Below are 113,028 nucleotides of genomic sequence, written 5' to 3' on the forward strand. Positions count from 1 at the left end.
TTTACTGCACTTGGCATCCCCAAGACAGAGGCGATAGGCTAAATCCGTCCGGTGTCAGGGGAGGTCCGACCTCAACCCTATTTGTGCAACAAAGCCGACTACGGGCGAACGGCTCCACACTCATTGATTGAAGTTAGATTAGGTGATTTAACTTCTGGCAAAGTGGCAGCACATGTACTGTTAGCCAAGGTCTGGTGGAGCGCATATTGACAGAACAAATAGATAATAGTGCCGGATCAACCCCGCCAACCCCAGTAACTCCAGAACCATCAATACCCGAGGTAGTAGAGCCAGCTGCACCAGTGATGGACTGGCTGCCAACAATGCTTGATTTCTTGGCACGACTGATCGAGGCCGCAGCCTGGCCTGGGGCCTTAGTGATCACTGCTTTGATTTTCCGCAAAGAGATCCGTGATATTGCGGGCAATTTGCGCAGCCTCAAATGGGGCGACAAGGAAGCCATTTTGAAAGCATGGAAAAGGTAAAATCAGCTGCCAAAACCTTGGATCCGGTGCAGGCGGAAAGCGACCCGCAGGCCAACCTACTGCTGCAAACATTGTATGAACAGGCTGAAACCTTTCCCGCCGCAGCGATGATGCGGGCCTTTCAACACGTAGAAAGCCACCTAGATATCCTTTTGGAGAAGAACGCCGCCGGTGACCAGTCTACCCTTCCAGAAGCCGCAAGGAAGTCGAAAGGGGTTTTGCGCACCCGCTACTTACAACTTTGGGCGAAGACCAATGGGCTGCTTCCGAAAAACGCATGGACCACATTTGAAGAACTGCGCACGCTGAGAAATCGGGTTGTCCATGAACGGGAAGGTCTTGTTTCTGTGCAAATGGCACAAGATTATATTGCTGTAGCAAGCGAGCTGATGGTCAATTTGTCTCAAAGTCTAGGTGCTGCAGAGCCGGTTCAGAGCGACCATCCCGAGGAATGATCGCCACCAACAGGGGCAAAAATACGCACGATAAACCGTGCAAGTCACATTACTACTTTGGAGGGGAGGCGCTGCGAAATCCGCCGGGAAAAAATAGAGAAGAACAGGGGGCGAACAGATCGGCGGTGATTTTGACGCAAATCTGACACAAGGTGATATATGAAATCGATAAGTATTTATAAAGTATCAATAAAATCAAATGACCTAACCTCCTCCTAAGGGGCAGGTTATAGGTTCGAATCCTATCGGGGTCACCACGGTCCATCCTAGTGTCCACGGCTTGCGCTCTTGCACGTGATGTAAGAGATTGCTGCTTCAACGAATAGGGAGACCGTGTCATGATCATCTATGGGTTGAATACCTGTGCCGATTGCAACAAGGCGCGCAAGGCGCTGGAGGCGATTGGTAAGGATTTCACATTTCGCGATGTGCGCGCTGAACCGTTGAGTGAGGCTGAGCTGGGCGTGTTGATCGCTGAATTTGGCGATCGGTTGGTGGATCGGACAACCAATGACTGGCGGGGGCTTAGCGATTGGCTAAAGCACTCAGAGGCCGAAGATCAGATAACTGCCAAACCCAAACTGATGGCGCGTCCGGTGTTTCAGGATGGTGACAGCTGTTATCTGGGTTGGGACGAAACAGTGCAGGCGGCTGTGTTAGCCGAGTGATGCAATGCGCAGGCCTGTTTAGGGTCTAAACGCGGTAATTTTAGGAAAGATCTCCGACATGAGCATCCCTTCACTTGGCCCTGTCTCCGAAACGGAACGTTGGATCGGGGCGAAAAATCACCAGAGCTATCTGGTGGATAATGCCCTGAAGCAGTTCGATTTCTTCCGGCCCAGTCTGCAAGATAAGGCCGGATTTCACGTGTTGGCGCAGGATGGGGCGGTGCTGGATAGCACGGTGCAAGAACTGCACACGACTACGCGGATGGTTCATTCCTTTGCCTTGGGGAAAATCGCCGGTGTCGAAAACTGTGATGAGATGATCGATCAGGGCATGCGGTACCTGTTCAGCCACCACCGCGACCGCGAACACGGTGGGTTTATCTGGGCGCTGGACGGTGATCAGGTTCATGATGATCGCAAACTTGCCTATGGCCATGTATTTACGCTGCTGGCAGGGGCGAGCGCGCAGGCTGTGGGACATCCCGATGGCACCAAGCTGATTGATGATGTGGACGCGGTTCTTGATCGTCACTTCTGGGAAGAAGACCACGGGCTGTTCTGTGATGAGTGGAACCGCGACTGGACGCCATTCTCAAAGTACCGCGGCATGAACGCCAACATGCATGGCACCGAGGCGCTGCTGTCTGCCTATGAAATCACCGGCCGGGAAAAGTATCTGGATCGTGCTGGGCGTATTCTAGGCTTCTTTCTGGGCAAGGTCGCGCCTAGCGAAAACTGGCGCCTGCCAGAGCATTACTCTGAAAGCTGGGCAATTGACCGAGGTTATAGCGGTGATCCGATGTTCCGACCGGCTGGCACCACGCCCGGTCACTCGTTTGAGTTGGCCCGGCTGCTGCTGCAGTATTGGGATCTCAAAGGGCGGCCTGACGATGGATCGTTGCACACGGCCCGCCAGTTGACATATCGCGCGCTTCAGGATGCTTGGGATGAGCAAAAGGGCGGGTTGGTTTACACGCTGAATTTTGACGGCACACCGGCGATTTCGGATCGATATTGGTGGCCAGTGACCGAAGCGATTGGTGTGTTGGCGGCCCTGCTGAAATGTGATCCGCAGCCCAGTGACGAAGTTTGGTACCGCAAGCTGTGGATTTTCGCAGACCAGCATTTCGTTGATCACGATCGGGGTGGCTGGTTTCCTGAGGTCGATGACAACGGCCAGCCGACCGCTACCCAGTTTCAGGGGAAGCCCGACATATACCACTCTATTCAGGCGGTTTTGTTTCCACTGACCGCTGGAATTTCCAATGCCTATAGTGGGCTAGAGGGACGACTGAAGTCGTAACTCTATCGTGGCATCGGATTGGAAGAGGTGTTGTAGGCCTTCCAATCTGTAATCTCAGGATAATATTTCTGTCGCCAGCTGCGCACACGTGGGTTCATGACACGGCGCCACAAGGGCGGGATCATCGCGGCAACTGTCATGACTGGATACCCGTAGGGAAGTTGCGGTGCATCGTTGGTGGTGTGGTTCTGCAATAGCGGAAAACGTCGGTCGGGTTTGTAGTGATGGTCCGAGTGTCGCTGCAGATTGATCAGTAGCCAGTTTGACGCCTTTTGTGCCGCGTTCCAGGAATGGCGGGGCTGCACATGCTCATACTTGCCGTCGCCTAGGTGCTTTCGGGTCAGCCCATAATGTTCGACATAGTTCACCAGCTCTAGCTGCCAGATCGCGACGCCTGCCTGCACCAGAAACAGCCCAACCCCGGCCCAGCCTCCTAACAGAAACGCAAACGTCAGCATGCCAATCTGGAGCGCCCAGTAGCGGAAAAATGGGTTGGACATATCGGTCCACGGCAGGTCTTTGCGCGCCAACATCGCCTTTTCGGCGTTAAAGGATGAATGCCAGCATTGTTTCAGAACGCGGGGATAGAACCGGTGAAACCCTTCATTATATCGGGCGGTTACCGGGTCGCGTGGGGTGCCGACATAGCGATGGTGCACCAGCAGGTGCTCGGACCGGAAGTGCGAATACAGCACCATGGCCAGCAGGATATCCCCTAACCACCGCTCTAGCTTGTTCTTCTGGTGCATCAGCTCGTGACTGTAGTTGATGCCGATAGTCCCCGATAAAACGCCAACCCCAAAGAACACGCCGAATTTCCCGATGCCTGACAGATGGTCAGCGCGGGTCACGTACCAGATCAGCCCATAGATCATAACGAACTGTAGTGGCACCCAGGCGGTGGTCAGGGCCTTGTACCAGGCCAAATCGTCATCCGGGGTTTGCGGGTCGGCGTTTTCCAGGTTCAGACCAAAGATGCCGTCTAGAATCGTGAACAGATACCAGGTTGCCAGCGGTGCCAGCAGGATTGCCCAACCACCATAGGCTGCTCCTATCCAAACCAGTGGCAGCAGCGCAAATGACATCCAGAACGGCAGCGCGCTTTGCCAGCGGGCAAGGGTTTGCGAGGCGATCATCGGGAGACTCCGGGTGTGTCAGCGTTAGGTGGGCAAATCCTACGCCGGATTGCTAAGCAACCCAAGGGGGTTACTGGCCATGCCACAGGTCAAACGCCTTGCGCATGACTGTGGGCAGGTCGGATGGGCGAAAGTCATTGGCCGCAATACGAAGGTGTCCATCGGCCGGGCTGTGATGAGGTGGCAGTTCAGTCACCATCACCTGCAAGATCAGATGGAAATGAGTAAAGGTGTGACGCACCTCACCGCCCAAATCCCGCCAGTTTGCTGCAAACGGGGGGGTGGGCTCGGGCGCTTCGGACCATTCGGAGCCTGGCCAGCCAAGCATGCCACCCAGTAACCCCTTGTCTGGACGTCGTTCCAACAGCCACTCGCCGTTACTTGCTTGGGCCAGATAGACATGGCCACGTCGGGTTGGTTTCGGCTTCTTTGGTGTCTTCTTTGGGAGCTCAGCAGCTTTTCCCGCGCTGCGGGCCAGACATGGGTCGCGCCACGGGCAAATACCACAGGCCGGAGACTTCGGAGAGCAAATGGTTGCGCCCAGATCCATCACCGCTTGCGCATAATCGCCGGGGCGGCGGTCCGGGGTCAATGCCGCAGCCAATGTCTTTAGCTGAGGTTTGGCCCCCGGCAACGGGGCATCAATGTTGTACAGCCGCGCCATGACGCGCTCGACATTCCCATCCAGAACTGTTTCAGGCAGGTCATACGCGATCGAGGAAATAGCCGCGGCGGTGTAGGGGCCGATGCCCGGCAGTTTTAGCAAACCATCATGGGTCGTTGGAAAAACACCAGCGTATTCATCGGTGACCACACGGGCACATTTTAGCAGGTTACGGGCACGGGCGTAGTATCCCAGACCGGCCCATTCCCCCATCACGTCGCCATCTTCGGCGCTGGCCAGGTCCTGAACTGTCGGCCACCGATGGGTAAAGCGGTGGAAGTAATCTTTGACTGCCGCCACTGTCGTTTGCTGCAACATGACCTCGGACAGCCAGATGCGATAGGGGTCGGGCGTCACACCAGAGGCGCGATCCGAAGGGCTGACCCGCCAGGGCAGGGCACGCGCATGCTCGTCGTACCAGACAAGGATCTGATCGCTTAGCCCTAGTGCGTCATCGTTCAGGTCACGCATTCTTTACCCCTTATGCTGCGGTTTTGCTGGTCCCTGTCTCTGCGCTCTTTACAATAGGGTCAACAGTCACGCAAAACCACGGTCATGGCATATAGACGATCCTCCACACGCGGGTTTAAACGCACCGCCTCTCTGCTGAACGAGCAGATACGTAAAACTGGCGAAAGCCGCGGGTTTGCGGTGTCACGTCTATTGACCCATTGGGCCGAGATCGCAGGCGAAGATATCGCCGCCATCGCGCGGCCAGTGAACGTTGGTTATGGCCGGGGTGGTTTTGGCGCGACGTTGACGGTTCTGACCACAGGGGCGCAGGCCCCGATGTTGGAAATGCAAAAGGAACGTTTGCGGGAAAAGGTGAACGCTGTTTATGGCTATAATGCCATTTCCAAGGTGCGGATTACCCAAACTGCACCCACCGGGTTTGCTGATGGGCAGGTTGAATTCCAATATGCGCCTGTTGAGCGGGCCAAACCCAAACCGGATCAGCAAGCTGTGGCCGATGCGGCCGAGGCGGCGACCGGAGTTGAAAGTGATGAATTGCGCCAAGCGCTAGAGCGTTTGGGGCAAAATGTGTTGAGCAATAATAAAACCCAAGGAAAGGGGACTTAATGGCCCGTTTGATGACTGGTGTTCTGGCTGCAGCTGCAGTCGCTGTTGGGGGCTATGCCCTGATGGGATCTAAGACACCCGGTACCGTACCAGAGCTTCCGTTTGTCGGAGCCGCCACCGCCCAAGATGCAGCCGAGGTCGATACCTCGACGATCACCGAAATGGTAATGGGTGCCGAAGATGCACCAGTGACGCTGATCGAATATGCGTCATACACCTGCCCACACTGCGCTAATTTCCATTCGGGCCCGTATAAGCAGCTAAAGGCCGATTATATTGACACCGGTAAGGTCAAATTCATCTACCGCGAAGTGTATTTCGACCGTTATGGCCTGTGGGCGTCGCTGATTGCGCGCTGTGCCGGCCCCGAGAAATTCTTTGGCATTTCTGACCTGATCTATTCCGGCCAGTCCACCTGGGCCCGCGCTGGCGGTGCATCCGAGATCGTGGATGAGCTGCGTAAAATCGGTCGTTTGGCCGGACTGGAAACAGAGCAGCTAGAGGCCTGTCTTGCGGATGGTGCCAAGGCACAAACGTTGGTCAGCTGGTATCAGGAAAACGCGGAAGCGGATGGCATTCGCTCAACTCCGTCGTTCATTTTGAACGGCACAGCTGTAGCGAACCAAGGCTACGATAGCTTCAAGGCGTTGATCGACGCCGAGCTGGACGGCTAACGACTTTAGGCTCGGCGGCAACGCCGGGCCTATTCTGCGGGTATTGGTATCGAATCCCGTAGCTTTTGGCGCAGGTCCTTGTCCTGTGCGATCTGCAGTCGAACAGGCAGAGTGATCACCTTTGACCGAAAGCTGGCTGGCAGGCGCACTGCGTCTTTTTCAGTGGTCACCAGTTGTGCACCCAAAACTTTAGCCTCGGCTTCAAGTCGGTTCATCAGTGCAGGTGACAGTGTTTGATGATCTTCCAATGCTTCGGCACGGCGGATGTCGGCGCCTAGCGCTGTCAGAGTATCAAAGAACTTTTGCGGATAGCCAATGCCAGCAAAGGCCAGCACCTTGGTCCCGTCCCATGGCATTCCGGTTTCCAGTGGCTGCACCGCGCCGGTAAAATGCGGAAACCCTTTCAAACTGTCCTGCCATGACGCAGCAAAGCGGGCCTGCGCCTTATCTGCGCCAAGCGAAAGCACCAGATCGGCACGTTCAAGTCCCACATCCACAGGTTCGCGTAGCGGGCCTGCGGGCAGGCAACGCCCGTTGCCAAACCCACGCTGGGCGTCGACGACGATGATTGACAGGTCTTTGGCCACAGCGGGATTTTGAAACCCATCATCCAGCACAATCACTGTCGCACCGTTTTTGGCTGCAGCCTGCGCTCCCGCGGCGCGGTCGTGGGAAACCCAGACTTGGGCAAATGCGGCCAGCAGCAGGGGTTCGTCGCCAGTTTGGTCAGCGCCATGCAATTTGGGGTCGACCATTACTGGCCCCCGCAATGAACCGCCGTAGCCGCGGCTGACCACATGCGGCGTGTGGCCCATGTCGCGCAGGGCCTCTAGCAACCAGATCACGGTGGGTGTTTTGCCCGTGCCGCCCGCATTCAGGTTGCCAACGCAGATAACCGGAACACCGGGATCAACTGGGGAGCCCTTGGCAACCCTGCGGGCGGTAGCGCGGCCATAGATCCAGCCCAGTGGGGCCAAAAGCTCCGCACGTATGTCAAACGTCTTTGGTGATTTGTTCCAAAAATCAGGTGGCCGCATGATGAGCCTCTCGTAGGTCCAGTATATCCTGGATCTTGTCCAGCAGCAGATCAGTCAACTCGGCGCTTTCGGTCACAACCTGCCAGCCGGCAACAGCCATCTCAGCCGCCTTGTCCGGAGCGGATAGCTGGATGATTTGCACCGTCAGTTCGTCCTTGCCCTGCACTCGCTGTGCTGCACCCGCTTGGGTTAGACGGTTATACAGGGGCGCGTGATCCCCAACATGCGGGCCATGTAAAATTGCCGATCCCAGTGCTGCGGCGTCCATTGGGTTATGGCCGGTTGCATCCTCTTCCAGCGTTCCGGCGAGTAGGCTGAGCGGGGCGACGCGGTACCATAGCCCTAGATCCTCGTCACAGGTCAACAGGACCTGAGTGTTGTCGTCGATGTCTTCGCCTGCTTCCCAGTCTGACCAGCGTAGTCCAGCGTCCCTTAGTGCATCGCGGGCTGAGTCTAGGTCAGCATAGTGTTCGACTGACAGCACCAATAGCAGGCGGTGCAACAAGCGTAGGGCGTTACGGTGGGCGCCGAGAATGGTAGCGATTTCGGTCGGTCTGGTATGCGCAGATAACCAAACCTGACGGCTGCCTAGATTGTCGCGCATACGGTTCAGTTCGTCTTCGTGATAGGGGGGCAATGTCGACGACAGCCGTAATCGCGAAGTCAGAGTGATTTTGTCAGGGGCGATATGTGAGCGGCGCAATTGTGCAAAGGCGGTGGCGGATGGGGTCAAAATGGCTGAGAACTTGTTGAGTAACTTGCGGCTTTGGTCAGGTAGCCAGCGCCGTTTGCGCGCCGGAAGCTCGTTTGCTTCTATGTCGAGCAACAGCGAGTTGACACCGCGTTCTGCACAGGTCCGCATCAGGATCGGGCGCAAATGCCCGCCAGCCCAAAGACAGACATCGGGGCGCCAGTGACTCAGGAAACGTCGCACATCATTGGGTTGATCCGCTGGAAGCTGCTCAATGGCCAAGTCATATCCGTCGGGAACAGGCATGTCGGCCAGATTCGGCTCGCAGGTCAACATCACTGACAAATCGGGGCGCATTGTCTTTAGCCGTTGCCCCAAATCCCCAAGCGCAAGAAGACGTTCGGCGGTGGTCGCATGAGCCCAGATGAGCTCTCCATCTGGTCGGGGCGGATGGGGCTCGGCTGACGGTGACGCATGCCAGGGTTTGGTTGCAGAAGACGACGTTGGGCGACCCATAGTGATCACCTAGACGCAACGAACGTGAAACAGAGGACCCGCGAGCTGATCGTTTAGGGCAGGGTGCAACCGTTTCGCCATGGTGGTGTTCTCCAGTGGAATTATGTTCCGGCTCAGCGGCAACCTACGCCATTGGCAATGTAGGTCAAGCGCCGCCTGACTATGGGGTGGGCGTGGCGAGCGCGGTCATCAGCGCGCGGTGTAAACCGGTATTTGCGGCAACTACGCCGTCCAGTTGTGGGGTCGGGTTGTTGAATTTAAGCGGCAGGCCCATGCGGTCTGAAATATGGCCACCTGCCTCCCTAAGGATGAGGTCGCCGGCCGCAATATCCCATTCCCAGCTTGGTCGCAGGGTCACCATCGCGTCAAATCCGCCGTCAGCCACACGCGCCATGCGGTAAGCCAGTGAGGGGCGGTGACTGCGGGTGAAGCCGGGCACTGTTCCGCCGTGCCAATGGTGGGCGTCCAGAACCGGACGGGCTGCAAGCACTTCGGCCATGCTCAGGTCTGTCAGGGCTGAGGTACTAATCGGCGCGTCGTTGCACCGGGCCCCTTGCCCCGCAGCGGCGGTGTACATCAGATCCCTTTGGGGCAGGTAGATCACAGCGGCAGTGACCACACCCTGTTCGGCCACTGCCAAGGCATGCGCCCATGTGCGCGACCCAGAGGCAAAGCTGCGGGTGCCGTCGATGGGGTCGATGATGAATACGCGGTCTTTAGACAACCGATCTGCAGTGTCCTCGGTTTCTTCGGACAACCAGCCATAGTCGGGACGTGCCTTAGGTAGCATGTCCTCTAGCATGGCGTTGACCGCCAGATCGGCCTCGGTCACGGGGCCGGCTCCGTCGGGTTTGTCCCAGCGCTTGGCCTCGGGGCCGGTGAACTGTGTCGCGATTTCGCCTGCGCGTCGTGCCGCCTGGATCAGTAGGTCTAGGTCAGTTGCCGGCAAGAGTCATACCTTCGATCAAAATGGATGGCACCACTCGTGACAGATAGGTGCGGGCGTCATTGGCCGGGATGATGCGCATCAGCATGTCGAGCAAGTTCCCGGCGATGGTGCATTCATTGACAGGGTAGGCGATTTCGCCGTTTTCGACCCAGAACCCGGATGCCCCACGCGAATAATCGCCGTTATTCGAGTTGATGGTCGATCCGATCATCGACGTGACCAGCAAACCGGTGCCCATGCTGCGGATCAGGTCCTCGCGCGATTGGTCGCCCTGCGTCAGCTCAATGTTCCAGTTCGACGGTGACGGCACCGAACCGATACCACGCGTCGCATTTCCGGTGCTTTCCAACCCCAGTTTGCGGGCCGAGGCAAGGTCAAGCGTCCAGCCGGTCAGCATGCCGTCTTCGATAATCGCACGACGTTGAGTTGCCAGTCCTTCGCCATCAAAGGGGCGTGAGCCAGCAATGCGGGGGCGGAACGGGTTTTCAATGACCGAGAGGTTTGAGGGTAGGACGTGTTTGCCCATACTGTCCTTTAGCCAGGACGAACCACGAGCAATTGAGGCGCCATTGACGGCAGACAGCAGGTGACCGACCAGCGAAGACGAGATGCGTTCGTCGAACAGCACCGGAAAGCTGCCCGTATCAGGTTTGCGAGCATCCAGACGTTCGACCGCGCGGTTGCCGGCGGTGCGGCCAATTTCGTCGGCAGATCTCAGGTCACCTTGAAAGGTTCGGGAATCGCCGTCGTGGTCGCGTTCCATGCCAGTGCCGGTGCCCGCGATACCAACGCAAGATAAGGATCGGCTGGTACGGCGGTAGCCGCCGGAAAATCCGTTTGATGCGGCCATGTGAACTGAGTGAGTGCCGTAGGAGGAACCCGCCGATTGCACCTGAGTGATGCCATCGATTGCCTGACAGGCGGCCTCGGCAGCCAGAGCATCCTGTTTCAGTACCTCGGGGCTGGGTTCTGGCGTGGTATCTTCCAGCTCAAACGCGGCCAGATCCCAGCTCTGGATCAATTGCGATGGATCGGCGAGGCCGGCATAGGGGTCCTCTGGGGCCTCTTTCGCCATAGCGACAGCGCGTTCCGCCATGGCAACCAGCGTTTCCGGGCGCGCGTCGGATGACGACACCAGCGCCTGTTGCTTGCCCACAAACACCCGTAATCCCAGATCAGTGCCCTCGGACCGTTCGGCGTGTTCCAGCGCGCCTTCGCGCACTTCGATAGAAACCGACTGCCCATCGGCGGCCATGGCATCGGCGCCGTCGGCGCCGGCATTCTTGGCGGCATCAATCAGGGCATGGCAGAGCGATTCTGGAGACTGGGTCATGGGTACCTACTGATTTGATCTGATGAGGGGAACTGGCAAGGACTCTACCAGTGCGCTGGGCTCGTGCAAAGGTGACAATGGCAAAAGGGGCCACAGATTGCAGCCCCTTTATCGTTAAGTGAACGATGCGCTTATTTGATGCGTTGACCGTTGGCCAGGATCTTACCGTCCTTGGTGATTTCCAGATTGGATTTCAGACTGTCTTCACCTTCACCTGGGACAGCAAACATCCCCATCATCATCCGCGCGCCCATGGCGTCAGATTCTGCCACCAGACCCATTTCGATCAGCTTGTCGATCAAACCATTGGCGCCCGAGACTTGCAGCTCTGCGCTGCCGGATGGGGCAGGCATGCCGTCAAAGCTGACGAGGTCATCGTTGTTGAAGGCAAAGTCGCCAGTTGCAGAAACCGAAGCGCCAGCGGCCGAGACGTGCAATTCGTTGATTGTCAGTTCGTTCAGCTGTGCAGGAACATCACCGTCGGAAAGCTGCATCATTTCTTCGAAATTCAACAAGTCGTGAAGCAGCGTGGTTTTACCTGTCAGGTTCATTACCAGAGTAGCCGCATCACGTGGCAAGATGGCGGCAGGGTCAAACATGCCCCACAAACCTTCACCAAGCTTGATACCCTCTAGACCGAAGGCAAGGGTGAAGTCCTGTGGTTCTTCGGACATAGAAACCGGAACGCGGAAGTCACCAGTCATGCGGTCAAAGGCACCGTCCATTGCGATGGCCATGCCCTCGTTGATGGCGATGCCAACGTCGATGTCGGTCGCTTCGGTTGTCAGCTGTACAGCGTCGGTGCTGGCAGAAACTGTACTGGTTGCCGCACCGGCTGTCATGGCCTGAGATGAAACCTCGTTCCCATCAACCACAACAACAGTCTTGGTGTCGCTGGAGGTTGTCGTGCCACTATAATTGAACGACAGCCCCTGATGTAAGGCCGCAGCGAGATTCAAAATCGACATGCCACCAGTTGGCAGTGTGACCTTCGACTGCCCGGTCATGCCTTCATAGGTGCCGGTTGTCGTGGATGTGCTGCCGTTGGGATCCGTAGCCTGGAGAGAGTAACTGATGTTTCCGAAATTGGAGTTTCCGATCAGAGTGATAAGATCACCCAAAGCCAGTTGGCTGGTGCCCTTCACCGCTGCTCCGGAACCGGAAATAGTAAAGTCGCCATCTTTTGCATTCGGTAGATCGCCGAAATCAACATTGCGGGTTTCGAATGTAAATCCATCCAGCGCATAGGTGAATGTGATATCATCTGGAGCGCCCGATGCGGTTAGTTGGGCGTCAACATAGTCGACAACGATATCTGCTGAAATGCGGTCTGTTTCTGGGTTTGGTCCGGTGACAACAAACCTGTATGTCTGTGGGCCATCAAGATCGATAGACAAGGTGCCGTCACCATTGTCATTGAAGGACAGCGTTGGGTACAAAATTTCAAATGAGCCTTGGTCCGCAGGAAAAGCCAGACGCAGCTTTGGTTCGGTGAAATCAACGGTGTTGCCATCGCGGTTAAGTGTGCCGGTCATCTCACCGCCAATCGACTGGGCAAACGCCTGATAGCTGTTCCAGACATCGTCGGCTGTGATGTCAGCCAGTGCGGGTGAGGCAGTCAGGGCTGCAAAGCCAACAGACAGTAGGGCGGTGGAATTCTTGAAGCTCATGAAAAGCCTTTCAAATTGCATGGTTAGAATGTGCTACTGGCAACTAAGCTGCTCGGGTGTGAAATTTCAACCGCGGGGCGCAAAAAAAGGCCGCTTCCTTAGGGGGAAACGGCCTCAACTTTTAGCAATTTCAGCGCTTATTTGATGCGCTGGCCGTTAGCCAGAACCTGACCGTCGTCAGTGATTTCCAGTTTCGAATCTAGCGTGTCTTCGCCTTCACCCGGAACTGCCAACATACCCATCATCATACGCGCGCCCATGGCGTCGCTGTCGGACATCAAGCCCATCATGATCAGTTTATCCATCAACGTATTGGCACCCACCAGTTTCAGGCTGGCGCTGCCGGTTGGGGCAGGCATGCCGTCAAAGCTGGCCAGATCATCATTGTTGAATGTAAAATCACCAGAACCGGTCAGTTTGGCGCCCGCAGCCGAAACCTGCAGCTGGCGGATGGTCAGGGCGTTCAACTCACCCGGCTCTTGGTTGCCCCGATCGACGGCTTCCATGGCTTCGGGATCGAACAGATCAAACAGCAGTTTGCCCTTGCCCGACAGGTCCAGCACAACGGTCGCCGGTTCGTGTGAGAGTTCACCAGTTGGATCAACCATACCCCACAGCATGTCCGGAACTGCAAAATCGCGCAGGGTCAGGCCAAGAGCAAAGTCCTGTTCGGCATCAGACTTGGAAATTGGCATCGCCAGTTTGGCGCCATATTCGGCAAAGGTCAGCGACACCGGGAAGGGCAGGTCACTGCTGTTGACGTTCACCTCGGTCTGCATTTGTGACAGATCATAGGACAGTTTGCCTTCGCCCATCGCAACGGCAAAGCTGCCACCCTCGGATGAGGTTTCCAGCCCAAAGGTGCTTCTGCCATCAACACCCGACATCGAGGCGTTTCCGCCGGCATAGGAAAAGGCTCCGTCAAAAGCAAAGCCCGAGGCCAGCATGGCTGTTACATCGGTGAAATCCAGGCCCATCGGAATGGAGCTTTTCCCGCCAAAGCTAAGCCCCTGAAGGCTACCAGTCGCGGATCCGCCATCGCTTCCGCCGGGTTCTTTGGCGCCGAAATTGTAGTCCAGAGAGGCAGCTGTCATGCTCTGGTCATAGGTCCGGACATTTCCGACGGTCATGTTGGTCTTGGTGACGACATCTACCAATGAAATGGTCGCTTTGACCATGCCATCGGGCATTTCTTCGCCATCAGCCATGACTTTGCCCAAGGCAAGTTCGATTAGCGGAGAAGCGTAGTCGTAGGTCATGTTCTTGGCATCACCAGACACCAGCATCGCGCTGCCATCATGGGAGTAGATCAACTCACCCGATGCTTTGTCGTAGTCGCCGTCAAAGTTGAAAGTGATTGGAAATTTTTCGGGAAAGAGCACATTTACGGTGCCATCACCGTTTTCAGAAAACTGAATTTCAGGAAGGGTCATGCCGATTGTGACGTCTTCTTCGGGGATCGGCATCATCATCGACACGTCGGTTACCGTGAGTGAGCCGCCAGATGATGTCTCAGTGCCATTTACATCATAGCCAGTGCCGGACAGGTAGGATTTCCAATCGTCCCAGACGTCTTGGGCGCTAAGGTCGGCCAAAGCACCCTGACTGGAAAGCACCAATACAAACGCTGCACCATAACTGCGTGCGAGGAAAACTGACATAAGACAACCTTTCTTTTAAAAACTGTAAGAGTATGGTCGGCAGTTGGGTAATCCACGTCAAGGGGCCAGTTCGTCGACCATTCCCCATTAATATAGTAGCACAAATCGGAAGTGCGGTTAGGAGATAAATTAAATGGATTTCAAGGATAAGACAGTCCTCATAACTGGGGCTAGCCGGGGAATCGGTGCCGAAACCGCGCGGGTGTTTGCCGCTGCGGGGGCCAATGTGGCCTTGTTGGCCAGAAGCGCGGACAGCCTGGAGGCGCTTGCGGCTGAGATCGGTGAAAATGCGCTGGCTTTGGCCTGCGATGTGTCTGATTACGCTTCGGTTGAGGCGGCAGTAAAGCAAACCGTTGAGCGGTTTGGCGGATTGGATGTGTTGATCAACAACGCCGGGGTGCTGAAACCTATCGGTCCCATGGTCGAAGCCGACCCAGAGGGTTGGGGATCAGTCATCGATATTAACATCAAGGGTGTGTTCAATGGCATGCGTGCTGCGGTGCCATTGATGAAGGCCGCAGGTGGTGGCTCGGTTCTAACTGTCAGTTCCGGTGCAGCCCATAACCCGCTGGAAGGATGGGGGGCCTATTGCACCTCCAAGGCTGGTGCGGCGATGTTGACACGGGCGCTGGACCTAGAAGAGCGTGGCAATGGTATCCGCGCGATTGGCCTGTCGCCTGGTACGGTAGCCACTGAAATGCAGCGGGAAATCAAGGCGAGTGGCATCAACCGAGTGAGCGATCTGAACTGGGAAGATCATGTGCCCGCAGAGTGGCCCGCCAAAGTGCTGCTGTGGATGTGCTCGGCTGGCGCGGATGAATATGTCGGTACCGAGATCTCGTTGCGTGATGAAGACATCCGTAAGCAGGTTGGTCTTATATGATCGATCTGATGATCGAAGAGTCCGGGCTGTGGGTCGTGACCCTTAACCGCCCGGATAAGGCCAATGCGCTGACGACAGAGATGCTGGAAGAGCTGGTGGATATTGCCAAACGCGCCGTCGAGGCGCGTGGGTTGATCCTGACGGGAACCGGCAAGGTATTCAGCGCAGGTGCGGACCTGGATGAGGCAGCCGCAGGTCTGGCAACTTCTCCCCTGTGGGAGCAGTTGTCAGCGGCCATAGCCGAGCTGCCCTGCCTGACCATCGCTGCTTTGAACGGTACATTGGCGGGGGGGGGCAACGGTATGGCGCTGGCCTGTGACCTGCGGATTGCGGTGCCCAGTGCCAAGGTGTTCTATCCGGTGATGAAGCTGGGCTATTTGCCTCAACCATCAGATCCACGACGGATGTCTGCCCTGATAGGACCAGCACGCACCAAGCTGATACTGGCCGGTGGACAAAAGATCTTGGCGCAGCAGGCCTATGATTTTGGTCTTATTGACCAGATCGTTGAACCACAGGATCTACTTCCGACAGCGCGCACCCTTGTGGCGGACTCGCTTGCCGCCAAGCCAGAGATAGCCCGGCGCATTCTGGAGATGTGTCAGGACACCTGATCCATGTACTCCCGCCCGTCGTTGGTCATCTGCGATGCCCGCCTTCCGTTGGGCGTAGCGCCGCGCAAAGCGCGGCGCTACGCCCAAGGCCGCAAAGGTTGGTTGGCATAGCCAATCCACCTGCGGGCGCGGGAGCATTGTGAGGTGGGTTTCTTTACCGGGGGCGACGTTTGCCGGGGACGCGAGAATTGAAATTGGGCGGGCGTTTAGCGACCCAGGCAATGAATTTGGTCAGACGGGGATGGCTGCGTAGGGGCTCGATCTGGTGATAGGCTCTGGCAAGTTCAGCCTCGGACAGTGTGGCGTGGATCTCGCGGTGGCAGATGTCATGCAACAGAATAACCGGCCCACCCTTGCCACCCTTCAATTTTGGGATCAGATGGTGGAGGCTTTGTGGCACCCCATCAGGAATCGGGCGGTTGCAAAGTGGACAGATCGGATCGGACATGGGTGCGCCTTGTGGATCGTAGTATCGCATAGAATGCGCCAGAATTCGGTGATGACAAGGGGTAGGCGTGGCAATGGATTTTGATGCGGTTGTGATTGGGGCAGGACCGGCGGGTCTGATGGCTGCGGAAGAATTGGCGCGGGCCGGGCATAGTGTGCTGGTGGCCGAGGCCAAGCCTTCGGTTGCGCGCAAACTGTTGATGGCGGGTAAATCTGGCCTGAATCTGACCAAGGACGAATCGTTCGATCAATTGATTTTCAACTATGGCGAAGCCAAGGGTTGGCTGGCGCCGATGATACAGGATTTTGATGCCCAAGCGGTTCAAGACTGGGCGCGTGGGTTGGGCGTTGACTTGTTCACAGGATCAACCGGCCGGGTGTTTCCCAAAGTCATGAAAGCATCACCGCTGGTGCGGGCTTGGCTAGAGAGGCTGAGTGAGCTGGGTGTGCAACGTCGAACTGGTTGGTTTTGGCGGGGCTGGAACGGCGCGGACCTGCAGTTTGACACAGCCGAAGGCCCACAAGCGGTCACTGCTAAAGTCATCGTGTTGGCGCTAGGCGGTGCAAGCTGGGCGCGGTTGGGTTCGGACGGAACATGGGCACCGGTATTGGCGGAACAAGGTGTTCAATTGGCGCCATTCAAACCGGCAAACGCTGGGCTGGTGGTTGAATGGTCTGATCACATGGCTTCTCAGTTTGGTGCGCCGATAAAGGGTGTCGCCCTAAAGGCTGGCGACCTGACATCGCGCGGCGAGGCGGTGATTTCAGAGCGTGGACTTGAGGGTGGCGGAATCTATTCGATCTGTGCGGCGGTACGGGATGGCGCACCGTTGACGCTGGACCTGTTGCCGGATCTGTCCGAGGCCGAGGTTGCGCGCCGGTTGTCGCGGCCTCGGGGTAAGGCCAGCCTGTCTAATTATCTGCGCAAGGTGTTGAAACTGGATCCGGCGCGGATTGCGCTGTTGCAAGAGTTTGGCCGTCCGTTGCCTCAGGATGCGAGAGAATTGTCGCGGGTAATCAAGGTTTTGCCGGTAAAGCACGCTGGGCTTCGGCCGATGGATGAGGCGATATCGACGGCTGGTGGGGTGACACGTACGGCGCTGGACGATGGGTTGATGCTGCAGGCAATGCCGGGCGTGTTCTGTGCTGGTGAAATGTTGAACTGGGAGGCCCCAACGGGTGGTTATCTGCTGACGGGTTGTCTGGCAACTGGGCGCTGGGCAGGGCAGGCTGCGGTGCGGTTCTTGGGAAATGCGTGAAAGAATTAGCTTCCATGGAAACCCAAGGGAAGTAGACGCTACGTTCTAAGAATTCCTCTGGCTATCAATAGCGCGATAGGCTGCCCGTGGGGTGGCGATGCCAGGCTAATGGTGCCCACTTTATGTCTGCAATGTCCGTAAAAGCGCACAATGATGCGCTAGATCAGCCTAATCGCCAGCCCGCCGGAACGGGCAGGCGATTGCGCGGCGACCTGCGGTCTTGTTCCGCGCGTATCCCGTTTAGCTATCCAAATAACTCATCGCCTGTTTAAAGGCCGGACGTTCACGCATTTCGCGGGCATAGGCGCGCATCGTTTGGTCTTCGACCGGGAAACCGGCAACCAGCGCCCAGTTCAGGCATTGGGTCGCGACGATATCAGCGATGCCAAAGCTGTCACCCATCAAAAATGGACCGGTAAACTGTGCACCTTGCCGTGCCAGATTGCGTGTGAATTCCCATTTAAGGCTGTCCTTCACCTCGGGCACGCGCTTTTCTTCGGGCAGGATGAAACTGTGGCGGGCCGCAGTCCACAAAACCGCATCGAACTCATCCAGCCACAGGTTTGTCATGGCATCCTGCTTTGCCCGATCAACAGTGCCAGACGTTGCGGTCATTTTGCTGTGCTTGTCCGCTAGGTAGCTGAGAATAGCCATGGAATCGGTGATCACGTCATCACCGTCGACCAAAACAGGGACCTTGCCAGAGGTATTCAGTGCCAGGATCTCTGGGTGATGTGGCGTGTAATTGAAGAACTCATAAGGTTCTCCCAGTTCTTCGAGCATCCAGAGAACCCGAAAAGCTCGGCTTTTGACGCTTCCATATAGTTTGTACATTCTGATCCCTCGGTAACTGTTCGCGCCACAATGAAAGTTGTGGCGCCAAGGTCAAGAGGGTCAGCGGGCGCGGCTAAGCATGGCGAGCCGGATCAGCGCGCGCTCCATCAGGGCGAGGGCAGGGGCCGTTTGCCCGGCTGAGCGAAGCTGCAGATCGGTGTCGGTCAGCAATGTCAGCGCAGTTTCCAACCGATCAACGCCCCAACCCTGTGCCTGCCGCAACACTCGATCCCGGCGTTTGCCGTATAGCGGCGGGCGCAGGCGTCCGATCCCCTGTGAGGCACCGCCGGGGTGCGACGCGCAGGTATAAAGCGTGCGAAAATGGCGGGTGGCGCCGATACAAAGCGTGACTGCATTGGTGCCCTGCGATTGCAAGCGTCGAATCAAGGGGCCGATTTCACCGCTGCGACCCTCGGCCACTACATTCAACACATCATCCAGTGCGGCCTCGGTCGATTGTGGGGCAACGGCTTCGATGTCTTCCAATGTCAGTTGGCTGCTATCGCCATGTTTATAAAGCGCCAGCTTCTCGATCATGCGTGAAAAATCACCGGGGCCGATGTCATTGGCGATATCAGTCAGCGCCGACATGCTGTCGCCGGGGACATCGCGGATAGAGGCCTCGCCCAGGATACGCTCAATCTCGGCCCGCGAGGGTGGGTCGTCGTAGATGCCAACCGCATAGGCGTTGCGATGACCTTCGAATCCCTTACGGAGCTTTGATGTGGCTTTCAGCTGGCCACCAGTGACCACGATTTGGGCATCGCCAGGTTGCCATTCGTCCAGTGCAGCAAGAATCGCAGGAGCGGCCTGGTCATTGGCATCTTCGACAAACACGGCGCGGATGCCGGGAAAGAAACCCACGGCTTTGACTGCATCCAGCAATTGCGCGGGATCTTTGCGCAATCCGCCGGCAGGCATCCGGGTCAGGCGCATCTCTTCTTCGGCGTTGGGGCCCAGCAGGGCCGCCAGCATTTGCTGGCGCTTCAACGCCACCCGCATCGCGTCGCCACCGTAGATCAGAATTCCGGTTTTATCCGGTTCTGGACGGGCGAAATAACCGGTCGCGTCGCGCGGGCTGAGTTTCATGCTGGGGGGGCCACTGCCGGTGCTGGGTCTGCGGACAGATCAACGGTAGTCAAAAGCCGGGCGTTGATCTGATCAGCCAGAATTACCATCAGCCGCTGATGTGCGTCGCGCTCACTGGCTAGGGTTTCTACGGTTGAGCCGGTGGCGGAATAGCCAGTAAAGGCTTCTTCATCGCCGCTGGCAACCACTTTGCCATCTGATTTGCGGGTCAGCGTATAGCTGGCCTTGCCAAGAATAGCGTAGCGAGTGATCTGGCTGTCTTCGGTAATTGCCTGACCATCGTCACGGGTGCGCAGCGTCAGGTCCAATTGATAAGCCCCAGCGCCTGCGCGCCCAAGTCGGTGTTCCAGATTTTGGACCAGCAGATATGAATCGACTTCGCTGGTAGACGGGACGTCTTCGGGCGCTTGCACGGTGATCTGACCGTATAGCGCATCCCCGGTGCCACCAGAGGTGTGAACCGGGGTGAAGCCGCAGGCAGCCAGCGCCAAAGGCGCCAGCATTACCAGCAGAGATTTACGACTAAGCAACGACATTGACGATTCGTCCGGGCACAACAATCACCTTTTTCGGCGCATTGCCATTCAGCGCCTTTTGGACAGCTTCGGTTGCCAGAGCGATTTTTTCAACCTCTGCCTTGTCCATATCTTTTGGCACGCTGATTTCTGCACGTCGCTTGCCGTTGATCTGGATCGGAAGGGTCACTGTGGACTCAACCAGCATTGCCTCATCGACTTCGGGCCAAGGGGCCAGCGCCACCAAGCCTTCACCACCCTGATGAGCCCAGATATCCTCGGCCAGGTGCGGGGTCATCGGTGACATCAGCTGGGCCAGTGTCATGATGGCCTGTTTTTGAACAGATGCGCTGGCCTTGGATTTGGCCAGAGTGTTGGTAAAGGCATAAAGCTTGGCAATCGCTGCGTTGAAGCCGAAGGAATCAACACCCAGGGTCACATCACGGATGGCCTTGTGCATTTCACGCAGCAGGTCTTCGTCACCTTGCCCTTTGGCTGCAGGATCCATCGCGCCGATCTTGTCGCACAGGTTCCAGACACGGTTCAGGTGTTTGTAGGATGCCTCGGCGCCCGAAGCAGTCCATTCCACATCACGTTCGGGTGGCGAGTCGGACAGCACAAACCAACGGGCGGTGTCGGCACCATAGGACGAGATGATGGCCAGCGGATCTACGACGTTGTTCTTGGATTTCGACATCTTGGCCGAAGGAATCACTTTGACCTTTTCGCCAGTCTCTTTGACGAATACGCCACCGTCGCGCTCTTCGACTTCGGCGGGATAGTGATAGATCGTGCGGCCGTTATCATCCTTGCGCTCCGCGTTTTCAAAAATTGCGTGAGTCACCATGCCCTGGGTGAACAGTGCATCGAACGGTTCCTTAGCGCTTTCGGGCAGGTGGCCGCAGATCTGCATCGCACGGGCAAAGAAGCGCGAATACAGCAGGTGCAGAATCGCATGCTCGATGCCGCCGATGTACTGGTCGACATTCATCCAATATTCGGCCTCGGCCATATCGGTCGGTGTTTCGGCGCGCGGGGCGGTGAAGCGGGCGAAATACCACGACGAATCAACGAACGTGTCCATGGTGTCGGTTTCACGCTGGGCCGGTTTGCCACAAGACGGGCAGGCGCAGTTGCGCCAGCTGGGGTGACGGTCCAGCGGGTTGCCGGGGACCGAGAAGTCGATGGCCTTGCCGTCTTCGTCATAGGGCAGGGCAATCGGCAGGTTCTCTTTTTTCTCGGGCACTACACCGCAGTCTTCACAGTGCACCACGGGAATCGGAGCGCCCCAATAACGCTGACGGGACAGGCCCCAATCGCGCAGGCGGAACTTGGTGACGCCAGTACCCCAGCCAGCTTTTTCTGCAAAATCAACAGTGGCATTGATTGCCTCTTCGCCTGTGGCTTCATCAAGCCCAGCAAAGTGGTCAACCCACCGCACCTTCTCAGACTTGGTTGGCACAAAGGCCTCGTTTGCTACTGGAGTGTCATTGTCGAGCGCGAAGAAGGTGTCGACCACTGGCAAATCATACTTGCGGCAGAAATCAAGGTCGCGCTGGTCGTGGGCTGGGCAGGCAAAGATTGCGCCGGTGCCGTAGTCCATCAGGATAAAGTTGGCGATCCAGACGGGAAGTTCCGCGCCGGTGAGCGGGTGCTTGGCCTTGATGCCTGTGTCATAGCCCAGCTTTTCAGCGGTTTCGATGGCCTCTTCGGTGGTGCCACCTTTGCGGCATTCAGCAACAAATTCAGCGACTTCAACTGATTCGGCTTCCAGTTTCTTGGCGATCGGGTGATCAGGCGAGATACCGACAAAAGATGCGCCGTTCAGGGTATCCGGACGTGTAGTGTAGACCTCTATCGGTTCGCCACCGTCAGTACGTTCAAACGCGAACTGCAAACCGCGTGACTTGCCAATCCAGTTTTCCTGCATCAGGCGGACCTTGGCGGGCCAATTGTCCAAATCATCCAGCGCGGTCAGCAATTCGTCCGAGAAATCAGAAATTTTAAAGAACCACTGGGTCAGCTCGCGGCGTTCAACCAAAGCGCCCGAGCGCCAGCCGCGACCACCTTCGACCTGTTCGTTGGCCAGAACAGTCATGTCGACTGGGTCCCAATTGACCACTGCGTTCTTGCGGTAGACCAAGCCTTCTTCAAGAAAATCAAGGAACAAGGCCTGCTGCTGGCCATAGTATTCCTCGTCACAGGTGGCAAACATGCGGGACCAGTCCAGCGACAGGCCCAGCGGTTTCATCTGCTCGACCATGGTGTCGATATTGGCGTAGGTCCAATCCTTGGGGTGTCCGCCCGAAGCCATTGCCGCGTTTTCAGCAGGCATACCAAAGGCGTCAAACCCCATAGGGTGCAGCACATTGTGACCGGTAGACATCTTATAACGCGCTACGACGTCACCCATGGTGTAGTTGCGCACGTGTCCCATGTGCAGCTTGCCCGATGGATACGGGAACATCTCTAGTACATAGTATTTTGGCTTATCAGCCGTACGCTTGGCCTGAAAGATCCCGGCCTTATCCCAGGCTTTTTGCCATTTTGCTTCGATTTCGGAGGCTGAGTAGCGCGACATCAGTGCGGTCCTTTAAATAAAAACGCCGGGTCAAGACCCGGCGCTGTCATACTGAGGTTTTGGGCGATGATCCAGAGGCCAGCTGGATCAGAGTCTGGAGTCGGAAATTCGTAGCTGTCGGGCCCGCGACAATATGGCGTCCTCTACCGCACGAGTTGTAGCGGCGTTAACCGTTCCGCCCTTGGAATGCAGCGATACGTTCAGTGATCGAGCGTCCAGTGCTGGGTCCTTGATATGTACAGTGGCGCGATAAGAACGACCACCACCCGGAGGTGTGCCGTAACCCGTGATGATCAACCCGGTGAAGGGATCAACAGACTGGACCGGCAGAAAACCCAGAACATCCAGCGAAGCGGTCCACAGGTAGCGGTTCACCTGTACAGTTTGTTCGGCTTTTGACGATCCGAAGACATCCCAAATTGTTTCTCCTGGGTCATCAAAGTTTATTGCATCGCTAAACAGGCGTTCATCGCGCACTGGCGGGGCGTTGCTCGTGGTAGACTTGCTTTTCGCGCCATTTTTACCCCCAGAGGCACCACAACCAGCGATCAGGGTAACGAGACATATCATTCCGAGTTTTGTGAGCGAGCGCATATAGAGTCAATTTCCGTATCAAACTTCGGGTGCTGCTTAGTCCTAGACAAGCCGTCGCGCTGCAACAAGCTAATTTTTCAGGTGTTCTATAGAGCTAGAGGCCTCGTTTGGGCTAAAGCGTTAACATACTGTGACATCCTTGCACCAACTTTAGCGGGAAAAGAAAGTCGCCTTAGCAGAACCTTGCGCCCCGACCCCAAAAAGAGCGAAACGGGGTTCGTACTCAAGCTTGTGCTGTTAGGTGCTTGTTTGAGAGAAATCTAAACCCGAGGGAAAAAGATTATGAAAAAGATTCTCTTCGCGACTACTGCGTTGATCGCCACTGCAGGTATGGCCGCAGCTGAAATCAAAATTGGTGGTTCTGGCCGTTTTGGTGTTGCCTATAACGAAGGCGCATCCATGACAGATGCCAATGGCAACGACATTCCGGTAAACAGCACACGCATCGAACAGCGTATGCGTGTGAACATCACTGGTATCGCAACTACCGACGCTGGTGTTAAGTTCGAAGCTCGTATCCGTCTGGAAGCCAACGAAGCTGCAGATAACTCGATCTCTGGTAAAGGCCCAGGCGCAGTTGGTTTCGCTGTTTCCTATGAAGGTCTGCGTGTTGACGTTGGTCACGTATCCGACGCATTCGACTCGGGCGACGTTGTTGACCTGTACGGATACGGCGTTGGTCTGACTTCGTTCATCGAGCAGAACGCTACTTCGGCAGGCATCACCAACAACGGCTTTGGTGCTGGCGGTGCTGACTACACAACTGTAAAAGTTCGTTACAGCATGAACGACTTTACCGTTGCTGCGTCTTACTCGAAGAACGAAAAGTTTGACGTAGGTGCTACAGCTGGTCCAACAGCTGGTTCACAGAACGACCACACCAACTACCAAATTGGTGCTGCTTATAACTTCGGCGACTACAACGTTGGCGCTGCTTTCGGTTCCGAAGACGACAACGGAACTGAGAATGACTACTGGGCTGCTTCGTTTGGTGGTAGCGTAGGTGCTGCTTCGTTCAGCCTGCTGGTTACCGACTCTGACGAAGCTGACGACCTGACTTTTGGTGGTTCGATGAACTACGCTATTTCGTCGGCTACAGACCTGCGCGTTGCATTCTCTGACGGTGGCGCTTCTACCAACGAAACTGCCTTTGGTGTTGGCTTCCGCCACAGCCTGGGCGGCGGTGTGTCCCTGCGTGGTGGTGTAGGCCGCAACGCAGCTGACAACAACGTTGCTGACTTGGGTGTTGCACTTAGCTTCTAAGCTAATCTGAACATCACAGTTCTTAGGGCGGTCTCTTCGGAGGCCGCCCTTTTCTTTTGTTGCAAAACAGTGTTTCTCTGACCCAAACAGATATGAGGGCGGAAATGTCGCTGGATGAAATCAAATCCCGAATTGCCAAGGCCGAGGCCGCTGCTGGACGTGAGCCGGGCGCGGTTACCTTGATCGCCGTTTCCAAAGTTCAGCCGAATGAGCGTGTTGAAGCGGTACTGGAACAGGGCCAGCGGTGTTTTGGAGAAAACCGGGTGCAAGAGGCGGCTGGCAAGTGGCCGGACTTTATGCAGCGGTTCGAAGGTGTTGATTTACACCTTATTGGTCCATTGCAAACCAATAAGGCACGCCAGGCGATGGAACTGTGCCATGCAATCCATTCCGTAGATCGGCCTAAACTGGCCAAAACCATTGCCCGGTTGGCGCAAGAAATTGGTCGTTGTCCGGATGTGTTCCTTCAAGTGAACACAGGTGAGGAAGAGCAAAAGGCAGGCGTGTTGCCTGCTGCGGCTGATGATTTTATCGCCGAGTGTCAGGCGCTTGACCTGCCGGTCAAAGGTCTGATGTGCATTCCCCCAGTAAGCGAAGATGCGTCAAAGCACTTTGCACTGCTGGCCGAAATTGCAGCGCGCAACGGGTTGACTGGTCTGTCGATGGGGATGAGTAGTGACTTTGAGACGGCAATTGCGCATGGTGCGACTCATGTGCGGGTTGGGTCGGCAATTTTTGGTGCGCGTGGCTAGGTGCTAGCCTAACATAGGGACAATAACACGCGTCCCAGGTTGCACGCGTGCAGCCAACCAATGCAGATCAGAACGGGAAAAGGCGATGCAGCCTTCGGTTGGATAACCGGGGCGACGCCATTGGTGTATAAAAATGGCCGAACCCTTGCCGGGCTGCGCATTTGGCCAGTTCCAATCCATCACTAAAACCAGATCATAGAGCGGATCGGCGCGGCGCAGATGTTCATGGCTGAAATCATAAGGTGCGCGCACATGGTGGTTGTAAGCGATGTCATTGACGTCATCTGACCACAGGTCGCCGGGGCCAATGGGCCTAGCCCAGTCAGCCGGGCGGAGAATACGGTCGGGGCGATAGTACATCCCAACGATGCGATGTGTTCCGACAGGGGTTGCTCCGTCGCCTTCACACTTGTCATACGTCAACCCGCCTTTGCCAATAGAGCAGGGCAGTCGTCGACCACCAAACCGCACGCCGTTGGGAGTTAGGACCAGATCGTTTGGACTCACAGCATATGTCCTGACTTGCTTGCCTTGGTGGCGAGATAGCCCCGGTTGAAGTCGTTTTCGCCGACCTGCAGCGGAACGCGTTCTGTCACCTTGATACCAGTCTGTTCCATCATGGTGATTTTCTTGGGGTTGTTGGTTAGCAATCGCACCTGCGTGAACCCCAACTTGCGCAGGATTTCAGAGCCAAGCCGGAAGTCGCGTTCGTCGTCCTCAAACCCCAGTCGGTGATTGGCCTCCACGGTGTCAAAGCCCTGATCTTGCAGGGAATAAGCGCGCATTTTGTTGGCCAGTCCGATGCCACGACCCTCTTGGTTGAGGTACAACAAGACGCCCGCGCCTTCGGTCCCCATCTGCGCCAAAGCCCCGCGCAGCTGTGGGCCGCAATCGCATTTCAAAGATCCCAGAACGTCACCGGTAAAACAGGCGGAGTGCAACCGCACCAGAACGGGGGCGTTGCGATCTGGGCGGCCGATTTCGATCGCGTAATGCTCTTCGTTGCCATCTTCGGGGCGAAAGATGTGCAGACGACCAGCTTCGGCGGCCTCGACCGGCAAACGGGCAGCTGCGACGGGATGCAGAGGAGAGCTTTGATCCAGCAATGGTAAGGCTGCGGATTGGTTGATAAGGGTCAGCCCATGCTCCGCCGCAAACGCCGATGCGTCGGTTACCGAAACCAGCAACGCAGCCGGTAATAGGCGAGCGGATTTCACCAGGGCGATTGCCAGGCGGTGCAGCCCGGCATCTCCATCGCGCAGGCAGTGAAACGGGCCTTTCATTGGAGAATTGAGATCATCGGCTGGATCGGCCAGTGCTTGGACCCAATTCAGGTCAGCACTGTCGGGCAGCGCTATACGCGCGATGTCATCGTCGTAGACAAGAGCCTTTAGGGTTTCCGCCCTCCGAGCTGTTAGGGCGAGAGAGACAGCCCCTAGATTACGCAGGTCAGACAGCCGCTGGCTGCTTAGGCTTTCAGATGCAATTGCCAGCGCGGCAACACCATCACCGTTTAGGACCACTGGCAGACCCATGCGCAGATCAACCCGCGCGCGGGCTAGCAGCTCAATCATTGTGGGCATCAGGCTCATCAAGGGATTCCGGTGTGTGATGGTAGTAAGGCAGGTGATAGTTATGCCCAATTGCAAGGAAAGTGAAACATTTACCGCGCACAAAACACGTGCGCGTGAGGGCCTTGCAGCAAATCTTGCTGTTTCGCTGTGTGGGGCACATGTGTGAATAACAGGACAGGAGGGTTTCCCAATGGCACAACTCAAGAAAATACTACTGGTCGATGATGACGAAGACCTGCGCGAAGCACTGAGCGAACAGCTCGTGATGACAGAAGACTTTGATGTCTTTGAAGCGGACAACGGTCAAAGCGCGATGGAGCGTGCCAAAGAGGCCCTTTATGATTTGATCATTCTGGACGTTGGCTTGCCAGATACTGACGGACGCGAGCTGTGCCGGTTGATGCGCAAGCAGGGGGTTAAAGCTCCGATCTTGATGCTGACCGGGCATGACAGCGATGCCGATACCATTTTGGGTCTGGATGCCGGTGCCAATGACTATGTTTCCAAGCCGTTCAAGTTTCCAGTGCTGCTGGCCCGTATTCGCGCCCAATTGCGTCAGCACGAACAGTCGGAAGATGCAGTTTTCGCACTGGGGCCGTATACATTCCAGCCCGCTATGAAAATTCTGGTGACCGAAGATGACCGCAAGATTCGCCTGACTGAGAAAGAGACCAATATTCTGAAGTTCCTGTACCGATCAAACGATGGAGTGGTTGCCCGTGAGGTGCTGCTGCATGAAGTTTGGGGTTACAACGCCGGTGTCACCACCCATACGCTGGAAACTCATATCTACCGCTTGCGGCAGAAAATTGAGCCAGATCCGTCAAATGCACGGCTTTTGGTAACTGAATCCGGCGGATATCGGCTGGTTGCCTGAGTAATTTTTGGTTCGGGTGTTTAATATGATAAATAAACACCTAACTATAATTTAACACGACCCCGCGCATATCCGGGTTATGATATGCACCTCCCTGTTGAACTGGCCGGGCCTTGAGCCCGGCCTTTTTTTGTTCGCGTTTTAGCGGTTCAAAACACGCAGCCGACTTTCAAACTCGCCGCGGTCGACATAACAGCCGTGCAAGTGGCGGAACCCGGTCTGTGGGTCAAATGCCCCGCGTCCATGCAGCACCCGCCGATTGTCAAAGACAACCATTTCACCGGCCTTCAGTTTCAGCGTAACCAGATAGGCTGGGTCTCGGGTCATGATCATGTATTGGCGATAGGCCCGGTAGTACCGGGTCATTAGGGTTGGCTCCAGATCCAGGACATCAGCAATATGCGCATTAAAACAGATTTCGATCACCTGTCCGTCTTCGTCCAGATTGATCACCTTTTTCCGGCTTCTGATGTCGGTGTTCTCGTCATGGAACCGAAACGGAATAGACACCGTCGAGAGCAATTCAAAAGCGTCGGGATCTAGTTGCCGAAGATCTTCGGCTATGGCATAGCCGTCGCAGAACAAGGATCCGCCACCCTGTGCCTCGTTGGCTAGGCAGTGCAGGAATTGAAAGCCAGGCGGCAATTCCTGATTAGTCAAATCAGTGTGTAAAGGCAGCGCAATCGAGGTATAGGCCAGATTGTTGGGGTTAGGTTTTGACTGCACTTCGAAGGTCAGGCCAAAGTTGGTTTCGCGCAGAAATCCGATGCGGCGGGCGACATCCATGCCTGCATCCGTATTATCGTCCAGTCCTTCGACTATGGAAAAGCCAAATATCTGTGTCTCTACCATCCAGTTTTTCAGGGCTGCGTCAGACGCTAGAATGTCACCGGCCTTGGCGCGTGGAACGCCGTTGGCCCCTAGATTCTTTCGCCAAAGAGTGAAACCGGTATGAGCGGGATCGGTTACACGCTCACCTGGTCTGCAGCCTCGCAGCCAATCCATGTCAAAGGCGCTAACTGTGTCGTCCCCGGCCCACCAGATCGTGAGCGTCTTGTCATCAGCCTTGATTTTCAGCGGGCAGACATCCAGCGAGAAGGAGGTCAGGTCGCGGGTTCGCTCTTGGGTTTGGGGGTGAAATGCGGCAGGGTCGTTGTCACGCAGCCAGATGTAGGGGAAATCGGCACAGGTGCCGTCCTGCCAGTTGATATGAACCATGGCAGTTTCAGGACGCAAAGATGCGTTGGTCATTTAGAGACCTCCAAAAAGAAATTTTGTCGTGGGAAAACCTGTCGGGGCCTCAGCCCCGCAATCTGGGCTGTGGCGGTGGCCACCAATCAAAGGCCTTTTTGTAGGGGTGTCCGGGGCGTCGCCCCAACACTGCAGGCATGTGCGTTTTCCAATGCAACATCATTTTGGAACAGTGTTACTTGAGCAGGAAATTGAAAAATCGCAAGAAAATTTCATGATAGATTGGAATTTTCACCGCTCGGCCAATCGGTACTGGTATCACGCCGCGCCGACAGGCAAACTTGGTCGAAATTGACCTGATCCAACAAATGAGACGCGCATGTCCTTTAGCCTAGCCACCTGGAACATTAACTCGGTCCGCCTGCGGGAACCGCTGGTGTTGAAACTCTTGGCTGAACAGGGGCCAGATGTTCTGTGCCTGCAAGAGTGTAAGAGCCCCGTGGACAAGATCCCGACTGAGGGCTTTGCTGAACTGGGCTACACCCACATGGTTGCCCGTGGTCAAAAGGGCTACAACGGCGTGGCAATCCTGTCGCGGCTGCCGATCGAAGACGCAGGGAGCCAGCAATTTGCAGGTCTGGACCATGCCCGCCACATCGCCGGTCGGTTGGAAAACGGCGTGACCATCCACAACTTCTATGTGCCTGCTGGTGGTGACAAACCGGATCGCGAAATCAATGAGAAGTTTGGCCAGAAACTGGATTATCTGACCGACATGCGGGACTGGTTCCACAAGGAGACGCCAGAAAAGGCGATTCTGGTCGGTGACCTGAACATCGCCCCACGTGAAGATGATGTCTGGGATCACAAGAAGATGCTCAAGATCGTCAGCCATACTCCGGTAGAGATCGAACACCTGGCGCAGGTTCAGGATGCAGGTAACTGGGTCGATGTCACTCGTCAGGATATCCCCGAAGGTTTGCTGTATAGCTGGTGGTCTTATCGTGCCAAGGATTGGGACGCAGCGGACAAGGGCCGCCGCCTTGATCACGTTTGGGCCACATCCGACATCTCGTCGGCCGGTAACTCTAGCCGCGTCTTGCGCGATGCCCGCGGTTGGGAGAAACCCAGTGACCACGCTCCGGTATTCGCCAGCTTTGATCTGTAGCGAGACTTAACCGAGGATCTCCCGCCCGTCGTCGATTTCCTGGTGGAAGCTCTCCTCCCGTTGGGCCGGGCACCGCGCATAGCGCGGTGCCCGGCCCAAGGCTGCCAAGGTCGCTCGGCGTAGCCGGGGGACCTGCAGGCGCGGGAGTGCTTGTTTTGTTGGAGAAATAGGGAGTTCTACGGGGCTTTGCGTTGCCAGCTGGTGTAGCTGGGATCTGCCTGTTTCATATCCTGATAGAGCCAGACCATCCGGTCGACGAACCACAGCTTACCGCCGATCATCAAGGCCAGACCGAAGAGCACCATTCCGTAGTCGAGTGACCAGAGGCCATAGATCCAAGGGATAGCTCCAACACCAGATACGATTCCCAAGGCGATGGCCCACCGCAATTGGTGTGCTGGAATTGAGATGTTCTTTCGATTCAAAAAAACTCTCTCGCCAAAGGTTCCGTGGGCAGACCAGCTATCGGTCGTTTTGGGTGGCCCAAAGGCGCGTGGGTTCCACCATGTCCAGAAAATGACCAGCGCAACGGGCACAAGAGCGAACCATCCCAGCCAGATCCGGCTGATCACGGCTAGCGACATCAACGGCAGGATCGACATGCGGCTATAGACGCTTAGCGGGTTGGCGTGCCGGGCCCATGTGGCGTCGTCCATTGCCATCATTCGCTCTGAAAGTGCAAAAATATCCAGTCTGGTACGGGACAATTGGTCAACTCCTCTCTTGGTTTCTGTGGCTGCAGCTTTCATATAGGGGCCAAGTTCCATGTGGAGAACAAGGTTATGATGGATATTATTGGTGGTGCCGATGCACCGGCAGCAGATTTGATCAAGGACGTTTCAGAAGCGACCTTTATGCAGGACGTGGTAGAGGCGTCGCAAACGGCCCCCGTGATCGTGGATTTCTGGGCGCCTTGGTGCGGTCCATGTAAAACTCTGGGACCGGCGCTTGAGGCCGCTGTAACCCGCGCCAAGGGTGCGGTGACAATGGCCAAAGTCAATGTTGACGAAAACCAGATGATTGCTCAGCAGATGCGGGTGCAGTCGATCCCTGCGGTTTTTGCTTTTTATCAGGGGCAGCCGATTGATGGCTTTCAAGGCGCGCTGCCTCCGTCCGAGATCGATGCCTTCGTTGCAAAGGTTGTCGAGGCTGGCGGTGGGTCCGCTGACGGTGGTCTGGGTGAGGCCTTGGAAGCTGCTGAAACAATGATGGCCGAGGGTGAGGTCGAGGATGCGGCTCAGATCTTTGCGGCTGTTATTGGCGAGGACGACAAGAACGCAGCCGCCTATGCCGGGTTGGCGCGCACTCATCTGGCTGGTGATGATGCGGATCAGGCCGAAGCGGTACTGAATGGAGCCCCGGCAGAGATTGCCGAGGCGGCTGAGATCGAAGCGGTTAGGGCGCAGATCGAACTAGCGCGGCAAGCGGAAAATGCGGGCCCGGTGGCTGAACTGCGCAGTGCAGTTGATGCGGACCCGGCTGATCATCAGGCGCGGTTTGACTTGGCCCAAGCGCTGCACGCGGCGGGAGACGCCGAGGCCGCTGTCGCTGAGCTGTTAGAGCTGTTTCGGCGCGATCGTGAGTGGAACGATGGGGCTGCCAAGGCACAGTTGTTCACTGTCTTTGACGCCTTGAAGCCGGAAGATCCGATTGTTCTCAACGGTCGCCGTAAATTGAGCTCTCTGATATTTGCCTAATTCCGGCTGAGGGCTAATTTCAAGTCAATGATCCAAGTCACTGACCTGCCGGACACGGTTGCCGTGTTTCCCCTGCCCGGGGCGCTTTTATTGCCCCGGTCTCGGCTGCCTCTTCATATCTTTGAGCCGCGATATTTGCAGATGCTTGAAGACGCATTGAAGACGCCGCAGCGGTTGATTGGGATGGTACAACCCTTTTCTGGGCAAAGCTGTGATGAAGACCTGCATGACATTGGCTGTGCGGGACGTGTCACCCAGTTTTCTGAAACCGAAGACGGGCGCTATCTGATTACCCTATCGGGTGTGTGCCGGTTCAGGATTGAGGAAGAAACCGACGGGTTTACGCCGTACCGGCGGTGTCAGGTTAGCTGGGATGGGTTTGGCCGGGATTTGGGCAAGGTTGAAGATGACACGCGGTTTGATCGGCCGGAATTCCTGGATCTTTTGGAGCGATTTTTTCTGTTGCGCAGCCTGTCGACCGATTGGGAGGCGCTGAAGGAAGCGGATGACGAGCTGCTGATCAACTCGCTGTCGATGATGCTGGACTTTGACCCTGAGGATAAACAGGCCTTGCTAGAGGCCCCAGGTCTTGCCACAAGACGGGAAACCCTGACCACACTGATCGAATTTGCCCTCTTAGGCGGTTCCAGCGAGGAAATGCTGCAATGACCGAGATCCAGACACCAGCCTTTGACCGTCATATGCTAGAGGCACTGGTTTGTCCGCAAACACATACCGTTCTGGAATACCACGCCGATACGCAGGAGCTGGTATCCAAGGCGGCAAATCTGGCGTTTCCTATTCGCAATGGCATTCCAGTGATGTTGATGGATGAGGCTCGAGAGTTGGAGTGATCCAATGAGCCTGACCCACTTCACGGGTTCGGTGAGCAGCGACTAAATTCTTTTTCCCTGTAACAGATTGGGCAGGTCGCCAGTCAGGCCAGCGGCCTCGCGGACGAAACTACGGCGCAAGCTGGGTAGCGAACCTACAACCCCCATGCCAATATCCCGACCCAAACGCAGCACTGGGTTGTCGTTTGAGAATAGGCGATTGAATACATCCGTCGCTGTGGCCAGCGTTGCGGTGTCAAAGCGGCGCCACTCTTGATAGCGTTGCAGCACCAGTTCCGAGGCAAAATCTTCGCCGCGACGGCTGGCTTCAGTCAGAACCTGAGCCAGCGCACCCACATCACGCAACCCAGCATTCAAGCCCTGTCCGGCAATGGGATGCATTCCATGTGCGGCATCGCCGACCAATGCCAGATGGTCACCAACGAAGGAATTCGCCAGTGTCAGATTCAGCGGATAGGTAAAGCGTTTTCCGGCTAGGCTGATCTCACCCAGGAAGTCGCCAAACCGGGGGCGCAGGGCCTCGATATAGTTGGTGTCGTCCAGCGCCTGAATTGCGGCGGCGGTTTCGGTGCTTTCGCTCCAGACGATTGACGAACGGTTGCCGGGCAAAGGCAGGATTGCCAGCGGTCCGGGTGGCATAAAGAACTGATGCGCAATGCCGTGATGTGGCTTTTCGTGATCGATGGCACAGACTAGGGCAGTCTGGCCGTATTCCCAACCGCTCCGCTTAATCCCGGCGCGTTGGGCAGTGCCGCTTTTGCGCCCGTCGCAGCCAACAAGCAACCGACCGCGCAAGGTGTCGCCACCGTCCAGCGTCAGGGTCACTCCACTTACATCCACCTCTTGTGACTCAACTCGACGCTGGTTGATTAGGGTAATCTTTGGTTTGGCCTCCATCGCGGTGATTAAGGCACGTCGTAGGAACCGGTCTTCGACCATGTAACCCATCGGGCCGTCTTCGATTTCGGCATGATCGAAGTGCATAAAGAACGGGGATGGCCCCTGCCCGGCGTGGCCATCGGTAACCTTGATTTCCAACATCGGCTGGGCGTTTTCATCGCCCACGTGCTGCCAGACGCCAACCTGTTTCAGTAGCCGCTGCGATGCTAGCGCTAGTGCATAGCCGCGACCGTCGAACTCTTCGTCCTGCAATTTGGCCTGTGGCAGCGCGTCGATTACGGTGACAGAGAAGCCGGTCTGCGCCAGCGCTAGGGCCAGTGCGGGGCCGTTCAGTCCGCCGCCAACGATCAGGATATCAGATGTGTTTTTCATGCGCCGCACTATGCGCTTGTGTTCGGGATTGTCCATGGGCCGCGGTGTCGCTACCGTCGTTTTAACACCTAAGGGAGCGCATGGAATATGTCGGAATGGTTGAAAATGAGCGCGGCGGATTTGGGCCGGGGGATTGGCAGCGGAGAGATCGACCCACTGCAGCTGACCCAAACCTATCTGGAAGCAATCGACGCCCATCCGCAGAGTAAACGAATCTATGCCCGTGTGACCCATGACCGTGCTCTGGCCGAAGCCACGGCAGCATCCGATCGGGCCCGTGCCGGGCAGCGCCGCTCGCTGCTGGATGGTGTGCCGATCAGTTGGAAAGATCTGTTCGACAGTGCCGGTGTCGGGACAGAGTCAGGATCGGATCTGTTGCTGGGTCGGGTGCCGGATCAGGATGCACTGGTGTTGCGCAATGCGACGGCCATGGGAGCCGTTTGTCTGGGCAAGACGCATATGAGCGAGCTGGCGTTTTCTGGGTTGGGCCTGAACCCGGTGAAAGAGACCCCACCCTGCATCAACGATGCCGGGGCTGCTCCGGGCGGGTCGTCGTCTGGTGCGGCGACCTCGGTTGCCTTTGGCCTGGCGGCTTGCGGGATTGGGTCTGACACCGGTGGTTCAGTCCGCATCCCATCAGCGTGGAATGATTTGGTTGGGCTGAAAACCACATCAGGGCGGGTCAGCTTAGAGGGCGTGGTGCCGCTGTGTTTGAAATTTGATACTGTTGGCCCCCTTGGCCGAACTGTTGAAGACGCGGCACTGATGTTGGGAGTGCTTGAAGGAGCACCTGCCGCAGACCTGCGTGGTGCAAGCCTAAAGGGACGCAAGTTTGCCGACCTGCAAACCATGGCGTTGGATGATCTGGATGACACGGTCCGAGCCGCACATGATTCGGCGCTGGATCGTCTACGCGCTGCCGGTGCCGAGGTGGTGCCGATAGAGATGCCTGACCTGCCCGAGGCGATGGCGCTGAGTGGTGTGTTGTATACGACCGAGGCTTATGGGCTGTGGAAGGACGTGATCGAGGCCTCTCCGGATTTGATGTTCCCTGCAATTCTGGAACGGTTCCGCGCGGGTGGTGATGTCTTGGGCACGGATTATGTGGCGGCCTGGGCCAGGCTAGAGCAGATCCGCATGACCTGGGATCAGGCCACGTCTGGTTTTGACGGGGTGCTGTGTCCGACCGCTCCGATTTTGCCGCCGAATATGGAACGGTTGCTGAGCGAGGATGACTACTATGTGCGTGCCAACCTGTTGACCCTGCGCAATACCCGTATCGGCAACCTGATGGGGCTGTGCGCGTTGTCGCTGCCGACGGGTACGCCAAGTTGCGGGCTTCAGGTTTTGGGGCAGCCCGACTGCGAAGCAGCACTGCTGCGGGTTGGTGCGGCGATCGAACAGGCCTTGGCCTGAAAGCCACATTAACCAAATGACTGCGTGTGGGCGGCTGGACGGATAGCCGCCGCACCTGTATCTTGTGGATAAACGGGGCGAAAATGATCCCGGACTTGAGGCTTAGAAAATGAATTTTCCCGAGCGGTTTTCGAACCTTCCGGCCTATGCGTTCCCGCGTTTGCGGGCGTTATTGGATCACTACACCCCAGGTGGGGATGTGGTTCATATGACTATTGGTGAGCCAAAACATGAGTTCCCCCAATGGGTTACTGATGTGGTTGTCGAAAACGCAGCCGGGTTTAACAAATATCCGCCCAACGAAGGCACGGATCAGCTGCGCGGAGAAATTAGCGCATGGATCCAGCGTCGCTATGGCGTGACGATGGACAAAGACACACAGATCATGGCGCTGAACGGCACCCGCGAGGGGCTGTATAATGCGGTGATGGCGCTGTGCCCTGAGCAGAAAAACGGCCAGAATCCGGCTGTTTTGATCCCAAACCCGTTTTATCAGGTCTATATGGTGGCAACACTTTCGGTGGCAGCCGAGCCAGTTTTTGTACCGGCCACGCAGGCCACGGATCATCTGCCAGACTATGCAAGCCTGCCTGAAGAGGTGCTGAACCGCACCGCTATTGCCTATGTATGCTCTCCGGCCAACCCGCAGGGTGCCGTGGCTGATCGAGCATATTGGACACAGCTGATCCAATTGGCCGAGCGCTATGATTTTAAGATCTTTGCGGATGAGTGCTATTCTGAAATCTACCGTGACATCGCACCAACTGGCGCGTTGACCGTGGCTCAGGAACTGGGTGCCGATCCTGAGCGGGTGGTTTTGTTCAACTCGCTGTCCAAACGGTCAAACCTGCCGGGCTTACGCTCTGGCCTGATCGCCAGTGGGCCGCAGAACATGGCGCAGCTTAGGCAGCTTCGCAATTATTCAGGGGCGCCCCTACCCCTGCCGTTGCAAGCCGCTGCTGCCCGCGTTTGGTCGGACGAAGAACATGTGGTACAAAACCGTGTACAGTACGTAGAAAAATACGAGATCGCCGATCAGGTCTTTTCTGGTCTTCCGGGCTATCAAGCACCCCAAGCTGGGTTCTTTTTATGGCTGCCCGTTGACGACGGAGAAGCTGCGGCATTGAAACTGTGGCAACAGACGGGTGTGCGGGTTCTTCCCGGCGCTTATCTAGCGCAGGGCGAAGACGAGCAGAACCCGGGTAAAGGCTTTATCCGCGTCGCTCTGGTGGCGCCCAAAGATCAAACACAGGACGCGCTGACAAAATTGCGCGACTGTTTGTACTAGAATTGCGATTTGATGGCCTGAGCAGTGGGCCATCGTTTCGCCAATAGAAAAAAGACTAGGCACAAGATCTGCGAAAACAGCAGGCAATGGCCCAAATGAGGAACCGAGGTAGGCATGGCATTTCAAACACGCAGTCGCGATCCGCTGTTGGACAGTAATATGCAAGCAGCTATCGAAAAACGAGGCAAGGAATTGGTTGGCATTTTGCTGATCATGCTTGGCCTGATGGTCGCTGCAATGATTGGATCATATGTGCCAGAAGACCCCAACTGGTGGGTCTCGACGGATGCCCCAGTGCAAAACTGGATGGGACGTCCAGGTGCCTCTATTACCGCGTTGTTGTTTATAATTGTCGGCAAAGCGGCATGGGCGGTTTCTTTGATACTGTTGATGTGGGGCGCTCGTTTTGCTTTGCATTGGGGCGAAGACCGGGCGATTCCTCGGGTTATTTTTGCGCCAATCGCAGTTGCTCTTTGTTCTGTCTATGCCGCCACTTTGGTTCCGGATCAGGTTTGGGGCGTAGCCCATAACTTTGGTCTGGGTGGGCTGTTCGGCGATACCGTTATCGGGGCTTTGCTGACCCTGTCGCCAATTAGTTATGTGGTTACAGTCAAATTGATGACGCTGCTGTCCGCGCTGAGCATGTTGGCGCTGGGTACCTTTGTGTTGGGCTTTACCCGTCCTGAACTGGCCCGTGCCGGTCGTTTCATGCTGGTTGGCGTGATCATGGGGTATGCTGGGCTGGCGAACCTTCTGGGTCGTGGTGCCACTGGTGGTTTGCAGGCCGCGATGAACTATCGCGCGCAACGCGCTGAGCGCGCTGCAACCGATGGCGATGATGAGCCGGAAGTGATCGAAACAATGGATCGGTACGGGGTGGTTTCCGCGTCTGAGGCGATGGAGGAAGAGGTTGTCGAAGAGGCTGCCCACGAACGTGGTGGATTGCTGGCACGGATGCCGTCCCTAATCCGCCGGTCCGAGCCGCTGCCAGAGCCAGAGTTGGTCGAACAGCATTCGACAGTGGAACTTGACGACCTACCCGGTGATGACCGGATCTCGGCCAAAATTGCCGACGCCGTTCGTGAACGCCGAGCTGCTGACCTGCCACCTGATCAGGACCCGAACCTGCCGCTGACCAAAGGTCGTGGCCGTCGCCCTGATCCGCTGGTTTTCAACCCCCAGTCACCGCTGGACGGGTTGCCGCCTGAGCCACCAATGACGGCAGCGCCTGTGCAGCCTCCGGTGATGGCTCCGGAAAGGCATGAGCCTGAGTATGATATTCCAATGGCACCTCCTCAACAGACTGCCATGCCACAAGCACCATTGAACTTGCCTACAGCTGAATCGCGTAAGTCTGTGGTCGAACAGCCGGTTCTGAAACCTGTTGTGCCTTCGACCCGCGCAATTGCCGAGGCGCAGCCTGGCTTGGTATTTGAAGACGGTGAAGAGGGTTTCGAACTTCCACCCCTGAACCTGTTGGCGAGCCCAGATACTGTTCAGCGCCATCACCTGAGTGATGAGGCGCTGGAAGAAAACGCCCGTATGCTAGAGAACGTGTTGGACGACTATGGCGTCAAGGGTGAGATCGTCGCGGTCCGCCCCGGCCCTGTGGTCACCATGTACGAACTGGAACCTGCGCCGGGCTTGAAGGCCAGCCGCGTCATCGGTCTGGCTGATGATATCGCACGGTCCATGGCAGCCCTGTCTGCGCGTGTGTCCACGGTGCCGGGTCGTTCGGTCATTGGTATCGAACTGCCCAACGAAAACCGCGAGAAAGTGGTTCTGCGCGAGATCCTTGCATCACGTGATTTCGGCGATAGCACAATGAGCCTGCCACTGGCGCTGGGCAAAGACATTGGTGGTGACTCGGTCGTAGCCAACCTTGCCAAGATGCCTCACCTGCTGATTGCGGGTACAACAGGTTCCGGTAAATCTGTTGCGATCAACACAATGATTCTGTCGCTGCTGTACAAGCTGACACCGGCCGAGTGCCGCATGATCATGATCGACCCCAAAATGCTGGAACTGTCCGTTTATGACGGCATCCCGCACCTGCTGTCCCCCGTTGTAACCGACCCGAAAAAGGCGGTTGTGGCGTTGAAATGGACTGTTGGCGAGATGGAAGATCGCTATCGCAAGATGTCCAAGATGGGTGTTCGTAACATCGAAGGTTATAACGGACGGGTGCGCGAAGCCTTGGATAAGGGTGAGATGTTCACCCGTACTGTGCAAACCGGATTTGATGATGAGACCGGCGAACCAGTGTTCGAGACAGAGGCATTCGCCCCAGAAGTGCTGCCCTATATCGTCGTTATCGTCGACGAGATGGCCGACCTGATGATGGTGGCTGGCAAAGAGATCGAAGCCTGCATCCAGCGTCTGGCACAGATGGCGCGTGCCTCGGGTATCCACCTGATCATGGCCACGCAACGTCCATCGGTTGATGTCATCACCGGTACCATCAAGGCTAACTTCCCAACGCGGATTTCGTTCCAGGTTACGTCCAAGATCGACAGCCGGACCATTCTGGGTGAAATGGGTGCCGAACAGCTGCTGGGTATGGGTGACATGTTGTATATGGCTGGTGGTGCCAAGATTACCCGTTGTCACGGACCGTTCTGTTCGGATGAAGAAGTCGAAGAAGTGGTGAACCACCTCAAGGCCTTTGGCCCGCCAGAGTACATGAGCAACGTTCTGGATGGTCCGGATGAAGACAAGGCAAGCAATATCGACGCTGTGCTGGGGCTGACTGGTGGCAACACCAATGGCGAAGACGCGCTGTATGATTCAGCGGTGCAGATCGTCGCACAGGATCGTAAGTGTTCGACCTCATATATTCAGCGGAAACTTGCCATCGGTTATAACAAGGCCGCGAGGTTGGTCGAACAGATGGAAGACGCGGGGCTTGTTTCGCCTGCAAACCACGTTGGTAAAAGAGAAATCCTGATACCAGAGCAGCAGTAACACGCCTCTTCACATTCAGCGCACATGGCTTATGTAGGTTGTATGAAACAGATTGCATTTGCTTTGGCGCTGACTGTCTGCGCCCCCGCCGCCTGGGCCGCCGAGAAGTTGAGCCTGAATGAAATTTCTGGCTACCTGAACGGAATGAAGACGGCCAAGACCAGTTTTACCCAGATCAACGATGATGGCAGCCTGTCGACAGGAACGCTGTATATCCATCGGCCGGGTCGGATGAGGTTTGAATACGATCCCCCGGATTTTGGAATAGTAGTTGCCGGTACCGGCTCTGTGGCGGTCTTTGACAAAAAGTCCAATCAGGCGCCGACAATTTATCCACTCAGACGGACCCCACTGTCAGTGATATTGGCGCGGAACGTTAATTTGAATCAGGCCAATATGGTTGTTGGTCATAGCTATGACGGCACTACAACCATTGTTCAGACACAGGACCCCAAGCATCCGGATTACGGCAGTCTGGAACTGATGTTCACAGGTGATCCGGTCGAGTTGCGAAAATGGGTGGTGCATGAAGAAGGTGGGGGTCGCACGACTGTGATATTGGGTGCGTTGGAAACCGGTATGCGGTTGTCTTCCGAACTGTTTGACACCTCGTCCGTTAAGGAATCGCGCTAGCTGGCGCCGATCAGGTCTGTCAAATTTCGAATACCACTTTGATCTTATGCCCGGCCTTAAAGCCGGGCAAATTCATTTTAACGATGCTCAGCGGAATTTGCGGCAGTTAGCCAGCTGGGCCTGATACATGTCGGCGCGTGCTGCTACTTTGTCTGCAACGCCCAGCAACCAGGACTTGGATCTGTAGCTGCCTCGAGCATAGCCCGTGTGGCCCTCGTGATATGCAAGATACTGGTTGCGCGCGTCGGACAATGCGATGTCGTTTTTCTCACGCGTTTTGTTCATGTACCAACCAATGAAATCGGTGGCGTGGCTGATACGGTCGCGCTTGGAGCTGCGGCGACCAGCCTCGCGTTGGTACTCTTCCCAAGTACCATCCAAGGCCTGTGAAAAACCGTAGGCGCTGGATACACGGCCCATTGGAATGATGCCCAGCACATATTTGTGCGGTGTGCGGGCATCTGCCCGATAGCGGCTCTCGTGATAGATGGTTGCCATCTGGACATGCGTTGGAACACCCCAACGGCGCTCGGTTGCTTTGAACGCTTTTAAGTAATCCGGTTTCTGAGTGATGATGCTGCACGCATTATCGAGATTGCGCGGGGGGGATTTATGGCCTCCGCCACAGGATGCCATGATCAACAACGCGATCATCGCGCTCATGATTCTGCTCATTTGCCTCTGCCTTTATTATTTTTTTGCAGACTATACCAAAAAACAGTCTGTGGATAAATTCACAATTACAACAAGACCGCCAACAGTAGCGGCAGGGACACCACGGACATTAGGGTTGAAACCATCACCATGCCTGCAACTGCTTCGGAATCCGCCTCGAACTTTTCTGCCAGCAGATATGCGGTTACAGCCACTGGAGTGGAGAGTTGCAAGACAAGCACCCCAAAGGCCACGTGATCCAGAGCGAAAAGCAAACCAATGCCCCAACCCACCGCGATGCAGACCAGTAACTTTGCCAAAGATACCCCAATCGCCCATGAGATTTTTCCTGGTGTCAGGCGAGCCACCGCAACGCCCAACGTAATCAACATCATGGGAATGGCCATCTGGCCGATCAGATCCAGTGCATTTGTCAGGAAACGAGGCGTCTGCCAGTCCTGCCACAAGAACAAAGCCCCGAGGAGTGTAGCCCAGACTATCGGTTCCTTTAGAACCTTGCTTCCTGCGCCTTTACCCGCGACGAGGTAGATACCAAAGGTGAATGACAATATCGACGTGACGGCCAGCACAACAACGCCGTAGCCAAGCCCTGCCTCGCCAAACGCAAACAATGATAAAGGAAGGCCCAAGTTGCCGGTATTGCCAAAAATTAAGGGTGCCAGATAGGTGCGCTGGTTCAGCCCGGCAAAACGCACCAGACCCAGCGCGACTACTGCGATCACGCCGTAACCAGCAATGCTGGCCATCAGAAACGTGCTCAACGTGCTTTTGTCCAGGTCTGTTTTCATCAGCGCTGTAAAGATCAGGCACGGCACAGCAAGTGTCATCGCTAATCTGGTAACAAATTGAATTCGATACTCAAATCCGAATTTGATCCAGCCAAAACCGGTTGCGGCGAGGATAAAAACCGGCGCCACAATCTCGAGCACTGTTAAAGATAGGTTCACAGACTGTTTCCCCGAAAGTCATGTCATTTGTTGGACAAGGTCCTAAGTTGCGGGGTAGTGATAGAACATAGGGGCTACAAGACTATGTTGAGAACACGCGCAAAATATCATTTGGGGCAGGTTGTACGCCACAAAAAACATCCGTTTCGCGGTGTTGTTTTTGATGTCGATCCCCAGTTCACAAATACCGACGAATGGTATCAGGCGATCCCCGAGGAAAGTCGGCCGTCCAAGGAACAGCCGTTCTATCACTTGCTGGCGGAAAATGACCAAAGCTACTATGTGGCGTATGTTTCCGAACAGAACCTAGTTGCAGACTATTCGGGCGAGCCGGTCGACCACCCGGATATCCCGGATATGTTTGGTCCGTTTTCAGACGGCACCTATCCACTACATTTCCAACTGAATTAACGTCACCACGGGCGCGGAAGGTGCGTGCACTCACGCACCCCACACTTTCGGTTTCGATTAATACCCCAACGCACATCCATCTTTACGCGGATCACTGGCGCCTTCCAGAACGCCATCACTGCGAATACGGATGGCCTGAGAGCCGCCGATAGCGGTGGGCGGTACGTCAACACTGTGGCCCAGATCAGCAAGCTGTTGGCGAACCTCGTCAGAGTACCCCCGTTCGATCTTTAGGACGCCGTTGTCGCTAAATGAGCGTGGGGCATTCATTGCCGTCTGAATGTCCATGCCAAAGTCAGTAAGGTTGGACAAAAAACGGGCATGGCCATTGGGTTGATAGGCGCCGCCCATAACGCCAAACGGCATTAAAACCTTACCGTTCTGGCGCAGCATACCGGGAATGATCGTGTGCATTGGCCGCTTATCGCCACCCAGCTCATTGGGGTGCCCTTCTTGCAACGTGAAACCAGATCCACGGTTCTGCAGCAAAATGCCAAATTTATCAGACGCAATGCCGGTCCCAAAGCCGCGGAAGATGGAATAGATCAGCGACACGGCCATTCGATCCTTGTCGACGACGGTGATATAGACAGTGTCCTTGTGCACTGATTCACTAAGCGGGGCAGCGGCAGGCATGGCTTTGCTTGGGTTGATCAGTGCCGCCAACTTTGCTGCAGTTTCAGGGGATAGCATGTGCTGCAACCGCGACATGTGGTCGGGATCGGCGATAAAGCGGTTGCGGGCGTCATAGGCCAATTTGGCCGCCTCGGCCTCGATGTGGACCCGCTGAGCACCAAAAGGGTCCATGGCGCCAATGTCAAAATGCTTTAGGATGTTGAGCATCAAAATAGCCGTCGCGCCTTGGCCGTTTGGCGGGTGCTCGACAAGTTCCATCCCTTGGTAATCACCGCTGACCGGGGTTTCGGTGCTGCACGCGGCATTGGCAAAATCATCTGCTACGTGCACGCCACCCTGCTGCTGCAGGGCTGTCAGCATATCGTCGGCCACCTCACCTGTGTAAAAGGCATCGCGACCATCCCGGGCGACACGGCGCAGGACTTCGGCTTGCCCAGGAGAGCGGAACATTTGGCCCACATGGGGGGGCTGGCCGACAAATAAATAGTCTCGCCGGGCCGTTCCTTGTAGAGTTTCAGCATCGTTGGCCCAGTCAAACGCAACACGTGGCGCTACTGGCACTCCGGCGTCGGCATAGTGGATTGCGGGCTCTAGTACCGCATCCAAGCCCAGCTTTCCCTCAGTTTCGGCGAGATGGCAAAAGGCATCCATTGCGCAAGGAATGGTGACTGCATGGGGGCTGCCCGGTGGGACGATATCCAGACCTTGTTCGCGCAGAGCCGCAGCATTGGCTGCTGCAGGTGCGCGGCCTGATCCATTGATCGCCTGAATGTCATCGCTGCCAGGGCGGGTGTAGAGCATAAAGCAATCACCCCCAATCCCGGTCATTTGCGGTTCACAAATACCCAGAAGAACCGCACCAGCGATGGCCGCATCCATCGCGTTTCCACCTCGCTTCAGGATGTCCACTGCCACCCCGGCTGCAAGTGGGTGAGACGTTGCGCAGATGCCATTTTCGGCAAAAACTGCTGACCTGCCCGGAGCTTGAAAATCGCGCATCGACTAAAATCCTCTGAATTGTTGTCGGAAGACTAGAAGTTAGGCGCCGAAACGCAATCCGCGAAATGACGGTATGGGCGATTTGTCTTGGCCGCCGGGGTGCTGAAGCATTGTGTGTGGGGGGGTATCCTCGGCGATGTGCACTGGGTGGGGGCTGTTGAGCACAGCGCCGAGGGAAGCTTTGAGCAGCTACACCTAACTATTTACACATGGCTGGGGCATATTTTTGCCGGTTTTGCGGCGGTTTTGTGGCGCCTAGGCGCGGTGACGCCTAAACGCAGCTGTTGCCTACTTCAAAACAAAGTGACAATCGATTTGTCCCATTATCGCGCTCATACGTAACAGCGCTTGTCAGCTCTCGGATTAGAAACCAGCCAAACCCACCCTCGGGCAAATCCTCTCGTGGGCCAGTCAGATCGGCAGGCTTTCTTGTAGCTAAGGCTTCGTTCGGTAATGGCAGCCCAGCATCACGAATACTGATCCACAGCTGTTCGGTGTCTAGATTGCAACCTATGTCGACATCACCGGGTGTGGTGTCAGCATAGGCATGCTCGACAACATTGTTCACAGCCTCGGACAGCGCAATTTGCACATCATCGACGCGAGCCGCCGGGAGCCCCATCCTGCGCAAACGTTCGACTACAGTACCGACACCGCCACGGGCATCCAGCTCTGTAGCCTGGAACGAATATGCAAACGAGTTGACCATCGAGTTCTCAATCTGCGCCGAATGCGCCTTCAAGTCCATTAATCAGGTGTTGTTGACAGCCGTGGCGTCGTTCAGCGATGCGTAAAGATCAAAAACAGTATCCATACGGGTCAAACGAAAAACTTTGTCGACCATAGGGCTTAAACCGGCGAGGTCCAATTTACGGCTGCTGCCGAGCTGTTTCATAGCAGCTACGATTGCACCCAATCCACTGGAATCAATAAATTTAACCTCTGATAAATCCAGGATAACACGGCTTGCTCCACTTTCGGTTTCGCTACGCATGTCTTCCTTGAACTGAATGGCCATGGCGGCATCAATGCGCTCGACGTTTACCGTCACAATCTGGCCACTGTCCGTCATAGTGCTAGTCAGGCTCATCTTTTTCCCCAAAATGAAAATTCATTACTTAGCAGTCTAGACCGCAATCCTTACCATTTTGTATGCATGGTTCAACCAGTGGAGGGAAAAGCATGAAAGAGGTTGTGATTGCGGGCGCGGCTCGCACACCAATGGGTGGATTTCAGGGCGCGTTTGACGGCGTACCTGCCGCTGAACTGGGCGGTACAGCGATTCGTGCTGCGCTGGATGGCGCGGGTGCGGTAACTGTTGATGAGGTGCTGATGGGCTGTGTTTTGTCTGCGGGACTGGGGCAGGCCCCGGCGCGCCAGGCAGGCTTTGCAGCAGGCTTGGGTGAAGATGTACCAGCCACTACGCTGAACAAGATGTGCGGATCCGGCATGAAGGCAGCCATGATGGCCTATGACCATATTGCGCTGGGTCATGCGGACACAATGATTGCCGGCGGCATGGAAAGCATGTCCAACGCGCCCTATTTGTTGCCCAAAATGCGTGGCGGAGCCCGCATCGGCCACAACCAGGTGATCGATCATATGTTCCTTGATGGGCTAGAAGATGCCTACGACAAGGGCCGCTTGATGGGCACTTTTGCCGAGGACTGCGCCGAAACCTACCAGTTCACGCGCGAAGAGCAGGATGAATTTGCTTTGCGCTCACTTTCTAACGCGCTGGACGCACAGGAAAACAATGCCTTTGACGGTGAAATCGCACCCGTTACGGTCAAAACGCGCAAGGGCGATGTGGTATCAGATGCGGATGAGCAGCCAAAATCGGCTCGTCCAGAAAAAATTCCAACCCTGAAACCTGCTTTCCGCAAGGATGGTACAGTTACTGCGGCCAATGCATCGTCCATTTCAGACGGGGCTGCTGCTCTTGTACTTGCCTCCGCCGAAGCCGCTAAGGAACAGGGCCTGACCGTGCGCGCCAAGATTCTTGGTTATGCCAGCCATGCTCAGGCACCAGGGCTGTTCACTACAGCGCCGGTTCCAGCTGCGCAAAAGCTGATGCAGCGCATTGGCTGGAGCAAAGACGATGTCGATCTTTGGGAGGTCAACGAGGCCTTTGCAGTCGTGCCGATGGCCTTTATGCGAGAAATGGGTATTTCCCGTGATGTCGTGAACGTAAATGGCGGAGCCTGCGCACTGGGTCACCCGATTGGCGCTTCAGGTGCGCGGATCATGGTAACGTTGCTGAACGCCCTAGAAAAACGCGGCCTCAAACGGGGCATTGCAGCTATTTGCATCGGCGGCGGCGAAGGTACAGCTATTGCAATTGAACGGGTCTGATCTTCATCTGGCCTAAAATATCCCAGGGGTGAATTGGCCGTCAGGCCAAGAGGGGGCTGGCCCCCTCCACCCAACCGTAAGGTGCTACTATGACTGTCGACTATGTTACCCTTGCCAAAACGATCGCTGCCCTGACTGAAGGTGAAAGTGATCAGGTTTCGCTGATGGCCACAGTTACGTGCGAAGTTCACCACAGCGATGATCGCTTTGACTGGACTGGGTTTTACCGTGTGACAGAGCCGGACCTGTTGAAAATCGGCCCTTACCAAGGCGGTCACGGTTGCCTGCAAATCCCATTCTCGCGCGGGGTATGCGGGGCAGCAGCCCGCACTGGCCAGGTGCAACTGGTGGCCGATGTTGATGCGTTTCCCGGTCACATCGCTTGTGCCAGCTCCACCCGGTCTGAACTGGTACTACCGGTTTACGATGGGGCAGGTGAAGTGATCGGTGTGTTTGATATCGACAGCAACTTGCCTGACGCGTTTTCACAACAGGACGCCGATGCCCTGTCAGCAATCCTGTCAGAAATATTTTCCCGATAAGGCCAACCAAAGGAGGCCCAAACCTGTAAAAAGCTGCGCTACTGCAATCATATGTAGGCGCATTGAAAAGGGCTGCTTGCGGGTCTTGTGCCGAAATCTTTTGCGTGCCCAGTAGGCGCTTGGTGTTCCGCCAAAAAGGCAAAGAAATAATAGGCTCTTCTCAGGTATCCGCCAGTGTCGACGTCGCGCTCGGCGTTTATCGATGGCGAAAAACACAATGGTCAAAAGATTGACCGCCAACAGATACAGAGCCACGGTTGACCAGGGAAAGTCTGTCATTGTGTTGTCTTTCCTTAATCATCAGCGTTTCAATTAACGTTGTAGGTTTCATCTGTGATGCTCTAGGATTTTACCATGAATGATCCAACGACCACCAGAACCACAGATGAGAGCCGTGTTTTCCAGATCGACATCATCGTCGCAGATGGTTTTGTGCTGCTGGAAGTGGCCGCGATTGTTGATGCCCTGCGCGTTGCAAACCGGATCGCGGCGCAGCCGCAGTTTTCCTGGACTTATCGTTCTGCCAAGGGTGGGATGATCGAGAGCCGTTGCGAGGCCTTTGTCAAATCTGATCCCTTTGTGGACCGACCAACGGCAGATTATGCGTTTGTCATTGGCAACAGTGATCCCGACTGCCCGGCGTTGTCGCCGCCAGCGTTGATCTCGGCTTATACCTACCGCGGGGCGCAGGTGTTTCTCTTGGCCGAGGCCGCAAGCCGTTACATCAAGGATCGAGGCGGATCGGCGCAGCATCTGTCGACCCATTGGGAAAACTCGGCCCAAATGCGTGAGCGTAGCAGCCTGTTTGAGGCCGATAGCACGCTTGCCAGCGAAGACGGTCTGGTGGTGACCTGTGCCGGCATGGGGGCAACAGTGGACGTTGTGCTGGCCGTGATGGGGCGTCATATTTCCTCGGCGTCACTGGTGACAGTAGCCAATGTTTTATTGCACGACAGAATTCGGGATTTTTCGACGCGCCAACCGTTTGGAGGCGCGCACAGTAGTTCCACGGGTGATGCGGATTTGGACCGGTGCATCCAAATCATGCAGAACAATATCGAGGAACCTCTGGCGATTTCAGAACTGTCCCGGCGGGTTGGACTATCCGCTCGTTCGCTTGAGCGCCGTTTCAGAGCTGATTTTGGTACGACGCCAAATAACTTCTACCGTGAAATTCGGCTGAGCAAGGCGAATAACCTGTTATTGAACACCAGTCTTAGCGTTGGTGAAGTTGGCTTGGCCTGTGGCTTTCCCAATGGATTTTCAAGCCTGTACAAGTCTCAGTTCGGCCTGACCCCGCTGGCCCTGCGCAAACGTCGCGGGGCAGGGGGGGGGCAAAAGGTGCCCATCGCGAATGATGGATAACCGTCATAATTTGGCGGATATCATGCATTTTCAAGATCGGTGACATGGCAGGTTAATCGCAAAAGAGTAAGTCTGGAGCGATGTCATGAGTGATCTTCCCAACAAGGCCCGTGTGGTCATTATCGGCGGTGGTGTGATCGGCTGTTCGGTGGCCTACCACCTGGCCAAACTAGGGTGGAAGGATGTTGTGCTGCTGGAGCGCAAACAGCTGACTTCGGGCACCACTTGGCATGCGGCTGGGTTGATTGGTCAGCTGCGGGCCAGCTCGAACATGACCAAATTGGCCCGCTACTCTGCTGAACTGTACAATGGTCTGGAAGAGGAAACCGGGGTTTCCACAGGGCTGCGTCAGGTTGGGTCGATTTCTGTCGCATTGACAGAGGAACGCCGCGAAGAGCTGTGTCGTAGTGCTGCTATGGCGCGGGCCTTTGGGGTGCCTGCGGAAGAGCTATCACCTGCCGAAGTTAAGCAGCGTTATGAACATCTGAACCTTGAAGGGGTGACCGGCGGTATTTGGCTGCCCACCGACGGGCAAGCGGACCCAGCCAATATCGCGCTGGCGATGGCCAAAGGCGCACGTCAGAATGGTGCGCTGATCAAGGAGCGTATCAAGGTCACTGGCATGACCAAACAGGACCGCCGGGTGACCGGTGTGGACTGGGTTAGAGATGACGGTGAACAGCAGGGTCATATCGAAGCTGACATGGTGGTGAACTGCGCGGGCATGTGGGGCCGCGAGGTTGGCAAAATGGCGGGCACCAATGTGCCGCTACATGCCTGCGAGCATTTTTACATCGTCACCGAAGCTATTGAGGGTCTGAGCCAGATGCCGGTGCTGCGGGTGCCAGATGAGTGCGCCTATTACAAAGAAGATGCTGGTAAAATCCTGCTGGGGGCCTTTGAGCCAAATGCCAAACCTTGGGGTATGGGGGGCATTTCAAATCGGTTTGAGTTCGACCAGTTGCCCGAAGATTTCGACCATTTTGAACCGATTCTAGAAGCTGCCTGCGAGCGGATGCCCATGCTGGCCGAGGCCGGGATTCATACCTTCTTTAATGGGCCAGAGAGCTTTACGCCTGACGACGCCTATCATCTGGGTCTAGCCCCCGAGATGGACAATGTCTGGGTCGCCGCCGGGTTTAACTCGATCGGTATCCAGTCGGCTGGCGGAGCCGGAATGGCGCTGGCGCAATGGATGGACGCGGGCGAGAAGCCGTTTGATTTGGGTGATGTGGATATCAGCCGGATGCATCCGTTTCAGGGAAACAATCACTATCTGTTTGAACGCTCTAAGGAAACGCTGGGACTGCTGTATGCGGATCACTTCCCATACCGCCAAAAGGCCACCGCCCGGGGTGTGCGCCGTACACCGTTCCATCAACAGTTGCTGGATCAAGGCGCGGTAATGGGCGAGACTGCTGGCTGGGAACGCGCCAACTGGTTCGCAAATGAGGGACAGGAGCGTGAGTATCAGTATAGCTGGAAACGGCAGAACTGGTTTGAAAACTCTGCTGCAGAACACCAGGCCGTGCGTGAGAATGTCGGCATGTATGACATGTCCTCGTTCGGGAAAATCCGGGTTGAAGGCCCGGATGCCGAGGCGTTCCTGAATTATGTCTGTGGAGCCAACCTGTCGGTGCCAGCGGGCAAGATCGTCTACACTCAGTTCCTGAACTCACGCGGCGGGATTGAGGCCGACGTTACCGTCACTCGACTGACCGAGACAGCCTATTTGGTGGTGACCCCATCGGGCACTCGATTGGCAGATCAGACCTGGATGATGCGCAATCAGGGTGATTTTCGGGTTGTGTTGACTGATGTAACTGCAGGCGAGGGTGTGCTGGCGGTGATGGGGCCACGTTCACGCGAATTGCTGCAACGGGTATCGCCCAACGACTTCTCCAACGCGGTGAACCCCTTTGGTACCGCGCAGGAGATTGAGTTGGGCATGGGGCTAGCCCGCGTTCATCGGGTGACCTATGTGGGCGAACTGGGCTGGGAGATCTATGTCAGTTCTGATATGGCCGGTCACGCCTTTGAAATCCTGTCCGAAGCGGGTCAGGACATGGGGCTGAAACTGTGCGGGATGCACATGATGGATTCTTGCCGGATCGAAAAAGGATTTCGCCACTTTGGCCACGACATCACCTGTGAAGACCATGTGATTGATGCCGGGCTTGGCTTTGCGGTGAAGGTGGACAAGCCTAACTTTATCGGTCGTGAGGCAGTGCTTGAGCGCAAGGAGACCGGTCCCAAGAACCGCATGGTGCAGTTTAAGCTGACTGATCCTGAACCGATGCTGTATCACAACGAACCGCTGATCCGAGATGGTGAGATTGTTGGGTATCTTAGCTCGGGCAACTATGGCCACACGCTGGGGGCTGCCATGGGGCTGGGATATGTGCCATGCGAGGGTGAAAGCGCGAAGGATGTTCTGGGCTCGACCTATGAAATCGACGTGATGGGAACCCGGGTCAGGGCCGAGGCGTCGTTGAAACCGATGTATGACCCCAAGTCCGAGCGCGTGAAGGTGTGATTTCTGTTGAATGTGCTGCCGTTTGGTGAAAGCCATGCGGCAGCATATTGAATAGGAAGTCCACCAAATGATGCCCTTTAGCGCCATTCTTGTTGTTGCCGTATTGCTGGGCATTGCGGTGTTGCATTTGCTGTGGGCGGTGGGTGTCCACTGGCCGGCAAAGGATGAGGCAACCTTGGCCAAAACCGTGGTGGGCAGCAAAGACATTCAAAAGATGCCGCCGCCACTGGCCAGCCTGCTGGTCGCGGTTGTGCTGATCGGTGCAGCCCATGTTGTGCTGGCACATGCGGGTCTGATGCAAGGTTTTATGCTGTTTCAGATGTACCGAATTATACTTGTTGCGATGATCCTTGTGTTCTCTCTCCGGGGGCTTGCCCCATATATCCCGCATTGGCGGGCGATGGTGCCCGAACAGCCCTTTGCCCGTTTTGACCAGACCAGATATGGCCCGCTTTGCCTGGTAATTGCGGCTTTGTTGCTTGATGTCGCCTTGACCGGGCGCATGTAGGAGAGCCTGATGACATCCCCCAACCCCAACCCCAACAACACCGACAGCCCGCGCGGGTTGGCTTTTGCCTTGTCCGCCTATGTGATGTGGGGGCTGCTGCCACTGTATATGAAGGCCCTGTCACATATCCCGGCAGCCGAAGTTGTGGCACATCGGGTGATTTGGGCTGTACCGATTGCCGGGCTGCTACTGATTGTGTTGCGTCGTACCGATGATCTGATGGCAGCGCTTCGTAGCCCTAGAACCCTGCTGATGGCCTGCGTCACCGCGGCGCTTATCTCAGTCAACTGGGGTATCTATGTCTGGTCAATTGCCAATGGCTACGCCCTTGATGCGGCGCTGGGCTATTACATAAATCCGTTGTTTAGCGTTCTGCTGGGATCGGTACTGCTGGGCGAGCGGCCCAATCGGGTACAGATGGTGGCAATTGCCCTAGCCGCTGGAGCAGTTGTGGTGTTGACGGTTGCAGCCGGAGGGCTGCCCTTGGTCGCAGTTGGATTGACCCTATCATGGGGTTTTTATGCCTTTTTCAAAAAGTCTCTGCCGGTTGGACCCAATCAGGGTTTCATGTTGGAAGTGCTAATCCTGCTGCCCGTGGCGTTGGGCTATGTGATCTATCTATCGGTGACCGGGGCAGGACTCATTGGCGGTACTGGCATGGATACTGCGTTGTTGCTGGGATGTGGCATCGTCACTGCAGTGCCGCTGATCACCTATGCCAATGGCGCCAAGCTGTTGCGGCTGTCGACCATTGGTATCCTGCAATACATCGCCCCCACTATGATTTTTCTGATTGCGGTTTTTGTCTTCGGTGAGGAATTCGACGGCGCGCGGATGATTGCCTTCCCGATGATCTGGGCGGCGCTGGTGATCTATTCAATGTCACTGGTCAAACAGATGCGCGCCAAGCCAGCTTAGGCGCCCCGATCAACGGGACGCCTGAAGTGGTTCAAGCGCGGGGCACGTCAGCGGCAAACCGACCGGCGTTTTCCTTCAAAAAGGTCTCTGCATCTGCGTCGCCCCAGAATGCAGGTACGGACTTGGGAATCTTGAGTGCCCGTTGCACCGCTGGCCTTGCATCAATCCGATCAAACCAGGCCTGCAGGTGATCCAAACCATCGACTGAGACTTTGGCCCAGGGGTAAGCCCGTGCCCAAGGGTAGGTGGCAAAATCAGCTACTGTGATCTGATCACCAACCAGATACTCCCGCCCATGCAGCCGGGCGTCCAACACCTCGAACAACCGGCGCGTCTCGTCCACATATCGCTTGATGGCAAAGGGACTATCTTGCCCGTTGGGTGCAGCGATGCGCTGGAAATACATCGCCTGTCCCATCATCGGCCCAACGCCACCCATCTGAAACATCAGCCACTGCAAGGTTTCTGATCGCAACTTGGGGTCATTGGGCAGGAAGAGCCCGTATTTCTCGGCCAGATACCACAGGATGGCGCCGCTTTCGAATACGGCGAAATCATCATTTGACCGATCCACAATCGTGGGAATGCGACCATTGGGGTTCAGCTCCAGATAGGCGGGCGCCTTTTGCTCTTTCGTGGCAAAATCGATGAAGGTCAGATCATAGGGAATGCCTGCCTCTTCCAGAAACAGCACCGGCTTGTAGCCATTCATCGTTGCTGCCGTGTACAGGTGAATGTCTGGTTGACTCATTCCGCAGGCTCCAGTGTTTTGGCAAAGACCTCAGTCAGGTGGCGGTTCAGCCGTGCAAAATCAGCCTCGATCTGAGGATTTTTCATCACGTCGTAGGCCACAAAGGTCGGCTGTTTCTGCAAGCCCATGAAATTGGCAACCTGGTGAGTTGGGTACAAAAGCGTGTCAACCGAAGCGCCGGCAAAGAAAGCTTGCGATGGATCGTCAAAGGCCTCTTTAGGCGCATTGAAGGTAACCGAGAGCATATAGCTTTTGCCTTGCAGTGCGCCGCCCAGCCCATAGTTTTGAGTTGGAGCATCTGAGGTACGGCCATCGCCAGTCGCAAGGCGCCCGTCCATCCCCACGGTATAGACTTCGTCTTGGTATTTCTTGAGATTCCAAGGCGTCGCCATCCAGTGGATAGGAAATTGCATGATGATCGTATCCGCCCACAAGTGACTGGCGATCTCTGTTTCGACATCATAGCCATTGGCCACAGTTGTCACCCGGACCTGATCCCCCTGTGCCTCGAAAAATGCCTTGGTGCGTTCGGCAAGGGCTGTATTCAAGCCGCCGGGTGCAAAGTCGTAGGGCTGGTAACCGTTGATGATGAGAACATTGGACATGTTGGTTCTTTCCGAGAATTTAGAAGTTTGTCTATTCACATCGCAGGAGGTGGGGTGTTAGGTTTACTTAAGCAACCAGTATACTTTTAGTAACCTGCAAGTTTTTTGGAGAAGCGACGATGAAGGCGCGTGTGATTGAGGATGAACTTGGCCGCAGGCGGGCGACCTCGGCCTGTAGTCAACCCTGTCCAATCGAAAACGGCATGCGGATGTTAGGCGGTAAATGGACGGGGTCGATCCTGTGGCATCTGCAGTTCGGCCCAGTTCGTTTCAACGATTTGTCTCGCATGATTGCAGCCGCCAGCAAAAAGATGATCACCGAGCGTCTACGCCACCTTGAGGCCAAGGGACTGGTGATAAGGGAGGTCGTTGATACGGCACCAGTTTCGGTGGAATACAGCCTGACAAAACAGGGGCGGGCGGCGCTGACTGTCTTGGATGAGCTGCGTAAATGGGCCGAAGCGCTAGACCCTGAAGCGGTGGGTTAAAGTTCCTGGGAAAGAATATTCCGGGCCAGATTTTCCGCCCAGATCGCATAGGCTTTGGGGCTGGGATGGAAACCATCTTGCGCCGCCATATCCGGGTTTCGTGGTAGAACTAATGGCAGGTGAGAGACACCTTCGTTTCGATGAGCCAACTGAACCAGCCCTGAGTCCAGACGCGCGGCATGGCGTCCCAATGTCCAGGCCAACGGCTGCGGCAATAGCGGAAAATGCTGCAAAGGTGGAACTCCGGTGCATAGGATCTGTCGCACTCGAAATCGAGATTTCAAGAGGTCGAAAAGGGCTGTCTGGTGAGATACAAACTGAACCTTGGTTGTTGCACGGGTTACGTCGTTGACGCCAAGCGCAACAACCGCGCAGTCAAAGGTTTCTGGCGGCATGCTAGCCAGCTGCCGGGTCATGTCTGGCGTTGTGTTGCCAGTTCGGGCTTCCAGCCGCCATGTCACTTGATAACGATCAGCTAGCCGCGACACCAACTGTCCACTTAGCGCCTGATCCTGACTTGCAGCCCCCACACCTGCGCCCGAGCTGTCCCCTATGATCAATAGCCGCAAACGTGGTCCTTGTCCGCTGGTGCCTGAGCGTGGACCTGGCGGTTCCGGCAGCAGTTGTGCCCGTCGCCGCACCCACAGTGCTTGGGCCAGCAACAGGGGCATGAGCGGCAAACGTAGAATTTGGTCGATGCCAATCAACTGAGAGCCTCGCGGAACTTCAGAAACCTGGCATCTGTCATCACCCGCGCGTTCATCGCCTCACGCAGGGCCCCGACGCTTTTGTACGGGCGCATGGTGACCTCAAACAATTGAATCAATCCGTCGTCGTTCAAGGTGATCAGGTCTACCCCAACGGCGTCAAACTCGCCGATTTTGCACTGGAATTCTACTGCCCAGTCGTTGCCATCCCCCATGACACGGCGATAGCTAAAGTCGCTGAACACCTGACCAACATGGCCAAGCACCGCTGCTACTGGCGCACGACCTGTCCAGGTTTTCCAATATGTGGGGGGCATAAACTGCACATCTTCGGCCAGTAACGCGGCGATTTTGGAGTCGTCGCCCTTGGCCACCACCTCCATCATATGGCTGATTGTCGAATGCATTGAGTTCTCTCTTGGGTTTATCCGATCCTGCGTTGCCGTGTAGAACTGGACAAGCACGACGTTACGGGAACTTGCCCCCGCAGTCCGCAGGCGCTAGGCAGGCGCTTATGGCAGTTTCAAGCGAATATACCCCACCGCAGGACCCGTTAGAGTACCTGCATTCCGACGCCCAGATCGTGGCGGTGAACAAACCGGCAGGATTGCTTTCAGTGCCGGGGCGGGGTGATCACCTTGCTGATTGCCTGCTGACACGGGTGCAAGCCGCATTTCCCGAGGCACTGTTGGTGCATCGGCTAGACCGCGACACCTCGGGTGTGATCGTTTTTGCCCTGACGCCCCATGCACAGCGTAACCTGTCGGCGCAGTTCCAGGAACGTACTACCCGTAAAGTGTATGTCGCGCGCATTGTTGGCCGACTTGAGCCGCGCACGGGAACTGTGGATCTGCCATTGATCGTGGATTGGCCCAACCGGCCGCGGCAGATGGTGTGCCACGATACCGGCAAAGCATCGGTCACGGATTGGAACGTTGTCAAATACGGCGCAGATGAAACCCGCGTGCGGCTGACGCCCAAGACCGGCCGAACGCATCAATTACGGGTGCATATGATGGCGCTGGGCCATTCGATTCTGGGTGACCCGCTTTATGCTTCTGGTGACGCCAGAGAGCATGACCGTATGATGCTGCATTCGCAGGAACTGCGGGTAAAGCACCCAGAGACCAGCCAATCCATCAAGTTTCGTGCCAAACCAGACTTCTGATTCTGTTCCAAATTCATCATCCTTTGGGCGGTTGGGGCATGGTAAGACCCTTGGTCTTTTGGCCGAAGAGCATAAAAACTGCTAGGGATTGACCCACGGCTCGCAGATGCCTATCTACGCCGCAGGTTCAGGTCCCCTGCTGCTCGCGGCCAATTGGCTATGGTGAAACCTGCTAGTTCTACATCTTCCGCCCAACATCATGGCGCGCCAGATGGTAATGCGAGCCCCGTCAGAACAAACGCGCCCGTTGATATTGGACGAGGCAAAGATGATGAATACCCCTAATCTGGCTCCGGTTTCGGAGCTGAAAGTGCAGGCAAAACGCTTGCGTGACAAACTTCAATCCAGTGGCATCAAGATCGGCCACAGCAAGTCGCTAGAACTATTGGCGCAGCAACACGGTATGCGGGACTGGAACACTTTGTGTGCACAGGCTGGCAATAAACTGCACCTGCGTGTCGGGGATCGTGTGCAAGGTCGCTATATGGGACAACGGTTTGTGGCCACAATTCGCAGTCTGACTGTGCTTGGCGACGGCGACCAACGCCGGATCACCCTGCATTTTGACGACCCGGTTGATGTGGTAAAGTTCGACAGCTTTTCAAACTTCCGCCAGCGGGTCAGCGGGACGATTGGTTGGGATGGTCGGTCGGCCAGAAAAACCTCGGATGGTGTGCCGCATTTGGTTGTTGAACTGACATCGCCCAATTGACTCTTAGAGACCCGTTTCTTGCTCCTTTTGCCAACCGTGAAACAAGAGAGCAGGAAACGGGTCGCCGGAGGCCATACAGGACGGTCATGTGGATCTGTGATTAAAACATGGAGGCCACATAATGGAACTTAACGATAAGACTATCATCATCACCGGAGCCAGCAGCGGAATTGGTGCAGCAGCAGCCCTGCTGTTCGCTGCCGAAGGTGCCAATGTGGTGCTGGGGGCGCGGCGAGGCAAAGAATTGGATCAGGTCGCCGGTCAAATCCTGCAAAGCAACGGTTCGGTGGTGACGCTGGCTGGGGATGTCACCGATGCTGACTATGCTCAGGCTTTGGTTGATTTGGCTGTAGAAAGCTATGGTGGATTGGACGGAGCATTTAATAACGCAGGTATGATGGGTGACATGTGCCCCGTTGGTGAGATGTCGGTCGAAACTTGGAATGCGGTCATCGGGACCAATTTGACCAGTGGTTTTTACGCCGCCAAAGCGCAAGTCCCAGAGATCGAGAAACGTGGCGGTGGCTCGATCCTGTTTACATCATCATTTGTTGGTCATTCTAATGGTGGAATGCCGGGGATGGGAGCCTATGCTGCGGCCAAAGCCGGGTTGGTCGGGCTGGCGCAATCGCTGGCAGCAGATCATGGCGCCAATGGGGTGCGGGTAAACACGTTGCTGCCCGGTGGTACGTTGACGGCGATGGCTGGCGATGACGCCGAGGCTCATGCGTTTATTTCCGGACTGCATGCGTTGAAGCGGATGGCGCAACCGACAGAGATTGCCCAAGTGGCGCTATTTTTACTGTCAGATCGAGCGGGGTTTGTAACGGGTAGCCCGGTGCTGGCAGATGGTGGAGTGTCAGTTCGGCTAGTTTAAAACGAACCTCCAATAAAAGGAAAGCCGCCCGGTTTGGGCGGCTTCCATCAAGATGTGATGCTGAACTTACTCAGCAGTCCAGCCACCAACAGCTTTGACCTCCAAGAAGTCCTCGATGCCCCAGCTGCCACCTTCGCGACCATTGCCGGACTGCTTCATGCCGCCAAATGGGGATCCGGCCGAGCGGGACTGACCGTTCATCTCAACCATGCCCGACCGCAGCTGACGTGCCATGCGGTTGGCGCGTGCCATGTCCTGAGTCTGGACGTAGTTGGTCAGACCGTAAGGCGTGTCATTGGCGATCTCGATAGCCTCTTCTTCAGTGTCGAAAGGGATCATTGCCAGAACCGGGCCAAAGATTTCCTCGCGTGCCACAACCATCTGGTTGTTCACGTCGGCGAAAATGGTTGGCTTGACATAGAAACCCTTGTTCAACCCGTCAGGGCGACCTGTGCCACCGGCAACCAATTTGGAGCCTTCGTCGATACCTGCCTGGATCAAGTCTTGGATCTTACCCCACTGTAGTTCGTTCACTACGGGCCCAATGTGGCGACCTTCTTCGGAGGCCGGACCAACGCTGACCTTGTTGGCAACTTCGACAGCGGTGGCGACGGCCTGATCATAGATACCACGCTGCACCAACATCCGGCTGGGTGCATTACAGCTCTGGCCAGTGTTGTTCATCATGTGCAGCACGCCGCGTTTGACAGCCTTTTCGTCGGCATCGTCAAAAATCACGTTGGCACCTTTGCCACCCAGTTCCAGGTGAACCTTCTTCAGGGTCTCGGCTGCCGACTTGGAAATCGCAGTGCCCGCACGGGTGGAGCCAGTAAACGACACCATATCAACATCTGGATGTGCCGTCAGAGCCGAACCGACGCCTACACCATCGCCATTGACGAGGTTAAACACGCCAGGCGGGAAGCCTGCCTCGTCCATCATCTCGGCAAAGATCATCGCATTCAACGGGCTTTGCTCGGACGGCTTCAGAACCATGGTACAGCCAGAAATCGCCGCCGCGCCCACCTTGAGCGTGATCTGGTTCATAGGCCAGTTCCACGGGGTAATCAGCGCAGCAACTCCGACCGCCTCGTGGATGATCATGTCATTGGGGGCGTGATCGCCGAGTGGCTTTTCAAACTGAAACTTTTTGGCGGCCCGAATGAAGTTTTTCAAATGGTAGATGCCAGCGCCCACCTGCTGGCTGCGCGCCATATCAATGGGGGCGCCCATTTCAACAGACATCGCCTGAGCCAGATCCTCGCCTCGGGTTTGGTATGCCTCTACCAGCTTCTCGACCATGGCAATACGTTCGGCCGGGGGTGTTGCCATCCATCCTGGCAGTGCGGCCTTGGCGGCGGCTACTGCGGCGTTGGTATCTGCCTCAGCCCCAAGAGAAATCACCGCACAGGCGTCTTCCGTCGAAGGGTCGATGACCGCAAAATCATTGGATTGTGACGGGGCGACCCACTGGCCGTTGATGTAAAAATCGCGTTTCTCGATCATGTCCGATGCTCCCAAACATACTGTTCCCGACCGGGCGGTCGGGGAATTGACGCTACTTTGTCACTGTGTTCCAGACTCGGCAAGGGGCTGACTAGATAATTTGATCAAATTACTAAAAGGGGAGACCTCAGACCTTGGCAGGAAGCCCTTTCTTGTAACGAATGGTTGATGTGTTGATTTCTTCTGGTGTCATTTCCAAGGGGGTGTAACGTTACGGAACAAGGATTGCTTGGGTGCTTATTCAGCGCCCGTTTCACAGGAGAGGAGAATAACATGGGCCTGCGCATTAACGATGTGGTTCCGAATTTTACTGCCGAGACAGACCAGGGAACGGTGACGTTTCACGACTGGATTGGTGATAGCTGGGCAATTCTGTTTTCCCACCCCAAAGATTTCACACCGGTGTGTACCACCGAATTCTCGGCTGTCGCGCAGCTAGCTGATGAATGGGCCGCCCGGAGCACCAAGGTGATCGGCGTGTCGGTTGACGGCGTCGAGGACCACAAGAAGTGGAAGCTGGATATTGAGAAATACGGTAATTCCGCGCCAGGCTTCCCTATCATTGCGGACAAGGGGCTGGAGGTGTCCAAGGCCTTTGACATGCTGCCAGCCGAAGCCCACCTGCCGGACAAGCCCACCCCTGCTGACAGTCAAACTGTTCGTAGCGTGTTTATTATCGGCCCAGACAAACAGCTGAAACTGTCGATGACATACCCGATGTCAGTGGGGCGTAATTTCGCCGAGATCTTACGGGCACTGGACGGGCTGCAGATGTCAGCCAAAGGGGTTGCTACACCAGCCAACTGGATGCCGGGCGAGGATGTTATTATTCCAGTTCCAGTATCTAACGAGGAAGCCAAAGCGAAGTTTGGTGAGTTCGAGACTATCCTTCCGTACCTGCGTAAGACGAAGGCGCCGGGTTAGAATAAAATGCCGAAACGGGTTGCAGGATTAACTGCAGCCCGCTTGGTTAGTTTTCGCCCAGTTGACCGACGTGTACAAACCTGTTTGATGAGCCCAGTCAGAAATGCGGGGTTTCCTGGTGAAAAGAGATAAGAAACGTTGGGAAAAGTTCTTTTCCCTAAGTCGCCATCGCAGGCGGTTCGGGGCGGAACTGAAATCTCTTGATGGTGACTATGAGGCATTAAAAACCTCGATCATTGATGGTGGAGAAGTTGTCCAGACCCGTGGATCCGGCGATGATGTTAATGCTCATTTTGAGGCACTGCGCTCTGAATTCTCCGGCCAGCCGGAACTTGTTTTCGAACACGCCCGCCTGATTGTCCTGATACGCCGGGACTTCAAGGCCGAGGAGGCTTTTACGGAATTAAAGAAAATGTGGGAAGCAGAGGAAGAATTTCTGCTCGAACATCTAAACCTGCGCTGGATCGTAGCTGCGACCGACAGTTTTGCGGACCTGGATCCGGCACCCGAAAACAGGGCAACCGCACTTTCCATTGGCCTTATGGTCAACACAATGAAGACTTATGAATCAGAGCGTTACATTAAGAATATTGGTGATGAAGAAGTGGACCAATCCAAGGTCGAGCATCTCAGTCGGCACTTGGTTCCGATTTTCAGTGGCCTTTCGATGCTAACGATTGGAACTGATGACACACTGCGGAATATGCGTTGGCGAATTGACCGTCAGGCCAAAGAGGGGCTTCTGGGCCGTGTACTGAAACACGTGTTTATTCGTCTTCAAACTGAAGACAATGCATTTGCCAGAGTAAAGGCGCTGCATCGTCGTGAACGTACATCTTGGTGGTAAGCGAAGCGGCTAAAACGCGTCGCTGTCTACGGGGATGTGCTTGCGTCGACCGCCCAGGAAAATTGTCCAAAGCCGTAGCCCTTGTTTGATCTGGGAAATTACCCGCCTCCAGACTTGGGCTGGTGTCTTGACTGCATCGGGGCCTTTGGGGCGTGCCAACATAGATTGAGTCGTGAGAGGTGAGGTGAAACCGTACAATGCACATTGATCGGATTGCATTGCGATGCCTGGAACCGTTTGAAAAGAGCGTAGTGCATAGGTTGAACATATGACGGCATCTGCCAACACTGCGCGGCCCTCACTTGCCAATAAGAGCTTTCTAGCACCATTAGGCCACAAAACGTAAGCAGCTGCGCCACTGCGGTCGAGATACAGGCGATGCAAGTTCGCGTTTTGACAGTGAAACGAGGCGTTTCTCGATATGATCTTTTTACGTTTGCGCACTTCTAAAGTTGCGTGATCAATACCCGTCTTCTGTTCAAGGTCTGACAGAAAATTAGCAGTATATTTTGCAAGAATGGCGTCATCTTCCAAGATTAAAGCCGGCTCTGACCCAGAGGCGACTGATCGCCATACTTCCCGATGACTGGCTAAACAGGCCATTTCGTTCTCTGTGACAGTTCGCTCCCATTTCTTTCGGTCGATGGCTTGGTATTCAGTGGAAAGCGTCTTCGGTGTAATGGCTTCAAAGCGTTCATATGCTAGGCCGAGTTCCATCATCTGTTGCTCTTGAAACGTTCGGCGAGAGGTTTGAGATTTGAGACTAATCAGGATGATGCGCATGGTGCAGGCCCAGAGTTGTTTGCCAAGGGTATCAAAAAGCCGGTTAGATGTTTTGGCTAGAGGACAGTTCGGATGACTTAAGAACGCCTTTCAAAAAGGCAACTTGCTTTGATCTCTTCCGTTTGGAGAGCAAAACAACGGGTGAAAAAAGTTGAAAAATCGCAAGCCCAAGGGCGCGAGAAAAGGGGAAGCTACGATTGTGTTTACGTGCCGTGTAAACACGTGATTGCCCCATATGAAAAGCCTTGAGGGCGGCTATTGTGGGGGTCGTGGCGGTGGATTGACCCTGCGCGTGGGTCACCAAAGCGTTCCGAACGAACATTAATGAGCCACACTCAGATCGCAGGCGAAGGGCTAGGTCGTCATCTTCATGATAAAGAAAAATGGCTGGGTCAAAACCGGAAATGGCCTCAAAGTCTTTTCGCCTTACCATCAAGGATGCACCAGACAAAATACTGACTTCCTGATCCTGTTCAGGCCAGCCACGTGGCATTTTCTCTGCTGACGAAATCAGGCAGCTACCGCGTTTGAAATATGGCGATCCATTTTCGTTTGAGATACGCGGATTAAAGGCGCTGGCACTAGGGTTTCGGTCTGCAGCAAGAACCATTTCCTGAACTGTATTTTCGGACAGCAAAGTGTCCGGGTTCTGGAATAACAAAAAATCTCGGTCAGCCAGTTGTGCGCCTTGATTACAGGCAGAACCAAAACCTTTATTTTCATCGTTCGCAATTAAGCGGGTATTAGCTTCATCAGTAAGTTCGTGAAGCACCTGGATGTCGTCAGACCCATTATCGACCAGTATGATCTGACACTCTGGCGGAATGGTTTTAATCATCTTGCGCACGACTTCATTGCTGTTGAAGCAAACAGAAACGACGGAGACACGTTCGGCAGGGGATGATTGGTTCATATCTTCTTTCTAGCAACAAGGCATGCGAGAACAACTCTAACCTTTTATAGCAATTAGCAATTTTGTTGCTATTCAAAAAAGGCCCTGCCGTCGCCAGCAGGGCCCTTCTAATTTCACAAGAAAACAGGCTTAGTCAGCCTTTTTCTCTTCTGGCTTGATCTCTTCGCCAGTTGCCTGGTCAACGATCTTCATCGACAGGCGAACCTTGCCGCGGTCGTCAAAGCCCAGCAGTTTGACTTTTACTTCCTGGCCTTCCTTCAGAACGTCCGAAGGGTGGTTCAGGCGGCGGTTTTCGATCTGGGATACGTGTACCAGACCGTCGCGCTTGCCAAAGAAGTTCACGAAGGCGCCGAAGTCGACGATCTTCACAACTGTACCGGTGTAGATGGCACCTTCTTCAGGCTCGGCCACGATCGAATAGATCATGTCGTAGGCTTTTTTGATCGACTCGCCGTTCGGGCTAGCGATCTTGATGATGCCGTCGTCGTTGATATCGACCTTAGCGCCGGACACTTCAACGATTTCACGGATCACTTTACCACCCGAACCGATCACTTCACGGATCTTGTCGGTTGGAACCTGCATGGTTTCGATGCGAGGCGCGTGAACCGAGAAGTCAGAAGCTTCGGTCAGTGCGTTTGCCATCTCACCCAGGATGTGGACACGGCCAGCCTTGGCCTGAGCCAATGCTTTTTCCATGATTTCAGGTGTGATGCCTGCAATCTTGATGTCCATCTGCAGCGAAGTGATACCTTTTTCGGTACCGGCCACTTTGAAGTCCATGTCGCCGAGGTGGTCTTCGTCACCCAGGATGTCGGACAGGATCGCATAGGAGCCGTCTTCTTCCAGGATCAGACCCATTGCAACGCCAGCAACCGGTGCTTTCAGAGGTACACCAGCGTCCATCATCGACAGCGAACCGCCGCAGACAGAAGCCATCGAGGACGAACCGTTTGATTCGGTGATCTCAGACACCAAACGGATGGTGTATGGGAAATCAGTCGAAGCAGGCAGAACAGCCTGAAGCGCACGCCATGCCAGTTTACCGTGACCGATTTCGCGACGGCCCGGGCCACCAACACGACCAACTTCACCAACCGAGTAGGGAGGGAAGTTATAGTGCAGCAGGAAGTTAGATTTGAAGTTGCCGTGTAGAGCGTCGATGAACTGCTCGTCGTCGCCGGTGCCCAGAGTGGTGACAACCAGACCCTGAGTTTCGCCACGGGTGAACAGAGCCGAGCCGTGGGTCCGTGGCAGCAGGCCAGTTTCCGAAACGATTGGGCGGATCTCGTCAGTCTTACGACCGTCGATACGAACACCAGTTTTAACAACGTCACCGCGCAGGATGCCAGCTTCGAGCTTTTTCAGAGCGGAACCGAGGTTCGCGTCGTCCAGTTGCTCTTCGGTCAGGGCAGCTTTGATGGTGTCACGTGCAGCGGCAACAGCAGAGGTACGCTCTTGCTTGTCGCTGATCGCGAATGCAGCGCGCATGTCAGCGTCGCCAGCGGCCTTAACGGCTTCGAACAGCTCTGAGTAGTCAGGTGCTGCAAAGTCGAACGGTTCTTTGGCGCAATCTTCGGCCAGATCAATGATCAGGTCGATAACCGGCTGGATCTGCTCGTGAGCAAAGTTCACCGCACCCAGCATTTCTGCTTCGGTCAGTTCGTATGCTTCCGACTCAACCATCATCACGGCGTCTTTGGTACCGGCAACAACCAGGTCCAGACGCTGCTCAGGGTTCAGGCGCAGGTCCTGCATGTCGTCAACAGTTGGGTTCAGAACATAATCGCCATCTTCAAAGCCGACGCGGCAGCTGGCGATTGGGCCCATGAACGGAGCACCAGAGATGGTCAGAGCAGCAGATGCCGCGATCATTGCAACCATGTCTGGGTCGTTGACCAGATCGTGGGACAGCACGGTGCACATCACCAGAACTTCGTTTTTGAAGCCAGGAACGAACAGCGGGCGGATCGGACGGTCGATCAGACGTGCGGTCAGTGTTTCCTTCTCGGTGGGGCGAGCCTCACGCTTGAAGAAGCCACCCGGTACTTTACCGGCGGCATAGTATTTTTCTTGGTAATGCACGGTCAGGGGAAAGAAGTCCTGGCCGGGTTTTTGCTTGCGGGCAAAAGTTACGTTGGCCATGACCGAGGTTTCGCCCAGAGTGGCGATAACCGAGCCGTCAGCCTGACGAGCAACTTTGCCGGTTTCCAGTGTCAGCGTCTCTTCGCCCCACTGGATCGATTTCTTTGTTACGTTAAACATCACGTTTCCTACGTAGGCCGCCAGGGCGTATCCCCTTTGGCCGGAAAAATGCGAGCCCATGCTCGCGACCCTATCCTTCGAATCTGGGGCTCGGGTCTCGGATGCCCCATTCCAGATTGCCTCGCGTTATAGGGTTTTTGGCAAAAAAGAAAGGTTCAATGCAATAACATCGCATGTCGGAGAGGATTTGCCGAGTTTAGGGTCGAAAAGTAAGCAACCTGTCCATCAAGGCGGTGCATCTTTAGGTTGTTCGGCTCTGTCCTGCAATCTAGGCTCCACTCGTGACGAGTGATGGATTAAGAAATTTGAACCAAAATGATTTCCTGCAAGGCGTCGGACTGCGATTGCTGGCCGCATTCCTGATGACTGCGATGTCGGCAGTTATTCACGCTGTGGCGAAAGAGGCGGCACTGGGGCAGATCATTTTCTGGCGCTCGGCGGTCGCCTTGATTCCGATTTGTCTATACATGGCTGCCCGAGGCGAGTTCCCCCATGCCTTGCGGACGCACAAACCAGGTTTGCATGTTGTGCGCAGCCTATTCGGGGCTTTCTCGATGGCGTTGTCGTTTTTGGCCCTAGCCTATCTACCTGTCGCAAATGTTCAGGCCATTGGTTATCTGGCTCCGGTCCTAGTGCTGCCGCTGGCCGCGGTTATGCTGGGCGAGAGATTGACCAAGGCGATTATAGGCGCCGTCATAATTGGTTTCGCTGGTGTCATAGCACTGCTGTGGGAGGCCATGTCACTGCCCGGCGAAGGTGCGGTGATCGGTGTCGCAGCTGGCCTGTGCTTTGCCGTTACCATGGCCTTTGTTAAGGTGCATACCAAGCGAATGACACTGACAGAACGGTCGTCAACAATCGCATTTTATTTCGCCGTGGTAGCCGCGTTAGCGGGGTTGGCGACCCTGCCGTTTGGCTGGCCGGATCTGGGTTGGGTTCAACTAGGATTGCTGGCCTTAGCTGGATTGATCGGTGGTGTTGGTCACATCGTTTCCAACGAGGCTATGGCGCGGGCCCCAGTCAGTGCTTTGGCCCCATTCGATTTTACCGGTTTGATCTGGGCGCTTGGCTTTGACATTGTGCTGTTTTCGAACGTTCCGGGCGTGTGGGGGCTGTTAGGCGTATTCGCTATCACTCTGGCCGCTTTGCTGGTCACGTATGCAGGTTCAAAAAGTAGGTCTGAAGTCCTCGCCTAGTCGCTGCTGGCCGCCTGTTCAAAGACTTGGGAGATTTGGTCTAGTGCTGTGCGATCCGCCTTGTAGAACACCCAGTTCTTGATCTTTTGCGACGTCACTAATCCGGCGGACTCGAGCGTCTTCATGTGGGATGTTACAGTTGGCTGAGACAGACCGGTTTTGTCGGTAATTGCGCCAACGCAAACACCATCGTCGACCAGATCACCGTCGATCTGAGGTGGGAAATGGGCGCAGGGGTCCAGTAGCCAATCCATGATTTGTGCGCGTTGTGGAGCCGCCAGTGCGCGCAGGGTAGGGACAGTATCTAGCAAAGGCTTGTTCATATAGATGGATGCCTATATAGATTTTTCCCGATATAGAATCGGCTGATCGCAGGGAGAATGCCATGAATGAGCTTGAGTTGCTACAGGATGCTGACCAGCGGGCGCAGGCCTATGTTGCAGGTATCGAGGGCCGACGGGTGTTTCCGGGGGATGCAGAACTGGCGGCACTGGGTGGTTTCCAAGAGGATCTGCCAGATGCCGGGCGGCCCGCAAGCGAGACAATTTCAATGATGGATTCGCTGGGGTCACCAGCAACCGTCGCCTCGAACGGTCCGAACTATTTTGGCTTTGTCATTGGCGCCAGCCTACCCGCAGCATCAGCGGCCGAACGGTTGGCATTGGCCTGGGATCAATGTGCCTCGACAAGCGATGGCAGCCCAGTTGCCGATGTGTTGGAAAAACAAGCCGGGCGTTGGTTGCTGGATATTCTGGACCTGCCACGGGAAAGCGCAGTTGCCTTTGGTACTTCGGCTACGGCCTGCGGGTTAAGCTGTCTCGCGGCGGCGCGGGCCGCGTTGCTGGATCGCATCGGCTGGGATGTGGTGAATGATGGCCTGATGGGCGCACCAGAAATCAAGGTGATCGTCCCTGCATCTACCCATGTCACCGTGCGCAAGGCGCTTCAGATCCTCGGGTTTGGCTGGGCGCGCGTGCAAAAGGCTCCGGTGGACGGGCAGGGCCGGATCATTCCTGATCAACTCCCCCCGATGGACCCGCAAACCATTCTGGTCCTGCAGGCGGGCGAGGTGAATACAGGGGAGTTTGACCACTTCGCCGAGATCATTCCACGCGCCAAGGCGGCAGGGGCTTGGGTGCACGTGGACGGCGCCTTTGGCCTGTGGGCGCGGGCGGCACCAAAGCTGCGCGATCTGACATTGGGGATTGAGGGTGCCGACAGTTGGACCACCGACGGCCACAAGTGGCTGAATACGCCTTATGACGGGGCGATGGCGATCTGCCGTGACCCGCAGGCCTTGGCGCGGGTTATGAACAGTGATGCGGCTTACTCAACCGCCTCAGCAGACGCACAAAAGAACCTGACGCTAGAGTTTTCACGCCGGGCGCGGGGCATTCCAATCTGGGCGGCATTGCGTAGCCTTGGCCGTAGTGGAGTTGCCGAGATGGTCGAAACCCACCACGCGCAGGCGCAGCGCATTGGCGATGTGTTGCGAGAGGCCGGGTTTGAGGTGTTGAACCGTGTGGTGCTAAATCAGGTGTTGGTGCGTGGTGTCGACGATGCGGCAACGCAATCCATTCTGAAGCAGGTACAGGATAGCGGCACCTCGTGGTTTGGCGGATCCGTTTGGCAGGAGCGACCAGCGTTTCGGATCAGCCTGTCTTCGTTCCGGACCAAAGATACCCATGTGGATCGGTTGATTGATTTGCTGCTACGCATCGGACCAAAGGGCTAAAATATCCTACCCAACAAAAAAACGCCCACTCAGATGAGTGGGCGTTTCCAGATCCAAATGGATCGGTATTCTTAGCGGCGGATGCCCAGACGTTTGATCAGGTCCTGGTAACGGGCCTCATCTTTGCCTTTGGTGTAATCCAGCAGCTTGCGGCGCAGAGCAACCATTTTCAAAAGACCACGACGACCGTGGTTGTCTTTCTTGTGGGTTTTGAAATGCTCAGTTAGCGTCGTGATGCGCGAGGTCAGAATGGCAACCTGGACTTCTGGCGAACCGGTGTCGCCTTCCTTGATTGCGAACTCTTTCATCAGGCGGTTTTTTTCTTCAACTGTGATCGACATCGGGGTCTCCTATTAGGTTTGTGTGAATGGCGCAGGCCGGGATGTCGTCCAGCACAGGCCCATGGAGTAGTCCCCACCCCAGACAGCACAAACGTGCGAATCCGTGGCGGATGCGCGGATATAGGCAGTTTTGGTGAGAATGGCAAAGGTAAACTGCTTGGCTGAGCTGATGCCCGCCTTTGGACTAGGTTGTCGGTAGGCCGGGCAGGGTGCTGCCGGTTTGATCTATCAAGACAACTTCGTTCAACGAAATCCCGGCAGGGGAGTTAACCCGCAGTGCCTCTGTTCCGTTGGCACGAATGATGCTCTGATCTGGTGTGTTCGAGACAGCCTCAATTTCGGTGTCCGGATCCGGTTGATTCTGAAAACTACGTAGTACTACTAGCTGATCCTCAGTGGAATCGAAGTCCAAGATCAGAGTAGAGACGCCTGCATTAATCCAATGCCCAGCAGTGACATGATCTGCACCGTCGCCCAAGGTCAGCACATCGTTGACCCTTGCGACCAGCGTATCTCACAGGATGCGCCATGTTTCAAAACAAATCTAGGACATGGGCTACTGCATGCCGGGAGATCTAATTTATTCCCACGGCTGGGGGACTTGGGTGTAAGCGATGTATAGCGGGTGTTTTGGATGTCCTGATTTGCTAAGCCCCAGTTGATGTAACGCCCGGCCACGGGCGCGCAGCAGGGCCTCGATGCGTGGCCCTTGGTTCAGATGCTCACCATTGGTGCCCCAGGCGCAGACGACCTGATCGGCCCAGCCCAGCCCGGCCAGAATTGCAGCCTCATTGTCCGGGCCAGCCGGATCGGCAGCTGCGCGCATGTCACGCGGATCGGTGGCGCGGTAGGCGAAAATGTTGGTGGCCCGAAACCCGCCAAATCCCAGTGACCTAGCCCGTCGCTCACAGCGCTCGATGGTGGGGTCGTTCTGCACCTCGGTTGCGGTGGATGGGTTCAACATCACAAACATCACCTTATCCCCAGCGTCATCCCAGACGCGGGTAAGGCTATAGCGATAGGTTTCACAGTCGGAATAAACCGCAGTCGAGGGCGCGTCGCCCTTGGTATGGGAGCGTGTGATCATGGGGCAGGGATGTCACTATGGTGTGGGTTAGGCAAGTCAAAGCCCGGCGTTGATGCCGGGCCAAACGGATTAGCGAACAAACACCCGGCTTGGATGCAATTCGCCAGCCTTGTAGGTTCCAACGGCCACCGCCTGGCCGTCGAGGGAGGCCCAGGCCTCGTCGCCGTATTCAACGGTGGCGGCCAGCACCATACCAGGATTGCCGTTGCGCAGCTTGGCAGCGCCCTCGGGGGTGCATTTCAGTTCAGGAAGGTCCTCCAGGCCGATTTCCAGTGGCTGGATGAATTCATCCAGTTCCGGTGTCCGGGCCAGCTCATTGACCCGTTCAAGGGTCAGACCGTTTTCCACTTCAAACGGGCCAGACCAGATCCGGCGCAATTCGCGCACGTGACCGTGACATCCCAGTTTGTCGCCCAGATCCCGCGCGATGGAGCGGACATAACCGCCCTTGCCGCAGGTCATTTCCAACGTCACGTGATCGGCATCGGGGCGATCGACCAGCAGCAGCTCTTCGACCCAGAGGGGGCGAGCGGCGATTTCAAACTCTTCGTCGGCGCGGGCCAGTTTATAAGCGCGCTGGCCGTCGATTTTCACGGCCGAAAATTTCGGCGGCACCTGCATGATATCGCCAAGGAACTGCGGCAGGGCGGCGATGATCTCGTCATCGCTGGGGCGCGTATCGCTGGAGGCAATCACTTCGCCTTCAGCGTCATCGGTGTTGGTAGCCTGACCTAACCGCACGGTGAACCGATAGGCTTTTAGTGCGTCGGTGATATAGGGAACTGTCTTGGTGGCCTCGCCCAGAGCGACTGCCAGAACGCCAGTTGCATCGGGGTCAAGCGTGCCTGCATGGCCTGCTTTCTTGGCTTCCAACGCCCAACGGACCTTGTTCACGACCGAGGTCGAGGTGATGCCGGCGGGTTTGTCCACCACCAACCAACCAGAAATATCGCGGCCTTTGCGTTTGCGTGCCATGTCGTTCCCCGAATTACAGTGAGGCGCGCGGCGTAGCTGATGGGGGGAGGGCTGTCAATTCCAGTTGGCGAAACTGCGCTATTTGTCTGTAACTACACCCACCACCGGACCCATCATAAACCCATTATCGCTACGTCCCACCGAGGGCGCGTGCAGGCGCGAGATGTTGCCGTCGAAATACAAGGCACTGGGAAGTTTCAGGTGGTCCCGGAACAGGCGACCGAACTGGTGAAAGGTGACAGCATTGCGCGAGATGGCAAAAACCACCCGTTTGCCATCAGCCGAGGTGCCAACGCCGTTGCGGATGTAAAACGAAGTCGAATCGACCAGGAACCGGGGGTGCAGCTCTCCGTCGATCACCAGCATCGGGCCGGATTGGGTCGCGTGGGTGCAGTTGATACCCGAATCGCGAAATTTCAGGCTTTCATAGACATCAGCGCGGCCCTTGCGGATGCAGAAAACCCCGTTAGGCAGCAAGCCAAAATTACCGGGACCTGCATTGGGGATCAGTCGCATCTGTTGTTGCTGGTCTTCAATGTACAGACCAACCGGTGAGCGGTCGGCGTGGTACATGCCGGCGTTGGTGGCAAACGCGAGCTTTTTGCCCTCAGATTCCAAGGCTGCGTCGATTGAAGAGAAACTGCCATAGACCGTGCCGCGCTCATCGCGCAGGAACAGGCGTAGCTGCTCGTTAGAGGCATCCACCTCGCAAACCGTATAACGGCTGCCGTCATAGGTGATATCGTTGCATTCAACCGCTGCAACAGGGGCAGCACAAAGCGCTGCCAGCAGTACCAGCAGCGCCCTGATCACTCTTCGATGTCGCGGCGCACCGCTTCCTGGTTCAGCAGGCGCTCTGTTTCGTCCATCCGGTCAAAGGTTTCATCCAAACGGAACCGGAATTCGGGCGTGTGCTTTAGTGCGGTCTTCTTGCCAACCAGTCGCCGAATCTCTCCCATGTTCTTGGCGAGCAGTTTCAGCACGTCCTCTTTGCCCTTGCCGCCCAATGGCAGCACATAGCAGGTGGCGATACGGAGGTCGGGAGAGGTACGGACCTCGCCGACGGTGATAGAGAGACGGTTCAGCTCGGCATCATGTACGTCACCACGCGCCAACACTTCCGACAGGGCACGTCGGATGAGTTCGCCAACACGCAGTTGTCGTTGAGAAGGAGCACCATCATTGAATTTGTTCTTAGCCATACATCCGATCTAAGCGCAAAGTGAGACTTTGCCAAGCGGTGCCAGAGCGGTTAGGAAAAAAGCAGCTTGTGAGAAAAGGGTTGGGCAGATGGTGGATAAGCCAGGGATCGTGATTACCGGTGGGTCAGGGCGGATGGGGCAGATGCTGATCCGCACTGTGCTTGACAGCGACAAGACGCGGCTGGTTGGCGTGGTTGAGCGTTCAGGTCATGCTTGGGTCGGTCAGGACGTTGGCGAAGCCATGGGCGGTGCGGCGATTGGTGTTACCGTTACTGATGACGCGCTAAAGGCATTTAGTAAGGCGCAGGCGGTGATTGATTTCACCGCCCCTCAGGCGACACTGGAGTTTGCCGCATTGGCTGCACAGACCCAGACGGTCCATGTGATTGGTACCACTGGCATGTCCGAAGAGCAGATTGCACGGTTAGAGCCCGCTGCACGGGATGCAGTCATTGTGCGGGCCGGCAACATGAGCTTGGGTGTGAACCTGTTGGTTCAGCTGACCAAAAAGGTCGCGGCGGCGCTGGACGAGGATTTTGATATCGAGGTGATCGAAGCGCACCATCACCACAAGGTTGATGCACCATCGGGAACAGCCCTGATGCTGGGCGAAGCTGCGGCTGAAGGACGTGGTGTGAAACTGTCGGATGTGTCGGACAGTGGCCGCGACGGGATTACAGGTGCGCGCAAGCGGGGCGACATCGGGTTCAGTGCCATTCGCGGCGGTGACATCGTGGGCGAACATGACGTGCTGTTTGCCGCCGCCGGAGAACGCATCGTGCTGCGTCACATGGCGACCGACCGTGCGATTTTTGCCCGTGGCGCGCTAAAGGCGGCGCTGTGGGGGCAGGGCAAGGCAGCGGGCCAGTATGACATGCTGGATGTTCTGGGCCTGTAACAGACGTTGAAGGAGCGGCCCTTGGGCCGCTGCCTGTGGCAGGAGTATTTGGGGCAAAAAGAAACCTATGTCTTTTGCCCCAAGTGAACGATTAGCTGTTCGCTGGTTCGATCATGTCCACGCGGGTGGCGTGACGGCCGCCTTCGAACTCGGCATTCAGGAAGGCGTCGACGATAGCAAGGGCCAAGCCTTTACCCACAACGCGCGCGCCGAGCGACAGCATGTTGGCATCGTTGTGTTGACGGATCATTGCGGCCGAGAAGGTGTCAGAGCAGATACCGCAGCGGATTCCAGGTACTTTGTTGGCAGCCATCATGATGCCCTGACCGGTCCCGCACAGCAGGATGCCCAGCTGGCAATCACCCGAGGCAACCAGATCTGCAGCAGCTTTGCCGTGAACCGGGTAGTCGGTGCTTTCTGGTGTGGTGGGGCCAATATCAACCACTTCCCACCCCTGCGACGCAACATGGTTGGCAATGGTCTGGCGAAGCGGAATGTCGGCGTGATCGCTAGAGATGGCGATGCGTTTGCTGGCAGTCATGAGGTGTAATCCCGTTTGTCTAGGAGCGTTGGCGGCTGAACCGGGTGTGGATCATGCGACCTTTACTTTGTCATTTGCTGATTTTCAAATGATAGTATCGACGCCGGGGCGCAAAACAGGGCGCGTTGATCAATTGCACCCTGTTCCGTTTTACTGAGCGCTGCTTTCCAACCCGACGGGGCGGCCAACAACGGTAAAGTGCAAGCCGTCCGGGTCCATGAGTTTGGCCGCAAAACTGTTCACATCTTCCAGCGTGACCGCGTTCACCTTGTCGTTGCGGGTGGCGATATAGTCGATGGGCAGGCCCTGTATCTGCATCCCGACCATGATCGAGGCTATCGGGCCGTTGCCGTCAAACCGCAGCGGATAGGCGCCGGTCAGATAGGTTTTGGCATCCTGCAGTTCTTTCTCGGTCACGCCTTCGGTGGCCATGCGGCGCCATTCGTCGCGGATCACCTGCACCGCTTCGGCCATCTTGTCATTGGCCGAGGCGACCGAGCCCATATAGACCGCTGCTAGATCACGCGGCACCAGATAGGAATAGACACCGTATGTCAGGCCGCGCTTTTCGCGGACCTCGGTCATCAACCGGCTCTCAAAAGAGCCTCCACCCAAAATCTGGTTCATCACATAGGCCGCGAAAAACTCTGGGTCATCGCGATCGATGCCGATTTGACCAAACAGTGCCACTGATTGCGGTGTGTCAAAGTCGACTACTGTGACGCCGCCGGGGATGGTAACTTCGGCTGGGCCGGGGATAGCCGCGCCGGATTCGGGCAGGTCGCCCAGCAGCGTATCCAGTAGCGCGCCCAGCTGTTCGGCGTTGATGTCACCCACGGCCCCTACATAGAGCCTATCCCGGGCAAAAACGGCCTTGTGGGCGTCGATCATGTCTTGCCGGGTCAGGGCGGTGACGCTGTCGATGGTGCCCTTGCCATCGGTACCATAGGGGTGATCACCATAGGTCATGGCGGCAAAGGCCTTGCCCGCAATTTCATTGGGGTCTTTGGTGTCTGAACGCAGTCCCGACAGAACTTGCCCACGAACCCGGTCCACAGCAACTTGATCAAAGCGGGGCTGGTGGATGGTGTCGCTTAGCAGGGCGATTGCTTCGTCGCGGTTTTCGCTTAGAAAACGGGCCGAGATTGAAGTGGTGTCTTTGCTGGTGTCATATGAAAATGAGGCGGCTAGTGCCTCTAGCGCTTTGGCATAGTCCTGCGCCATAAGATCGCCGGCGCCTTCTTCTAGCAGCCCTGCCATCAGATAAATCGCGCCGCGCTTGCCGGGGGCATCCAGCGAAGTGCCGCCACGAAAGCGAAGCTCCAGCGCAGTAAACGGAATCGAGTGATCTTCGACCAACCAGGCGGTGATGCCTCCGGGCGAAACCACTTCTTTGATCTTCACCTCGGCCACTGCAGGCAAGGCAAGAAGGCAGGTGGCGAGTGTCGCCACAATCAGTTTGAAGCGGTTCATTGGGAGACCTCCTCGTCTCGCATCAACCAACCGGTTACCGAAACCTCGGGCTGGAGGACTTGTTTGGCGGCTGCGATGATTTGTTCTGCGGTGACGGCCTGCAGGATATCGGGCCATGCCTGCACATCCTCGACCGTCAGACCCGACGTCAATGCCCGGCCATAACGGTTGGCAATGCCATCGACATTGTCGCGGGCATAAATTTCAGAGGCACGCAGTTGTAGTTTGATCCGGTCCAACTGTTCGGCATCTACGCCGTCTTCCAGAAAGGCAGCATAGGCACCGTCCAACGCATCCTCTGCTTCCTGTAGGGTGACGCCTTCACTGGGGACGATCAGCAGCGAAAAGGTTGTGTCATCCAGCGACATGCCTGAATAGAACGCGCCGGTATAAACCGCGGTCTGTTTTTCGAATTGCAGGGCATTGGCCAGATAGGATGTAGTGCCGCCACCCAACAGCTCTGCCAGTAGAAACAGGGCTGCTGCAGTTTCCTGATCACCACTGTCACGTTCGGGCGCCAAATATGAGCGCTGGACATAGGGTTGGGCTACCCGCGGGTCTTTGAAGGTCATGCGCCGTGCCGCAGTTTGCGGCGGTTCTTCGGTACGTAGCCGTTCGGGCAGGTCAGGGTTGGCAGGGATCACGCCATAGTATTTCTCGGCCAGTGATTTTACCTCGTTCGGATCGACATCGCCAGAGACAACCAGAATAGCGTTATTGGGCGCGTAATAGGTGCCGTAAAAGGACAGGGCGTCATCCATGTCCAGGGTTTCCATTTCATGGCGCCACCCGATGATCGGCACCCCGTAGCGGTGATTATGGTACTGCACTGCGTTGGCTTGTTCGCGGAACAGTGCGCGTGGGTTGTTGTCGGTGCGCTGGTTGCGCTCTTCCAGAATAACTTCGCGCTCAGTGACGATATTTTCTTCGGTCAGCCGAATGTTGACCATGCGGTCGCTTTCCATGCTCATCATCAGTTCCAGCCGGTCTGATGCAACACGCTGAAAATAGGCGGTGTAATCATGGCTGGTAAAGGCGTTGTCGCGTCCACCGTTGGCTGCAACCGTTGCAGAAAGTTCGCCTGCTTCCAACTTATCTGTGGCTTTGAACAAGAGGTGTTCCAGATAATGCGCCACCCCAGACTGCCCCTTGGGCTCATCTGCTGACCCGGCGCGGTACCAGACCATGTGCTGGACCACGGGTGCGCGGTGATCTTCGACGACAACGATCTGCATGCCGTTGTTAAGTTCAAAACTGGATACCAGTTCCTCACTTGCGATTGCGGCTGTAGTCCAGCTGGTTGAAAGTATCGCAGTGGCCCACGCGATCCGTTTGATCATGCGGCATCCTCCTTGTTAAAACAGGCCTAGCAAATGGTAACGTAGCGCGCAAAAAACGCGGTCTAGGTCCATGGACGTTCTAATTGGTATTTCAGGGTCTTATGGGGCGCGGTCAAGATTGCCGCGACCTGCCTGTCGAAATTGTGAGTATTATTCGCCCGGAGGAGCCGAAGGAGTGCCATATCCGGAGTTACGGAACCATTGGTTGATCTTAAACGGATTGAGCGTTTCTTTATCGTAGGCTTCTTCGTAGCGGTCGACAGCAAAAAGTTTGAACCGTGCGGTTCTGTTTTCACGCTTGCGAAAGGCGGCGTCCTCGGCAGCAAGAGAGGCTCGAATGTCGGGTTGAACGCCATACCGGCTAGAGGCCGTAACCAGAGCGCCATCACTTGTCGGGACACCACCACCTGAATTCAGCGCTGCGGGGTTGCCACCAAGGGCTACTACTGCATCGGCCTGAGGATTCTGATCTGTAAGGTTGGATCCGCCTGGAGTGGGCGTAGGCAACAAAGCGTAGTTCTCAGGAGGCGTCAGTTGCCCTGCAGGCATCACCATAAATTCATCTGGTCCAGTGCTGGGCTGCTGTAGTTCACGCAGGCCTGATGAGCCGCAGCCCGAAATGGCTAACGCTGTGGTTACAAAAATTACACCCAGTGGGATCCGCATGGCCCCGTACTCCTGCCTGTTTGAGGTGCTTTTACAGCATTTTATTTCCAAGGTCACGCGGCCTTTTTATCCCGGCTTTCAAAGAAGATCAGGCCAGCGGCGCCGGCGAAAATAAAGATGTCGGCAACGTTGAATGAATAGGGGTTCCGAATGCCGCAGCAAGACATATTGAGAAAATCCAGAACGTAGCCATACATCAGCCGGTCGACCACATTTCCCAGTGCTCCACCGATTACCAAACCCGCAGAAAGCTGCATCCAGCGCGACGGATGCCAGCCCCGAATCCAGACCGCTACAGCGACACAGATAACCACCGACACTCCGACCAGGATCCAGCGCATCGCATCCGAGCTGTCGCCGAACAGGCCGAAGTTGATGCCAACATTTTCAGCATAGCGAAAGTTAAGCAGGGGCGGGAATACGTCGATGCTGCGGACGCGCCACAGCTGCATCCAGTGGACAACCAGATACTTGCTTGCCTGGTCCAGAACTAGGGACGCTAAAGCGGCCCAAAACATCCAACGCATTCCCATAACCCTGCGTAACTCCTTAGTGGCGGAAGTGGCGCATGCCGGTAAAGACCATGGCCAAACCAGCCTCGTCTGCAGCAGCGATTACTTCGTTGTCGCGCATTGAGCCACCTGGCTGGATAACACAACTGGCACCGGCTGCGGCTGCTTCCAGCAGACCATCCGCAAACGGAAAGAAAGCGTCCGAAGCGACGGCAGAGCCCTTGGCCGGGCTTTCTGGCATTTCAAGAACATCAGCCATCCGTTGAGCCTTGGAAGCTGCCACATTGGCGCTGTCCAGACGGCTCATCTGGCCGGCACCAACACCGACAGTCGCGCTGCCTTTGACATAGACGATGGCGTTGGATTTGACGTGTTTGGCGACTTTCCAGGCAAACAACAGATCCTGCATCTGTTCGTCTGTCGGCGCTTTCTTGGTCACAACCTTCAAATCATCCATGGCAACATAGCCAACGTCTTTGTCCTGAACCAGCATGCCACCGGACACCTGTTTGTAGGCGACAATTGGCGCGCGGGTGTTGGGCAGACCATCGGTCAGCAACAGACGCAGGTTTTTCTTGGCGGCAAAAATAGCTTTGGCTTCATCAGACGCACCCGGAGCGATGACCACTTCGGTAAAGATCTCAACGATCTGGGTGGCTGTTTCAGCATCCAGCGGTTGGTTCAGTGCAACGATGCCGCCAAACGCCGACGTGCGGTCGCAGTCAAACGCTTTTTGGTAAGCCTCGGTCAGCGTCGCGCCACGTGCCACACCGCAGGGGTTGGCGTGTTTGATGATCGCAACGGCTGCGGTTTCGGTTGGGTCAAACTCGGCAACCAGCTCATAGGCCGCATCTGTGTCGTTGATGTTGTTGTACGACAGCTCCTTGCCCTGCAGCTGAACCGCTGTTGCTACGCCCGGACGATCAGAGCCATCTGTATAAAAGGCTGCTGATTGGTGGCTGTTCTCACCATAACGCAGCGTTTGCTTTAGATCACCCGCAAAGGCGCGGCGCTTGGGCGCTGCCAGTTCCAGTGCATTGGCCATCCAGTTGGACACTGCCGAATCGTATGCCGCGGTGCGGGCATAGGCCTTTTGTGCCAGGTTCTTACGGAAACCGAGACCAGTGGCGCCGTTGTTTTGATCCAGCTCGCCCAGCAGTTCTGCGTAGTCTTCGACGTCTACAACCACATTAACAAAGGCGTGGTTCTTGGCGGCTGCACGGATCATTGCAGGGCCACCGATGTCGATGTTTTCGATGCAGGTGCCATAGTCTGCACCTTTGGCCACAGTTGCCTCGAATGGATACAGGTTGACCACCAGTAGGTCGATCTCGCCAATGCCGTGCTCTTTCATTGCTGCCACATGTGCGTCGTTGTCGCGCAGGGCGAGCAGGCCACCGTGAACACCGGGGTGCAGGGTTTTGACGCGGCCGTCCATCATTTCAGGAAAACCGGTGACGTCAGCAACGTCTTTTACCGTAAGGCCGGCATCGCGAAGCGCCTTGGCAGAGCCGCCGGTGGAGAGCAGTTCAACGCCGCGCTCAGACAGGGCTTTGCCCAGCTCGATCAGGCCAGTCTTGTCAGATACGGAAAGCAGCGCACGGCGTACGGGGTGAAGGTCGGTCATAACAGGGCAGTCCTTTGCAGGCTCAGTCAGGGATCTCGGGGTCATCCCGAGTAAGGTCGCGCACGGCAATCGCAGTCTCTTGGGCTTTACTTAGCGTCCACCGCACGCGGGTCGCATACTGCATCGCCCGCCCAGATAGAATGATTTGTTTTGTCGCGCGTGGTTTTAAACGGTTCTTTTCCAGATAAACGCTTGGTTCCAGCTTTAACTCGCAGTTTCCATCGTGACGAAATACCCAAATTTCACCGCTTCTAAGCGCCATGGATACCGCAGTTCCACCTAAGTCAAGGGCAGCGTCCACTTCGGGGTGCAAATGCAGACGAATATCGAACCCGACCCCTTTCAGTGACAGCGCGTCCATGGCCCGGTCGAATTTCCGTTTTGATGCGTCCTCTAGCGCCAGCAACATATCCTCGCCCGATAGCGACCGACCATCAAAAGACAGCTCCAGCGAGCGCGCATGGGTCAGACCAAAATGCCGGTCGAATCCATTGTGGCCACCCTGAAAGCGAAAACCGCTGTCAACTTCGCTTAATTCAACCGGCACATTATCCGGAGATTCTGTCAGGGCTTCATGACCGCTACCTTTTTGCGGTGGCTTTAGTCGGGAGCTGGAATGGCCCTCGATACATAAGGTCGAATGTGACGGGGTTGCGCGTCCGGCCCGACGCCATTCAACGCCAAAAGCCTCGCCAGATCCGCAATTGACAATGAAAGGTCGTCGCCCCGAGCTGAGTTCAAAAGCCAACGTCGAAGCATGGCCGTTATTCGAGGCCGCGCCAAGCGGGGGCACGCTAGCGTCGACAATGACTGAGCTGCGGCCAGCTGATAGCCGGGCATAACCCATCGCCAACCCGTCCGCGTGGTTCCCAGCCACATGGCTGGCCGCTAATGCGTGATCCAGCCAACCTTCCAATCCACGGCCGCCACCATGAAACCGAGCTAAGCTGCCGTCACTATGACGGAGAGTGCGCAGGGTCGGTGCGATACGTTCTATAGCTTCGGTATGAGCATGCGGTACCGTACGTCCTGCCTCGTGCAGGGCTGCAGCTGCCCATGTTAGCAGTGTGAAAACTTCTAGCAGTTCTTCTGGGTTGCGGGTTGGCAATCCGCCTAGATCGTCGATCTGTTGCTCACATTCATGGGCCAGAGCTTTGATCGCTGGGTCGGCTAGTTCTTCACGCCCTTCTAACGCTAGTCCGGCGTAGATCAATCCGGTCAGGGCTTCGAAACGGGGCAATCCGGGCGAAGCCCCTTGCCAGCGGTGTGACAAAAACCATGTCTGCTGCGAGAGAGAGCGGAAAAAGGCTTCGCTGGCAGCCTTGTCCTGACCACGTAACAGAAACAGCGCGTGGTTTATCCATCGGATCACACGTCGACCTGTCAGGTCGGGCGACCAGCCTACGCCGCTACCCTTGCCGTGTGCTTTTATCCAGCCCCAAAGCCATTTCTGCGCTTTTTCGCGTGCAGGTAGGTCGCCAACTGAGGCCAGATCATCAAGCCAGGTAAACCCATTACGTTCTGCATCAAAGGCAACGTCAGGGGCTTCGACCTCCCACAATCCGGTTGTCGGCGATTCGACCAGGTATCCGGCAAATAGCAAGTTACCGGCTACCAACTGCCGCCCACGGGCGAAACTGCCAATAGTACGGGGTTCCGGCTGTGAGACGAATCCGGTCACGGACGATTGCCTGCGCGCTAAACGCGCGTAGAGACGGTTCATAAAGCGGGTGCTGCGACTCGCTGATCTATCGTGTCTGGACATGCCCTTCGCCTCATACGCTCTGTTGGCGTTTTGGCGGAGCATAGCGCGGGCTGTTCAGCAAGTCACCGATTGAATGCAGGCATCTGGGGACCCTTAGGCAGCTTTGCGCAGACAAGCCATGTAGAACCCGTCCATTCCTCCACGATCCGCCCAGTAATCAGGCCGCAAACGAAGACCACCTTCTTCGGTGATCCAAGCGGGATCGACACCGGGCAGGTTTAGCGCTTCACGATCAACCGTCATGTCGGGGAACATCTCCAGCGCCTCTTCGACCTGACATTCACCTTCGTCCGGTAGCAGTGAACAGGTGCAAAATAGCAAGCGGCCGCCGGGTTTCACCAGTGTCCACGCGTGGGCCAGCATCTGGGCCTGCAACTCGATCAACGGGCCAAACTCGCTGCCATCTTTGGCATGGGGTAGGTCAGGGTGACGGCGAATGGTGCCGGTGGCCGAGCAGGGCGCATCCAACAGCACGGCGTCGTACTGTCCCTGTTGTTCCAGAGCGTCCTCCACGATGGTCGAAGCGACGAGGCCAGTGCGAGTCAGGTTCTCCTGAACCCGCGCCATCCGGCCCTTCGAGATATCGACTGCGGTAACCTTGGCTCCAGCAGCTGCTAATTGCAGTGTTTTGCCACCGGGCGCAGCGCATAGATCCAGAGCAGTTTCACCCGGTTGCATGTTCAATACGCGAGCGGGAAGCGCTGCAGCGGCATCCTGTATCCACCACGTGCCATCGTTAAATCCGGGGAGCGCAGAAACTTGACCTGCATCTTTAAGGCGCACAGAGCCTGTTGGCAGTGCCTCACCACCCAAAGCGGATAGATCTGTGCCCGGTTTGCTGCTTATGTCTAGCGGCGCGCCGTTGAAATGAGCCTTCTCAATCTCCAACATTTCGGGATTGCCCCAAGCCTGAGCCAAGGGACTACGCAGCCATTTCGGTAGTCGCGGGACGCGCAGGCTGGCCCATGCCTCGGGGCCTTCATCTGCGATCTTGCGCAACACCGCGTTGACCAGACCTTTCAGCTTGCCATGGCGTTTGTGCTTAGAGACGATTTCAACCATGGAATTCACCACACCATGAGCAGCTGCGCCTTGGCACAGCTCCACAGTCCCTAGACGCAGGGCATTATGGACCATCAATGGGGTCGACTTGCGCAGGTGTTTTTTCAACAGCCGGTCGGCGCGTTCCAAACCGCGCAGGGTTTCCATTGCCAGACGCTGTGCCCGCGCTCGATCTTCGGGTGGTAGTTTGTCCAAAGCACCAGAAGAGAGAATTTCAGGGAGCAAGCGCCCTTCGCCGAGTACCTGATCCAGCAAGTAGATTGCGCTGCGGCGCGCCTGAGTTGCCGATTGGGTGGCGGGTTTGGACATTTTCAGCTCCTAGAACGGGCAGGGTGCGGGTTGTTCCCGCGAGACAGGGGCGTATATCATGGGTTCAGCATAAAGGAACCCGCGATGAGCGATCAAACTCGATCAGACAATTCAGATTTGCCACCAGCGGCCATTCGCGCCTTGGCCGAGGCCGAAGAGCGTCGCAAAGCAGCTGAAAGCAAAGCACCGCTACCCAAAGAACTGGGTGGGCGTGATGGTCTGGATCCTGCCCGGTACGGGGACTGGGAGAAAAAAGGTATTGCCATCGACTTTTGAGGCGAAGGGTGGAGTTGGGGGCTAGCCCCCAAACCCCCAGGATATTTTTGGCCAGATGAAGCCTGGATCCGGTTATTCGCCGTAGGGCACCCAGATGTTTTTCACCTCGGTTGCGGCCTGCAGGAAACGTTTGGTGTGGTCTTGCGACCAGTCTATCGCCAGACCATGGTTGACCCAGGTACGTTTCAGGTTACCTGCGGACGCGGCCTCGATTGTCGCGGACAGGTTGCTGGAAGAGAAGCTCCAGACGGCATCCACGTTTAGATGCGCGGCCAGTGGCTTGGCGACCTCGGTGTGATTTCCAGTTAGAATGTTGACCACGCCAGCTGGGACATCCGAGGTGTCCAGGATCTGATAGAAGTCGGTCGCGGCAAGCGGATAGGGGTGCGAGGCTGAGAGAATCACCCGGTTGCCCATGGCGATAGCCGGGGCCATGACCGAGACTAGCCCGAGCAGCGGCGATTCATCCGGGCAAAGTGCGCCGATAATGCCGACTGGTTCCTTCATCGCCATAGCGACGCCACGAATTGGTACGTTGTGCACCTGTCCGTCGTATTTGTCGGCCCAGGCAGCGGCAGAGAACAGGCGCTGGATCGCGGCCTCTACCTCGGTGGCGCCGGTGCGTTTGCCTGCCATGATGTTGATCCGATGGGCGAATTCGTCGGCGCGGGCCGAGAGGTTTTCACCGATATAATACAGGATCTGCGCGCGCAGGTGACCAGTGGTCTTGCTCCAGCCCTTGGCCCCGGCTGCGGCTTCGACCGCGTTGCGCACGTCCTTGCGGTTCGCGATGCCAACATGGCCCAATAAAGTGCCGGATTTGCCATAAATGGCCTGTGAATATCCACTGTCGGGCCGCGCCTGTTTGCCGCCGATATACATTTTGGCGGTGCGGTCCAGCGGATCGGCTGTTGCCCCGCCACCTTTGAAAGGTTTGACCAGTTCTAGTGGTTTGGTCTTGGTTTTTGGTTTTGTATAGGCGCTGAGACCCTCCCATCCGCCTTCACGACCAAAGCCGCTTTCGCGCACACCGCCAAAGCCGGCAGCCGCGTCGAACATGTTGGTGCCGTTGATCCAGACCACACCGGCCACCAGTTTTGGAGCGATATCCAGTGCCAGATTGACGTTTTCGCTCCACAGCGTCGCGGCAAGGCCGTAGCGGGTGTTATTGGCGATTTCGACAGCCTCACCCGGGGTGCGGAAGGTGGTTGAAACCAGCACCGGGCCAAAGATCTCTTCCTGCATCAGTGTGTCAGATGTGGTCAGGCCCTCGATCAGGGTCGGGGGATAGAAGCAGCCGCCTACAGGCATGTCGATCTTGGTCTGATACATTTCACCTGCTGTATTGGCGGTGACCAATTCGGTGATAGCGTTCAGCTGCACCCGGTCCACAATGGCGCCCACGTCGATGCATTTGTCCATCGGGTTGCCGATGCGCAGCTTGTCCATGCGGGCGCGCAGCTTGGTGTGGAAAGCCTCAGCAATGCCTTCTTGCACCAACAGGCGTGATCCGGCGCAGCAGACTTGGCCCTGATTGAACCAGATGGCATCCACCAGTCCCTCGACCGCCGAATCAATATCGGCATCGTCGAACACGATGTAGGGGCTTTTTCCGCCCAGTTCGAGTGTCAGGGATTTGCCTGAACCTGCAGTCGCCTCGCGGATGCGGCGGCCAACCGAAGTAGAGCCGGTAAAGGCGATTTTGTCGACTTCGGCTGCAGTGATCATTTCACCAACTGCCCCGTCGCCGGTGACGATATTGACAACACCAGCAGGCAGACCGGCCTGTTGGCAGATGTCAGCGAACAGCATCGCGGTGAGCGAGGTGTATTCCGCCGGTTTCAGCACCACGGTATTGCCCATGGCAATCGCCGGGGCGATTTTCCAGGCCAACATCAGCAGCGGGAAATTCCACGGAATGATCTGACCGCAGACACCCAGAGCTTCGGCGTCAGGCAGCTCGCTGTCCATCAGCTGCGCCATGCCAGCATGGTAATAGAAATGCCGCTGGGCCAGCGGGATGTCGATGTCCCGTGCCTCGCGAATGGGCTTGCCGTTGTCGAGCGTTTCCAGCACCGCAGCCAAGCGTGAGTGTTTCTGCAGCAGACGGGCGATAGCATAGAGGAACTTGGCACGACCCGGTCCCCCCAGCGATTCCCATTTCGGTTGCGCCGTGCGGGCAGCGGCTACGGCACTGTCGACGTCTGCCTGTGTAGCCTGTGATAGCGTTGCCAAAACCTCGCCATTCGCTGGGTTGCGGCTTTCGAACCCATCGGCAGGTGTAGTGAAAGAGCCGTCGATGAAGTGGCCAAAACGGTCGCCCTGATCGACCAGCCAGGCCAGAGCTTCAACTGCGCTTTCGGGGGCGGGGCCATAGTCCATGGTTTCAAATATCTCTTTGACGGTCATTGTGCCATCTCCTGTGCGGGGCAGCCCTGAGGCTTGAGCACGCGTTTGGTCGAAGCAGGGTTGCGCAAAAGCGCGGCGGCAGGGCGGATCGGGCGTTGAGTGAAATTACCGCCGCAATTGGGGCAGGCGCCGTGCAGAACGGTTTCCGTACAGTCAGAGCAAAACGTACACTCAAATGTGCAGATCATCGCCTCGGTACTCTCCGGTGGCAGGTCTTTGTCACAACATTCGCAATTTGGTCGAAGGTCTAGCATCTGATCACCCCATCGCGTGGCGGTAGCCCGCCGAGTATGCGCCGGTGACGTGGTGTTCCAGCTGACGTTCGATATCACCCAGCAGCGACGAGGCACCAAAACGGAACAGGTCGGGTTGTAGCCAGCGATCGCCCAGCTCTTCCTTGATCAGCGCCAGATAGGTAATTGAGTCCTTGGCTTTGGAAATACCACCAGCCGGTTTGTAGCCGACCCGGTATCCAGTTGCGTCATAATAGTCGCGAATGGCGCGGATCATCACCAGTGACACGGGCAGGGTAGCGTTGACGCTTTCCTTGCCGGTTGATGTCTTGATGAAATCAGCACCAGCCATCATGCAAATCAGCGAGGCACGGGCGACATTGCGCAGGGTGCCTAGTTCACCAGTTGCCAGGATCGCCTTGACGTGGGCATCACCGCAAGCCGCGCGAAAGGCCCGCATTTCGTCATACAAAGCCTGCCAGTTCTGGGTCAGTACGTGGCGGCGCGAGATAACGATGTCGATCTCTTTGGCGCCAGCTTTGACGCTTTCCTCGATCTCGGCAATACGCAGGTGAAACGGCGACAGACCTGCCGGAAAACCGGTAGAAACGGCTGCAACTGGAATGTCTGTTCCATCCAGAGCCTTTACTGCCGGGGCAATCATGTCGTGATACACGCAGACTGCGCCGGTGGTGATGCCTTCCATATCCAAAGCCTGAAGCAGCGCAGGGCTAACCGGTTGGCGCGCCTTGGCACACAGGCGGCGGACCCTGCCAGTGGTATCGTCACCGGATAGTGTGGTTAGGTCGATCAGTGTGATTGCCTTTAGCAACCATGCAGCCTGATAATCCTTTTTGACGCTGCGGCGGCCGGGCAAGCTGGCGGCGCGGCGCTCAATAGCTGAGGTGTTGGCCTGCACATTGGCCACCCAGTCCAAATCCAGCGCCATGCCGGGATTGCGCGGTTCAACCAGTTGGCCGTGTTGTTCTATTGATTGGCTGTCCATCATGACGTCCTCGAATGTTCGGCGCAACGGTGACACGGGGCGGCGATCTGCGCAAGCGAGTGGCGCGCAATCCGCACGAAAAATTTGACTAGTTGGACAAAAATCGGATTCTTTTTGCGAATAAGTCGCAATTGCGTTGACTTAGTTGAGAATGGTTCTCATATTCAATCCAAGTTGAACGTTTAGGAGGTCTCCGTCCATGTGGATTCGCCGGTTTGCCCTGATGGGGTTGATGATTGTGATGTCGCTGCCAATGGTAGCTGGCCGAGCTTTGGCCGAGGCGCCATTGAAGGTGGTCGCGACTACCGGCATGATCGCGGATGCCGCGCGTCAGATTGGCGGCGATTTGGTTCAGGTGCGTGGCCTGATGGGGCCGGGTGTTGACCCACACGCCTATCGCCAGACCCGATCCGACATCGTGGCGATGACACGCGCTGATCTGGTCTTGTGGCATGGTCTGTATCTCGAAGCCCAGATGGGTGAGTTCTTTCACGACCTTGCGCGCAAGCGACAGGTGGTTGCGGTGGCCGAAGGCCTGCCCAAGGATATTCTGCGCAGCCATGACACATATGAAGACAAGTATGATCCGCACGTCTGGATGACCCCGGTCTTGTGGAAGCTTGTGGTGGCCGAAGTGCAAAAGGCACTGACCGACGCGCGCCCAGAAGCCGCAGAGATCTTTGCGGCCAATGCCGAAACCCACCTGGCGGATCTGGATCAGTTGATTGCCTATGGTGACAAGGTTCTGGCAACCGTGCCGGATCGCAACAAGGTTCTGGTTACAGCCCACGATGCCTTTGGTTATTTTGGTCAGTCTTATGGGTTCGAGGTTCTGGGCATTCAGGGCATCTCTACCCAGTCCGAGGCAGGCCTGAACCGGATCGGAGAACTGGTGAACATGTTGGTTGAACGTCAGATCGACGCAGTGTTTGTCGAAAGCTCGGTCTCGGATCGTTCTATGCGGGCGCTGATCGAAGGCGCAGCGGCGCAGGGCCACGAAGTCCGGGTCGGTGGAGAGCTGTTCTCGGATGCGATGGGCGCTGATGGCACTTATGAAGGCACCTATATCGGCATGCTGGACCACAATATCTCAACCATAGGTGGGGCGCTGGGCGCTGAAGTGCCTGAACGCGGTATGGCTGGCAAACTGTCGGCGGGATCCTGATCATGTTGGATCTGGCAAGCAGCAACGGACAAGTCCAACAGGACCAAGGGCTAGAGGATAGCCCGCTGACGATCCGCGGATTGACGGTATCCTATGGTCAGAAACCTGCTGTGTTCTCGGTCGATATGACGGTTGAAGCGGGAAAGATGACTGCGATCATCGGCCCTAACGGCGCTGGTAAATCTACCATGCTCAAGGCTGCGCTGGGTATCGTTTCACCTGTTTCTGGGCAGGTAAAGGTCTTTGGTCAACCACTGGATGACAAGCGCGCCCGCATTGCCTATGTGCCGCAGCGTGCCAGTGTAGACTGGGATTTCCCAACCGGTGTGATTGATGTGGTCCTGATGGGATTATACCGCGAGTTGGGCTTGCTGGGCCGTCTGCGAGGCGATCACAAAGCCAAAGCGATGGATTGCCTTGATAGGGTCGGCATGGGCGACTTTGCGACCCGTCAGATAGGTCAGCTATCCGGTGGCCAGCAACAGCGCGTGTTCCTGGCGCGGGCCTTGGCGCAGGGCGCTGATCTGTATTTGCTGGATGAACCTTTTGCTGGGGTGGATGCGGCGACAGAAAAAGCGATTATCAGTGTGCTTAAATCTCTGCGTGAGGCGGGTAAAACCGTTGTCGTTGTGCACCATGATCTGGCAACCGTGTCCGACTATTTCGACAACGTATTCCTGATCAATACCCGCAAAGTGGCCGAGGGTACCGTGGCCGAGGCCTTTACCGCAGACACCCTGCAAGCCGCCTATGGTGGCCGTCTGGCAACGGCGCAGGTCGACCAACTCGCGCTGGCTCTGGGGTAACTGACATGTTGATCGATGCTCTGCTGTTGCAGCTTGGCTATAACGCCACGCTGGTGGCTATTGGTGCGACCTTGCTGGGGATTTCGGCCGGTGTCACTGGCACATTCCTATTCCTGCGCAAACGGGCCTTGGTGAGTGATGCAATCTCGCATGCGACTCTGCCCGGTGTCTGCCTTGCCTTTATTCTGATGGCCAGCTTTGGCGGCGACGGCCGTAACCTGATCGGCTTACTGCTTGGTTCTGCGGTATCTGCCAGTGTGGGCCTGTGGTGTCTGAACTGGCTGACCCGTAACACTCGTTTGGCCGAAGACGCGGCAATTGGTTCGGTTCTATCGGTCTTCTTTGGCTTTGGTATTGTGCTGTTGACGGTGATCCAGACACTGGGTGTTGGTCGTCAGGCCGGGCTCGAAGGGTTCCTGCTGGGATCGACAGCCGGGATGTTGTGGACCGATGCAATGGTGATCGCGGTTGGCGGCGCGGTGACCTTGTTGTTGATCATGTTGATCCGCCGTCCGATGACATTGGTGGCCTTTGATCCTGAATATGCCGCCGCGCGTGGCCTGCCTGTCAGCAAAATCGATATGGCGATGATGGGGCTGGTGATGGCGGTGACTGTAGTTGGGCTAAAGATCGTAGGCCTGATCCTGATCGTGGCCTTGCTAATCATCCCGCCTGTTGCCGCACGATTCTGGACGGAGCGATCCGATTATGTGGTTCTGTTGGCCGGATTAATGGGTGGCGTGTCGGCCTATGTTGGCGCCGCTCTGTCGGCTTCGGCCCCAAACTTGCCAACCGGCCCAATCATCGTGTTGATGAGTTTTGCCTTGTTCTTGATCTCGCTTCTCTTTGCCCCCAGCCGAGGCGTGTTGGCGGCGATCTTGCGTCACTTCCGATTCCAGCGGCGGGTGCATATGCGTCAGGGCCTGCTGGCGTTGGCACAAGGCCAGCCGATCTATGAAAAACTGACTCTGCGACTGCTTCGTAAACGCGGGTTCGTCCGCGCTGACGGAGTGTCCACCGACAAAGGCAAGGCCCGCGCGGCCAAGGCGCTGCGGGATGAACACCGCTGGGCCGTGGTACGAAGTGATCAGGCGCATGAGGCGGCGGCAGCCCTATATGACGGGCTACGCCAGATCGAAACAGTACTGACCCAAGACCAGATCGCCGAGGTAGACCGGCAAATTGGTGGCCCCAAGGAGATTCTGGCATGAGCGGTGAAGAGTTTGTCCCCCTGTCGCTGACCCCGCTGCTGATTGGTATTTTTGCCGCCGTGGCCTGTGCCTTGCCGGGCAATTTTCTGCTACTGCGCAAACAGGCGCTGATCGGTGATGCTATCAGCCATGTGGTGCTGCCGGGTATCGTTGTGGCCTTTTTGCTGACGGGCGCAATCTCGGCCGCGCCAATGATGCTGGGCGCTGCTGGCGCGGCGGTGGTTGCCGTGGTGCTGATCGAGGCAATTCGCCGTTTGGGCCGGATCGAACCGGGCGCAGCGATGGGTGTGGTCTTCACCACCATGTTTGCCGGCGGTGTGCTGCTGCTAGAGCAAACCGATACCTCTTCTGTGCATCTGGATGTTGAGCATGCGCTCTATGGCAATCTGGAAAGCCTGATCTGGCTGGACGCTGTTGGCTGGTCCTCGCTGCTAGACCCCGAGGCTTTGGCCCATCTGCCGGTCGAGTTGCCCCGGATGGCGCTGACACTGCTGGCGGTATCGTTGTTTATCGCGGTGTTTTGGCGGGTGTTGAAAATCTCAACCTTTGACGAGGGCTTTGCCCGCACCATGGGCATCCGCACCAACCTGCTGGGGATGGCGCTGGTAATTACCGCAGCCGTCGCAGCTGTCGCAGCCTTTGACGCGGTAGGTTCGATCATCGTGATTGCTATGTTCATCTGCCCACCTGCGGCAGCACGAATGATATCAAACCAACTGGAAGGTCAGGTGGGTTGGAGCGTCGGCTTTGCGGTGCTGTCGGCCACGTTTGGCTATGTTCTGGCAGGTTATGGCCCGCTGTGGCTAGGCGCACAGGATGCTGTCAGCGCGGCGGGGATGATCGCAACTGTATCCGGTGTGATCTTGGCGATTGCCGCCCGATTTGGCCCGTGTCGAACACGTAGTGGTGCGCCGGTAGGTGTGTAAGCGCCGACCCTATTGGGCTGGTAGAATCTCTCACCTCTGCTAAATTTAGCGGTATGAATACGCCAGACCCCCAAATCAACGACAGTGCCCGCCCCGTCATCCGCCAGTTGGACGACGCTGCCATCAACCGCATTGCCGCAGGAGAGGTGGTCGAACGGCCTGCCTCGGCAGTAAAGGAACTGGTGGAAAACGCTATCGACGCTGGCGCACGCCGGATTGGTATTGAAATCGCCGATGGTGGCAAAACGCTGATCCGTATCACCGATGACGGCTGTGGCATGTCGCCCGAGGAATTGCCTCTGGCGTTGTCGCGCCATGCTACCTCAAAGATCGATGGTTCGGACCTGTTGAACATCCACACTTTTGGTTTTCGTGGCGAGGCATTGCCCAGTTTGGGTGCGGTGGGAAGGCTCAGTATCACCAGCCGCGCCGAAGGTCATGACGCAGCCCAGATCAAGGTGGCGGGTGGCAAGATGGAGCCGGTGCGTCCCGCGGCGCTGCGCTCGGGCACAGTAGTGGAGCTGTCCGATCTGTTCTACGCGACTCCGGCACGGTTGAAATTTATGCGCACCGATCGTGCCGAGTCGCAGGCGATCTCGGATGTGATCAAACGGCTGGCGATGGCAGAACCCTCGATCGGGTTCACCCTGCGCGATGTGTCCGGCGGCGGACAAGGCCGCGTGATGTTCCGCGCTGATCCGCTGAGTGGCGATCTGTTTGATGCTCTGCACGGTCGGTTGGCTTCGGTTCTGGGGCGTGAGTTTGCTGAGAACGCGCTGAAGATCGACGCTACCCGCGATGGCATTCGCCTGTACGGCTATGCCGCGTTGCCAACCTATTCACGCGGCGCGGCAGTTGCGCAGTTCCTGTTCGTCAACACGCGCCCGGTGAAAGACAAAATGCTGCAAGGCGCCCTGCGCGGTGCCTATTTCGATTTCCTGAGCCGCGACCGCCACCCAGCAGCGGCGCTGTTCATTGATTGCGATCCTGAAATGGTCGACGTCAATGTCCATCCGGCCAAGTCCGAAGTCCGGTTCCGCGACCCCGGTATAGCCCGTGGATTGATCGTGTCCTCGCTGCGTCATGCTTTGGCTGAGGCGGGGCATCGGGCCTCAACCACAGTGGGCAATGCCACACTGGGCGCGATGACGCCCGAACCTGTGGCTGCGCCAGGTATGCCGCCACGCGTTTATCAGATGGATCGCCCGTCAATGGGTGCACGTGGCGCATCTTATGCCGCCCAACGCCCTGCGGACCTGCCTCCCAGTATGGGTTTTTCCGAACTGGCCGAGTGCTATAGCGGCCAACTGGTCGAAGCCCCGGGGCCCCCGTCGGATGCGGGACAGGTCCCTGCGCCCGGGGCCGAACAACTGCCGCTTGGTGCGGCACGTGGGCAGGTGCATGAAAACTACATCATCGCCCAAACCGCCGACGGTATGGTTATTGTTGACCAGCACGCGGCACATGAGCGGTTGGTCTATGAAAAGCTGAAGAACCAAATGGCCGAAAACGGCGTCGCTGCGCAGGCCTTGTTGATCCCTGAGATTGTGGAGCTAAGCGACAACGACAGCGCCAAGTTGCTGGAAGTGGCGGATGATCTGGCCAAGTTTGGTCTGGGCATTGAACCCTTTGGTGGCGGGGCGGTAGCAGTACGCGAAACCCCGGCTATTTTGGGAGAGGTCAACGCCGAGGCAATGATCAAGGATATTCTGGACGAGCTGGACGATCAGGGCAGCAGCCAGTTGGTGCAGGCCAAGGTTGAGGCGATCCTGAGCCGGGTGGCTTGCCATGGCTCGATCCGGTCGGGCCGTCGGATGCGGGGTGAAGAGATGAACGCCTTGCTGCGAGAAATGGAGGCCACGCCGCACTCTGGTCAGTGCAACCATGGCCGCCCTACCTATGTCGAATTGAAACTGACCGATATTGAACGGTTATTTGGGCGCTCGTAAGCGTCAGAGCACTTAATTACCGGGAGTTTTCCTGTGCAGATAGACCCCTCCTTGTGGCCCGTTGTGGCCCTTGCCTTGGCTGCGGCAGCCGTGTTGTTTGCTGTTCTTTGGATAATGACGCGTAAGCAGATTTCTGTGGTCGAAGATCTGAGGCGTGAAAACATTGAGTTGCGTCAGACCTGTGCCTCGATGCAGACCGAGGTTGCGCGGCTGCCGGAGCTGAATGGTGAACTGGCCGCGCTGCGGCAGTTACGCGACGGAGAACTTGCTGCTCGGCATCAGGCCGAGGCCGAAGTGCGAGCGTTGAAGAGTGAACACGAGGCGCGGTTGGAAGAATTGGGCAAGATGAACAAGCAGCTGGAACACAAGTTTTCAGCGATGGCGTCGGGGGCTCTGAAACAGAATTCCGAAAACTTTTTGTCACTGGTCAGCGAGCGGTTCAAGTCGCATTCACAAACCGCAGATGCGGACCTAGCCAAACGCCATGCGGCCATCGAGGGCTTGGTCAAGCCGCTGGATGAAAAGCTGGGCCAGTTTGGCGAGCGGATCAAGGAAATTGAGCAGGCCCGGACTGAAGCCTATGGCGCCATTCGTGAGCAGGTGAAGACCCTGACCGAAGGACAAGCGGCTTTGGGTGGAGAGACCCGCAAGTTGGTGCAAGCGCTGCGTGCACCGAAAACCCGAGGTCGCTGGGGGGAGATGCAGCTGCGCCAAGTGTTCGACATGGCTGGCATGGCAGAACATGTGGATTATGACCTGGAAAAATCTCTGGGAACCGATGACGGTTTGCGTCGGCCTGATGCTATTGTGCGTATTCCCGGTGGCAAGAGTATTGTGGTGGATGCCAAAACCCCGCTTGAAGCCTATCTGGATGCGCTAGAAGCGGAAACTCCGGATCAACAGCAAGAACATTTAATGCGTCATGCGGGGCACGTGCGGACCCATGTAAAACAGCTGTCCTCCAAAGCCTACCAAAACGCATTGGGCGAGACACCGGATTTTGTGGTGATGTTTATCCCTGGTGAAACCTTTGTGTCGGCTGCGGTTGAGGCTGACACAGGATTGATCGAATATGCCTTTGAAAACAAAGTTCTGATCGCCACGCCAACCACACTGATGGCGCTGGTAAAATCCATTGCCTATGGCTGGCAGCAGGAAAAGATGGCCGAAAATGCGCTGGAAGTGCAGCAAACGGCCAAGGAATTGTATGACCGGCTGGCGGTATTTTCGCGCAATTTGGCCAGTGTTGGCAAATCGCTGTCCTCATCCGTCAGCAATTACAACAAGGCGGTTGGCTCGCTGGAAGCTCGGGTGCTGCCTTCGGCGCGCAAGTTTGAGACTATGGGGGTGGTTGCCTCGGACGCCGAACTGGCCACTCCGGCGCAGGTCGAAAGTGATGCGCGGCAGGTAACGGATCTGTTTGGTGACGAATAACGTCGCGGTCTGACGCAGGTCTGGAAACGCGCCTAATCCTTCCTAAATACAACAAGTTCACCAAACCTGATAGGTCGCCAGATACATGAGTATACTCTCACCTGACAATGCGCTGCTTAAGCAGGCAGAGGTCGAAGCGGAGCAGGTTGTCTCGCTGTTGCGGATTGCCGTCTCGCTAGGCCTTTTGGCAATTTTCTTTCTGGCCGTGGGTGGCAATCAGGTTGCCCCCGAGCAGTATCTGCATCGACAGTGGGTTTTTGCGGTCGCGACAATGCTTTCGTACCTGACGATGGGGATTGTTGCGTTTTGGATGGCCCGCAGCGGGCGCATTCGTGACTGGATGGTTTGGCCTCTGGTTACCTTTGATTGCTTGTTCATGCTGGCCAATACTTGGGTTGGTCTGGAAAATACAGGGCTGCCTGGAGAGCTGACATTCATTTTGCCGCCGACTTGGATGGTGCCGGTGATCCTGGCTTTTACGGTTCTGCGATTTAACCCCTACTTGCAGGCCTATTGTGTGGCGGTGATTGCTGTGGGGCTGGCTATGTTGTCGCTCTGGCAGCCCGAAGAGATTACACCCTTTATCGCACAGCGCGCTGGTACACTTTTGTCTGGCCCACCAAATATTGTTCGAGTGACGATGATTGTCTTTGGTGGTGTAGTGCTGGTGGTGGCAGCTTGGCGAACGCGGCGGCTGTTGTATCGGTCAATTGCCGAGACCCAACAAAAGGCGAACCTGACCCGTTATCTTCCTGCTCAGCTGACCAACCGTCTGGCGGTTGCCAGCCTGGATGACCTGCGCCGGGGGGAACGGCAGAACATGGCTGTGCTGTTTATTGATATCCGTGGTTTTACCCGTTGGTCGCAGGATCGGGATCCGCAAGAAGTGGGCCGCTACATCACGGATTTCCGGAGTTTGGTACAGGGCTGTGTCGACGCGAGTGGTGGCATGATCGACAAATTCATCGGCGATGCGGCGATGGTCCTGTTCGAAGGCGAGGATGCAGCAGCTCGATCGGTGACATGTGCAGTGGCGTTGGAGCAGATCATGGCAGACTGGTCCCGTGAGCGGCAAGCTAGGGGTGACAACGCTGTTCGTGTTGGGATTGGGGTGCATTGGGGAGAGGTATTCTCGGGAGTGGTAGGTGACCCGCAGCGATTGGAATACACGGTGTTTGGCGACACGGTGAATACGGCATCAAGGTTAGAGCAGCTAACCAAGCAAGAGGGGCAAACCATCATTGCTTCGGCTGCGGTGTTGCAGGCCGCATCGGTGGCACCCGCGTCCGAAGAGTGGAGTGTGTTGCCAGCCGCAGAGCTACGCGGGCGCAGCGGCGGCATCGAAATCTTTGGCCGTGGAATGGGCGCGGGTCGCGCCTGAGTTGTTCCAGATCAAAGATTAGCCTGAGCGATAGGTTATCTGTTAAGATAAGAACTAGCAGATGAAAGGAGCCAAGCCATGCTGGAAATTTCACCCCGCAAGGTCGCACAAGTGGCGATGATGGCGCGGGAGTTGCATCGCGCCGAAGGCGAATTGCGCGCCTTTGTTGATCGGTTGAACGAAGATGAGCAGGCCGAGTTGGTCGCAATCATGTGGATCGGACGCGAGAGCTTTTTTGCCGAGGATCTGGCAGAGGCGATTGAGACCGCAAGGCGGGATGCTTCGACCCCATGTGCGGATTACCTATTGGGATCGCCGCATTTGGCGGACCATTTGGAGAATGGATTGGACGCGCTGGGCATCTCGGCACAGGAAGCAGAAGACAGTCTGATGTAGTCCTTGCCTGAAATGCTCTGGAAGAGCATTTCAGGCAAGGACGGGCGGAGCCCTTAGGGCCGTCTTGGAAATGCTCCGGGAGAGCATTTCAGGTAAGGGCGTGCAGCGCCCATACGGATGCAATGGATGGTTGCCTTAATGAGGGGCCAGCCCCTCAAGCTCCCCGGGATATTTTTAGCCAGATGAACAGGGGGGCAAGGGAAGCGTAGGGCCCACTTTACGTAGGCCCTAGTTCTGTTTAGGCGTGATGGTCGATCAGCTGAAGGTGCTGGGCTAGTTTGCCAATCTGCTGCATCCAGTCCGCAACCAATTTTGGATCGCTAGGTGCGGCATGAACCCCGGCGGGCATCTGACCATTCATCGCCGCTTCGATTGCGAATGAAACAGGGACCGAAACCAGACGTGCCATTGCGGTGCTGTCAGCATCGCCCCAGGCATCCATCACATAGGTCTTGTGCCAGACCTCGGCACCGTCTTTTTCAGCTTTGAGTGCGACGCAGAGCACCACGCGATCTGGGTCATCTTCACCGTAGGCGTTGTTTTCCCAAAACTGGTCGGACATTTCTTTAAGCCGGGCATCGCCAGATGGACCTTCCAGTGTTTCGACCTCTTTGAAGACATGGTCCCAGGCATCGGTCCATCCATTCAGGCGCAGGGTACCACGGACGAACGTCTTGACCGACCAATCCTTGCCGAACTCATACTGCTGCATGAACGGGATCGAGTCGCGGTTTGGGTAAACCTCAAAGCTCTCGGGGGTGGGCAGTGGCGCTGTGTAGCTGGAGATCGCATCCCATGGCCGTGCAACGTCCAGTGGTTTGTGATCGCGAATGGAGCGGGAAGGCGAACGCAGAGCCTTGAGTACACCCAGCGGTGACCAGCTGAATTTGTAGCGGAAGTCATTGGCGATCTTGGGGATGCCACCACAGTAAGAGATAAAGCTGATCTCGTTACCTGCGTCATAGGCATCCGACGCCTTGTAGTCATCAACCAGCGCGTGGGCCATTAGGTGGTCGATGCCCGGATCCAGGCCAACCTCGTTGATCACAGCCACACCGGCGGCGCGGGCCTTGTCATCCAGCGCGCGCATTTCTGGCGCGATGTAGGAGGACGAGACAAAATGCGCTTCTTTAGAGATCGCCAATTCTGCTAGTTGTACATGCCAGTCACCCGGCAGCATCGAAACGATGACATCACCTTTGGTGACGTGGGCGGTCAGACTGTCGATGTCAAAGGCGTGGATGTTTTGGGTCAGGTCGCCGACAGCGTCCTGTGCCTTGGCGATTGTGCGGTTCCAAACCGCAACGTCGTGGCCAGCCTGCAGCAGGCGACGCAGACCGGGAATGGCCGAAAGGCCAGTGCCGCACCAGTGAATGGTCATGAGTCTTTCCCCTTAAATGAGATTTATTAGCCCTGTAGCGACCAAAGCCGTGTTTGACTAGTCTTTGGTGTGCTCGGCAAAGGTGGCAGCAGCACGGCCCCAAACCCCAGCATCCAGATCAGCCAGTGTCAGCAGCGATGGCAGCAGTTGTTCGGCATAGTCTTGTGAGCTTTCAACTGGCAGCATCGACGGTAGGTTGTCGATCGCCATCACGTCTAACACAGGGTCCTCTGCAACGCGCAGGGCCGGGGCCTCCCATGTGGTGGCGCGGTCATAAACGGGCACCGGATTGTAGTCGCTATCCGGGTCACAGGCGACATCGCCAATGGCGGACAGCTTGCGTGGTGCGGTCAGCGCGTCCTGTGGCACAAAGACTGGCGTGCCGGGGCGGGCAAAGATGCAGTTCAGGAACATGTCGTGTTCCAGAATCTGAGGGAAGGGGCCACCACAGGCAGTTTCAGCCATATCCCATTTGGTCACCGAAACATCCATTGCTTCGCACAAGTCAGCGGCACCGGTCCCGACACGACCCAAGGCACCGATAACAATGGCAGTGGGACGGATTGCCCCTATGGCGTTCAGTTCAGCGCCAAGCTCACTTAGCAAGGCATCTTTGCTGGGGTACACCTCAACCGGGCCACATGTTTCACCGCGTTGCTGAGCAGCCCAGGATTTCAGAGTAACCGCAGCGCCGGCATAGCCAGCCCAATAGCCAAAGGCGGCAACACGACGGCCATCTTCGCTGACCAAATACTCCAGATCGTACAGGGTGCCGCCACCGGCCTTGAACCGATCCAACAAAGCCTTGCCCGAATGCTGGCCCTTGAAGGCGTGGCCAAACATGATGTGGCGGTGTGGCAGCGGAGTGCCGTCCTCGGGCAGTTCCTTGAGCCCAAAGATGATCGCGTCTGCGGGGGCCTGTGGCCAGCTGTTTTCCGCCGCAATGTCACAGCCCGCGTCGACATAACCCTGCAGCGGGATCGCCCGGACCGAGCTTTCTTCGACTGTGACCTTGATCCCGGCATCCATCAGCGCCTTGGCACCTGTTGGGGTCAGGCCAACCCGATCTTCGTTGAGCCGTTGTTCAGCCCGCACCCAGAGATGTGTCATAGTCATGTCCTTTACAGCATACCGGCCGCATAAACGGCGCGGACTGAATCACGTTGTTCCATTGCTGCCATGAATGCTTTGATTTTTGGGAAGTCGTCAAGCGTAACTCCGTCACCGTCCAACCAGGTGCAGACCACGTAGAGATAGCAATCGGCCAGGCTCACCTCGTCACCCAGAACAAATGGCCCGCGCAAGCCTTTGGAACTGATGTAGGCACAGCAATCACTCATGGTTTGGGAAACTTTGGCAGTCATGTCCTTGTGTGATGCAGGTTTGTCAGCCCAGCGATGGCCGCGTAGCTTATGTGCGTGGGCGACATGCATGGTTGAGGCGAGGTAGAACATCACCTCGCGCATGCGGGCCGACATAACCGGATCTGTGGGGCGCAGGTTGGCCTGAGGAGCCTGATCAGCAACGAATTCCAGCAAGGCGCCGGTTTCGGTCAGGATGCCGCCATCAACCACAAGCGCAGGAACGCGACCCTTTGGGTTTATCTGGGCGTAACCCGACGATGCCTGCTCGTTCTTGGCAAAGTCGACCTTGATGGTTTCGTGCTCAATCCCCGCCTCTTGCAAGGCAATGGCTATAGCGATTGAGATGGTGCCGGGAGCGTAATAAAGTTGCATATCAAATCCTTGCGAAACGAGAACAATACCGGGTTACAGATGGGTTTGGGCATAGTGACGGTCTGGGCCTTCCAGATGCGGCACCGCATTGAACAATGCGGGGCAAAGGTGCCCGCCGATGGGGTGCAACCGATGCATCGAGGTGTTCATGATCGCCAGTGCCATCCGCGCCGTTGCCAGAGTATCTAGACCCAGCGCTAAACGCATCGCGATAGAGATCAGCCCGCCTGACGTCACAACCAACGCCGGTCCCTCGCCTTTGGATATATCGCCAAGCGCACCACTGACGCGGTTTTCAAAGTCACGCCAGCTTTCGGGCGGGTTTTCGATCTCATCTGCCTGCCAAGCGGCAAAGACCTTTGGCAGGTGCTCCACAAACCCTTCACGCTCAGTTGGGATCTCCAACCCGTGCTGCTGCTCCATCAGTTGGGCAAGAGAAAAGTATTCCATCTCGTTCAGCCGCGGGTCGCGGGTCACACCCTCAGCAACGCCCATGCCCTGCGCTGTCTCATAATGCCGGATCAGCGTACCGCAATATACGCGCGGATGGTGGGTACCACTGTCGCGCATATGCGCCCCCAGCCAAGCCGCCTGTTGGTGGCCAAGCGGGCTTAGCTTGTCATAGCTGAGCTCGTCCCGGGCGCCGGTGTTGGCCTGTCCGTGACGGATTAACGTGATGTGAGACATGCAACAGTTCCTATATCTGACTGCAAAGTCTTAGGCGAGGTTCGCAGCCATGAAAAGAGAGGCTTTCACTTGTCGTCCAAGATTCGAATGCAGTTGCGGATCGGGCAGGTGTTGCTACGAATGAAACGCCGTGGAGAAAATGATTTTCAGATTAGAGAATGGGGCCGAAAATGATGGTGAATGCAGAGAGATTTTTGGCTGATTTGCACAAGCTGCGCAGTTTTGGAGCTGCAGGCATTGGCAAGGGCGTGGTGCGCCGGGCCTACGGCGAAGCAGACATCGCCGCTCGCGCATGGTTAGCCTCGCGTATGGCAGAGGCCGGTCTCGAAGTGCACTATGACCCGGTCGGAAACCTGTTTGGTCTTGGCGGTGACCACTCTGTTCTGGTCGGCTCGCACAGCGACACCCAGCCTGAAGGCGGCTGGCTGGATGGGGCGCTAGGGGTGATTGCCGGGTTGGAAATCGCCCGCGCCGCCAAAGAGGCAGGTGAGGCGCCTGTTTCGGTGGTGAGTTTTCAGGACGAAGAAGGTCGTTTTGGTGTGACCACCGGATCGGATGTTTGGTCAGGCAATCTCTCGCTAGAGCAGGCGGATGCGCTCACCGATGACGATGGTGTCTCTATGCAAGAGGCACGCGCGCAGATAGCAGATTTGGTAGGGGACTTTCTGCCCCACGATAGGTTTAGCGGCTTCCTCGAAATGCACATCGAACAAGGCCCAGCACTGGACCAAAGCGATGACCGGATCGGCGTGGTCAGCGATATCGTGGGTATTCGCGATATGCGGATCAGCTTTGTCGGCCGCCAGAACCATGCCGGCACTACTCCGATGCATTTGCGGCAGGATGCTTTCCAGTGTCTGTCCGCGTTCAACACGGAACTGAACGCGCGTTTGGCAAAGGTGGTAACACCGGCAACGGTCTGGACCATTGGCCATGTATCTTTGCACCCCAACGCCTCTTCGGTGGTGCCGGGGCGGGTGACCTTTTCGATGCAATGGCGTGACCGCGACGTCGAGCGTTTGCGGCAAATGGGTGAGATTATTCACGAGCTGGCGAAGGAAATAGCTGCCGAACGTGGGCTGGATGCGGTCCTTGAACCGGTAATGGGAATTGAACCTGTGCCGATGGATGCAGACCTGCAAGCCAAACTGGCAACATCTGCCGAGGCCATCGCCCCGGGTCAGTGGCGCACCATGCCATCTGGGGCCTTGCACGATGCCTCGAACATGGCGACGGTGATGCCGGTGGCAATGCTGTTTGTGCCGTCGATCGGCGGCATCAGCCACGCCTTTGACGAAGACACCGGCGAGGCGGATCTGGTTCTTGGGCTGCAGGTGCTGGCAGGTGCGGTTCAGGCCCTGGCGTAACCGCGCTTCAACGCCCGGTTTCGATACCGGTCAGCCGCCGTCGAGGCCTCGCGCAGGTTGGCATAGATATTGATAACGCTTTGCCCATTGCGTCCGGCCACCCCCCATTCACGAAGCACAGAGACCTCGGAAAACAGGTTCATGGCCAGTTCAACACGGTAGTAACGCGAAATTCTAGCAGCGGTTTGGCGGTAGAGCAGACAAGTGGCCATATCCCGATTCGTAGCGCGTCCGATTCGCGACGGCAAGAGGCCAGAGGCCGCCGAATACTCGGCGCGCCTTGGTTTTTCATCGTTCACTCGTACCCGGCAAAGTCCTGACCGGGCTGAATGTTGGGAAAGGTGACCATGCTTGTTGTCAGTTCAGTCAGGATTTTGGTCACCGGTGTCATCACCCAAGCATGGGAAAACCCTTCGTTCCCCCAGAGCTCAAACTGTTCGGCGGGATCTTCGGTTACGTTATAAACATGAGGGAATGTGTGCTTCTTAATCTCGGCAAATGTAGCCTCGGCTGTGTAGAAATGGACCTTCAAATCCCGCCACTTCACCGCGAATACATCGTCACCAACAAACGTGATGATGTGTTCGCGGTTGGACGTTTCTTGATCACCTAGAAGGAAAGCGCTTTGGTCAATTCCATCAATCGGGCGGTCAGTAGGGATGCGGCTAGCTTCTCCGACAAGTGTTGCCAGTGTCGGATAGATATCTAACACCGAGACGATTTCATTGGTCACAACGCCCTGCGGGATTGCGCCAGGCCAACGAACCATAGCCGGGGTCCGCAGGCCTCCCTCAAACCCTGTGCTCAGCGCACCGCGCCACGGTCCTGTTGATCCGCCAACTTCGCCGGTTGCGTACCCTAGGCCCTGCGGTAACGTACCGGGCCCATTGTCCCCAGTCAGGACCACGATGGTGTTTTCGGCGGCATTGACGTCTTCAAGGGTCTCAAGAATACGGCCGATATTGTGGTCTACCTCGTATTTGATGTCCGAATAATACCCAGCGCCAGATACGCCTTCGAACTCTGGGTGAACAACCCATGGCGGGTGAAACTGCGTAAATCCGACATAAAGATAAAACGGGTCATCCCCACCAGCATTGCGTTGAATGTAGTCGACAGCGCGGTCGGTTATCCTTCGATCAAACGTTGTCTTGCCAGCGATGTCATACAGCTCTGTTTCATAGGACGGTTCTCCCTTTTTTCCCTCCCAGAAATGCGGAGTGGCCGCGACCGCAGGGTCGAATTCAGCCGTGGATGTATACGCGGCAGCGTTAGAGCCTTCGTTGATGCCCCACCATTCGTCATATCCTTGGTCACTAGGATGGCGGCCAACCTGCGATCCAATGTGCCATTTCCCAAACAACGCAGTTTTGTACCCCGCGTCCGAGAGCAGTTCCGCAATGGTATACTCCCAAGGGGCCAATCCATCCGGTTCACCCGGCGCCGCCACTTTTTGTGTTCCTGATCGGATCGGCAAACGTCCGGTGTGGATAGCGGATCGGGTCGGCGTGCATTGGTTTTCAATGTTGAAGTTCAAAAACCGCATACCCTGCGCAGCCAGCGCATCGATCTCTGGTGTCGGAACGACGCTGCCTTGTAAACCAATGTCGCCCCAGCCCCAGTTGTCGACCAGCAAATAGATGATGTTCGGCTTGTCTGATTGCGCGAGGGAAGGGCTGGCAACAACGAGCGGGACCGCGAAAACAGCGGCTGCTAACAGTTGGCGGTTCAATAGGTTCATAGAAATTCCCCTCGTGTTGCAATCTACTTTGGCAAATTCAAATCCGTCGCAACCGCGTTTCAACGCCCGGTTGGGATTTGGCGGTCAAGCGCACAGGCGACCATATATGATTGGTAACGCCGTAGAATCGTGACAGCAACAACCGAAAGGTCTCAAACGCTATTGAGGTCATTGTTCAAACACTCAACGACTTCTGTTCGTGCCGGGCTTCGCAGTAGTTTCGCGTATTTGTATTTGAACGCCCCGCCTGACAGATCGACAATTTGCTGCGCCACCCAAACTGGATCCAGCATGGTTGAGGTGTCTGCGCTGGTTCCTTCCCAGAACGGAGTCTTGATGCCCGATGATGCGGCAACAAGAACCTTGCCAATACCGGGATCCTGCGCCAGCGATGCCCCTAGCATCCCAAGGCCTGCCTTCGTGGCGCAATATGCCGGTTCATATTCTCGGGGGGTGTACTGTGAACTGGATGTTATCAACATGACTTTCAGCGGGGTAGGGGCACTTTGTTTGAGACGTTGGATCAACATCATCGGCGCCAGAAGGCCGACATTCGTCATCGTTCTAAGATCATGATCGCTTAGCTGATCAATATGCCCCCACTGAAGGAAACCAGCGGCATAAATTAGCGTATGGATGTGTTCAAATTCCCGTAGCACTCGATCGATGTCGCCTGCCAAGGCATCGCTGTCATCTGTTATTGCCAACTTGGCGTAGACCGCGCCTTCAAGACCAGGATCCTTGCGCCCAGTGACGCAAACTTTGTGGCCATCTGACATATAGTGTTTGGCCAACTCCTTACCGACCCCAGACGTCCCACCAACGATCAGAATATTCTTCTTCAAAACGAATTCCTCTTAAATAAGACCGTCGTTCACGGACAAAATTTCCGTTTTCGGTCACTTACCCCCAGCTAACATCACCTAGGAAAATATAGCCAGCGCCGTAGATCGTTTTAATCAGGCGCGGGTTTTTCGGATCCTCGCGCAGCTTGGTACGAAGGCGTGAAATTCGTACGTCCATCGCCCTATCAAAACTGTCGCCGGCCGCTCCGCCAAGCATTTCCTGCATCTGACTGCGCGAAATCAACCGTTTCGGGCTATCCAGAAACAGCCGCAGCACTTCGCCCTCGGCATGGGAAAACGGGGTTTCGTCGCCGCTGTCATCTTCCAGCATGTAACGGTCAAAATGTGCCGTCCAGCCTGAGAAACGCGCGGTATCGCCTGTTTGCGCCGCCGGGCGTGGGCCACTGCGCAGACGGGCCCGAACGCGGGCGACAACCTCAACTGGGTCAAACGGTTTGGTGATGTAGTCATCGGCCCCCAGCTCCAGCCCCGTCACCCGGTCCTGCACCTGCGCGCGGCCGGATATGATGATTACTGCAGCGCCCTGTTCCAATGCCAACCGGTGCACCAATGACAACCCATCGGTGTCGGGCAGTGACAGGTCCACCAAACAAACATCCGGAGTGACCCGCTTCAGCGAGGCCTCAAATTCACGAGCACGGGCAAAACTCTGGGTGCGAAACCCGGCCTCGCTTAGCGCATCGGTCAGGATCTGACGGATTTCGGGTTCATCATCCAGAATAGTAACAAGGGGCGCAGTCATGCCGTGGTCTCCGGGTTGAGCAATGCCGAGAGTTGGGCGGCAGTAAATGGTTTTTGCAAGACAGGCCCTCGGCGGAGAGCTGAACGGTGATGCGGATCAGATTGCGGCAACGAGGTCATCAAGATGCAGGGTAGACCTGATCCTTGCAGTCGCGATTCCAGATCCAATCCAGTCGCCTCACCCTGAAGGCGGATGTCGGATAGCACCAGTGATATATCCTGGAGGTCCGCTGCCAATGCACAGGCCTCATCGACCGAGGTGGCTTCGATAACGGAATGGCCAAGATCAACCAGCATGTCGCGAAACGTTGCGCGCAGGTCTTCACTGTCTTCAACAAGCAGAACAAGTCCACCGCGCGCATCTGGTGCCTTGCGGTAGGGCAGGCGCAGAGTAACACGGGCACCCGAAATGGTGTTGCCGATGCTGAAATCTCCGCCAGCCAGTTTTACCGAGTCATAAACCATTGGCAGGCCCAGCCCCGATCCTTCGCCACCTTTTGTGGTGAAAAACGGGTTCAGCGCCTTATCCAGCGCCTCTTTGGAAAAACCGGGGCCGGTATCATTGACCGTGATTTCCAGCCATGTTTCCCCGACGATATGCGCACTGACGGTGATCTGACCCGAAGCACCACATGCATCGCGCGCGTTTAGAATTAAGTTCAGCAAGGCATCCTGCAGCACACCCGGATCCAACAACAACGGTGCATCCGGTGTATTGTTCAACAGGCTCAGCCCCATCGCTTGCGGCAGCGATGGCGACGCCAGAATTTTCAACTCGTTCAGCAAGGTGTTCATTTTGGTGGCTTTGGGGCGGAGGGTGCGGTGGCCCGTCATATCTGCGATCCGGTTTAGCAACCTGCCACCACGTCGGGCCGCTGACAAAGTGCCCTGTATCAGGTCATGTGTTTCCGGCGGCAGCGACATGCTTTCCAGCTTGCCTTGCATGCCCAGTATGATGGTGAGCAGATTTGAAAAATCATGCGCCAACCCACTGGTCATCTGCGCCGCCATTTCGCGCCGACGGGCCTGTTGTAGCGCGACACGTGTTTGGGTTTCCTCGGTGATATCCATCGACAGAACATAGATACCACCCGCTGGATCTGGGGTCAGCGCCACCCGGATACGGCGGCTGCTGTGGTTCTCGGTGAATTCAAACACTGGGTTCTTGCCAGTATATGCCGCTTGAAGATGTGGATCGATACGGGCGAACGATGCCTCACCCAAAGCCTCCGAAATGTGCATCCCACGTATCTTGGAGGGGCGACCCGGAAATACCGAGCTAAGGCGACTATTGGTATAAGTATAGTACCCATCTTCATCGACATGCGCGATATGGGCGGGCATCATCTCGGTGGTTAGCCGGGTGCGTTTCTCAATATCGGTCAGTTGACGCTTGGTCTCCTCTAAGGACATGTTCGATGCGGCCAGTTTTCTGTTTGCCGCTAAGAGCTTTTCTGTGTGCTCAAGGACCTGCCCAGACAGTTCTTCTGACCGGGTGCGCAACAGATGTTCAACCTGTTTGGTGCGGGTGATGTCTGTGTAAACCGTGACCCAACCGCCATTCGGCAACGGGGCTCCCTCGACCGAGATGAACTGGCCGTTACCCCGTTCGCGCTCCATATAGTGCGGTGCAAAGTCCAGCGCCTGATCAACCCGCTGCTGTACCAACTCGTCTAGATCATCAACTGGCCCGTATTCACCAGTTTCGGCGATAAAGCGGATGGTGTCGTCAAATCGGGCACCGGGGGTGGTCAGGTGTTCCGGCAGACCAAACATCTCTTTGAACCGGTGGTTGCAAACAGCAAGTCTAAGGTCGTCATCATAAATCGACAGGCCCTGAGCAATCAGGTTCAGTCCCGCGCTGGTCATTGCAGTGGTTTGCTTGCTTGAAATGCTCATCGTTTCCCCCGCGATATGGCTATCACTATGGGCGGAACTGTCAAAGGGCGATGCGCAAAATTGCGCAGCGTTGGACATAGAAAAAGCGCTGTTACAATTCGTAACAATTGGGAAACCTTCAGGAAAAAGTTGACGGTCAATCATTACCAAGTCCCTAATCGGGATCAGAATCGCCAAAAGCGATCAATCCGGCCGAGGAGGGCCGGAGTGGGAGGAGAATTAAATTGGCTCAGATGCAGTCGGGCGCCGAGGGATTGCGATCCCTACCGGCGCTGCTTCAACGCAACGCGACGCAGTTCGCGAATTCACCCGCATATCGGGAGAAGGAATTTGGCATTTGGCAATGCTGGAGCTGGGCCGAGGCTGAAAAAGAGATCGAGGCGCTGGCGCTGGGTCTGATCAATCTTGGTGTCAATCGGGGTGATTTCATCGCCGTGATTGGCCGCAACCGCCCCTATATGTACTGGTCGATGGTTGCCGCCCAATCCGTGGGTGCCATCCCGGTGCCGCTGTATCAGGACGCCAACGCCGAAGAGATGGCCTATGTGCTTAGCCACTGCGGAGCGCGCTTTGTAGTTGTTACCGATCAGGAGCAGGTCGACAAGGTGATCGAGGTGCAAGACCAACCGCATCAGTTCGAACATCTGCTGTATCTTGATCCACGGGGCCTGCGTAAATACGACCACACGCAACTGCATCAATACAGCCATGTGCAGGATCAGGGCCGCGCTGCCCATGACGAACTTATTCCTGATTTGAACAGGCGCCGGGCCGAGCTGGACTACGACAGCACCTGTGTGATGCTTTATACCTCGGGCACCACTGGCAAGCCCAAGGGTGTGGTTCTGTCCAACCGCAACGTGATCGAAAGCGCCAAAAACGCGTCTGAGTTTGATAAGCTGGGCGTTGATGACGAAATCTTGGCCTATCTGCCGATGGCATGGGTGGGCGATTTCATCTTCTCCATCGGTCAGGCATATTGGACTGGGTTCTGCGTGAACTGCCCCGAAAGCGCCGAAACCATGATGACCGATCTGCGCGAGATCGGCCCAACCTACTACTTTGCGCCGCCGCGAGTGTTCGAAACCCAGCTGACCAACGTCATGATCCGGATGGAAGACGCAGGAAAGCTGAAGCAGCGGATGTTCCACCACTTCATGGCGCACGCCAAGAAGGTTGGGCCGGACATTCTGGACGGCAAACCCGTCAGCTTTATGGACCGGATCAAATACGCGCTGGGCGATTTCATGGTCTATGGCCCACTGAAAGACACATTGGGTTTCGGCAAGGTCCGCGTTGGCTACACCGCTGGTGAAGCGATCGGCCCCGAGATCTTTGAATTCTACCGCTCGTTGGGCATCAATCTGAAACAGCTATACGGCCAGACCGAGGCCACGGTGTTCATCACAGTGCAGCCAGATGGTGAGGTGCGTGCCGATACAGTGGGTATTCCTGCGCCGGATGTTGAGATCAAGATCGAGGACAATGGTGAGATCTTCTATCGCTCGCCGGGCACCTTTGTTGAATATTATAAAAATCCGGAGAGCACGGCTGACACTAAGGATTCCGAAGGTTGGGTTGCCACGGGTGATGCTGGCTTCTTTGAAGACAAGTCGGGACACCTGCGCATCATCGATCGCGCCAAAGACGTTGGCAAAATGGCTGACGGCAGCATGTTTGCCCCCAAATATGTCGAGAACAAGCTGAAGTTTTACCCCGACATTCTAGAGGCAGTGCTGTTTGGCAATGGCAAGGACCGCTGTGTTGCCTTCATCAATATCGACCTGACGGCGGTGGGGAACTGGGCCGAACGCAACAACATCGCCTATGCCTCGTATCAGGAATTGGCTGGCCACCCCAAGGTGCTGCAAAGCATTAGCGAGCATGTGTCTACGGTCAATAAATCCGTCGCCGAAGATCCAATGTTATCGGGCTGCCAGGTGCATCGCTTTGTGGTGCTGCACAAGGAATTGGATGCCGATGACGGTGAAATGACCCGCACCCGAAAGGTGCGCCGCCGGATTGTCGAAGAAAAATTCGCCGATATTATCGCCGCGCTTTACGACGGTTCGAGCCAGATCTCGACCAACACCGAGGTGACCTATGAAGATGGTCGCAAGGGCTCGATCAGCGCCACGCTGGATATCGGTGATGCCGAAGTGGTGACAGTGATGGCGCAGAAAGTGGCTGCAGAATGAACATAGCAGCGACGAAAGCCGCTACGCGGCACATTCATGCCTCCGGCGGGAGTATTTCTGGCAAAAAGAAGGGCGCGGTGTCGTGAAGGATATGCAAGACGGATATACCACTGCGGATGGTCGTAAAATCGGCGGCGTGGTGATGGAGATGAAGAACATCACGTTGCGGTTTGGCGGCGTGGTGGCGATCAAGGACATCAGTTTCGACATTCGCGAGGGCGAAATACGCGCGATCATTGGCCCTAACGGCGCCGGTAAGTCGTCGATGTTGAACGTGATTTCCGGGTTCTATGTGCCACAAGAAGGCGAAGTCTGGTTCCACGGTGCGCCGCGGCCCCAGATGAAGCCATATGAAGTTGCCAAACAAGGTATCGCGCGGACGTTTCAGAACATTGCACTGTTTGAAGGGATGAGCGTTCTGGACAACGTGATGACCGGACGGTTGGGTCATATGAAGTCGGGGATGTTTGCCCAAGCGCTGTGGCGCGGTAAGGCCGAGGCTGAAGAGGTCGCCAACCGCGAAGTGGCTGAAAAGATCATCGACTTCCTTGAAATTCAGCACATCCGTAAAACCCCAGTGGCGCGGTTGCCCTATGGTTTGAAGAAACGGGTGGAACTGGCGCGCGCGCTAGCGGCAGAGCCAAAACTGTTGCTGTTGGATGAGCCTATGGCGGGCATGAACGTCGAGGAAAAAGAGGACATGAGCCGCTTTATTCTGGATGTGAACGACGAATTTGGCACCACCATTGCCCTGATCGAACACGACATGGGCGTGGTGATGGATCTGTCCGACCGCGTGGTGGTGATGGATTACGGCAAGAAAATCGGCGACGGCACCCCGGACGAGGTGCGCAACAACCAGGACGTCATCGACGCCTATCTGGGGGTTTCGAATGACTGATTTTCTGACAGATTTAATAGGGGGCGACGATGCCTGATCAGTTTCTTTACGCCACCGAGGTTTTCATCAACGGTCTGATGGCGGGGGTGCTCTATGCGCTGGTGGCACTGGGCTTTGTGTTGATCTACAAGGCCTCGGGTATTTTCAACTATGCCCAAGGGGTTATGGCGCTGTTTGCGGCGATGACGCTGGTTGGCATTATGAACGGTCAGGTGCCGTTCAGCCATATCATTAACGCAGTGTTTGGCACTGAAATTCACCACTTCGGCTGGCATGTCCCGGCGTTTTTGGCGATCTTGTTGACTGTGGGCGTGATGGTAATCTTTGCCTGGTTGGTTCAGCGTCTGGTGATGCGCCATCTGGTGGGGCAAGAACCGATTATTCTGTTCATGGCGACCATCGGTCTGGCCTATTTCCTCGAAGGTGTGTCGGACCTGATGTGGGGATCTGAGATCAAGAAACTGGACGTTGGCCTGCCGCAGGGTGGCTCGTTCTGGATCGAAGATATGACCGCCGGTCTGGGCAGCGACAACTTCTACGGCTTCTTTATCGACAATCTGGACATGGTGGCGACGGTTGTGGCCGCGCTGTTGGTGACCGGGCTGGTACTGTTCTCGCAATATACCAAACAGGGCCGCGCCATGCGGGCCGTTGCGGATGATCACCAGGCGGCGCTGTCGGTTGGCATCTCGCTGAACTTTATCTGGGTGCTGGTCTGGTCAGTCGCAGGCTTTGTCGCGCTGGTTGCTGGTATCATGTGGGGCACAAAGTCGGGCGTTCAGTTCTCGCTCTCGCTGATCGCGCTCAAGGCGCTTCCGGTTCTGATGTTGGGTGGGTTCACCTCAATCCCTGGCGCCATCGTTGGCGGGTTGATCATCGGCGTGGGCGAGAAGATGTTCGAATTCTGGATCGGACCGCTGGTTGGTGGCGCCACTGAAAACTGGTTCGCCTATGTGTTGGCACTGCTGTTTCTGGTGTTCCGCCCGCAAGGATTGTTCGGGGAGAAGATCATTGAACGGGTCTGAACAACCAATGGCCCAGTTGTGCCCTGATCAGCCCTCTAACCGGCGGAAGGCGGTCACGACAATGGCTGCAAAAATGCAGGCGACCACGGTAAAGGCAATGGTGAAATCACCGATCAGCTGTGCGCCAAGGATGGTCATCAGGACTGCGCAGGCCATGCCAATCAGAACCAGCCCTACGGGGTTGGGTGTTGCAACGACTTCTTCCTGCGGCTCGGGTTCGGCCTTAGTCGGCGGCAACACAGTTGCTTCCTCGACAGTCGACAGCAGGCGGCTCTTGGCGACTGCATACTCGAATTCCGAAACTTCACCTTTTTCCCGCGCGGTTTCCAACCGCCGGATTTCCTCAAAAATCGTATTCATTGCTTTCACTCACTTTTCCCAAGGGCAGGGTGGCACAAAGGAATGGGAAAAGTGTGACCAAAGCCGACTTTTTGACAAAGTGGTTAATGGCGGGAGTGTTGGATGTCTAAACTAGTCGCAGTCACATGCACCATCGCTTGGATTGGCTTTTGGGCCTTTGGCTACCTTGCGATCACCGCAGATGGGTTTAGCGCAGGCCAACTGGTGACCTCGACGCTGCTAGCAGCACTGGGGATGTTGACCGGAGTTTTCTCCTACCTGCATCTGTCGCGTGGGGTCGAGCCTCGTGAGTTTGCGGGAAAGATACAAAAATTGGATGCAGCGGTGTGCAACCGTGCTCAGCAACAGGGGGGCATCTAAGATATGTTCTATCGTGAAGCCGGAGATTTCAAAACCTCCTATGAACAAGACAGCCAGACGTTCCCGATCAAATTTGACCGGTTCCGCTACTACGCTGTTCTGGCGATTGCCTTTCTGGTGGTGCCCTTTGTCATCAACGATTACTGGGCCAACGCGATCCTGCTGCCGTTCCTGATCTATGCGATTGCTGCGATCGGGTTGAACATTCTGGTTGGCTATGCTGGTCAGGTCAGTCTGGGTACCGGCGGTTTCATGGCTGTGGGCGCCTATGCCTGCTATAAATTCATGACCCTGATGCCCGAGGTGTCGATGTTTGTGCATGTGCTGTTGGCGGGTGGCATGACGGCCCTTGTCTGCGTGGTGTTCGGCCTGCCCAGCCTGCGCATCAAAGGGTTCTACTTGGCGGTGGCCACACTGGCGGCACAGTTCTTTCTGGTCTGGCTGTTCAACCGGGTGCCGTGGTTCTACAACTACTCGGCTTCAGGTCAGATCAGTGCCCCAGAGCGCGACGTGTTTGGCATCTTGATCACCGGCCCCAATGCTCCGGCTTGGGCGACATATATGTTCAGCCTGATCTTCCTGACCCTTTGTGCACTTATTGCCCGCAACCTGACCCGCGGCACCATTGGCCGCAGCTGGATGGCGATCCGCGATATGGATATTGCGGCCGAAATCATCGGGGTGAACCCGCTAAAAGCCAAGCTGACAGCCTTTGCCGTGTCGGGTTTCTTCATCGGCATCTCTGGTGCGCTGTTCTTCTCGGTCTATCTGGGCGCGGTCGAAGTCGGCGAGGCCTTTGGCATCACCAAGTCATTCCTGGTGTTGTTCATGGTAATCATCGGCGGTCTGGGATCGATCTTTGGCTCGTTCGCCGGGGCTGCGTTCCTAGTGCTGTTGCCGGTCATTCTAAAGGTTGTTGGCGTTGATGTGTTGGGCTGGCCCACAGATATTGTGGCGCACTTCCAGTTGGTTATCGTCGGCGCATTGATCATCGTGTTCTTGATCGTCGAACCACACGGGCTGGCGCAACTATGGCGCGTCGCCAAGGAAAAACTACGACTTTGGCCTTTCCCCCACTAACGGGGAAGGCAACTGAGCTGCGAGGGCAATAACAAGACCAAACCCTCGTTTCATCCACATCGGATAATACCATGGGAGGATAAAACCGATGAAATTGAAACTGACCACTCTGGCGCTAAGCGCGCTGATGGCCGCTGGCCCCGCAATGGCGGATCTGGTGTTTCCATCGCTTAGCTATCGTACCGGCCCTTATGCCGCTGGCGGTATTCCCTTTGCGGATGGCTATGCCGACTACTTTACCCTGCTGAACGAACGCGATGGCGGTATCGGCGGTGTGATGACCAAGCTGTTGGAATGTGAAACCGGCTATAACACCGAAAAAGGTGTGGAATGCTACGAATCCACCAAGGGCGAAGGCGCACTGATCTATCAACCGCTGTCGACTGGTATTACCTATCAGCTGATCCCAAAAGTGACCGCTGACAATATCCCACTGCACACAATGGGTTACGGTCGGACATCTGCTGCCAACGGCAAAGTGTTCTCAAACGTTTTCAACTACCCTGCCAACTACTGGAACGGTGCCTCGGGTGTTGTGAACTACCTGCTGGAAACCAACGGTGGCGATCTTAAGGGCAAGAAAATCGCTCTGGTCTATCACAACTCGGCCTACGGCAAAGAACCGATCCGTACTCTGGAAGAGCTGTCCGCAAAGCACGGCTTTGAATTGCTGGCCTTGCCTGTTGACCACCCAGGTCAGGAACAGAAAAGCCAGTGGCTGCAGATCCGTCGTGAACGTCCAGACTTTGTGACCATGTGGGGCTGGGGCGTTATGAACCAGGTTGCCATTCAGGAAGCCGCCAACATTCGCTTCCCTATGGAAAACTTCATCGGTGTTTGGTGGTCCGGAGCAGAGCATGACGTGATGTCTGCTGGCGATGCTGCCAACGGCTACAAGGCGCTGACGTTCCACAACGTTGGTCGTGACTTCCCTGTGTTTGACGACATTCAAAAGCATGTTGTTGAAACCGGCAAGGCAGCAGGCGCTGGCGATCAGATCGGTACCGTTCTGTATAACCGTGGCATGTACGCAGCGATGCTGGCAGCCGAGGCTGTGAAAACTGCACAGGAAATCCACGGCACCGCCGACATCGACGCAGCAATGATGCGCGATGGTATGGAAGCACTGGAAATGAACGAAGAGAAAATGGCCGGATTGGGCATGTCCAACTTTGGTCCAACGTTCAACGTTTCCTGTGAAAACCACGGTGGCCCTGGCCTGGTTGGTGTGACCCAGTGGGATGCATCCAGCAAAACCTGGTCGCTGATCTCTGACTTTAAACCAACAGACGGTGACGTGATTGGTGCCTTGGTGGCCGAAGACTCCGGCGCCTATGCAGCGGAAAACAAAATCACTCCGAACTGTAACTAAAGTGGCCAGTGGCAGGGTAATTCCTGCCACCGACTAACAGGTGCGGTGGCTCGCTGCCGCACCACACTCCGGAAAAGATCCGGGATCTAACCCGGAACGGATGAGGACAAGCCTGATGCTGGATGCAGCCAAAACGACTGATGTGCAGGCCGAGACCCTGCTAGAAGTCAACAACATCGAAGTGATCTACAATCACGTCATCCTTGTGCTCAAGGGCGTCAGCCTGACTGTACCCAAGGGAGGCATCACTGCCTTGCTGGGTGGCAACGGCGCTGGCAAGACAACGACACTCAAAGCAATTTCAAACCTGCTGCGTTCTGAACGTGGCGAGGTGACCAAGGGATCCGTGAAATATCGCGGAGACAACGTGCACGAGGCCGACCCAGCAGATCTGGTCCGCCGCGGTGTGATTCAGGTGATGGAGGGCCGTCATTGTTTCGAACACCTGACGGTTGAGGAAAACCTGCTGACCGGCGCCTACACCCGCACCGACGGCGGCGCAAATATCGCTGCTGATCTAGAAATGGTGTACAACTATTTCCCACGCCTCAAGGACCGCCGCAAATCGCAGGCGGGTTATACCTCGGGCGGTGAGCAACAGATGGTAGCCATGGGCCGCGCCTTGATGAGCCGCCCTGAAACCGTGCTGCTGGACGAGCCGTCAATGGGACTGGCGCCGCAGCTGGTGGAACAGATTTTTGAGATCGTGAAATCGATCAACGAAAAGGAAGGTGTGACCTTTCTGCTGGCCGAACAGAACACCAACATGGCGCTGAAATATGCCCATTACGGCTATATTCTGGAATCCGGTCGCATCGTGATGGATGGCCCCGCAGCCGAACTGCGCGAAAACCCCGATGTCAAAGAA

114 protein-coding genes (1 of these 114 only partly in view) are annotated in these 113,028 nt (G+C 56.2%); 53 read left to right on the plus strand and 61 right to left on the minus strand.

Annotated elements, in window-relative coordinates:
- Positions 1–206 precede the first annotated feature (206 nt).
- From DL239_RS12710 to DL239_RS12725, 4 genes are all read left to right on the plus strand, one after another.
- The gene (locus DL239_RS12710) at positions 207–485 is read left to right on the plus strand and encodes a hypothetical protein (protein WP_167684477.1); all 279 of its coding nucleotides are present in this window, start codon (positions 207–209) and stop codon (positions 483–485) included.
- Positions 486–502: 17 nt separating this feature from the next.
- Positions 503–940, plus strand: coding sequence for a hypothetical protein (locus DL239_RS12715; RefSeq protein ID WP_167684478.1), 438 nt, complete (start codon positions 503–505; stop codon positions 938–940).
- 338 nt (positions 941–1,278) lie between these two features.
- A complete protein-coding gene (locus DL239_RS12720) occupies positions 1,279–1,608 on the plus strand; it encodes an arsenate reductase family protein (protein WP_167684479.1) in 330 nt (109 codons plus the stop codon).
- A gap of 58 nt (positions 1,609–1,666) precedes the next feature.
- Positions 1,667–2,911: an AGE family epimerase/isomerase gene (locus DL239_RS12725; RefSeq protein WP_167684480.1), complete on the plus strand. Its 1,245-nt coding sequence runs from the start codon at positions 1,667–1,669 to the stop codon at positions 2,909–2,911.
- 2 nt (positions 2,912–2,913) lie between these two features.
- On the opposite strand, the gene DL239_RS12730 is transcribed toward DL239_RS12725, so the two are convergent.
- Both DL239_RS12730 and mutY read right to left on the minus strand, forming a co-directional pair.
- Entirely contained in the window at positions 2,914–4,047 is a 1,134-nt protein-coding gene (locus tag DL239_RS12730) for an alkane 1-monooxygenase (RefSeq protein WP_167684481.1), read from the minus strand.
- A 70-nt stretch (positions 4,048–4,117) separates the two neighbouring features.
- Entirely contained in the window at positions 4,118–5,182 is a 1,065-nt protein-coding gene (gene mutY / locus DL239_RS12735; protein WP_167684482.1) for an A/G-specific adenine glycosylase, read from the minus strand.
- An 84-nt stretch (positions 5,183–5,266) separates the two neighbouring features.
- Here mutY and DL239_RS12740 point away from each other — a divergent pair, with 84 nt between their 5' ends.
- Both DL239_RS12740 and DL239_RS12745 read left to right on the plus strand, forming a co-directional pair.
- Positions 5,267–5,791, plus strand: coding sequence for a DUF721 domain-containing protein (locus DL239_RS12740; RefSeq protein ID WP_167684483.1), 525 nt, complete (start codon positions 5,267–5,269; stop codon positions 5,789–5,791).
- Positions 5,791–6,465, plus strand: coding sequence for a DsbA family protein (locus tag DL239_RS12745; RefSeq protein WP_167684484.1), 675 nt, complete (start codon positions 5,791–5,793; stop codon positions 6,463–6,465). Before DL239_RS12740 ends, DL239_RS12745 begins: the two co-directional genes overlap by 1 nt.
- Positions 6,466–6,494: 29 nt before the next feature.
- Here DL239_RS12745 and lpxK read toward each other — a convergent pair whose 3' ends face one another.
- The 6 genes from lpxK to DL239_RS12775 all read right to left on the minus strand — a co-directional run bounded on the left by lpxK (position 6,495) and on the right by DL239_RS12775 (position 14,322).
- Positions 6,495–7,502 carry a tetraacyldisaccharide 4'-kinase gene (gene lpxK, locus DL239_RS12750; protein ID WP_167684485.1) on the minus strand — a complete coding sequence of 336 codons (1,008 nt, stop codon included), beginning with the start codon at positions 7,500–7,502 and terminating at the stop codon, positions 6,495–6,497.
- Positions 7,489–8,709 carry a 3-deoxy-D-manno-octulosonic acid transferase gene (locus tag DL239_RS12755; protein ID WP_167684486.1) on the minus strand — a complete coding sequence of 407 codons (1,221 nt, stop codon included), beginning with the start codon at positions 8,707–8,709 and terminating at the stop codon, positions 7,489–7,491. The genes lpxK and DL239_RS12755 overlap by 14 nt, the downstream gene beginning before the upstream one ends.
- A gap of 160 nt (positions 8,710–8,869) precedes the next feature.
- A complete protein-coding gene (locus DL239_RS12760) occupies positions 8,870–9,658 on the minus strand; it encodes an inositol monophosphatase family protein (protein WP_167684487.1) in 789 nt (262 codons plus the stop codon).
- A complete protein-coding gene (locus tag DL239_RS12765; protein WP_167684488.1) occupies positions 9,645–10,991 on the minus strand; it encodes a TldD/PmbA family protein in 1,347 nt (448 codons plus the stop codon). Before DL239_RS12765 ends, DL239_RS12760 begins: the two co-directional genes overlap by 14 nt.
- A 131-nt stretch (positions 10,992–11,122) precedes the next feature.
- The gene (locus DL239_RS12770; protein ID WP_167684489.1) at positions 11,123–12,661 is read right to left on the minus strand and encodes a DUF2125 domain-containing protein; all 1,539 of its coding nucleotides are present in this window, start codon (positions 12,659–12,661) and stop codon (positions 11,123–11,125) included.
- A 137-nt stretch (positions 12,662–12,798) separates the two neighbouring features.
- Positions 12,799–14,322, minus strand: a complete 1,524-nt coding sequence (locus tag DL239_RS12775) for a DUF2125 domain-containing protein (protein WP_167684490.1) — start codon at positions 14,320–14,322, stop codon at positions 12,799–12,801.
- A 133-nt stretch (positions 14,323–14,455) separates the two neighbouring features.
- Here DL239_RS12775 and DL239_RS12780 point away from each other — a divergent pair, with 133 nt between their 5' ends.
- Positions 14,456–15,205 (plus strand): SDR family oxidoreductase, encoded by a 750-nt coding sequence (locus DL239_RS12780; RefSeq protein WP_167684491.1) that lies wholly within the window; start codon positions 14,456–14,458, stop codon positions 15,203–15,205.
- Positions 15,202–15,819 carry an enoyl-CoA hydratase/isomerase family protein gene (locus tag DL239_RS12785; protein WP_167684492.1) on the plus strand — a complete coding sequence of 206 codons (618 nt, stop codon included), beginning with the start codon at positions 15,202–15,204 and terminating at the stop codon, positions 15,817–15,819. Before DL239_RS12780 ends, DL239_RS12785 begins: the two co-directional genes overlap by 4 nt.
- Positions 15,820–15,973: 154 nt before the next feature.
- Here DL239_RS12785 and DL239_RS12790 read toward each other — a convergent pair whose 3' ends face one another.
- Entirely contained in the window at positions 15,974–16,267 is a 294-nt protein-coding gene (locus tag DL239_RS12790; protein WP_167684493.1) for an HNH endonuclease family protein, read from the minus strand.
- Between the two features lie 73 nt (positions 16,268–16,340).
- Here DL239_RS12790 and DL239_RS12795 point away from each other — a divergent pair, with 73 nt between their 5' ends.
- Complete coding sequence (locus tag DL239_RS12795; protein WP_167684605.1) at positions 16,341–17,525, plus strand: TIGR03862 family flavoprotein; 1,185 nt, start codon at positions 16,341–16,343, stop codon at positions 17,523–17,525.
- A 240-nt stretch (positions 17,526–17,765) separates the two neighbouring features.
- Here DL239_RS12795 and DL239_RS12800 read toward each other — a convergent pair whose 3' ends face one another.
- The 5 genes from DL239_RS12800 to DL239_RS12820 form a co-directional block, all read right to left on the minus strand.
- On the minus strand, positions 17,766–18,359 hold the full coding sequence (locus DL239_RS12800; protein ID WP_167684494.1) for a glutathione S-transferase family protein: 594 nt from the start codon (positions 18,357–18,359) through the stop codon (positions 17,766–17,768).
- Between the two features lie 60 nt (positions 18,360–18,419).
- Positions 18,420–19,448 carry a DNA polymerase III subunit delta gene (gene holA, locus DL239_RS12805; RefSeq protein WP_167684495.1) on the minus strand — a complete coding sequence of 343 codons (1,029 nt, stop codon included), beginning with the start codon at positions 19,446–19,448 and terminating at the stop codon, positions 18,420–18,422.
- Complete coding sequence (gene lptE, locus DL239_RS12810; RefSeq protein ID WP_167684496.1) at positions 19,445–19,984, minus strand: LPS assembly lipoprotein LptE; 540 nt, start codon at positions 19,982–19,984, stop codon at positions 19,445–19,447. The genes holA and lptE overlap by 4 nt, the downstream gene beginning before the upstream one ends.
- Positions 19,971–22,544, minus strand: a complete 2,574-nt coding sequence (leuS, locus tag DL239_RS12815; RefSeq protein ID WP_167684497.1) for a leucine--tRNA ligase — start codon at positions 22,542–22,544, stop codon at positions 19,971–19,973. The genes lptE and leuS overlap by 14 nt, the downstream gene beginning before the upstream one ends.
- Before the next feature lie 87 nt (positions 22,545–22,631).
- Positions 22,632–23,114 (minus strand): DUF3576 domain-containing protein, encoded by a 483-nt coding sequence (locus DL239_RS12820; RefSeq protein ID WP_240931857.1) that lies wholly within the window; start codon positions 23,112–23,114, stop codon positions 22,632–22,634.
- 306 nt (positions 23,115–23,420) lie between these two features.
- Here DL239_RS12820 and DL239_RS12825 point away from each other — a divergent pair, with 306 nt between their 5' ends.
- On the plus strand, positions 23,421–24,401 hold the full coding sequence (locus DL239_RS12825) for a porin (protein ID WP_167684499.1): 981 nt from the start codon (positions 23,421–23,423) through the stop codon (positions 24,399–24,401).
- Positions 24,402–24,505: 104 nt separating this feature from the next.
- Positions 24,506–25,153, plus strand: coding sequence for a YggS family pyridoxal phosphate-dependent enzyme (locus DL239_RS12830; protein WP_167684500.1), 648 nt, complete (start codon positions 24,506–24,508; stop codon positions 25,151–25,153).
- 3 nt (positions 25,154–25,156) lie between these two features.
- Here the strand turns inward: DL239_RS12830 and DL239_RS12835 are convergent, their stop codons facing one another.
- A complete protein-coding gene (locus DL239_RS12835; RefSeq protein WP_369410568.1) occupies positions 25,157–25,660 on the minus strand; it encodes a L,D-transpeptidase family protein in 504 nt (167 codons plus the stop codon).
- On the minus strand, positions 25,657–26,745 hold the full coding sequence (ribA, locus tag DL239_RS12840) for a GTP cyclohydrolase II (RefSeq protein ID WP_167684501.1): 1,089 nt from the start codon (positions 26,743–26,745) through the stop codon (positions 25,657–25,659). Before ribA ends, DL239_RS12835 begins: the two co-directional genes overlap by 4 nt.
- A 172-nt stretch (positions 26,746–26,917) precedes the next feature.
- Here ribA and DL239_RS12845 point away from each other — a divergent pair, with 172 nt between their 5' ends.
- Complete coding sequence (locus DL239_RS12845) at positions 26,918–27,604, plus strand: response regulator transcription factor (RefSeq protein ID WP_167684502.1); 687 nt, start codon at positions 26,918–26,920, stop codon at positions 27,602–27,604.
- 141 nt (positions 27,605–27,745) lie between these two features.
- Here the strand turns inward: DL239_RS12845 and DL239_RS12850 are convergent, their stop codons facing one another.
- Positions 27,746–28,855 (minus strand): TauD/TfdA family dioxygenase, encoded by a 1,110-nt coding sequence (locus DL239_RS12850; RefSeq protein ID WP_167684503.1) that lies wholly within the window; start codon positions 28,853–28,855, stop codon positions 27,746–27,748.
- Between the two features lie 319 nt (positions 28,856–29,174).
- Here DL239_RS12850 and DL239_RS12855 point away from each other — a divergent pair, with 319 nt between their 5' ends.
- Positions 29,175–29,963 (plus strand): exodeoxyribonuclease III, encoded by a 789-nt coding sequence (locus DL239_RS12855; protein ID WP_167684504.1) that lies wholly within the window; start codon positions 29,175–29,177, stop codon positions 29,961–29,963.
- A 176-nt stretch (positions 29,964–30,139) separates the two neighbouring features.
- Here DL239_RS12855 and DL239_RS12860 read toward each other — a convergent pair whose 3' ends face one another.
- Positions 30,140–30,670 carry a DUF6653 family protein gene (locus DL239_RS12860; RefSeq protein ID WP_206188455.1) on the minus strand — a complete coding sequence of 177 codons (531 nt, stop codon included), beginning with the start codon at positions 30,668–30,670 and terminating at the stop codon, positions 30,140–30,142.
- 75 nt (positions 30,671–30,745) lie between these two features.
- Between DL239_RS12860 and DL239_RS12865 the strand changes: the two genes are divergently transcribed.
- From DL239_RS12865 to DL239_RS12875, 3 genes are read left to right on the plus strand one after another with little or no spacing between them, the layout of a single operon-like run.
- On the plus strand, positions 30,746–31,660 hold the full coding sequence (locus DL239_RS12865) for a tetratricopeptide repeat protein (protein WP_167684505.1): 915 nt from the start codon (positions 30,746–30,748) through the stop codon (positions 31,658–31,660).
- Between the two features lie 27 nt (positions 31,661–31,687).
- A complete protein-coding gene (locus tag DL239_RS12870; protein ID WP_167684506.1) occupies positions 31,688–32,329 on the plus strand; it encodes an LON peptidase substrate-binding domain-containing protein in 642 nt (213 codons plus the stop codon).
- A complete protein-coding gene (locus tag DL239_RS12875; protein WP_167684507.1) occupies positions 32,326–32,514 on the plus strand; it encodes a Trm112 family protein in 189 nt (62 codons plus the stop codon). Before DL239_RS12870 ends, DL239_RS12875 begins: the two co-directional genes overlap by 4 nt.
- A 42-nt stretch (positions 32,515–32,556) precedes the next feature.
- Here the strand turns inward: DL239_RS12875 and DL239_RS12880 are convergent, their stop codons facing one another.
- A complete protein-coding gene (locus DL239_RS12880; protein WP_167684508.1) occupies positions 32,557–33,786 on the minus strand; it encodes an FAD-dependent monooxygenase in 1,230 nt (409 codons plus the stop codon).
- A gap of 87 nt (positions 33,787–33,873) precedes the next feature.
- Between DL239_RS12880 and DL239_RS12885 the strand changes: the two genes are divergently transcribed.
- The 4 genes from DL239_RS12885 (at position 33,874) to DL239_RS12900 (ending at position 40,087) form a co-directional block, all read left to right on the plus strand.
- Positions 33,874–35,202 (plus strand): amidase, encoded by a 1,329-nt coding sequence (locus DL239_RS12885; protein ID WP_167684509.1) that lies wholly within the window; start codon positions 33,874–33,876, stop codon positions 35,200–35,202.
- Between the two features lie 109 nt (positions 35,203–35,311).
- Entirely contained in the window at positions 35,312–36,490 is a 1,179-nt protein-coding gene (locus DL239_RS12890) for an aminotransferase class I/II-fold pyridoxal phosphate-dependent enzyme (protein WP_167684510.1), read from the plus strand.
- Between the two features lie 114 nt (positions 36,491–36,604).
- Positions 36,605–39,454 carry a DNA translocase FtsK gene (locus tag DL239_RS12895; RefSeq protein ID WP_167684511.1) on the plus strand — a complete coding sequence of 950 codons (2,850 nt, stop codon included), beginning with the start codon at positions 36,605–36,607 and terminating at the stop codon, positions 39,452–39,454.
- Positions 39,455–39,496: 42 nt separating this feature from the next.
- The gene (locus tag DL239_RS12900; protein WP_167684512.1) at positions 39,497–40,087 is read left to right on the plus strand and encodes a LolA family protein; all 591 of its coding nucleotides are present in this window, start codon (positions 39,497–39,499) and stop codon (positions 40,085–40,087) included.
- Positions 40,088–40,174: 87 nt separating this feature from the next.
- On the opposite strand, the gene DL239_RS12905 is transcribed toward DL239_RS12900, so the two are convergent.
- Together DL239_RS12905 and DL239_RS12910 are read right to left on the minus strand one after the other, a co-directional pair.
- A complete protein-coding gene (locus DL239_RS12905) occupies positions 40,175–40,762 on the minus strand; it encodes a transglycosylase SLT domain-containing protein (protein WP_167684513.1) in 588 nt (195 codons plus the stop codon).
- Positions 40,763–40,827: 65 nt separating this feature from the next.
- A complete protein-coding gene (locus DL239_RS12910; protein ID WP_167684514.1) occupies positions 40,828–41,709 on the minus strand; it encodes an AEC family transporter in 882 nt (293 codons plus the stop codon).
- Positions 41,710–41,793: 84 nt separating this feature from the next.
- Here DL239_RS12910 and hspQ point away from each other — a divergent pair, with 84 nt between their 5' ends.
- A complete protein-coding gene (gene hspQ, locus DL239_RS12915) occupies positions 41,794–42,120 on the plus strand; it encodes a heat shock protein HspQ (RefSeq protein WP_167684515.1) in 327 nt (108 codons plus the stop codon).
- Between the two features lie 57 nt (positions 42,121–42,177).
- Here hspQ and DL239_RS12920 read toward each other — a convergent pair whose 3' ends face one another.
- From DL239_RS12920 to DL239_RS12930, 3 genes are all read right to left on the minus strand, one after another.
- A complete protein-coding gene (locus DL239_RS12920) occupies positions 42,178–43,755 on the minus strand; it encodes a gamma-glutamyltransferase family protein (protein WP_167684516.1) in 1,578 nt (525 codons plus the stop codon).
- 271 nt (positions 43,756–44,026) lie between these two features.
- Positions 44,027–44,464, minus strand: coding sequence for an ATP-binding protein (locus tag DL239_RS12925; RefSeq protein ID WP_167684608.1), 438 nt, complete (start codon positions 44,462–44,464; stop codon positions 44,027–44,029).
- Between the two features lie 42 nt (positions 44,465–44,506).
- Positions 44,507–44,845, minus strand: a complete 339-nt coding sequence (locus DL239_RS12930) for an STAS domain-containing protein (RefSeq protein ID WP_167684517.1) — start codon at positions 44,843–44,845, stop codon at positions 44,507–44,509.
- Positions 44,846–44,937: 92 nt separating this feature from the next.
- Here DL239_RS12930 and DL239_RS12935 point away from each other — a divergent pair, with 92 nt between their 5' ends.
- Together DL239_RS12935 and DL239_RS12940 are read left to right on the plus strand one after the other, a co-directional pair.
- Complete coding sequence (locus DL239_RS12935; protein WP_167684518.1) at positions 44,938–46,110, plus strand: thiolase family protein; 1,173 nt, start codon at positions 44,938–44,940, stop codon at positions 46,108–46,110.
- Between the two features lie 89 nt (positions 46,111–46,199).
- Entirely contained in the window at positions 46,200–46,652 is a 453-nt protein-coding gene (locus DL239_RS12940) for a free L-methionine (R)-S-oxide reductase MsrC (protein WP_167684519.1), read from the plus strand.
- Here DL239_RS12940 and DL239_RS12945 read toward each other — a convergent pair.
- The gene (locus DL239_RS12945) at positions 46,632–46,931 is read right to left on the minus strand and encodes a DUF1294 domain-containing protein (RefSeq protein ID WP_167684520.1); all 300 of its coding nucleotides are present in this window, start codon (positions 46,929–46,931) and stop codon (positions 46,632–46,634) included. The two genes, DL239_RS12940 and DL239_RS12945, sit on opposite strands and share 21 nt — an antisense overlap.
- Before the next feature lie 75 nt (positions 46,932–47,006).
- On the opposite strand from DL239_RS12945, the gene DL239_RS12950 reads away from it, so the two are divergent.
- The 4 genes from DL239_RS12950 to rarD all read left to right on the plus strand — a co-directional run bounded on the left by DL239_RS12950 (position 47,007) and on the right by rarD (position 51,979).
- On the plus strand, positions 47,007–48,017 hold the full coding sequence (locus DL239_RS12950) for a GlxA family transcriptional regulator (protein WP_167684521.1): 1,011 nt from the start codon (positions 47,007–47,009) through the stop codon (positions 48,015–48,017).
- An 85-nt stretch (positions 48,018–48,102) separates the two neighbouring features.
- On the plus strand, positions 48,103–50,553 hold the full coding sequence (locus DL239_RS12955) for a GcvT family protein (RefSeq protein ID WP_167684522.1): 2,451 nt from the start codon (positions 48,103–48,105) through the stop codon (positions 50,551–50,553).
- A 67-nt stretch (positions 50,554–50,620) separates the two neighbouring features.
- The gene (locus DL239_RS12960) at positions 50,621–51,061 is read left to right on the plus strand and encodes a DUF3995 domain-containing protein (RefSeq protein WP_167684523.1); all 441 of its coding nucleotides are present in this window, start codon (positions 50,621–50,623) and stop codon (positions 51,059–51,061) included.
- 9 nt (positions 51,062–51,070) lie between these two features.
- Positions 51,071–51,979, plus strand: coding sequence for an EamA family transporter RarD (gene rarD, locus DL239_RS12965; RefSeq protein ID WP_167684524.1), 909 nt, complete (start codon positions 51,071–51,073; stop codon positions 51,977–51,979).
- Between the two features lie 31 nt (positions 51,980–52,010).
- Here the strand turns inward: rarD and DL239_RS12970 are convergent, their stop codons facing one another.
- A complete protein-coding gene (locus DL239_RS12970) occupies positions 52,011–52,730 on the minus strand; it encodes a glutathione S-transferase family protein (protein WP_167684525.1) in 720 nt (239 codons plus the stop codon).
- Positions 52,727–53,335, minus strand: coding sequence for an NAD(P)H-dependent oxidoreductase (locus DL239_RS12975; RefSeq protein ID WP_167684526.1), 609 nt, complete (start codon positions 53,333–53,335; stop codon positions 52,727–52,729). Before DL239_RS12975 ends, DL239_RS12970 begins: the two co-directional genes overlap by 4 nt.
- A 119-nt stretch (positions 53,336–53,454) precedes the next feature.
- On the opposite strand from DL239_RS12975, the gene DL239_RS12980 reads away from it, so the two are divergent.
- Positions 53,455–53,823, plus strand: a complete 369-nt coding sequence (locus tag DL239_RS12980) for a winged helix-turn-helix transcriptional regulator (protein ID WP_167684527.1) — start codon at positions 53,455–53,457, stop codon at positions 53,821–53,823.
- On the opposite strand, the gene DL239_RS12985 is transcribed toward DL239_RS12980, so the two are convergent.
- The gene (locus tag DL239_RS12985) at positions 53,820–54,494 is read right to left on the minus strand and encodes an SGNH/GDSL hydrolase family protein (protein ID WP_167684528.1); all 675 of its coding nucleotides are present in this window, start codon (positions 54,492–54,494) and stop codon (positions 53,820–53,822) included. The genes DL239_RS12980 and DL239_RS12985 overlap by 4 nt on opposite strands.
- 32 nt (positions 54,495–54,526) lie before the next feature.
- Positions 54,527–54,937, minus strand: coding sequence for a nuclear transport factor 2 family protein (locus DL239_RS12990; protein ID WP_167684529.1), 411 nt, complete (start codon positions 54,935–54,937; stop codon positions 54,527–54,529).
- 107 nt (positions 54,938–55,044) lie between these two features.
- Here DL239_RS12990 and DL239_RS12995 point away from each other — a divergent pair, with 107 nt between their 5' ends.
- The 3 genes from DL239_RS12995 to DL239_RS13005 all read left to right on the plus strand — a co-directional run bounded on the left by DL239_RS12995 (position 55,045) and on the right by DL239_RS13005 (position 57,287).
- Positions 55,045–55,698, plus strand: coding sequence for an RluA family pseudouridine synthase (locus DL239_RS12995; protein WP_167684530.1), 654 nt, complete (start codon positions 55,045–55,047; stop codon positions 55,696–55,698).
- A 268-nt stretch (positions 55,699–55,966) separates the two neighbouring features.
- Positions 55,967–56,410 (plus strand): glyoxalase superfamily protein, encoded by a 444-nt coding sequence (locus DL239_RS13000; protein ID WP_167684531.1) that lies wholly within the window; start codon positions 55,967–55,969, stop codon positions 56,408–56,410.
- 121 nt (positions 56,411–56,531) lie between these two features.
- Positions 56,532–57,287, plus strand: coding sequence for an SDR family oxidoreductase (locus tag DL239_RS13005; RefSeq protein WP_167684532.1), 756 nt, complete (start codon positions 56,532–56,534; stop codon positions 57,285–57,287).
- A 66-nt stretch (positions 57,288–57,353) separates the two neighbouring features.
- Here DL239_RS13005 and DL239_RS13010 read toward each other — a convergent pair whose 3' ends face one another.
- Positions 57,354–58,793 (minus strand): aldehyde dehydrogenase family protein, encoded by a 1,440-nt coding sequence (locus DL239_RS13010; RefSeq protein WP_167684533.1) that lies wholly within the window; start codon positions 58,791–58,793, stop codon positions 57,354–57,356.
- Positions 58,794–59,066: 273 nt separating this feature from the next.
- Between DL239_RS13010 and DL239_RS13015 the strand changes: the two genes are divergently transcribed.
- Positions 59,067–59,717 (plus strand): peroxiredoxin, encoded by a 651-nt coding sequence (locus DL239_RS13015; RefSeq protein ID WP_167684534.1) that lies wholly within the window; start codon positions 59,067–59,069, stop codon positions 59,715–59,717.
- A gap of 118 nt (positions 59,718–59,835) precedes the next feature.
- Complete coding sequence (locus tag DL239_RS13020; RefSeq protein WP_167684535.1) at positions 59,836–60,564, plus strand: hypothetical protein; 729 nt, start codon at positions 59,836–59,838, stop codon at positions 60,562–60,564.
- Positions 60,565–60,573: 9 nt separating this feature from the next.
- On the opposite strand, the gene DL239_RS13025 is transcribed toward DL239_RS13020, so the two are convergent.
- The 3 genes from DL239_RS13025 to pnp all read right to left on the minus strand — a co-directional run bounded on the left by DL239_RS13025 (position 60,574) and on the right by pnp (position 64,525).
- Complete coding sequence (locus DL239_RS13025; RefSeq protein ID WP_167684536.1) at positions 60,574–61,347, minus strand: glycosyltransferase family 25 protein; 774 nt, start codon at positions 61,345–61,347, stop codon at positions 60,574–60,576.
- Positions 61,348–61,390: 43 nt separating this feature from the next.
- Positions 61,391–62,260: a glycosyltransferase family 2 protein gene (locus DL239_RS13030; protein ID WP_167684537.1), complete on the minus strand. Its 870-nt coding sequence runs from the start codon at positions 62,258–62,260 to the stop codon at positions 61,391–61,393.
- Positions 62,261–62,389: 129 nt separating this feature from the next.
- Positions 62,390–64,525, minus strand: a complete 2,136-nt coding sequence (gene pnp / locus DL239_RS13035; RefSeq protein WP_167684538.1) for a polyribonucleotide nucleotidyltransferase — start codon at positions 64,523–64,525, stop codon at positions 62,390–62,392.
- 305 nt (positions 64,526–64,830) lie between these two features.
- Between pnp and DL239_RS13040 the strand changes: the two genes are divergently transcribed.
- The gene (locus DL239_RS13040) at positions 64,831–65,721 is read left to right on the plus strand and encodes a DMT family transporter (protein WP_240931858.1); all 891 of its coding nucleotides are present in this window, start codon (positions 64,831–64,833) and stop codon (positions 65,719–65,721) included.
- On the opposite strand, the gene DL239_RS13045 is transcribed toward DL239_RS13040, so the two are convergent.
- A complete protein-coding gene (locus tag DL239_RS13045) occupies positions 65,718–66,044 on the minus strand; it encodes an ArsR/SmtB family transcription factor (protein ID WP_167684539.1) in 327 nt (108 codons plus the stop codon). The genes DL239_RS13040 and DL239_RS13045 overlap by 4 nt on opposite strands.
- Positions 66,045–66,106: 62 nt before the next feature.
- On the opposite strand from DL239_RS13045, the gene DL239_RS13050 reads away from it, so the two are divergent.
- Positions 66,107–67,456 carry a pyridoxal phosphate-dependent decarboxylase family protein gene (locus DL239_RS13050; RefSeq protein WP_167684540.1) on the plus strand — a complete coding sequence of 450 codons (1,350 nt, stop codon included), beginning with the start codon at positions 66,107–66,109 and terminating at the stop codon, positions 67,454–67,456.
- 71 nt (positions 67,457–67,527) lie between these two features.
- Here the strand turns inward: DL239_RS13050 and rpsO are convergent, their stop codons facing one another.
- The 6 genes from rpsO to rbfA form a co-directional block, all read right to left on the minus strand.
- Positions 67,528–67,797, minus strand: a complete 270-nt coding sequence (gene rpsO / locus DL239_RS13055; protein ID WP_167684541.1) for a 30S ribosomal protein S15 — start codon at positions 67,795–67,797, stop codon at positions 67,528–67,530.
- 184 nt (positions 67,798–67,981) lie between these two features.
- Positions 67,982–68,284 carry a hypothetical protein gene (locus DL239_RS13060; protein WP_167684542.1) on the minus strand — a complete coding sequence of 101 codons (303 nt, stop codon included), beginning with the start codon at positions 68,282–68,284 and terminating at the stop codon, positions 67,982–67,984.
- Positions 68,285–68,377: 93 nt separating this feature from the next.
- Positions 68,378–68,884, minus strand: a complete 507-nt coding sequence (locus tag DL239_RS13065) for a DUF1643 domain-containing protein (RefSeq protein WP_167684543.1) — start codon at positions 68,882–68,884, stop codon at positions 68,378–68,380.
- A 69-nt stretch (positions 68,885–68,953) separates the two neighbouring features.
- A complete protein-coding gene (gene truB / locus DL239_RS13070; RefSeq protein WP_167684544.1) occupies positions 68,954–69,859 on the minus strand; it encodes a tRNA pseudouridine(55) synthase TruB in 906 nt (301 codons plus the stop codon).
- A gap of 78 nt (positions 69,860–69,937) precedes the next feature.
- Positions 69,938–70,672 carry a phosphodiester glycosidase family protein gene (locus DL239_RS13075; RefSeq protein ID WP_369410569.1) on the minus strand — a complete coding sequence of 245 codons (735 nt, stop codon included), beginning with the start codon at positions 70,670–70,672 and terminating at the stop codon, positions 69,938–69,940.
- Positions 70,669–71,061, minus strand: coding sequence for a 30S ribosome-binding factor RbfA (gene rbfA / locus DL239_RS13080; RefSeq protein WP_167684545.1), 393 nt, complete (start codon positions 71,059–71,061; stop codon positions 70,669–70,671). The genes DL239_RS13075 and rbfA overlap by 4 nt, the downstream gene beginning before the upstream one ends.
- 88 nt (positions 71,062–71,149) lie before the next feature.
- Between rbfA and dapB the strand changes: the two genes are divergently transcribed.
- Positions 71,150–71,959 carry a 4-hydroxy-tetrahydrodipicolinate reductase gene (gene dapB / locus DL239_RS13085; protein ID WP_167684546.1) on the plus strand — a complete coding sequence of 270 codons (810 nt, stop codon included), beginning with the start codon at positions 71,150–71,152 and terminating at the stop codon, positions 71,957–71,959.
- A gap of 91 nt (positions 71,960–72,050) precedes the next feature.
- Here the strand turns inward: dapB and rpiB are convergent, their stop codons facing one another.
- The 8 genes from rpiB to DL239_RS13125 all read right to left on the minus strand — a co-directional run bounded on the left by rpiB (position 72,051) and on the right by DL239_RS13125 (position 81,254).
- Complete coding sequence (gene rpiB / locus DL239_RS13090) at positions 72,051–72,500, minus strand: ribose 5-phosphate isomerase B (RefSeq protein WP_167684547.1); 450 nt, start codon at positions 72,498–72,500, stop codon at positions 72,051–72,053.
- A 150-nt stretch (positions 72,501–72,650) separates the two neighbouring features.
- The gene (locus DL239_RS13095; protein ID WP_167684548.1) at positions 72,651–73,973 is read right to left on the minus strand and encodes a M16 family metallopeptidase; all 1,323 of its coding nucleotides are present in this window, start codon (positions 73,971–73,973) and stop codon (positions 72,651–72,653) included.
- Entirely contained in the window at positions 73,970–75,313 is a 1,344-nt protein-coding gene (locus DL239_RS13100) for a M16 family metallopeptidase (RefSeq protein ID WP_167684549.1), read from the minus strand. The genes DL239_RS13095 and DL239_RS13100 overlap by 4 nt, the downstream gene beginning before the upstream one ends.
- Before the next feature lie 150 nt (positions 75,314–75,463).
- Positions 75,464–75,979 carry a DUF3035 domain-containing protein gene (locus DL239_RS13105; RefSeq protein ID WP_167684550.1) on the minus strand — a complete coding sequence of 172 codons (516 nt, stop codon included), beginning with the start codon at positions 75,977–75,979 and terminating at the stop codon, positions 75,464–75,466.
- Between the two features lie 53 nt (positions 75,980–76,032).
- A complete protein-coding gene (lspA, locus tag DL239_RS13110; protein ID WP_167684551.1) occupies positions 76,033–76,512 on the minus strand; it encodes a signal peptidase II in 480 nt (159 codons plus the stop codon).
- A 16-nt stretch (positions 76,513–76,528) separates the two neighbouring features.
- Positions 76,529–78,118, minus strand: a complete 1,590-nt coding sequence (gene purH, locus DL239_RS13115) for a bifunctional phosphoribosylaminoimidazolecarboxamide formyltransferase/IMP cyclohydrolase (protein ID WP_167684552.1) — start codon at positions 78,116–78,118, stop codon at positions 76,529–76,531.
- 22 nt (positions 78,119–78,140) lie between these two features.
- Complete coding sequence (locus tag DL239_RS13120) at positions 78,141–79,883, minus strand: heparinase II/III family protein (RefSeq protein WP_167684553.1); 1,743 nt, start codon at positions 79,881–79,883, stop codon at positions 78,141–78,143.
- A 93-nt stretch (positions 79,884–79,976) separates the two neighbouring features.
- On the minus strand, positions 79,977–81,254 hold the full coding sequence (locus DL239_RS13125; RefSeq protein WP_167684554.1) for an RsmB/NOP family class I SAM-dependent RNA methyltransferase: 1,278 nt from the start codon (positions 81,252–81,254) through the stop codon (positions 79,977–79,979).
- Positions 81,255–81,338: 84 nt separating this feature from the next.
- On the opposite strand from DL239_RS13125, the gene DL239_RS13130 reads away from it, so the two are divergent.
- Complete coding sequence (locus DL239_RS13130) at positions 81,339–81,530, plus strand: DUF1674 domain-containing protein (protein WP_167684555.1); 192 nt, start codon at positions 81,339–81,341, stop codon at positions 81,528–81,530.
- A 72-nt stretch (positions 81,531–81,602) separates the two neighbouring features.
- Here DL239_RS13130 and DL239_RS13135 read toward each other — a convergent pair whose 3' ends face one another.
- Genes DL239_RS13135 through deoC form a run of 3 tightly spaced genes read right to left on the minus strand, consistent with a single transcriptional unit; the run spans position 81,603 to position 85,178 of the window.
- A complete protein-coding gene (locus DL239_RS13135) occupies positions 81,603–83,939 on the minus strand; it encodes an aldehyde dehydrogenase family protein (RefSeq protein ID WP_167684556.1) in 2,337 nt (778 codons plus the stop codon).
- Complete coding sequence (locus tag DL239_RS13140; RefSeq protein WP_167684557.1) at positions 83,936–84,193, minus strand: DUF1272 domain-containing protein; 258 nt, start codon at positions 84,191–84,193, stop codon at positions 83,936–83,938. The genes DL239_RS13135 and DL239_RS13140 overlap by 4 nt, the downstream gene beginning before the upstream one ends.
- A 4-nt stretch (positions 84,194–84,197) precedes the next feature.
- Complete coding sequence (gene deoC / locus DL239_RS13145; protein WP_167684611.1) at positions 84,198–85,178, minus strand: deoxyribose-phosphate aldolase; 981 nt, start codon at positions 85,176–85,178, stop codon at positions 84,198–84,200.
- 199 nt (positions 85,179–85,377) lie between these two features.
- On the opposite strand from deoC, the gene DL239_RS13150 reads away from it, so the two are divergent.
- From DL239_RS13150 to DL239_RS13185, 8 genes are all read left to right on the plus strand, one after another.
- A complete protein-coding gene (locus DL239_RS13150) occupies positions 85,378–86,343 on the plus strand; it encodes a metal ABC transporter solute-binding protein, Zn/Mn family (protein ID WP_167684558.1) in 966 nt (321 codons plus the stop codon).
- A 2-nt stretch (positions 86,344–86,345) separates the two neighbouring features.
- Positions 86,346–87,149 carry a metal ABC transporter ATP-binding protein gene (locus DL239_RS13155; RefSeq protein ID WP_167684559.1) on the plus strand — a complete coding sequence of 268 codons (804 nt, stop codon included), beginning with the start codon at positions 86,346–86,348 and terminating at the stop codon, positions 87,147–87,149.
- A 5-nt stretch (positions 87,150–87,154) separates the two neighbouring features.
- On the plus strand, positions 87,155–88,360 hold the full coding sequence (locus DL239_RS13160) for a metal ABC transporter permease (RefSeq protein ID WP_167684560.1): 1,206 nt from the start codon (positions 87,155–87,157) through the stop codon (positions 88,358–88,360).
- A complete protein-coding gene (locus DL239_RS13165) occupies positions 88,357–89,286 on the plus strand; it encodes a metal ABC transporter permease (RefSeq protein WP_167684561.1) in 930 nt (309 codons plus the stop codon). Before DL239_RS13160 ends, DL239_RS13165 begins: the two co-directional genes overlap by 4 nt.
- 53 nt (positions 89,287–89,339) lie before the next feature.
- Complete coding sequence (gene mutL, locus DL239_RS13170; protein ID WP_167684562.1) at positions 89,340–91,235, plus strand: DNA mismatch repair endonuclease MutL; 1,896 nt, start codon at positions 89,340–89,342, stop codon at positions 91,233–91,235.
- 33 nt (positions 91,236–91,268) lie between these two features.
- On the plus strand, positions 91,269–92,669 hold the full coding sequence (locus tag DL239_RS13175; RefSeq protein ID WP_369410570.1) for a DNA recombination protein RmuC: 1,401 nt from the start codon (positions 91,269–91,271) through the stop codon (positions 92,667–92,669).
- Positions 92,670–92,754: 85 nt separating this feature from the next.
- Positions 92,755–94,050 (plus strand): adenylate/guanylate cyclase domain-containing protein, encoded by a 1,296-nt coding sequence (locus DL239_RS13180; protein ID WP_167684563.1) that lies wholly within the window; start codon positions 92,755–92,757, stop codon positions 94,048–94,050.
- A 78-nt stretch (positions 94,051–94,128) separates the two neighbouring features.
- Positions 94,129–94,446, plus strand: coding sequence for a DUF3775 domain-containing protein (locus tag DL239_RS13185; protein ID WP_167684564.1), 318 nt, complete (start codon positions 94,129–94,131; stop codon positions 94,444–94,446).
- A gap of 238 nt (positions 94,447–94,684) precedes the next feature.
- On the opposite strand, the gene DL239_RS13190 is transcribed toward DL239_RS13185, so the two are convergent.
- From DL239_RS13190 to DL239_RS13205, 4 genes are read right to left on the minus strand one after another with little or no spacing between them, the layout of a single operon-like run.
- Positions 94,685–95,827 (minus strand): saccharopine dehydrogenase family protein, encoded by a 1,143-nt coding sequence (locus DL239_RS13190; protein ID WP_167684565.1) that lies wholly within the window; start codon positions 95,825–95,827, stop codon positions 94,685–94,687.
- Between the two features lie 57 nt (positions 95,828–95,884).
- A complete protein-coding gene (locus DL239_RS13195; RefSeq protein WP_167684566.1) occupies positions 95,885–96,937 on the minus strand; it encodes a saccharopine dehydrogenase in 1,053 nt (350 codons plus the stop codon).
- A gap of 11 nt (positions 96,938–96,948) precedes the next feature.
- On the minus strand, positions 96,949–97,563 hold the full coding sequence (locus tag DL239_RS13200; protein ID WP_167684567.1) for a glutathione S-transferase family protein: 615 nt from the start codon (positions 97,561–97,563) through the stop codon (positions 96,949–96,951).
- Between the two features lie 33 nt (positions 97,564–97,596).
- Complete coding sequence (locus DL239_RS13205; protein WP_167684568.1) at positions 97,597–98,250, minus strand: histidine phosphatase family protein; 654 nt, start codon at positions 98,248–98,250, stop codon at positions 97,597–97,599.
- A gap of 170 nt (positions 98,251–98,420) precedes the next feature.
- Here DL239_RS13205 and DL239_RS13210 point away from each other — a divergent pair, with 170 nt between their 5' ends.
- Positions 98,421–99,617: a hydantoinase/carbamoylase family amidase gene (locus DL239_RS13210; protein ID WP_167684569.1), complete on the plus strand. Its 1,197-nt coding sequence runs from the start codon at positions 98,421–98,423 to the stop codon at positions 99,615–99,617.
- On the opposite strand, the gene DL239_RS13215 is transcribed toward DL239_RS13210, so the two are convergent.
- The 5 genes from DL239_RS13215 to DL239_RS13235 all read right to left on the minus strand — a co-directional run bounded on the left by DL239_RS13215 (position 99,602) and on the right by DL239_RS13235 (position 104,864).
- A complete protein-coding gene (locus DL239_RS13215; protein WP_167684570.1) occupies positions 99,602–99,829 on the minus strand; it encodes a WGR domain-containing protein in 228 nt (75 codons plus the stop codon). The genes DL239_RS13210 and DL239_RS13215 overlap by 16 nt on opposite strands.
- 83 nt (positions 99,830–99,912) lie before the next feature.
- Positions 99,913–101,358 (minus strand): arylsulfatase, encoded by a 1,446-nt coding sequence (locus tag DL239_RS13220; protein WP_167684571.1) that lies wholly within the window; start codon positions 101,356–101,358, stop codon positions 99,913–99,915.
- A gap of 152 nt (positions 101,359–101,510) precedes the next feature.
- On the minus strand, positions 101,511–102,203 hold the full coding sequence (locus DL239_RS13225) for an SDR family NAD(P)-dependent oxidoreductase (RefSeq protein WP_167684572.1): 693 nt from the start codon (positions 102,201–102,203) through the stop codon (positions 101,511–101,513).
- Positions 102,204–102,261: 58 nt separating this feature from the next.
- Complete coding sequence (locus DL239_RS13230; protein WP_167684573.1) at positions 102,262–102,966, minus strand: response regulator transcription factor; 705 nt, start codon at positions 102,964–102,966, stop codon at positions 102,262–102,264.
- Entirely contained in the window at positions 102,963–104,864 is a 1,902-nt protein-coding gene (locus tag DL239_RS13235; RefSeq protein ID WP_167684574.1) for a hybrid sensor histidine kinase/response regulator, read from the minus strand. Before DL239_RS13235 ends, DL239_RS13230 begins: the two co-directional genes overlap by 4 nt.
- A gap of 233 nt (positions 104,865–105,097) precedes the next feature.
- On the opposite strand from DL239_RS13235, the gene DL239_RS13240 reads away from it, so the two are divergent.
- The 3 genes from DL239_RS13240 (at position 105,098) to DL239_RS13250 (ending at position 108,988) form a co-directional block, all read left to right on the plus strand.
- Entirely contained in the window at positions 105,098–107,062 is a 1,965-nt protein-coding gene (locus tag DL239_RS13240) for an AMP-binding protein (RefSeq protein ID WP_167684613.1), read from the plus strand.
- Positions 107,063–107,153: 91 nt separating this feature from the next.
- Positions 107,154–107,963, plus strand: a complete 810-nt coding sequence (locus DL239_RS13245) for an ABC transporter ATP-binding protein (protein ID WP_167684575.1) — start codon at positions 107,154–107,156, stop codon at positions 107,961–107,963.
- Positions 107,964–107,992: 29 nt separating this feature from the next.
- Positions 107,993–108,988 carry a branched-chain amino acid ABC transporter permease gene (locus DL239_RS13250; RefSeq protein ID WP_167684576.1) on the plus strand — a complete coding sequence of 332 codons (996 nt, stop codon included), beginning with the start codon at positions 107,993–107,995 and terminating at the stop codon, positions 108,986–108,988.
- A gap of 27 nt (positions 108,989–109,015) precedes the next feature.
- Here DL239_RS13250 and DL239_RS13255 read toward each other — a convergent pair whose 3' ends face one another.
- On the minus strand, positions 109,016–109,348 hold the full coding sequence (locus DL239_RS13255) for an SHOCT domain-containing protein (protein WP_167684577.1): 333 nt from the start codon (positions 109,346–109,348) through the stop codon (positions 109,016–109,018).
- Between the two features lie 102 nt (positions 109,349–109,450).
- Here DL239_RS13255 and DL239_RS13260 point away from each other — a divergent pair, with 102 nt between their 5' ends.
- The 4 genes from DL239_RS13260 to DL239_RS13275 all read left to right on the plus strand — a co-directional run.
- On the plus strand, positions 109,451–109,708 hold the full coding sequence (locus tag DL239_RS13260) for a hypothetical protein (RefSeq protein WP_167684578.1): 258 nt from the start codon (positions 109,451–109,453) through the stop codon (positions 109,706–109,708).
- 3 nt (positions 109,709–109,711) lie between these two features.
- Positions 109,712–110,788 carry a branched-chain amino acid ABC transporter permease gene (locus DL239_RS13265; protein WP_167684579.1) on the plus strand — a complete coding sequence of 359 codons (1,077 nt, stop codon included), beginning with the start codon at positions 109,712–109,714 and terminating at the stop codon, positions 110,786–110,788.
- Between the two features lie 88 nt (positions 110,789–110,876).
- On the plus strand, positions 110,877–112,160 hold the full coding sequence (locus DL239_RS13270; protein ID WP_167684580.1) for an ABC transporter substrate-binding protein: 1,284 nt from the start codon (positions 110,877–110,879) through the stop codon (positions 112,158–112,160).
- A 115-nt stretch (positions 112,161–112,275) separates the two neighbouring features.
- Positions 112,276–113,028, plus strand: the 5' portion of a protein-coding gene (locus tag DL239_RS13275) for an ABC transporter ATP-binding protein (protein ID WP_167684581.1). Its footprint extends 84 nt past the window's final position; only the first 753 of its 837 coding nucleotides appear in the window; its start codon is at positions 112,276–112,278; its stop codon lies off the right edge, out of view.

It is taken from the genome of Parasedimentitalea denitrificans (assembly GCF_011813015.1).
GTDB lineage: Bacteria > Pseudomonadota > Alphaproteobacteria > Rhodobacterales > Rhodobacteraceae > Parasedimentitalea > Parasedimentitalea denitrificans.

Coding starts and splice junctions, on each gene's coding strand:
- DL239_RS12720 (WP_167684479.1), top strand. CDS start 1,279: ATGATCATCTATGGGTTGAATACCTGTGCCGATTGCAACAAGGCGCGC.
- DL239_RS12725 (WP_167684480.1), top strand. CDS start 1,667: ATGAGCATCCCTTCACTTGGCCCTGTCTCCGAAACGGAACGTTGGATC.
- DL239_RS12730 (WP_167684481.1), bottom strand. CDS start 4,047: ATGATCGCCTCGCAAACCCTTGCCCGCTGGCAAAGCGCGCTGCCGTTC.
- mutY (WP_167684482.1), bottom strand. CDS start 5,182: ATGCGTGACCTGAACGATGACGCACTAGGGCTAAGCGATCAGATCCTT.
- DL239_RS12740 (WP_167684483.1), top strand. CDS start 5,267: ATGGCATATAGACGATCCTCCACACGCGGGTTTAAACGCACCGCCTCT.
- DL239_RS12745 (WP_167684484.1), top strand. CDS start 5,791: ATGGCCCGTTTGATGACTGGTGTTCTGGCTGCAGCTGCAGTCGCTGTT.
- lpxK (WP_167684485.1), bottom strand. CDS start 7,502: ATGCGGCCACCTGATTTTTGGAACAAATCACCAAAGACGTTTGACATA.
- DL239_RS12755 (WP_167684486.1), bottom strand. CDS start 8,709: ATGGGTCGCCCAACGTCGTCTTCTGCAACCAAACCCTGGCATGCGTCA.
- DL239_RS12765 (WP_167684488.1), bottom strand. CDS start 10,991: ATGACCCAGTCTCCAGAATCGCTCTGCCATGCCCTGATTGATGCCGCC.
- DL239_RS12770 (WP_167684489.1), bottom strand. CDS start 12,661: ATGAGCTTCAAGAATTCCACCGCCCTACTGTCTGTTGGCTTTGCAGCC.
- DL239_RS12775 (WP_167684490.1), bottom strand. CDS start 14,322: ATGTCAGTTTTCCTCGCACGCAGTTATGGTGCAGCGTTTGTATTGGTG.
- DL239_RS12780 (WP_167684491.1), top strand. CDS start 14,456: ATGGATTTCAAGGATAAGACAGTCCTCATAACTGGGGCTAGCCGGGGA.
- DL239_RS12785 (WP_167684492.1), top strand. CDS start 15,202: ATGATCGATCTGATGATCGAAGAGTCCGGGCTGTGGGTCGTGACCCTT.
- DL239_RS12790 (WP_167684493.1), bottom strand. CDS start 16,267: ATGTCCGATCCGATCTGTCCACTTTGCAACCGCCCGATTCCTGATGGG.
- DL239_RS12795 (WP_167684605.1), top strand. CDS start 16,341: ATGGATTTTGATGCGGTTGTGATTGGGGCAGGACCGGCGGGTCTGATG.
- DL239_RS12800 (WP_167684494.1), bottom strand. CDS start 18,359: ATGTACAAACTATATGGAAGCGTCAAAAGCCGAGCTTTTCGGGTTCTC.
- holA (WP_167684495.1), bottom strand. CDS start 19,448: ATGAAACTCAGCCCGCGCGACGCGACCGGTTATTTCGCCCGTCCAGAA.
- lptE (WP_167684496.1), bottom strand. CDS start 19,984: ATGTCGTTGCTTAGTCGTAAATCTCTGCTGGTAATGCTGGCGCCTTTG.
- leuS (WP_167684497.1), bottom strand. CDS start 22,544: ATGTCGCGCTACTCAGCCTCCGAAATCGAAGCAAAATGGCAAAAAGCC.
- DL239_RS12820 (WP_240931857.1), bottom strand. CDS start 23,114: ATGATATGTCTCGTTACCCTGATCGCTGGTTGTGGTGCCTCTGGGGGT.
- DL239_RS12825 (WP_167684499.1), top strand. CDS start 23,421: ATGAAAAAGATTCTCTTCGCGACTACTGCGTTGATCGCCACTGCAGGT.
- DL239_RS12830 (WP_167684500.1), top strand. CDS start 24,506: ATGTCGCTGGATGAAATCAAATCCCGAATTGCCAAGGCCGAGGCCGCT.
- ribA (WP_167684501.1), bottom strand. CDS start 26,745: ATGAGCCTGATGCCCACAATGATTGAGCTGCTAGCCCGCGCGCGGGTT.
- DL239_RS12845 (WP_167684502.1), top strand. CDS start 26,918: ATGGCACAACTCAAGAAAATACTACTGGTCGATGATGACGAAGACCTG.
- DL239_RS12850 (WP_167684503.1), bottom strand. CDS start 28,855: ATGACCAACGCATCTTTGCGTCCTGAAACTGCCATGGTTCATATCAAC.
- DL239_RS12855 (WP_167684504.1), top strand. CDS start 29,175: ATGTCCTTTAGCCTAGCCACCTGGAACATTAACTCGGTCCGCCTGCGG.
- DL239_RS12865 (WP_167684505.1), top strand. CDS start 30,746: ATGATGGATATTATTGGTGGTGCCGATGCACCGGCAGCAGATTTGATC.
- DL239_RS12870 (WP_167684506.1), top strand. CDS start 31,688: ATGATCCAAGTCACTGACCTGCCGGACACGGTTGCCGTGTTTCCCCTG.
- DL239_RS12875 (WP_167684507.1), top strand. CDS start 32,326: ATGACCGAGATCCAGACACCAGCCTTTGACCGTCATATGCTAGAGGCA.
- DL239_RS12880 (WP_167684508.1), bottom strand. CDS start 33,786: ATGAAAAACACATCTGATATCCTGATCGTTGGCGGCGGACTGAACGGC.
- DL239_RS12885 (WP_167684509.1), top strand. CDS start 33,874: ATGTCGGAATGGTTGAAAATGAGCGCGGCGGATTTGGGCCGGGGGATT.
- DL239_RS12890 (WP_167684510.1), top strand. CDS start 35,312: ATGAATTTTCCCGAGCGGTTTTCGAACCTTCCGGCCTATGCGTTCCCG.
- DL239_RS12895 (WP_167684511.1), top strand. CDS start 36,605: ATGGCATTTCAAACACGCAGTCGCGATCCGCTGTTGGACAGTAATATG.
- DL239_RS12900 (WP_167684512.1), top strand. CDS start 39,497: ATGAAACAGATTGCATTTGCTTTGGCGCTGACTGTCTGCGCCCCCGCC.
- DL239_RS12905 (WP_167684513.1), bottom strand. CDS start 40,762: ATGAGCAGAATCATGAGCGCGATGATCGCGTTGTTGATCATGGCATCC.
- hspQ (WP_167684515.1), top strand. CDS start 41,794: ATGTTGAGAACACGCGCAAAATATCATTTGGGGCAGGTTGTACGCCAC.
- DL239_RS12920 (WP_167684516.1), bottom strand. CDS start 43,755: ATGCGCGATTTTCAAGCTCCGGGCAGGTCAGCAGTTTTTGCCGAAAAT.
- DL239_RS12925 (WP_167684608.1), bottom strand. CDS start 44,464: ATGGTCAACTCGTTTGCATATTCGTTCCAGGCTACAGAGCTGGATGCC.
- DL239_RS12930 (WP_167684517.1), bottom strand. CDS start 44,845: ATGAGCCTGACTAGCACTATGACGGACAGTGGCCAGATTGTGACGGTA.
- DL239_RS12935 (WP_167684518.1), top strand. CDS start 44,938: ATGAAAGAGGTTGTGATTGCGGGCGCGGCTCGCACACCAATGGGTGGA.
- DL239_RS12940 (WP_167684519.1), top strand. CDS start 46,200: ATGACTGTCGACTATGTTACCCTTGCCAAAACGATCGCTGCCCTGACT.
- DL239_RS12945 (WP_167684520.1), bottom strand. CDS start 46,931: ATGACAGACTTTCCCTGGTCAACCGTGGCTCTGTATCTGTTGGCGGTC.
- DL239_RS12950 (WP_167684521.1), top strand. CDS start 47,007: ATGAATGATCCAACGACCACCAGAACCACAGATGAGAGCCGTGTTTTC.
- DL239_RS12955 (WP_167684522.1), top strand. CDS start 48,103: ATGAGTGATCTTCCCAACAAGGCCCGTGTGGTCATTATCGGCGGTGGT.
- DL239_RS12960 (WP_167684523.1), top strand. CDS start 50,621: ATGATGCCCTTTAGCGCCATTCTTGTTGTTGCCGTATTGCTGGGCATT.
- rarD (WP_167684524.1), top strand. CDS start 51,071: ATGACATCCCCCAACCCCAACCCCAACAACACCGACAGCCCGCGCGGG.
- DL239_RS12970 (WP_167684525.1), bottom strand. CDS start 52,730: ATGAGTCAACCAGACATTCACCTGTACACGGCAGCAACGATGAATGGC.
- DL239_RS12975 (WP_167684526.1), bottom strand. CDS start 53,335: ATGTCCAATGTTCTCATCATCAACGGTTACCAGCCCTACGACTTTGCA.
- DL239_RS12980 (WP_167684527.1), top strand. CDS start 53,455: ATGAAGGCGCGTGTGATTGAGGATGAACTTGGCCGCAGGCGGGCGACC.
- DL239_RS12985 (WP_167684528.1), bottom strand. CDS start 54,494: ATGCCCCTGTTGCTGGCCCAAGCACTGTGGGTGCGGCGACGGGCACAA.
- DL239_RS12990 (WP_167684529.1), bottom strand. CDS start 54,937: ATGCATTCGACAATCAGCCATATGATGGAGGTGGTGGCCAAGGGCGAC.
- DL239_RS12995 (WP_167684530.1), top strand. CDS start 55,045: ATGGCAGTTTCAAGCGAATATACCCCACCGCAGGACCCGTTAGAGTAC.
- DL239_RS13000 (WP_167684531.1), top strand. CDS start 55,967: ATGATGAATACCCCTAATCTGGCTCCGGTTTCGGAGCTGAAAGTGCAG.
- DL239_RS13005 (WP_167684532.1), top strand. CDS start 56,532: ATGGAACTTAACGATAAGACTATCATCATCACCGGAGCCAGCAGCGGA.
- DL239_RS13010 (WP_167684533.1), bottom strand. CDS start 58,793: ATGATCGAGAAACGCGATTTTTACATCAACGGCCAGTGGGTCGCCCCG.
- DL239_RS13015 (WP_167684534.1), top strand. CDS start 59,067: ATGGGCCTGCGCATTAACGATGTGGTTCCGAATTTTACTGCCGAGACA.
- DL239_RS13025 (WP_167684536.1), bottom strand. CDS start 61,347: ATGCGCATCATCCTGATTAGTCTCAAATCTCAAACCTCTCGCCGAACG.
- DL239_RS13030 (WP_167684537.1), bottom strand. CDS start 62,260: ATGAACCAATCATCCCCTGCCGAACGTGTCTCCGTCGTTTCTGTTTGC.
- pnp (WP_167684538.1), bottom strand. CDS start 64,525: ATGTTTAACGTAACAAAGAAATCGATCCAGTGGGGCGAAGAGACGCTG.
- DL239_RS13045 (WP_167684539.1), bottom strand. CDS start 66,044: ATGAACAAGCCTTTGCTAGATACTGTCCCTACCCTGCGCGCACTGGCG.
- DL239_RS13050 (WP_167684540.1), top strand. CDS start 66,107: ATGAATGAGCTTGAGTTGCTACAGGATGCTGACCAGCGGGCGCAGGCC.
- rpsO (WP_167684541.1), bottom strand. CDS start 67,797: ATGTCGATCACAGTTGAAGAAAAAAACCGCCTGATGAAAGAGTTCGCA.
- DL239_RS13065 (WP_167684543.1), bottom strand. CDS start 68,884: ATGATCACACGCTCCCATACCAAGGGCGACGCGCCCTCGACTGCGGTT.
- truB (WP_167684544.1), bottom strand. CDS start 69,859: ATGGCACGCAAACGCAAAGGCCGCGATATTTCTGGTTGGTTGGTGGTG.
- rbfA (WP_167684545.1), bottom strand. CDS start 71,061: ATGGCTAAGAACAAATTCAATGATGGTGCTCCTTCTCAACGACAACTG.
- dapB (WP_167684546.1), top strand. CDS start 71,150: ATGGTGGATAAGCCAGGGATCGTGATTACCGGTGGGTCAGGGCGGATG.
- rpiB (WP_167684547.1), bottom strand. CDS start 72,500: ATGACTGCCAGCAAACGCATCGCCATCTCTAGCGATCACGCCGACATT.
- DL239_RS13095 (WP_167684548.1), bottom strand. CDS start 73,973: ATGAACCGCTTCAAACTGATTGTGGCGACACTCGCCACCTGCCTTCTT.
- DL239_RS13100 (WP_167684549.1), bottom strand. CDS start 75,313: ATGATCAAACGGATCGCGTGGGCCACTGCGATACTTTCAACCAGCTGG.
- DL239_RS13105 (WP_167684550.1), bottom strand. CDS start 75,979: ATGCGGATCCCACTGGGTGTAATTTTTGTAACCACAGCGTTAGCCATT.
- lspA (WP_167684551.1), bottom strand. CDS start 76,512: ATGGGAATGCGTTGGATGTTTTGGGCCGCTTTAGCGTCCCTAGTTCTG.
- purH (WP_167684552.1), bottom strand. CDS start 78,118: ATGACCGACCTTCACCCCGTACGCCGTGCGCTGCTTTCCGTATCTGAC.
- DL239_RS13120 (WP_167684553.1), bottom strand. CDS start 79,883: ATGTCCAGACACGATAGATCAGCGAGTCGCAGCACCCGCTTTATGAAC.
- DL239_RS13125 (WP_167684554.1), bottom strand. CDS start 81,254: ATGTCCAAACCCGCCACCCAATCGGCAACTCAGGCGCGCCGCAGCGCA.
- DL239_RS13130 (WP_167684555.1), top strand. CDS start 81,339: ATGAGCGATCAAACTCGATCAGACAATTCAGATTTGCCACCAGCGGCC.
- DL239_RS13135 (WP_167684556.1), bottom strand. CDS start 83,939: ATGACCGTCAAAGAGATATTTGAAACCATGGACTATGGCCCCGCCCCC.
- DL239_RS13140 (WP_167684557.1), bottom strand. CDS start 84,193: ATGCTAGACCTTCGACCAAATTGCGAATGTTGTGACAAAGACCTGCCA.
- deoC (WP_167684611.1), bottom strand. CDS start 85,178: ATGGACAGCCAATCAATAGAACAACACGGCCAACTGGTTGAACCGCGC.
- DL239_RS13150 (WP_167684558.1), top strand. CDS start 85,378: ATGTGGATTCGCCGGTTTGCCCTGATGGGGTTGATGATTGTGATGTCG.
- DL239_RS13155 (WP_167684559.1), top strand. CDS start 86,346: ATGTTGGATCTGGCAAGCAGCAACGGACAAGTCCAACAGGACCAAGGG.
- DL239_RS13160 (WP_167684560.1), top strand. CDS start 87,155: ATGTTGATCGATGCTCTGCTGTTGCAGCTTGGCTATAACGCCACGCTG.
- DL239_RS13165 (WP_167684561.1), top strand. CDS start 88,357: ATGAGCGGTGAAGAGTTTGTCCCCCTGTCGCTGACCCCGCTGCTGATT.
- mutL (WP_167684562.1), top strand. CDS start 89,340: ATGAATACGCCAGACCCCCAAATCAACGACAGTGCCCGCCCCGTCATC.
- DL239_RS13180 (WP_167684563.1), top strand. CDS start 92,755: ATGAGTATACTCTCACCTGACAATGCGCTGCTTAAGCAGGCAGAGGTC.
- DL239_RS13185 (WP_167684564.1), top strand. CDS start 94,129: ATGCTGGAAATTTCACCCCGCAAGGTCGCACAAGTGGCGATGATGGCG.
- DL239_RS13190 (WP_167684565.1), bottom strand. CDS start 95,827: ATGACCATTCACTGGTGCGGCACTGGCCTTTCGGCCATTCCCGGTCTG.
- DL239_RS13195 (WP_167684566.1), bottom strand. CDS start 96,937: ATGACACATCTCTGGGTGCGGGCTGAACAACGGCTCAACGAAGATCGG.
- DL239_RS13200 (WP_167684567.1), bottom strand. CDS start 97,563: ATGCAACTTTATTACGCTCCCGGCACCATCTCAATCGCTATAGCCATT.
- DL239_RS13205 (WP_167684568.1), bottom strand. CDS start 98,250: ATGTCTCACATCACGTTAATCCGTCACGGACAGGCCAACACCGGCGCC.
- DL239_RS13210 (WP_167684569.1), top strand. CDS start 98,421: ATGATGGTGAATGCAGAGAGATTTTTGGCTGATTTGCACAAGCTGCGC.
- DL239_RS13215 (WP_167684570.1), bottom strand. CDS start 99,829: ATGGCCACTTGTCTGCTCTACCGCCAAACCGCTGCTAGAATTTCGCGT.
- DL239_RS13220 (WP_167684571.1), bottom strand. CDS start 101,358: ATGAACCTATTGAACCGCCAACTGTTAGCAGCCGCTGTTTTCGCGGTC.
- DL239_RS13230 (WP_167684573.1), bottom strand. CDS start 102,966: ATGACTGCGCCCCTTGTTACTATTCTGGATGATGAACCCGAAATCCGT.
- DL239_RS13235 (WP_167684574.1), bottom strand. CDS start 104,864: ATGAGCATTTCAAGCAAGCAAACCACTGCAATGACCAGCGCGGGACTG.
- DL239_RS13240 (WP_167684613.1), top strand. CDS start 105,098: ATGCAGTCGGGCGCCGAGGGATTGCGATCCCTACCGGCGCTGCTTCAA.
- DL239_RS13245 (WP_167684575.1), top strand. CDS start 107,154: ATGCAAGACGGATATACCACTGCGGATGGTCGTAAAATCGGCGGCGTG.
- DL239_RS13250 (WP_167684576.1), top strand. CDS start 107,993: ATGCCTGATCAGTTTCTTTACGCCACCGAGGTTTTCATCAACGGTCTG.
- DL239_RS13255 (WP_167684577.1), bottom strand. CDS start 109,348: ATGAATACGATTTTTGAGGAAATCCGGCGGTTGGAAACCGCGCGGGAA.
- DL239_RS13260 (WP_167684578.1), top strand. CDS start 109,451: ATGTCTAAACTAGTCGCAGTCACATGCACCATCGCTTGGATTGGCTTT.
- DL239_RS13265 (WP_167684579.1), top strand. CDS start 109,712: ATGTTCTATCGTGAAGCCGGAGATTTCAAAACCTCCTATGAACAAGAC.
- DL239_RS13270 (WP_167684580.1), top strand. CDS start 110,877: ATGAAATTGAAACTGACCACTCTGGCGCTAAGCGCGCTGATGGCCGCT.